At 55.6% G+C, this 95,996-nt stretch carries 88 protein-coding genes; 53 read left to right on the plus strand and 35 right to left on the minus strand.

Translation table 11 applies throughout. The features are described 5' to 3' along the window. Positions 1–27 precede the first annotated feature (27 nt). On the minus strand, positions 28–1,092 hold the full coding sequence (gene ulaG / locus HII27_RS17730) for an L-ascorbate 6-phosphate lactonase (RefSeq protein ID WP_185669105.1): 1,065 nt from the start codon (positions 1,090–1,092) through the stop codon (positions 28–30). Between the two features lie 362 nt (positions 1,093–1,454). Between ulaG and ulaA the strand changes: the two genes are divergently transcribed. From ulaA to HII27_RS17760, 6 genes are read left to right on the plus strand one after another with little or no spacing between them, the layout of a single operon-like run. Continuing rightward, positions 1,455–2,855, plus strand: coding sequence for a PTS ascorbate transporter subunit IIC (ulaA, locus tag HII27_RS17735; protein WP_185669106.1), 1,401 nt, complete (start codon positions 1,455–1,457; stop codon positions 2,853–2,855). A gap of 12 nt (positions 2,856–2,867) precedes the next feature. Continuing rightward, a complete protein-coding gene (gene ulaB / locus HII27_RS17740) occupies positions 2,868–3,173 on the plus strand; it encodes a PTS ascorbate transporter subunit IIB (RefSeq protein ID WP_185669107.1) in 306 nt (101 codons plus the stop codon). A 9-nt stretch (positions 3,174–3,182) separates the two neighbouring features. Then, complete coding sequence (ulaC, locus tag HII27_RS17745; protein ID WP_185669108.1) at positions 3,183–3,653, plus strand: PTS ascorbate transporter subunit IIA; 471 nt, start codon at positions 3,183–3,185, stop codon at positions 3,651–3,653. Positions 3,654–3,666: 13 nt separating this feature from the next. After that, positions 3,667–4,317, plus strand: a complete 651-nt coding sequence (gene ulaD / locus HII27_RS17750; protein WP_185669109.1) for a 3-keto-L-gulonate-6-phosphate decarboxylase UlaD — start codon at positions 3,667–3,669, stop codon at positions 4,315–4,317. A gap of 9 nt (positions 4,318–4,326) precedes the next feature. Next, the gene (locus tag HII27_RS17755; RefSeq protein ID WP_185669110.1) at positions 4,327–5,181 is read left to right on the plus strand and encodes an L-ribulose-5-phosphate 3-epimerase; all 855 of its coding nucleotides are present in this window, start codon (positions 4,327–4,329) and stop codon (positions 5,179–5,181) included. Next, the gene (locus tag HII27_RS17760) at positions 5,181–5,864 is read left to right on the plus strand and encodes an L-ribulose-5-phosphate 4-epimerase (protein ID WP_185669111.1); all 684 of its coding nucleotides are present in this window, start codon (positions 5,181–5,183) and stop codon (positions 5,862–5,864) included. Before HII27_RS17755 ends, HII27_RS17760 begins: the two co-directional genes overlap by 1 nt. Positions 5,865–5,989: 125 nt before the next feature. Here the strand turns inward: HII27_RS17760 and HII27_RS17765 are convergent, their stop codons facing one another. Further along, positions 5,990–6,265, minus strand: a complete 276-nt coding sequence (locus tag HII27_RS17765; protein ID WP_185669112.1) for a YdgH/BhsA/McbA family protein — start codon at positions 6,263–6,265, stop codon at positions 5,990–5,992. A gap of 340 nt (positions 6,266–6,605) precedes the next feature. Between HII27_RS17765 and rpsF the strand changes: the two genes are divergently transcribed. From rpsF to HII27_RS17790, 5 genes are all read left to right on the plus strand, one after another. Then, entirely contained in the window at positions 6,606–7,001 is a 396-nt protein-coding gene (gene rpsF, locus HII27_RS17770) for a 30S ribosomal protein S6 (protein ID WP_035893279.1), read from the plus strand. Positions 7,002–7,007: 6 nt separating this feature from the next. Then, positions 7,008–7,322, plus strand: coding sequence for a primosomal replication protein N (gene priB / locus HII27_RS17775; RefSeq protein WP_062776065.1), 315 nt, complete (start codon positions 7,008–7,010; stop codon positions 7,320–7,322). A 4-nt stretch (positions 7,323–7,326) separates the two neighbouring features. Further along, positions 7,327–7,554: a 30S ribosomal protein S18 gene (gene rpsR, locus HII27_RS17780; RefSeq protein WP_002210155.1), complete on the plus strand. Its 228-nt coding sequence runs from the start codon at positions 7,327–7,329 to the stop codon at positions 7,552–7,554. Positions 7,555–7,593: 39 nt separating this feature from the next. Further along, positions 7,594–8,043 carry a 50S ribosomal protein L9 gene (rplI, locus tag HII27_RS17785; RefSeq protein WP_035893274.1) on the plus strand — a complete coding sequence of 150 codons (450 nt, stop codon included), beginning with the start codon at positions 7,594–7,596 and terminating at the stop codon, positions 8,041–8,043. Positions 8,044–8,190: 147 nt separating this feature from the next. Beyond that, a complete protein-coding gene (locus tag HII27_RS17790) occupies positions 8,191–9,117 on the plus strand; it encodes a DMT family transporter (RefSeq protein ID WP_185669113.1) in 927 nt (308 codons plus the stop codon). A 52-nt stretch (positions 9,118–9,169) separates the two neighbouring features. Here the strand turns inward: HII27_RS17790 and HII27_RS17795 are convergent, their stop codons facing one another. Beyond that, a complete protein-coding gene (locus tag HII27_RS17795) occupies positions 9,170–9,811 on the minus strand; it encodes a LysM-like peptidoglycan-binding domain-containing protein (RefSeq protein ID WP_185669114.1) in 642 nt (213 codons plus the stop codon). 210 nt (positions 9,812–10,021) lie between these two features. Here HII27_RS17795 and fklB point away from each other — a divergent pair, with 210 nt between their 5' ends. The 3 genes from fklB (at position 10,022) to nudI (ending at position 12,997) form a co-directional block, all read left to right on the plus strand. Continuing rightward, complete coding sequence (gene fklB / locus HII27_RS17800) at positions 10,022–10,642, plus strand: FKBP-type peptidyl-prolyl cis-trans isomerase (RefSeq protein WP_035893271.1); 621 nt, start codon at positions 10,022–10,024, stop codon at positions 10,640–10,642. A gap of 302 nt (positions 10,643–10,944) precedes the next feature. Next, the gene (gene cycA / locus HII27_RS17805) at positions 10,945–12,351 is read left to right on the plus strand and encodes a D-serine/D-alanine/glycine transporter (protein WP_185669115.1); all 1,407 of its coding nucleotides are present in this window, start codon (positions 10,945–10,947) and stop codon (positions 12,349–12,351) included. A gap of 220 nt (positions 12,352–12,571) precedes the next feature. Beyond that, a complete protein-coding gene (gene nudI, locus HII27_RS17810) occupies positions 12,572–12,997 on the plus strand; it encodes a nucleoside triphosphatase NudI (protein WP_185669116.1) in 426 nt (141 codons plus the stop codon). Between the two features lie 38 nt (positions 12,998–13,035). On the opposite strand, the gene ytfE is transcribed toward nudI, so the two are convergent. Beyond that, positions 13,036–13,698: an iron-sulfur cluster repair protein YtfE gene (gene ytfE / locus HII27_RS17815; RefSeq protein ID WP_185669117.1), complete on the minus strand. Its 663-nt coding sequence runs from the start codon at positions 13,696–13,698 to the stop codon at positions 13,036–13,038. A gap of 231 nt (positions 13,699–13,929) precedes the next feature. Here ytfE and HII27_RS17820 point away from each other — a divergent pair, with 231 nt between their 5' ends. Further along, positions 13,930–15,579 carry a methyl-accepting chemotaxis protein gene (locus HII27_RS17820; RefSeq protein WP_185669118.1) on the plus strand — a complete coding sequence of 550 codons (1,650 nt, stop codon included), beginning with the start codon at positions 13,930–13,932 and terminating at the stop codon, positions 15,577–15,579. Positions 15,580–15,582: 3 nt separating this feature from the next. Here HII27_RS17820 and HII27_RS17825 read toward each other — a convergent pair whose 3' ends face one another. The 3 genes from HII27_RS17825 to HII27_RS17835 form a co-directional block, all read right to left on the minus strand. Next, positions 15,583–16,548, minus strand: coding sequence for a DMT family transporter (locus HII27_RS17825; RefSeq protein ID WP_185669172.1), 966 nt, complete (start codon positions 16,546–16,548; stop codon positions 15,583–15,585). Positions 16,549–16,624: 76 nt separating this feature from the next. Next, a complete protein-coding gene (locus tag HII27_RS17830; protein ID WP_185669119.1) occupies positions 16,625–17,449 on the minus strand; it encodes an AraC family transcriptional regulator in 825 nt (274 codons plus the stop codon). A gap of 81 nt (positions 17,450–17,530) precedes the next feature. Then, positions 17,531–18,379: an SDR family oxidoreductase gene (locus HII27_RS17835; protein ID WP_185669120.1), complete on the minus strand. Its 849-nt coding sequence runs from the start codon at positions 18,377–18,379 to the stop codon at positions 17,531–17,533. Between the two features lie 84 nt (positions 18,380–18,463). Between HII27_RS17835 and HII27_RS17840 the strand changes: the two genes are divergently transcribed. Next, the gene (locus HII27_RS17840) at positions 18,464–18,850 is read left to right on the plus strand and encodes a winged helix-turn-helix transcriptional regulator (protein WP_185669121.1); all 387 of its coding nucleotides are present in this window, start codon (positions 18,464–18,466) and stop codon (positions 18,848–18,850) included. Positions 18,851–18,918: 68 nt separating this feature from the next. On the opposite strand, the gene HII27_RS17845 is transcribed toward HII27_RS17840, so the two are convergent. Beyond that, the gene (locus tag HII27_RS17845) at positions 18,919–20,862 is read right to left on the minus strand and encodes a bifunctional 2',3'-cyclic-nucleotide 2'-phosphodiesterase/3'-nucleotidase (protein WP_185669122.1); all 1,944 of its coding nucleotides are present in this window, start codon (positions 20,860–20,862) and stop codon (positions 18,919–18,921) included. A 212-nt stretch (positions 20,863–21,074) separates the two neighbouring features. Here HII27_RS17845 and cysQ point away from each other — a divergent pair, with 212 nt between their 5' ends. Beyond that, positions 21,075–21,821 (plus strand): 3'(2'),5'-bisphosphate nucleotidase CysQ, encoded by a 747-nt coding sequence (cysQ, locus tag HII27_RS17850; protein ID WP_185669123.1) that lies wholly within the window; start codon positions 21,075–21,077, stop codon positions 21,819–21,821. On the opposite strand, the gene HII27_RS17855 is transcribed toward cysQ, so the two are convergent. After that, entirely contained in the window at positions 21,818–22,372 is a 555-nt protein-coding gene (locus tag HII27_RS17855; protein ID WP_185669124.1) for a YtfJ family protein, read from the minus strand. The two genes, cysQ and HII27_RS17855, sit on opposite strands and share 4 nt — an antisense overlap. A gap of 321 nt (positions 22,373–22,693) precedes the next feature. Here HII27_RS17855 and HII27_RS17860 point away from each other — a divergent pair, with 321 nt between their 5' ends. Then, complete coding sequence (locus HII27_RS17860) at positions 22,694–22,900, plus strand: DUF1107 domain-containing protein (RefSeq protein WP_035893246.1); 207 nt, start codon at positions 22,694–22,696, stop codon at positions 22,898–22,900. A gap of 70 nt (positions 22,901–22,970) precedes the next feature. Here the strand turns inward: HII27_RS17860 and HII27_RS17865 are convergent, their stop codons facing one another. The 6 genes from HII27_RS17865 to HII27_RS17890 form a co-directional block, all read right to left on the minus strand. Beyond that, positions 22,971–24,314, minus strand: a complete 1,344-nt coding sequence (locus HII27_RS17865) for a hemolysin family protein (RefSeq protein ID WP_185669125.1) — start codon at positions 24,312–24,314, stop codon at positions 22,971–22,973. A gap of 275 nt (positions 24,315–24,589) precedes the next feature. Next, positions 24,590–26,134, minus strand: coding sequence for an MFS transporter (locus HII27_RS17870; protein WP_185669126.1), 1,545 nt, complete (start codon positions 26,132–26,134; stop codon positions 24,590–24,592). A 91-nt stretch (positions 26,135–26,225) separates the two neighbouring features. Beyond that, positions 26,226–27,245, minus strand: a complete 1,020-nt coding sequence (locus HII27_RS17875; protein ID WP_185669127.1) for a Gfo/Idh/MocA family protein — start codon at positions 27,243–27,245, stop codon at positions 26,226–26,228. Positions 27,246–27,257: 12 nt separating this feature from the next. Continuing rightward, positions 27,258–28,325 (minus strand): Gfo/Idh/MocA family protein, encoded by a 1,068-nt coding sequence (locus HII27_RS17880; RefSeq protein ID WP_185669128.1) that lies wholly within the window; start codon positions 28,323–28,325, stop codon positions 27,258–27,260. Positions 28,326–28,327: 2 nt separating this feature from the next. Continuing rightward, entirely contained in the window at positions 28,328–29,506 is a 1,179-nt protein-coding gene (locus HII27_RS17885) for a Gfo/Idh/MocA family protein (RefSeq protein WP_185669129.1), read from the minus strand. 19 nt (positions 29,507–29,525) lie between these two features. Further along, a complete protein-coding gene (locus HII27_RS17890; RefSeq protein ID WP_185669130.1) occupies positions 29,526–30,680 on the minus strand; it encodes a Gfo/Idh/MocA family protein in 1,155 nt (384 codons plus the stop codon). 191 nt (positions 30,681–30,871) lie between these two features. Here HII27_RS17890 and HII27_RS17895 point away from each other — a divergent pair, with 191 nt between their 5' ends. Beyond that, a complete protein-coding gene (locus HII27_RS17895; protein WP_185669131.1) occupies positions 30,872–31,930 on the plus strand; it encodes a LacI family DNA-binding transcriptional regulator in 1,059 nt (352 codons plus the stop codon). On the opposite strand, the gene msrA is transcribed toward HII27_RS17895, so the two are convergent. Beyond that, positions 31,927–32,571 carry a peptide-methionine (S)-S-oxide reductase MsrA gene (gene msrA, locus HII27_RS17900; protein WP_185669132.1) on the minus strand — a complete coding sequence of 215 codons (645 nt, stop codon included), beginning with the start codon at positions 32,569–32,571 and terminating at the stop codon, positions 31,927–31,929. The two genes, HII27_RS17895 and msrA, sit on opposite strands and share 4 nt — an antisense overlap. Positions 32,572–32,840: 269 nt before the next feature. Here msrA and tamA point away from each other — a divergent pair, with 269 nt between their 5' ends. Genes tamA through HII27_RS17915 form a run of 3 tightly spaced genes read left to right on the plus strand, consistent with a single transcriptional unit; the run spans position 32,841 to position 38,694 of the window. Then, a complete protein-coding gene (gene tamA / locus HII27_RS17905; protein WP_185669133.1) occupies positions 32,841–34,574 on the plus strand; it encodes an autotransporter assembly complex protein TamA in 1,734 nt (577 codons plus the stop codon). After that, positions 34,571–38,347, plus strand: coding sequence for an autotransporter assembly complex protein TamB (gene tamB / locus HII27_RS17910; RefSeq protein WP_185669134.1), 3,777 nt, complete (start codon positions 34,571–34,573; stop codon positions 38,345–38,347). Before tamA ends, tamB begins: the two co-directional genes overlap by 4 nt. 2 nt (positions 38,348–38,349) lie before the next feature. After that, positions 38,350–38,694: a gamma-glutamylcyclotransferase family protein gene (locus HII27_RS17915; RefSeq protein ID WP_035896263.1), complete on the plus strand. Its 345-nt coding sequence runs from the start codon at positions 38,350–38,352 to the stop codon at positions 38,692–38,694. 112 nt (positions 38,695–38,806) lie between these two features. Here the strand turns inward: HII27_RS17915 and ppa are convergent, their stop codons facing one another. Continuing rightward, positions 38,807–39,334, minus strand: coding sequence for an inorganic diphosphatase (gene ppa, locus HII27_RS17920; RefSeq protein ID WP_005134479.1), 528 nt, complete (start codon positions 39,332–39,334; stop codon positions 38,807–38,809). A gap of 402 nt (positions 39,335–39,736) precedes the next feature. Here ppa and ytfQ point away from each other — a divergent pair, with 402 nt between their 5' ends. The 5 genes from ytfQ (at position 39,737) to HII27_RS17945 (ending at position 45,975) form a co-directional block, all read left to right on the plus strand. Then, positions 39,737–40,693 (plus strand): galactofuranose ABC transporter, galactofuranose-binding protein YtfQ, encoded by a 957-nt coding sequence (ytfQ, locus tag HII27_RS17925; RefSeq protein WP_123651118.1) that lies wholly within the window; start codon positions 39,737–39,739, stop codon positions 40,691–40,693. A 106-nt stretch (positions 40,694–40,799) separates the two neighbouring features. Next, positions 40,800–42,302: a galactofuranose ABC transporter, ATP-binding protein YtfR gene (gene ytfR / locus HII27_RS17930; protein WP_185669135.1), complete on the plus strand. Its 1,503-nt coding sequence runs from the start codon at positions 40,800–40,802 to the stop codon at positions 42,300–42,302. A 10-nt stretch (positions 42,303–42,312) separates the two neighbouring features. After that, a complete protein-coding gene (ytfT, locus tag HII27_RS17935) occupies positions 42,313–43,338 on the plus strand; it encodes a galactofuranose ABC transporter, ATP-binding protein YtfT (RefSeq protein ID WP_185669136.1) in 1,026 nt (341 codons plus the stop codon). Next, positions 43,325–44,326 carry a galactofuranose ABC transporter, permease protein YjfF gene (yjfF, locus tag HII27_RS17940; RefSeq protein WP_185669137.1) on the plus strand — a complete coding sequence of 334 codons (1,002 nt, stop codon included), beginning with the start codon at positions 43,325–43,327 and terminating at the stop codon, positions 44,324–44,326. Before ytfT ends, yjfF begins: the two co-directional genes overlap by 14 nt. An 86-nt stretch (positions 44,327–44,412) precedes the next feature. After that, the gene (locus HII27_RS17945) at positions 44,413–45,975 is read left to right on the plus strand and encodes a methyl-accepting chemotaxis protein (protein WP_185669173.1); all 1,563 of its coding nucleotides are present in this window, start codon (positions 44,413–44,415) and stop codon (positions 45,973–45,975) included. Between the two features lie 112 nt (positions 45,976–46,087). On the opposite strand, the gene fbp is transcribed toward HII27_RS17945, so the two are convergent. Continuing rightward, on the minus strand, positions 46,088–47,086 hold the full coding sequence (gene fbp, locus HII27_RS17950; protein WP_185669138.1) for a class 1 fructose-bisphosphatase: 999 nt from the start codon (positions 47,084–47,086) through the stop codon (positions 46,088–46,090). A 176-nt stretch (positions 47,087–47,262) separates the two neighbouring features. Between fbp and mpl the strand changes: the two genes are divergently transcribed. Together mpl and HII27_RS17960 are read left to right on the plus strand one after the other, a co-directional pair. Further along, positions 47,263–48,633 (plus strand): UDP-N-acetylmuramate:L-alanyl-gamma-D-glutamyl-meso-diaminopimelate ligase, encoded by a 1,371-nt coding sequence (mpl, locus tag HII27_RS17955; protein ID WP_035892744.1) that lies wholly within the window; start codon positions 47,263–47,265, stop codon positions 48,631–48,633. Between the two features lie 152 nt (positions 48,634–48,785). Beyond that, a complete protein-coding gene (locus HII27_RS17960; RefSeq protein WP_185669139.1) occupies positions 48,786–49,307 on the plus strand; it encodes a GNAT family N-acetyltransferase in 522 nt (173 codons plus the stop codon). Between the two features lie 87 nt (positions 49,308–49,394). Here the strand turns inward: HII27_RS17960 and yjgA are convergent, their stop codons facing one another. Further along, a complete protein-coding gene (gene yjgA, locus HII27_RS17965; protein ID WP_185669140.1) occupies positions 49,395–49,946 on the minus strand; it encodes a ribosome biogenesis factor YjgA in 552 nt (183 codons plus the stop codon). Positions 49,947–50,052: 106 nt separating this feature from the next. Between yjgA and pmbA the strand changes: the two genes are divergently transcribed. From pmbA to HII27_RS18025, 12 genes are all read left to right on the plus strand, one after another. Further along, a complete protein-coding gene (pmbA, locus tag HII27_RS17970; RefSeq protein ID WP_185669141.1) occupies positions 50,053–51,393 on the plus strand; it encodes a metalloprotease PmbA in 1,341 nt (446 codons plus the stop codon). A 60-nt stretch (positions 51,394–51,453) separates the two neighbouring features. After that, on the plus strand, positions 51,454–51,840 hold the full coding sequence (cybC, locus tag HII27_RS17975; RefSeq protein ID WP_185669142.1) for a cytochrome b562: 387 nt from the start codon (positions 51,454–51,456) through the stop codon (positions 51,838–51,840). 301 nt (positions 51,841–52,141) lie between these two features. Continuing rightward, complete coding sequence (locus HII27_RS17980) at positions 52,142–52,480, plus strand: glycine dehydrogenase (protein ID WP_185669143.1); 339 nt, start codon at positions 52,142–52,144, stop codon at positions 52,478–52,480. Between the two features lie 10 nt (positions 52,481–52,490). Then, positions 52,491–52,853 carry an SFCGS family glycine-rich protein gene (locus HII27_RS17985; protein WP_004206501.1) on the plus strand — a complete coding sequence of 121 codons (363 nt, stop codon included), beginning with the start codon at positions 52,491–52,493 and terminating at the stop codon, positions 52,851–52,853. 2 nt (positions 52,854–52,855) lie between these two features. Further along, complete coding sequence (locus tag HII27_RS17990; RefSeq protein ID WP_035892752.1) at positions 52,856–53,155, plus strand: DUF4312 family protein; 300 nt, start codon at positions 52,856–52,858, stop codon at positions 53,153–53,155. A 21-nt stretch (positions 53,156–53,176) separates the two neighbouring features. Next, a complete protein-coding gene (locus HII27_RS17995; protein WP_185669144.1) occupies positions 53,177–53,953 on the plus strand; it encodes a DUF4311 domain-containing protein in 777 nt (258 codons plus the stop codon). Between the two features lie 12 nt (positions 53,954–53,965). Next, on the plus strand, positions 53,966–54,610 hold the full coding sequence (locus HII27_RS18000) for a DUF4310 family protein (protein WP_035892755.1): 645 nt from the start codon (positions 53,966–53,968) through the stop codon (positions 54,608–54,610). Between the two features lie 42 nt (positions 54,611–54,652). Further along, entirely contained in the window at positions 54,653–55,786 is a 1,134-nt protein-coding gene (locus tag HII27_RS18005; protein ID WP_185669145.1) for an amidohydrolase/deacetylase family metallohydrolase, read from the plus strand. Next, positions 55,770–56,888 carry a DgaE family pyridoxal phosphate-dependent ammonia lyase gene (locus tag HII27_RS18010; RefSeq protein ID WP_185669146.1) on the plus strand — a complete coding sequence of 373 codons (1,119 nt, stop codon included), beginning with the start codon at positions 55,770–55,772 and terminating at the stop codon, positions 56,886–56,888. The genes HII27_RS18005 and HII27_RS18010 overlap by 17 nt, the downstream gene beginning before the upstream one ends. Beyond that, on the plus strand, positions 56,885–57,625 hold the full coding sequence (gene dagF / locus HII27_RS18015; protein WP_185669147.1) for a 2-dehydro-3-deoxy-phosphogluconate aldolase: 741 nt from the start codon (positions 56,885–56,887) through the stop codon (positions 57,623–57,625). Before HII27_RS18010 ends, dagF begins: the two co-directional genes overlap by 4 nt. A gap of 168 nt (positions 57,626–57,793) precedes the next feature. Then, positions 57,794–58,945 (plus strand): lactonase family protein, encoded by a 1,152-nt coding sequence (locus tag HII27_RS18020; RefSeq protein WP_185669148.1) that lies wholly within the window; start codon positions 57,794–57,796, stop codon positions 58,943–58,945. A gap of 22 nt (positions 58,946–58,967) precedes the next feature. Beyond that, on the plus strand, positions 58,968–60,878 hold the full coding sequence (locus tag HII27_RS18025; protein WP_185669149.1) for a BglG family transcription antiterminator: 1,911 nt from the start codon (positions 58,968–58,970) through the stop codon (positions 60,876–60,878). A 17-nt stretch (positions 60,879–60,895) separates the two neighbouring features. Here the strand turns inward: HII27_RS18025 and nrdG are convergent, their stop codons facing one another. The 5 genes from nrdG to treR all read right to left on the minus strand — a co-directional run bounded on the left by nrdG (position 60,896) and on the right by treR (position 68,262). Continuing rightward, positions 60,896–61,360 carry an anaerobic ribonucleoside-triphosphate reductase-activating protein gene (gene nrdG, locus HII27_RS18030; protein WP_185669150.1) on the minus strand — a complete coding sequence of 155 codons (465 nt, stop codon included), beginning with the start codon at positions 61,358–61,360 and terminating at the stop codon, positions 60,896–60,898. Positions 61,361–61,468: 108 nt separating this feature from the next. Beyond that, positions 61,469–63,607 (minus strand): anaerobic ribonucleoside-triphosphate reductase, encoded by a 2,139-nt coding sequence (gene nrdD, locus HII27_RS18035; RefSeq protein WP_185669151.1) that lies wholly within the window; start codon positions 63,605–63,607, stop codon positions 61,469–61,471. A gap of 394 nt (positions 63,608–64,001) precedes the next feature. Continuing rightward, positions 64,002–65,645: an alpha,alpha-phosphotrehalase gene (gene treC, locus HII27_RS18040; RefSeq protein WP_185669152.1), complete on the minus strand. Its 1,644-nt coding sequence runs from the start codon at positions 65,643–65,645 to the stop codon at positions 64,002–64,004. Positions 65,646–65,699: 54 nt separating this feature from the next. After that, a complete protein-coding gene (gene treB / locus HII27_RS18045) occupies positions 65,700–67,121 on the minus strand; it encodes a PTS trehalose transporter subunit IIBC (protein ID WP_185669153.1) in 1,422 nt (473 codons plus the stop codon). A gap of 193 nt (positions 67,122–67,314) precedes the next feature. Then, positions 67,315–68,262: a trehalose operon repressor TreR gene (gene treR, locus HII27_RS18050; protein WP_185669154.1), complete on the minus strand. Its 948-nt coding sequence runs from the start codon at positions 68,260–68,262 to the stop codon at positions 67,315–67,317. Positions 68,263–68,616: 354 nt separating this feature from the next. On the opposite strand from treR, the gene mgtA reads away from it, so the two are divergent. Further along, on the plus strand, positions 68,617–71,325 hold the full coding sequence (mgtA, locus tag HII27_RS18055) for a magnesium-translocating P-type ATPase (protein WP_185669155.1): 2,709 nt from the start codon (positions 68,617–68,619) through the stop codon (positions 71,323–71,325). A gap of 73 nt (positions 71,326–71,398) precedes the next feature. Here mgtA and HII27_RS18060 read toward each other — a convergent pair whose 3' ends face one another. Both HII27_RS18060 and HII27_RS18065 read right to left on the minus strand, forming a co-directional pair. Further along, positions 71,399–71,938 carry a DUF5384 family protein gene (locus HII27_RS18060; RefSeq protein WP_185669156.1) on the minus strand — a complete coding sequence of 180 codons (540 nt, stop codon included), beginning with the start codon at positions 71,936–71,938 and terminating at the stop codon, positions 71,399–71,401. Positions 71,939–71,953: 15 nt separating this feature from the next. After that, a complete protein-coding gene (locus HII27_RS18065; RefSeq protein WP_185669157.1) occupies positions 71,954–72,469 on the minus strand; it encodes an outer membrane lipoprotein in 516 nt (171 codons plus the stop codon). Positions 72,470–72,928: 459 nt separating this feature from the next. On the opposite strand from HII27_RS18065, the gene HII27_RS18070 reads away from it, so the two are divergent. The 5 genes from HII27_RS18070 (at position 72,929) to HII27_RS18090 (ending at position 81,457) form a co-directional block, all read left to right on the plus strand. Beyond that, positions 72,929–73,372, plus strand: a complete 444-nt coding sequence (locus HII27_RS18070; RefSeq protein WP_185669158.1) for a hypothetical protein — start codon at positions 72,929–72,931, stop codon at positions 73,370–73,372. Position 73,373: 1 nt separating this feature from the next. Continuing rightward, positions 73,374–73,652: a hypothetical protein gene (locus HII27_RS18075; RefSeq protein WP_185669159.1), complete on the plus strand. Its 279-nt coding sequence runs from the start codon at positions 73,374–73,376 to the stop codon at positions 73,650–73,652. A gap of 747 nt (positions 73,653–74,399) precedes the next feature. Beyond that, the gene (locus HII27_RS18080) at positions 74,400–74,840 is read left to right on the plus strand and encodes a hypothetical protein (RefSeq protein WP_185669160.1); all 441 of its coding nucleotides are present in this window, start codon (positions 74,400–74,402) and stop codon (positions 74,838–74,840) included. Position 74,841: 1 nt separating this feature from the next. Continuing rightward, on the plus strand, positions 74,842–80,286 hold the full coding sequence (locus HII27_RS18085) for a calcium-binding protein (protein WP_185669161.1): 5,445 nt from the start codon (positions 74,842–74,844) through the stop codon (positions 80,284–80,286). Beyond that, complete coding sequence (locus HII27_RS18090) at positions 80,201–81,457, plus strand: calcium-binding protein (protein ID WP_185669162.1); 1,257 nt, start codon at positions 80,201–80,203, stop codon at positions 81,455–81,457. Before HII27_RS18085 ends, HII27_RS18090 begins: the two co-directional genes overlap by 86 nt. A gap of 85 nt (positions 81,458–81,542) precedes the next feature. On the opposite strand, the gene ridA is transcribed toward HII27_RS18090, so the two are convergent. The 4 genes from ridA to HII27_RS18110 all read right to left on the minus strand — a co-directional run bounded on the left by ridA (position 81,543) and on the right by HII27_RS18110 (position 83,554). Next, entirely contained in the window at positions 81,543–81,929 is a 387-nt protein-coding gene (gene ridA / locus HII27_RS18095; RefSeq protein ID WP_000047541.1) for a 2-iminobutanoate/2-iminopropanoate deaminase, read from the minus strand. 73 nt (positions 81,930–82,002) lie between these two features. Continuing rightward, positions 82,003–82,464: an aspartate carbamoyltransferase regulatory subunit gene (pyrI, locus tag HII27_RS18100; protein ID WP_123651198.1), complete on the minus strand. Its 462-nt coding sequence runs from the start codon at positions 82,462–82,464 to the stop codon at positions 82,003–82,005. A gap of 13 nt (positions 82,465–82,477) precedes the next feature. Further along, positions 82,478–83,413 (minus strand): aspartate carbamoyltransferase, encoded by a 936-nt coding sequence (pyrB, locus tag HII27_RS18105; RefSeq protein WP_185669163.1) that lies wholly within the window; start codon positions 83,411–83,413, stop codon positions 82,478–82,480. 36 nt (positions 83,414–83,449) lie between these two features. Next, positions 83,450–83,554 (minus strand): pyrBI operon leader peptide, encoded by a 105-nt coding sequence (locus HII27_RS18110; RefSeq protein ID WP_072351778.1) that lies wholly within the window; start codon positions 83,552–83,554, stop codon positions 83,450–83,452. Positions 83,555–83,817: 263 nt separating this feature from the next. On the opposite strand from HII27_RS18110, the gene HII27_RS18115 reads away from it, so the two are divergent. After that, positions 83,818–84,270, plus strand: a complete 453-nt coding sequence (locus HII27_RS18115; RefSeq protein ID WP_185669164.1) for a YhcH/YjgK/YiaL family protein — start codon at positions 83,818–83,820, stop codon at positions 84,268–84,270. 85 nt (positions 84,271–84,355) lie between these two features. On the opposite strand, the gene argF is transcribed toward HII27_RS18115, so the two are convergent. After that, positions 84,356–85,360, minus strand: a complete 1,005-nt coding sequence (gene argF, locus HII27_RS18120; RefSeq protein ID WP_185669165.1) for an ornithine carbamoyltransferase — start codon at positions 85,358–85,360, stop codon at positions 84,356–84,358. Between the two features lie 160 nt (positions 85,361–85,520). Between argF and rraB the strand changes: the two genes are divergently transcribed. The 3 genes from rraB (at position 85,521) to HII27_RS18135 (ending at position 87,711) form a co-directional block, all read left to right on the plus strand. Beyond that, complete coding sequence (gene rraB, locus HII27_RS18125; protein ID WP_035892780.1) at positions 85,521–85,943, plus strand: ribonuclease E inhibitor RraB; 423 nt, start codon at positions 85,521–85,523, stop codon at positions 85,941–85,943. Positions 85,944–85,995: 52 nt separating this feature from the next. Next, positions 85,996–86,754 (plus strand): tRNA isopentenyl-2-thiomethyl-A-37 hydroxylase MiaE, encoded by a 759-nt coding sequence (gene miaE, locus HII27_RS18130; RefSeq protein WP_185669166.1) that lies wholly within the window; start codon positions 85,996–85,998, stop codon positions 86,752–86,754. A gap of 126 nt (positions 86,755–86,880) precedes the next feature. Further along, entirely contained in the window at positions 86,881–87,711 is an 831-nt protein-coding gene (locus HII27_RS18135; protein ID WP_185669167.1) for a topoisomerase II, read from the plus strand. Positions 87,712–87,737: 26 nt separating this feature from the next. On the opposite strand, the gene HII27_RS18140 is transcribed toward HII27_RS18135, so the two are convergent. From HII27_RS18140 to pepA, 4 genes are all read right to left on the minus strand, one after another. Continuing rightward, positions 87,738–88,241 (minus strand): GNAT family N-acetyltransferase, encoded by a 504-nt coding sequence (locus HII27_RS18140; protein ID WP_185669168.1) that lies wholly within the window; start codon positions 88,239–88,241, stop codon positions 87,738–87,740. 185 nt (positions 88,242–88,426) lie between these two features. Continuing rightward, a complete protein-coding gene (locus HII27_RS18145; protein WP_185669169.1) occupies positions 88,427–91,282 on the minus strand; it encodes a valine--tRNA ligase in 2,856 nt (951 codons plus the stop codon). Next, a complete protein-coding gene (holC, locus tag HII27_RS18150; RefSeq protein WP_035892786.1) occupies positions 91,282–91,725 on the minus strand; it encodes a DNA polymerase III subunit chi in 444 nt (147 codons plus the stop codon). The genes HII27_RS18145 and holC overlap by 1 nt, the downstream gene beginning before the upstream one ends. A gap of 113 nt (positions 91,726–91,838) precedes the next feature. After that, positions 91,839–93,350 (minus strand): leucyl aminopeptidase, encoded by a 1,512-nt coding sequence (pepA, locus tag HII27_RS18155; protein ID WP_035892787.1) that lies wholly within the window; start codon positions 93,348–93,350, stop codon positions 91,839–91,841. Positions 93,351–93,617: 267 nt separating this feature from the next. Between pepA and lptF the strand changes: the two genes are divergently transcribed. Both lptF and lptG read left to right on the plus strand, forming a co-directional pair. Beyond that, positions 93,618–94,718, plus strand: a complete 1,101-nt coding sequence (lptF, locus tag HII27_RS18160; protein ID WP_185669170.1) for an LPS export ABC transporter permease LptF — start codon at positions 93,618–93,620, stop codon at positions 94,716–94,718. Further along, complete coding sequence (gene lptG, locus HII27_RS18165) at positions 94,718–95,800, plus strand: LPS export ABC transporter permease LptG (RefSeq protein WP_185669171.1); 1,083 nt, start codon at positions 94,718–94,720, stop codon at positions 95,798–95,800. The genes lptF and lptG overlap by 1 nt, the downstream gene beginning before the upstream one ends. Positions 95,801–95,996 lie beyond the last annotated feature (196 nt).

Below are 95,996 nucleotides of genomic sequence, written 5' to 3' on the forward strand. Positions count from 1 at the left end.
CCCCCCCCCGACGCCGGGAATGTGCAATTATAAGAACGATTTAAACGGCAGATCCGGCTCAATGGTAAAGCAATCGTCGAAGCCACGCGGATAGTGATATTCGAAATTATCTTTATCCAGCGGCCAGGTAAACTTGCCGCCAACCTGCCAGATAAACGGCTTAAATCCGTATTTCAGACGGTCTTTTTTCATCTCCCACAGCACGCGAATTTCCTGCGGATCGGCCTGGAAGTTTGACCAGATATCGTGGTGGAAAGGGATCACCACTTTGGTGTTCAGCGCTTCGGCCATACGCAGCATATCGGCGCTGGTCATTTTGTCGGTGATCCCGCGCGGGTTCTCGCCGTAGGAGCCCAGCGCGACGTCGATATGGTGCTCGTTACCGTGCTTGGCGTAGTAGTTGGAGTAGTGGGAGTCACCGCTGTGATACAGGGTGCCGCCCGGCGTTTTGAACAGGTAGTTTACGGCGCGGGCGTCCATACCGTCCGGCAGTACGCCAGCGGCTTTTTGATCGGCAGGTAGCGTAATCAGCGCAGTGCGGTCAAAGGCATCAAGCGCATGAATTTCAATATCTTTTACCTTCACCACGTCACCCGGTTTCACCACGATGCAGCGCTCTTTTGGCACGCCCCAGCCCACCCACAGATCGACGCAGGTTTGTGGCCCGATAAATGGCACGTCGTCCGCGCAGTTCTGCATAACAGCGGCCGCCACGTTCACGTCGATATGATCGTTATGATCGTGGGTCGCCAGCACGGCATCGATCTGACGAATGGCAAACGGATCCAGCACAAACGGCGTGGTGCGCAGATTCGGCTGTAATTTTTTTACCCCCGCCATGCGCTGCATCTGATGACCCTGCTTCATTAGCGGGTTGCCGTGGCTCTGTTTCCCCGTACCACACCAGAAATCGACGCAGACGTTGGTGCTGCCCTCTGATTTCAGCCAGATACCGGTGCAGCCCAGCCACCACATCGCAAAAGTGCCCGGCGCGACCTGCTCCTGCTCGATCTCTTCATTCAGCCAGCTGCCCCACTCTGGGAAGGTGCTCAGGATCCAGGATTCTCGCGAGATGGTCTCAACTTTACTCATCGTGTTTTCCTCTTAAATCGTCATAAATAATCATACTGTGATTTGTTATGATTGATGTTGTCACCGTTTTTTCATTATTGCAATGATGTTTTTTGACGTGTGAGAGGGCGATCTCAATGGCTGGTAACCATAAATCAATAATTGTTAACCTATGTTTTATTATTACATAATTGATTTAATTGAATTAATTTAATGTTTTTTGAATGGTTATTAATTCCATCCTTTAAGTGTGCTTATTATTGCGGTGCGCGTCACATTTAATCAAATTGCATCTTGTTGTGATTATTTTTGATTATTAGAGTGTGTCACACCACCGCTGAGCAGGGTTGCTGGTTCAGCCACTTCATTTATCGGAGAGCGTTATGGAGATCCTCTACAACATCTTTACCGTCTTTTTTAATCAGGTGATGACCAACGCCCCGCTGCTGCTGGGTATCGTGACCTGTCTTGGCTATATCCTGCTGCGTAAAAGCGTCAGCGTGATTATCAAAGGCACTATCAAAACGATTATCGGTTTTATGCTGCTGCAGGCGGGGTCCGGCATCCTGACCAGCACCTTCAAACCGGTGGTGGCAAAGATGTCCGAGGTCTACGGCATCAACGGTGCCATCTCTGATACCTACGCCTCAATGATGGCAACCATCGAACGCATGGGTGATGCCTATAGCTGGGTGGGATATGCGGTGCTGTTAGCGTTGGCGCTGAACATCTGCTACGTACTGCTGCGGCGTATTACGGGGATCCGCACCATCATGCTCACCGGGCACATCATGTTCCAGCAGGCCGGGTTGATTGCGGTGTTCTTCTATATCTGCGGCTACTCGATGTGGACCACCATTATCTGCACCGCGGTGCTGGTGTCGCTCTACTGGGGCATTACCTCCAACATGATGTACAAGCCGACCCAGGAAGTGACGGATAACTGCGGCTTCTCCATCGGTCACCAGCAGCAATTTGCTTCATGGATTGCCTACAAGGTTGCGCCGTTCCTCGGTAAAAAAGAGGAGAGCGTGGAGGATCTGAAGCTGCCGGGCTGGCTCAATATCTTCCATGACAACATTGTCTCCACCGCCATCGTGATGACGGTCTTCTTCGGCGCGATTCTGCTGTCGTTTGGTCTGGACGTGGTGCAGGCGATGGCCGGTAAAACCCACTGGACCATCTACATTCTGCAAACCGGCTTCTCGTTTGCGGTGGCGATTTTCATCATCACCCAGGGCGTACGTATGTTCGTCGCCGAGCTGTCCGAAGCCTTCAACGGTATCTCTCAGCGTCTGATCCCCGGTGCCGTCCTGGCGATTGACTGCGCCGCCATCTATAGCTTCGCGCCAAACGCCGTTGTATGGGGCTTTATGTGGGGCACCATCGGCCAGTTGATTGCCGTGGGCATTCTGGTCGGCTGCGGCTCTTCCATCCTGATTATTCCTGGCTTTATCCCGATGTTCTTCTCCAACGCCACCATCGGCGTCTTTGCCAACCACTTCGGCGGCTGGCGCGCGGCGCTCAAGATTTGTCTGGTGATGGGGATGATCGAAATCTTCGGCTGCGTATGGGCGGTGAAACTGACCGGTATGAGCGCCTGGATGGGGATGGCCGACTGGTCAATTCTGGCACCGCCGATGATGCAGGGCTTTGCCTCCATCGGGCTGATTTTCATGGCCGTCATTATCGTGATTGCCCTGGCTTATATGTTCTTCGCTGGCCGCACCCTGCGTGCCGAAGAAGATGCGGAAAAACAAATGGCAGAAGTTTCTGCTCACTAAGGAGTGTTGATTATGACCGTACGTATCCTGGCTGTATGTGGTTGTGGGCAAGGCAGCTCCATGATTATGAAGATGAAAGTCGACCAGTTCCTCAAAGAGCAGGGTGTTGATCACACGGTGAACAGTTGTGCGGTAGGCGAGTACAAAAGCGAGCTGAGCGGGGCCGACATCATTATCGCCTCCACCCACGTGGCGAGCGAAATCACCGTCTCCGGCAACAAATACGTGGTGGGCGTACGCAATATGCTCTCGGCGGCCGATTTTGGTCCGAAGCTGATGGAAGTCATCAGCGCGCATTTCCCGAAAGACGTGAAGTAAGGACAACCTATGAAGCTACGTGATTCATTGGCGGAGAATAAATCCATCCGCCTGCAGGCGGAAGCCAATAGCTGGCAGGAGGCGGTCAAAGTGGGCGTGGATCTGCTGGTGGAGGCTGGTGTGGTAGAGCCGCGCTACTTCCAGGCGATTCTGGATGGCGTTGAGCGCTTCGGCCCGTACTTCGTTATTGCCCCAGGTCTGGCGATGCCGCATGGCCGCCCTGAAGAAGGGGTGAAGAAAAACGGTTTTGCATTAGTCACCCTGAAAACCCCGATGGTGTTTAACCACGAAGACAACGACCCGGTCGATATTCTCATCACCCTGGCGGCGGTCGATGCTCGCACCCATCAGGAAGAGGGCATCATGCAGATCGTCAATCTGTTTGAAGATGAAGCCAATTTCGACCGTTTACGCGCCTGCCGCACCGAGCAGGAAGTGCTGGATTTAATCGATAGCGCCACCCTGGCGGCGACAGCTTAAGAAGGAATTGAATATGTCATTACCGATGTTGCAGGTTGCGCTGGATAACCAGACGCTGTCCCACGCCTACGAAACCACCCGTCTGATTGCGGAAGAGGTTGATATCATTGAAGTCGGCACCATTCTTTGCGTTGGCGAAGGGGTGCGCGCGGTGCGCGACCTTAAGGCGCTGTACCCGCATAAAATCGTGCTGGCCGACGCCAAAATTGCCGATGCGGGCAAAATCCTCTCCCGTATGTGTTTTGAAGCTAATGCTGACTGGGTCACCGTCATCTGCTGTGCGGATATCAACACCGCCAAGGGCGCGCTGGACGTGGCAAAAGAGTTTAACGGCGACGTGCAGATTGAACTGACCGGCTACTGGACCTGGGAGCAGGCCAAAGAGTGGCGTGATGCGGGCATTCAGCAGGTGGTCTATCACCGCAGCCGCGATGCGCAGGCAGCCGGTGTGGCGTGGGGCGAGGCGGATATCAGCGCTATAAAACGTCTGGCAGAGATGGGCTTTAAAGTGACCGTCACCGGTGGGCTGGCGCTGGAAGATCTGCCGCTATTCGCGGGCATACCTATTCACGTCTTTATTGCCGGTCGTAGCATTCGTGATGCCGCGTCCCCGGTGGAAGCAGCGCGTCAGTTCAAGCGCTCTATTGCGCAGCTTTGGGGCTAAGGAGCGGTTATGTTGTCGAAACAGACACCGCTTGGCATCTATGAAAAAGCGCTCCCTGCCGGGGAGTGCTGGCTGGAGCGCCTGCGTCTGGCAAAAGCGCTGGGCTTTGATTTCGTTGAAATGTCGGTGGATGAAACCGACGAGCGCCTGTCGCGCCTCGACTGGAGCCGCGAGCAGCGCCTGGCATTGGTAAGCGCAATTGCGGAAACCGGCGTGCGGGTGCCGTCGATGTGCCTGAGCGCCCATCGTCGCTTCCCGCTGGGCTGTGAAGATGACGACGTTCGCAACCAGGGGCTGGAGATTATGCGTAAAGCTATCCGCTTCGCGCAGGATATCGGCATTCGGGTGATTCAACTGGCGGGGTACGACGTCTATTACCAACAGGCGAATGACGAAACGCGTCGGCGTTTTCGCGACGGCCTGAAGGAGAGCGTTGAAATGGCCAGCCGCGCGCAGGTCACGCTGGCGATGGAGATCATGGATTACCCACTGATGAACTCCATCAGTAAGGCGCTCGGTTATGCGCACTACCTGAATAACCCGTGGTTCCAGCTTTATCCGGACATCGGCAACCTGTCGGCGTGGGATAACGACGTGCAGATGGAACTGCAGGCCGGGATAGGGCATATCGTCGCCGTGCACGTGAAAGACACCAAACCCGGCGTCTTTAAAAACGTTCCCTTTGGTGAAGGCGTTGTCGATTTCGAACGTTGCTTTGAAACGCTGCGCGAGAGCGGCTACTGCGGCCCATATCTGATTGAGATGTGGAGTGAAACCTCGGACGACCCGGCGGGTGAAGTGGCAAAAGCGCGCGATTGGGTGAAGGCCAGAATGGCCCGCGCCGGGCTGGTGGAGGCGGCATAATGCAAAAGCTAAAACAGCAGGTGTTTGATGCCAATATGGATTTGCCGCGCTATGGTCTGGTGACCTTTACCTGGGGCAACGTCAGCGCTATCGACCGCGAACGCGGCCGGGTGGTGATTAAGCCCAGCGGGGTGGCGTATGAGACCATGACCGTGGATGACATGGTCGTTGTGGATATGGACGGCAACGTGGTTGAAGGGCGCTATCGCCCTTCTTCCGACACCGCGACGCACCTGGCCATGTATCGCCGCTACCCGTCTCTTGGCGGCGTAGTGCATACCCATTCTACGCATGCGACCGCGTGGGCGCAGGCTGGCCTGGCGATCCCCGCGCTCGGCACGACCCATGCGGACTATTTCTTTGGCGATATTCCCTGTACCCGGGCGTTAACCGAAGCTGAAGTGCAGGGCGAATATGAGCTGAACACCGGCAAGGTGATCATCGAGACGCTGGGTGACGTTGAGCCATTGCATACGCCGGGAATTGTGGTGTATCAGCATGGCCCGTTTGCCTGGGGGAAAGACGCGCACGACGCGGTGCATAACGCGGTGGTGATGGAAGAGGTGGCAAGAATGGCGTGGATCGCGCGCGGTATCAACCCGGCGCTTAGCCCGATCGACCGCTACCTGATGAACAAACACTTTATGCGTAAGCATGGCCCGAACGCTTATTACGGGCAGTGATCGTTAACCTAAAAATTGTGCTCCGGGATTTGTACGCCTTCGGGATGTTACTGGTCTGATTCCGGGGCCTTTTTACGGCAGGCGTTCTTCGCCCTCAGTGCGGGGGCGAAGAACGAAGCACGGGATTAGCGATACAGCGCAGCGCTCGCGTGGATCAAACCGTTGCTTCCGGGCTCATGTATCAGGATGGGCTGAAAATATTTCGCCCCCTGAGCATCGCTCTCCTGACTGAGCGCCTGGTCGGCCTCTTGCTCAGTGGCGATATTATGGTTGATATAGATAACCCCCAGGCTCTGAACATCGTCCATGTTACGTGCCTGATGGCCATCGATCTTAATGGCAGCCTGTGCGCTGGCGCTTGCCAGTAACACAGCCATTGCGGCAATGACGATAGATTTCATACTCGACTCCTTACTGACAGTCCTGGCGATAACGCGGGGGCTCTCCTCTTGCTGTGGTTGACTACTGACTTAATTGTAATCGGTCTTTGGCAAGTGTATGGCGACCTTTTCTGATGCTGTTGTTCAAAAAATTGCCGCATTCGGGGCTGTTTAATTTTAAATCACTGACTTAGGTCGACTTTGCGTTTTGTGTGAATTTTTTGCGCAATCAGCTTGAGTTTCCCGGGGCTGGCAAGTATTATTACGCGTCATTTTTCAGCCGACCTTTAACACGTTCCTTGCCTCCATGGGCCTCGGCTGACCCAGACAGGAGGCTGAATAATCCGTAAGGAGCAATTCGATGCGTCATTACGAAATCGTTTTTATGGTCCATCCTGACCAGAGCGAACAGGTTCCGGGTATGATCGAGCGCTACACTGGTGCAATCACTGCAGCAGAAGGCACGATCCACCGTCTGGAAGACTGGGGCCGCCGTCAGCTGGCTTACCCGATCAACAAACTGCACAAAGCTCACTACGTTCTGCTGAACGTTGAAGCGCCGCAGGAAGTGATCGATGAGCTGGAAACTAACTTCCGCTTCAACGATGCCGTTATCCGCAGCATGGTTATGCGTACTAAGCACGCTGTTACCGAAGCGTCTCCGATGGTTAAAGCGAAAGACGAGCGTCGTGAACGTCGCGATGATTTCGCAAACGAAACCTCAGATGATGCTGAAGCTGGGGATTCTGAAGAGTAATTTCTGATGACCAATCGTCTGGTGTTATCCGGCACAGTGTGCAGAACACCGCTTCGCAAGGTCAGCCCATCAGGAATTCCTCATTGCCAGTTCGTGCTTGAGCATCGTTCTGTGCAGGAGGAAGCCGGTTTTCACCGGCAGGCGTGGTGCCAAATGCCCGTTATTATTAGCGGACACGAAAACCAGGCCATTACTCACAGTATAACGGTCGGCAGTGCAGTCACTGTTCAGGGTTTTATCTGTTGCCACAAAGCAAAGAATGGCCTGAGCAAAATGGTTCTGCATGCCGAGCAGATTGAATTGATAGATTCTGGAGACTAGCCATATGGCACGTTATTTCCGTCGTCGCAAGTTCTGCCGTTTCACCGCGGAAGGCGTTGTTGAGATCGATTACAAAGACATCGCAACGTTGAAAAACTACATTACCGAAAGCGGTAAAATTGTCCCGAGCCGTATCACCGGTACTCGTGCAAAATACCAGCGTCAGCTGGCTCGCTGCATCAAGCGCGCTCGCTACCTGTCCCTGCTGCCGTATACCGATCGTCATCAGTAATCGGCCGCCGTCTATTAACGACTTTAAGAGGATAAGGTAATGCAAGTTATTCTGCTTGATAAAGTAGCAAACCTGGGCACCCTGGGTGATCAAGTTAACGTTAAAGCGGGCTACGCTCGTAACTTCCTGGTACCACAGGGCAAAGCTGTTCCTGCTACCAAGAAAAACGTTGAATTCTTCGAAGCACGTCGTGCAGAACTGGAAGCCAAACTGGCTGACGTTCTGGGCGCTGCAGAAGCTCGTGCTGCACAGATCGTAGCACTGGAATCAGTAACCATCGCGTCTAAAGCAGGCGACGAAGGTAAACTGTTCGGTTCCATCGGTACTCGCGACATCGCTGATGCAGTTACTGCAGCTGGCGTTAAAGTTGCGAAGAGCGAAGTTCGCCTGCCGAACGGCGTTCTGCGTACTGTTGGCGAGCACGAAGTGGACTTCCAGGTTCACAGCGAAGTATTCGCTAAAGTTATCATCAACGTTGTTGCTGCTTAATCAGCAACCCACGTTTTGGTAACAACAAACCGCCGGCCTTGTGCCGGCGTTTTGCTTTTTAGACCTCCCCACTTTTCGACTGGCTATCTTTCATCCTTTTCGCGATAATCAAAAAATTAAAACAATATTTTAATTTTTGGTGAAAGAATGGAAACTCTGCGCCAGCATCCTCTGTTTTCCCGTAAAAACATCGTCTATCTCTGTGCCGCATTCTGCTGTCTGCTGTGGGGAAGCGCCTACCCGGCGATTAAGAGCGGGTATGAGCTGTTTCAGATCGCCGCCGATGATATCCCGACTAAAATCGTCTTTGCCGGCTACCGCTTCCTGTTTGCCGGGCTGATACTGCTGCTGCTGGCGATGGCGCAGCGCAAGCCGGTGGCGCGCCTGAGCGCACGGCAGTTCGGTCAGCTGACCCTGCTAGGGCTGACGCAGACTTCGCTGCAGTACATCTTCTTTTACATTGGCCTTGCCTTCACCACCGGGGTGAAAGGGTCAATCATGAACGCTACCGGCACCTTCTTTAGCGTGCTGCTGGCGCACTTTATCTACCAGAACGACCGACTGAGCTATAACAAGACGCTGGGCTGTATTCTCGGCTTTGCCGGGGTGATGGCGGTGAACTTCAATAGCGGGCTGCTGGACTTCAACTTTAGCCTGGGCGATGGCTCGGTGGTGCTGGCGGCGTTTATCCTGTCGGCAGCGTCGCTGTACGGAAAACGCATCTCCCAAACGGTAGACCCGACGGTGATGACCGGCTACCAGCTGGCGTTGGGTGGCCTGGCGCTGGTGGTCGGCGGCTATCTGAGCGGCGGCACGCTGACCTTCCACGGTTTCTCATCGGTGGCGATTCTTGGCTATCTGACGCTGCTCTCGTCGGTCGCCTTTGCGCTGTGGAGCATTCTGCTCAAGTACAACCGCGTGGGAATGATTGCGCCGTTTAACTTCCTGATCCCGGTATCGGGCTCGGTGCTGTCGGCGATTTTCCTCGGGGAAAATATTCTCGAGTGGAAATACGCGCTGGCGCTGGTGCTGGTCTGTTCGGGGATTTGGTGGGTCAATAAAGTTAAAAAGTAGCCCGGCCGGGCGAAGCGACGCCGGGGAGACTCGGCGTCGCGATCAAGATGTGTTAACGCGCGCGAATAAAGCTGCCGTCCGGCTGGCGGGTAAACAGCACCTGGCCGTTGTCGGACTCAATGGTTAACCCGGTTACCACGCCGTTGGCGTTCTTACGAATCTGTACCTTCTGACCATTCTTTAAATTGCTAAGCGGTTTACCCGTACCTTCGACCTGCGCCATGGCATATACGTCCGTTGGCGGCAGATTGTTGTCACGGAACAGCTGCGCCAGCGTTTTACCGGCTTCTACCTGATAGGTATGCCATTCGTTGCTGCTGCGGCTCTCCTGATACGGCTGAGTGCGCGACGGCGCAGCCTGCTGTTCGCTCGGCTGCTCTTCCTGCACCGGTTCCGGCGCGACAGGGGCAACCTGATCGAGATCGTTAGATGGCGTCACCAACTGGGCGTGAAGCGGCTGGGCGTCCGGCTGCGGCGTTTGCGACTGCGACTGGAAATCCAGCTGAGCGGAACGCGTGACCTGCGCCGGTGGGCTGTCGTCAGCGGAAGGCAGCAGGAAGCCGACAATAATAGCCAGTGCAGCAACAATCACGCCGCGACGGTGGGCAGGCGGCAGCGGGTCCAGGATGCGAAGATCGTCCGGCGCGTGCCAGATTTTCACCAGCAAAGGTTTTATTTCAAATCTCCCGGGCATGGCTCTCCTCCTGCTCCGTGTCGATGCTATCCAGTATAGATGGCTAACTGCCTGATGAACGTGGCAAAGCGCATTTTCATCATATCCTATAGGGCATCTGAATGGTTTCTTTTTCCCGGGAATTTGTCATCTTTCCTGACACAAAGTTTTACCCTGTGCGGCGTGGCTGCTATGCTGCCCGCTACTTTATACCCGAAGAAAGGAAAGACGATGGCCACCCCGACTTTTGACACTATTGAAGCACAGGCAAGCTACGGTATCGGCCTGCAGGTAGGGCAGCAGCTGAGCGAGTCCGGTTTGCAGGGTTTACTGCCGGAAGCACTGGTTGCCGGTATCGCTGATGCGCTGGAAGGCAAACAGCCTGCCGTGCCGGTAGACGTTGTTCATCGTGCGCTGCGTGAAATCCACGAACGTGCTGATGCCGTGCGTCGTGAACGTTTTGCGGCGATGGCCGAAGACGGCGTGAAATATCTGGAAGAAAACCGTGAGAAAGAAGGCGTAAACAGCACCGAATCCGGCCTGCAGTTCCGCGTTCTGACCCAAGGCGAAGGCGCAATCCCAGCGCGTACCGATCACGTTCGCGTGCACTACACCGGTAAGCTGATTGACGGCACCGTATTCGACAGCTCCGTCGCGCGCGGCGAGCCAGCTGAATTCCCGGTTAACGGCGTTATCGCTGGCTGGATTGAAGCACTGACCCTGATGCCGGTTGGCTCTAAGTGGGAACTGACTATCCCTCATAGCCTGGCCTACGGCGAGCGTGGCGCGGGTGCTTCCATCCCTCCGTTCAGCACCCTGGTCTTCGAAGTCGAGTTACTGGAAATCCTGTAATCCTCGCACTTATCCTCTCTCCGTCCGGGGAGGGGATACAAACTCCTGAAGTTAGATATATGTTGGGATTTAATCTTGCAAATACAGCAATTGCGTGTATTTTTGTGAGCTGTTTCCCATAGGTGAGGTGATATAACACTCACTTTAAACATAAAATTAACATTATATTTAAATCATAGTATTCATCCCTCCGATTCTTACCTAATATCGAGACATCCTATAGATAGGATCGTCTTGCATGACGACATAAAGGGCCAGTAGAGCCCGCACAACACAGACAGAAACAACAGGAAGAAAAATACATGGTTGATCAGATCAAAGTCGCTGCTGCCGCTGAGCAGGAGCCGGCTGAACAATCGCTACGGCGAAACCTCACAAACCGACATATTCAGCTAATTGCCATCGGCGGCGCCATCGGTACCGGGCTGTTTATGGGATCGGGCAAAACTATCAGTCTCGCTGGGCCATCGATCATCTTCGTTTATATGATCATCGGCTTTATGCTTTTCTTCGTGATGCGTGCGATGGGTGAGCTGCTGCTCTCCAACCTCGAGTACAAATCGTTCAGCGACTTTGCCGCAGACCTGCTTGGCCCATGGGCTGGGTATTTTACCGGCTGGACCTACTGGTTCTGCTGGGTGGTGACCGGGATGGCGGACGTCGTCGCCATCACCGCCTACGCGCAGTTCTGGTTCCCCGGACTCTCTGACTGGGTGGCCTCGCTGGCGGTGGTAGTCCTGCTGCTGAGCCTGAACCTCGCCACCGTGAAGATGTTCGGTGAGATGGAGTTCTGGTTTGCGATGATCAAAATCGTCGCCATCGTGGCGCTGATTATCGTCGGCCTGGTGATGGTGCTGATGCACTTCAAATCACCGACCGGCGTAGAAGCGTCGTTCGCTCACCTGTGGAACGACGGTGGCTGGTTCCCGAAAGGCATCAGCGGCTTCTTTGCGGGCTTCCAGATAGCCGTCTTCGCTTTCGTGGGGATTGAGCTGGTCGGTACCACCGCGGCGGAAACCAAAGATCCTGAGAAATCCCTGCCACGCGCGATTAACTCCATTCCAATCCGTATCATCATGTTCTACGTGTTTGCGCTGATTGTGATTATGTCCGTGACCCCGTGGAGCTCGGTTGTACCAAACAAGAGCCCGTTCGTTGAGCTGTTCATGCTGGTCGGGCTGCCGGCGGCGGCGAGCATCATCAACTTCGTGGTGCTGACCTCTGCGACCTCTTCTGCCAACAGCGGCGTGTTCTCTACCAGCCGTATGCTGTTCGGCCTGGCGCAGGACGGCGTGGCACCAAGCCTGTTCGCCAAGCTCTCTAAGCGTGCGGTACCGGCAAAAGGGCTGACCTTCTCCTGTATCTGCCTGCTGGGCGGCGTGGTGATGCTGATGGTGAACCCAAGCGTGATCGCGGCCTTCACCATGATCACCACCGTGTCGGCGATTCTGTTTATGTTCGTCTGGACGATTATCCTGTGCTCTTACCTGGTATACCGTAAGCAGCGTCCACACCTGCATGAAAAATCCATCTACAAAATGCCGCTGGGCAAAGTGATGTGCTGGGTCTGCATGGCGTTCTTCGCCTTCGTTCTGGTACTGCTGACCCTGGAAGCGGACACCCGTGAAGCGCTGATGGTGACGCCAATCTGGTTCATCGTGCTGGGGCTGGGTTGGATGTTCCTGCGTAAGAACAAGCTGGCTAAGTAAGCGAATTTCGCCCCTCACCCCGACCCTCTCCCCAGAGGGTCGAGGGGAAAAACCGCACCGAACGGTCCCCTCTCCCCTTTGGGGAGAGGGTTAGGGTGAGGGGGAAGCAACACAAAGCGCCCATCGTGGCGCTTTCTTTGTTTTTGAGCCCCGCCTCGTAGTCCCCCTTTTCTTAACGTGCTACTTTCCCCGCCACAAACGAAAAGCGTATGGAGATGAAATGCGTCAGAGAACGATTGTCTGCCCGGTGATTCAAAACGAGGGCGAATACCTGCTGTGTAAAATGGCCGATGACCGTGGTGTTTTCCCCGGGCAGTGGGCGATTTCCGGCGGTGGTATGGAGCCAGGCGAAACCATGGAAGAAGCGCTGAGACGCGAGATTGGTGAAGAGCTGGGAGAGGCGCTGGAGATTACTGAGGTGAAGCCGTGGACCTTCCGTGATGACGTGCGGGTAAAAACCTACGCCGATGGAACGACCGAGCAGATCTACATGATTTATCTCATCTTCGACTGCGTGAGCGCCAACCGGGATATTACTTTCAACGAGGAGTTTCAGGCGGTCGCGTGGGTGAAACCCGAAGCGCTGGCCAGTATGGACCTTAACGTGGCGACGCGGGAAACCTTCCGCCAGAAAGGACTGCTGTAATAGAAAACGCCTCCCGCAAGGGGAGGCGCGTAGTCATCTTATTCGCCTTTGAGCGCGCGCGGGAACAGCACGTTATTCTCGAGGCTGATGTGCTCCATCAGGTCATCGATCATCTCGTTGATGCCGTTGTACATCGCCTTCCAGGTGGTGCAGGCTTCCGGTGGAATAGTGACGTTCTGGGTGGTGTGCTTGATCACTTCCAGCAGTTCACCTGCCTCGTCATGCTCGCTTTCCATCACGCTGATTGGCCCCATCGCCTGGCTGCCCATGCCTTGTTTGATCATCGGGAACAGAATCTGCTCCTCTTTCATCATGTGGCTGGAAAGCTCCTGATGCAGCATGGTCAGGTATTTCGCCAGGCCTTTTGGCACGTTCGGTTTGTCGGCATGCACACGTTCGACTTTTGTGGCTTGTAGAATCAGCTCTGGCAGCTGTTCGCGGTGACGGTCGTGGTAACGCACGATGATGTGGTCGATGATTTCGGCCAGCGGTGCTACGCGCCAATCTTTTTCCACCGGCTGCTCGGCCAGTTTTGCCAGCTCAGCTTCAATCACGGCAACGTCGAGCTCTTTGCGGTCCGCCGCACGGGCCAGCGTCTGCTTACCGCCGCAGCAGTAATCCATATCGTATTTACGGAACAGCGCGGATGCGCGTGGGATGGAGAGCGCCAGCTCGCCTAATGGTTGGTCGCGAAAGGCCATTGCAGTTACCTCGTCATCAATAATATAAGATGTATTTTAAATGCATCTTTAAGTTGAGGATATACCCCTTTGTAGGGAGGGGGAATTCAGTGATGGTTGTCACAAAAATTTATTACGCTTTAACGTGCTGAATCTTATTGATAATGACGCTGGTAAGACCTGAATCGATTAAACAAGCGCGTGGCGCTGCCGATAGTGAGACTTCAGACCACCTGCACTTAAAGGCAAAAGATGTTTAAAAGAATAAAAGTGATTACCGTCCTGATTGTCGTACTGGTCGCGCTGGGCGCGATGCAGCTGATTTCGGCGGGCGTGTTTGTACGCGCGCTGAATAACGACAAGCAGAATTTTACCGTCTCACAGCTCTCCAGCCAGAACGTGGCGGAGTTTACCGATGCATGGATTAGCCTCAACCAGGCGCGCGTGACCCTTAACCGCGGCATGCTGCGTCTGCAGGGTACCATGGCGAGCAGCGTTAACGGCGGCGAACTGAAAACGCTGGTGGATACGGCCAACAATTTGCTGGCCGATGCGAAACGTCATTACGACACCTATTACGCTTTACCGGAAACACCGGGCATGGACGGCCACCTGTCAGACAGCCTTGAGAAACAGTACGGCATCTACTCCGCAACGCTCGCCCGCATGAATGAACTGCTGGCGGAAGGCAAGCTGGAAGAGATGTTCAAGCAAAACGCTGAGCAAAAACAGCAGGCGATGCAGGCGGTGTATCAGGACTGGCGTGCGGCGCAGGCAACGCTGACCAGCGCCGGGGTGAAACAAAATGAGAGCGACTACGTGCGGATTTTGTGGAGCCTTGGGGTCATGCTGGCAGTGGCGCTGGCGGTTATTGTGGTGAGCTGGGTGGCGATGCAGCGCGTGCTGCTCAAGCCGCTGCATAAAGTGATGGATCACATTCGTCACATTGCCGAAGGCGACCTGACCAACGATATTAATACCGAAGGCAGCAACGAAATGGCGCTGCTGGCGCGTAACGTCAACGACATGCAGCAGTCGCTGGCGAAGACCGTCGGCGTGGTGCGTGAAGGCGCTGACACCATCTACACCGGCGCAGGTGAAATCTCTGCTGGCAGTAACGATCTCTCTTCCCGTACCGAACAGCAGGCGGCCTCGCTGGAACAGACCGCTGCCAGCATGGAACAGCTGACCGCGACGGTGAAGCAGAACGCCGACAACGCGCGTCAGGCCACCCAACTGGCGCAGAACGCGTCTGAAACCGCGCAGAAGGGCGGTAACGTCGTCGACGGCGTGGTGCGTACGATGGACGAGATTGCCGCCAGCTCCAGCAAAATCGCTCAGATCACCAACGTCATTGATGGCATTGCCTTCCAGACCAACATTCTGGCGCTGAACGCGGCGGTAGAAGCGGCGCGAGCTGGAGAGCAGGGTCGCGGCTTTGCCGTGGTTGCCGGTGAAGTGCGTACGCTGGCCCAGCGCAGCGCGCAGGCCGCGAAAGAGATTAAAGGGCTGATTGATGACTCGGGCAACCGCGTCAGCGCCGGCTCTGCGCTGGTGCACGAAGCGGGTGAAACGATGGCGGAGATCGTCAACGCCGTCACTCGCGTCAGCGACATCATGGGTGAAATCGCTTCCGCCTCTGATGAGCAAAGCCGCGGTATTGACCAGGTCGGCCAGGCCGTTGCTGAGATGGACCGCGTTACTCAGCAGAACGCCTCGCTGGTGGAAGAGTCCGCCAGCGCCGCATCAGCGCTGGAAGAGCAGGCGGCGCGCCTGAATGAGACGGTGGCGGTCTTTAAAATCTCCCGCCAGCAGTCGATGCAGAAAGCGCCGATGAAAAAAGCCTTCGTGCCAACGGCGAAAGCTGCGCCGCTCAACGAAGCGAACTGGGAAACCTTCTAAGCCTCAGACCTCAGAGACCGGCACCACCGCCGGTTTCTGCGGTTTTGATCGCACCGCAATCACCACGCCTATCACCAGCAGCGCAATCCCGCTCAGCGTCAGCATCGGTGGCATTTCCTGGCGCAGCAGGAAGGTGTACAGCAGCCCCGCCAGCGTTTCAAAGACAATCAACGGCCCAAGGATCACCGTCGGCAGCCGTTGGCTCGCGACGTTCCAGCACAGCGCTCCCACCCACGAACAGAGCACGGCGATGGCAATCATCAACCCAATAAACACCGTTGGCCGTGGGCCGAAAGGCAGCGCAAACTCCGGCGTCTGGGCGTTCAACCACAGACAGGCCGCGACGTATCCGATAACGGAAACCGGCAGCGTGACCAGCGCCTGCGCGGTGGCCCACATCAGCGGCGGCTGGTGCGGATTCTCCCGCAGCCAGCGGGCGTTACGCAGGGCATACCACGCCCAGCACACCACCGACACGCTCGCCAGCGCAATCCCGGAGCCGTAGCGCCAGCCGCTGAAATCCGGCAGCCCCTGACGCAGCTCGGCGATATTCACGCACAGCAGGCCGATGCCAATCAGCACCAGCGCGGGCATCAGCCGCATCCACGACAGCTTACCGTCGCGCTGACTATAGAGCAGGTTGGCGAAAATCGGGATTACCACCGGCAGGGTAGCGATGATCATCGTTGAAACCGGCGCCCCGGTGCGCTGAATGGCGCTGGCAAGGCAGACGTAATAGATAAGGTTGCCGACCATCGTCAGCCCCAGCGCTGTCCACCAGTCCTGACGCGTAAGCTGACGCAGACGCGCCCGGCCGAGCCACGCCAGCGGCAGGGCAATCAGCCCCAGCGCCAGATAGCGCCCCATTGACTGCAATACCGCCGGGTAATCCGGCACGATTAACGGCCCGACAAAAATAAGCCCCCACATCAAACCCGCTAACAGGGCATACAGCACACCGCTAATCATCATGATTTCCACTTCTGTTGAACATGCTGAAAAGTGTAGGAGGGGAAAGCAGCGCCGTATTGTATGAGATTGCTGATTAGCGACGGACAACCTGTTTTTGGTAGCGCACCGGCGTAATGCCGTAGCGCTGAGTAAACGCGCGGGTCAGGTGCGACTGGTCGGTCAGCCCGGTGGCGGCGGCAACCTCAGCGGCGGGCATGCCGTGGGTGAGAAACTCTTTGGCGCGCCATAAACGTACGGCCATCAGCATCTGGTGCGGTGTGACGTGGAAGTGGGCTTTGAACTGGCGCTGGAAGTGCCACGGACTCAGCGCCGCGACGTTCGCCAGCTCGTCGAGGGTAATCGGGTGCATGTAGTTGTCGTAGAGATAGTCGCGCACGTGGGCAAAGCGGTGCGCCCCTTCAGCCAGCACCGGCGCATGGCAGGCCAGCGGCTGGAAGGTGTCGATCATATCCAGCAGCAGCCCTTTTTGCGCGAGCGGGTCGTCGGTATGCCAGAGGGCGTGGATCTGACGGCCAATCAACAGCGAGCGCTGCGGGTCGTGGCGGGTGACATCATCAAACCACCAGTGGCGAACGCCGGTGACCTCTTCAAGCAGATCGGGCTGGAGGTAAATCATCCGGTAGCGCCAGCCGTCGGCGGTTTCTGCCTCGCCGGTGTGCAGTTCGTCCGGATTCATGGTGACTACCGAGTGGACCGGTGCAACGTGCTGGGTACCGCGATAGCGAAAGCGCTCGGCACCGGCTTCAATCACGCCAATACCAAAGGCTTCGTGGGTGTGGGGTTCAAAGGCGTAGCGGGAGATATGGGCATGATAAAGCTCAACGCCCGGCACCTGCGCCAGATGGCGAAAGCGGGCGCTGTCTTTCTCATCGCTGAACTGTTCTGGTACGCCTTGCACGTGATATTTCCCCCTGGACCATTCTTTTATTATCAGAGATGGCCCGCGGGGGCGCTACCACATTTAACCGATTTTTAACGATTACAGGATGCCTTTGACGCTCTGTGCAAGCGGTGTGGTTGGGCGACCAATCAGTTTGCTCAGGGTGTGGCTGTCGTCGAACAGGCCGCCTTTGGAGGCCCCAACGTCAGAGTCCGCCAGCATGTCAGCCAAACCATCAGGCAGGCCCACGCTTTTGAGCGCGGCGGCGAAATCGGCCTGGCTCAGGTTCTGATACACCACTTTTTTACCGCTCTGTTTTGCCAGTTCGGCGGCCAGTTCACTCAGCGTCCAGCCGTGGTCCCCGGCTAGTTCGTACACTTTCCCCGCGTGGCCTTCTTCAGCAATGACGCGCGCGGCAGCAGCGGCGTAGTCTTCACGAGTTGCCGATGCGATCTTGCCTTCACCGGCGGCGCCAATAAACACGCCGTGCTCCAGCGCAGGCGGTGCGCTCGCCAGATAGTTTTCGGTATACCAGCCGTTACGCAGCAGCGCATAAGGAATGCCGGAGTCGGCCAGCATTTTCTCGGTTTCGACGTGTTCAACGTGCAGGCCCAGCGGCGATTTATCGGCGTGCAGCAGGCTGGTGTAGGCGATGAACTTCACGCCCGCCGCTTTGGCGGCGTTGATGATATTGCGGTGCTGCGGCGCGCGCTGGCCGACTTCGCTGGAGGAGATAATCAGCAGCTTATCCACGCCCTGAAGGGCTTTGGTCAGCGCCGCTTCGTCGCCGTAATCGGCCTGACGAACGACGATACCTTTCTGGCTCAGCGCTTCGGCTTTCGCCGGGTTGCGGACGACGGCAACCAGTTGGCTGGCGGCAGTGGTGTTGAGCAGGTTAGCAATGACGTGCTGGCCAAGCTGGCCGGTGGCTCCGGTAATGGCGATCATGGGTCTTCTCCTTCGTGTTCGTATGGTGTTGTGGTAAGCTATCACCATAACTAACTTTTAGTAAGTACGTACAAAAAGGTAAGTATGAAAGAAATAAATCCAACGCTGACGCAAAAGTTGCGTAACGGCAATCTGTTTGCCGAAAGCTGCCCATCACGGGACGTGCTCAAACACGTGACCAGCCGTTGGGGTGTGCTGATTCTGGTGGCGCTGCGTGAAGGCACGCATCGCTTTAGCGACCTGCGCCGCAAGATGGGTGGGGTCAGCGAAAAAATGCTCGCCCAGTCGCTGCAGGCGCTGGAGCAGGACGGTTTTATCAACCGTATCTCCTACCCGGTGGTGCCGCCGCACGTTGAGTATAGCCTGACGCCGCTGGGTGAAGAGGTGAGTGAGAAGGTGGCGGCACTGGCGGATTGGATTGAGGTGAATTTGCCGACGGTGATGGCGCAGCAGATCCCGACGTCGGCGTAAACGCCTCGGCCGGGCTACATGCCATCGTAGCCCGGCCGAGCGCAGCGACGCCGGGAAGTGCACAGGACTTACTTACTCAAATCCAACTGATAAATCGCAAACCCAATCTCATCCGTCGCCACCTGCTTCATCGGATACTGCGCTTTCTCTTTGATAAACGCCGCCGCTTTTTCTGACGGCGAGGTTTCAAAGCGGATATCAAGTTTGGTGTCGCTGTGAATCGGGGCCAGGCGCCAGTTGTTGTCCGCCGCCGGGTGAATTTCCCCGTGGTTCTTCGACTGTTCGCTAATCCACGCCGCCAGCACTGAACGGTTTTCATCCGGTGAAGCGAAAGCGATATGGCTGTCGCCGGTGCCGGCGAACTTGCCGCCGTAGGCGCGGTAGTTGTTGGTCGCGACGAGGAACGTGGCGTTCGGGTCAATCGGCTTGCCGTTAAAGGTCAGGTTCTTGATGCGCTCGGATGTCGGGTTGATGCTCTGGCATTCGCCGTCGTAGCGTGCCGGTTGGGTCACATCAACCTGATAATCGACACCGTCGATAACGTCGAAGTTGTAGGTACGGAAACCGTCCCAGTTAATCAACGACTGCGGCTTGCTGCTGTGCGGGTCAATCTGGTTGAACTGCCCGGCGGAGCACTCCAGCCACTCTTTCACCTCTTTGCCGCTGGCTTTCACCACCACCAGGGTGTTCGGGTAGAGATAGAGGTCGGCGGCATTACGGAAGGTGAGCTGGCCTTTTTCTACTTCGACGTAGCTTGCCGGATCGTTCTTACGTCCACCGACTTTGAACGGCGCGGCAGCAGAAAGCACCGGCAGTTTTGCCAGATCCGGGTCGCCCTGAATAAAGTGCTCAACGTAGGCTTTTTGCGCCATGTTCACCACCTGCACGGTCGGGTCGTCCTGCACCAGCGACAGGTAGCTGTACATATTGTCGGAAGACTTGCCGATAGGCTTGCTGACAAACTCGCGGGTGGCATCGTGATCGGCCTTCAGTGCATCAACCAACTTGTGGTCTTCTGCCGCCAGCGATTTCTTCGCTGCCGCATCGTAAATCGGGCGTGCCTGCGCCTGTGCGGAAGCTACCTGCCATTTGCCGCTGTCGTTGTTCAGCACCAGGTCAACTACGCCCAGATGGTCGCCCCACATTCCCGGCATTACCGCGGGAATGCCGTTAAGCGTGCCTTTGGCAATATCCGCCCCTTTGATGCTGGCGAAGTCTTTGCTCGGGAACACCGCGTGCGCGTGGCCAAACATAATGGCATCGACGCCCGGCACCTGGCTTAAGTAATAGACGGAGTTCTCCGCCATCGCCTGATACGGGTCAGCGGAGAGGCCGGAGTGGGCAATTACCACCACCACGTCTGCGCCGTTGGCGCGCATCTCGGGCACGTATTGACGCGCGGTTTCGGTGATGTCGTTCACCGTCACTTTGCCGCTCAGGTTGGCTTTATCCCAGGTCATGATCTGCGGTGGCACAAAGCCGATGTAGCCAATCTTCAGCGTCTGCTTGTGACCGTCTTTATCGACCACCTCAGTTTCTTTAATCAGATACGGCGTAAACAGCGGCTTTTTGGTCTTAACGTCGATGATATTGGCATTAACGTACGGGAATTTAGCGCCTGCCAGCGCTTTATGCAGGTAATCCAGACCGTAGTTGAATTCGTGGTTACCGAGGTTACCGACGCTGTAATCGAGCAGGTTCATGGCTTTATAAACCGGGTGCACATCACCCTGTTTCAGCCCTTTGGCCGCCATGTAATCGCCCATCGGGCTGCCCTGGATAACGTCACCGTTATCGACCAGTACGCTGTTTTTTACTTCATCACGAGCAGCGTTAATCAGGCTCGCGGTGCGCACCAGCCCGAATTTTTCGGTGGCGGTATCTTTGTAGTAATCAAAATCCATCATATTGCTGTGCAAATCAGTGGTTTCCATAATGCGGAGATCCACCGTTGCGGCATTTACGCTGGCAGCAATCAACGTCGCCAGAAGCGTTGCGCTAAACTTGATCATCAGAGGCATCCTTTTTTTAGATCTGAGACACAGATTTAAATGTATTTGTATTCTGTTACTTACGAGGATGTGAATCATGCCAGAAATGCGTGACAGGAAATCGGCAGCGGTTCACAGATATCCGGGACGATGATGGGAATAGCAGAATTAACGGCGATGCGATATAAATAAAACAATAAGTTAACGCCACTGTAATCTCAACGAGGTGGAGAATGTTAGAACAAGTCTGTCAGCTTGCGCGTGACGCAGGCGATGCCATTATGCAGGTGTACGACGGGAAGCTGCCGTTGGACGTCACCAGCAAGCAGGATGATTCGCCGGTTACGGCCGCCGATATCGCCGCGCACCATGTGATTATCAAAGGGCTGAAGGCACTGACGCCGGACGTGCCCATTCTCTCAGAAGAGGACCCACCGGGCTGGGACGTACGCCAGCACTGGCAGCGTTACTGGCTGGTGGATCCGCTTGACGGCACCAAAGAGTTCATCAAGCGCAACGGCGAGTTCACGGTCAATATCGCGCTGATTGAAAACGGCAAGGCGGTGCTGGGCGTGGTGTTCGCACCGGTACTCAAGGTGATGTACAGCGCGGAAAACGGCAAGGCGTGGAAAGAAGAGTGCGGCGTGCGTAAGCCGATTCAGGTGCGCGACGCGAACCCGCCGAAGGTCGTGGTGAGCCGTTCTCACTATGCCAACGATGACGAGCTGAAAGAGTATCTGCAGCAGTTGGGCGAGCACGATACCGCATCTATCGGCTCATCGCTGAAGTTCTGCCTGGTGGCGGAAGGCGAAGCGCAGCTTTACCCGCGCTTCGGGCCAACCAACATCTGGGATACCGCCGCAGGGCACGCGGTGGCCGCTGCAGCCGGTGCTCACGTCAACGACTGGCAGGGGAAAACGCTGGATTACACCCCGCGTGAATCGTTCCTGAACCCCGGCTTCCGGGTCTCTATTTTTTAATTGAGTAGCTTATGCAGCAGGGCAACCACCTGCTGCACTTCTTCCTGCGTCAGCGCCCCATCTTTGGCCCACTGAACCCGCCCCTCTTTGTCCAGCACCACAATGGCAGAACTGCCTTCATCCAGTTGCCAGGCTTTGCGCACCACTCCATCGCTGTCGACGATAAACTGTGACCACGGATAGAGCTTTTTATTGCTCTCAATACTGCTGCGCACGAACATCGACGAGCCAGGGATCGCGTCGTCCGTATTCACAATTGTGGTGGTCTGGTAACGGTCGTGCGGTAAATTCGCCGCTTTAATCGCCTCGACGAGTGTCGCATTTTTCTCTTTTGCCGATGAACGCCCGGCAATATGTTGCACCACTCTCACTTTTCCAGGCAGCTGCGCGCTATTCCAGTTTTTATAACTAAACTTATCGTTATCGAGAATCAGTTCGCCGCGATCCGCCACGCCAACCGGCGAAACACGTTGTCCATTTGTAAAGTTATGCGCGGCAGCCATTAACGGCATTAACAGGCATGAAACCGCCAGCAGGGTACGTAGGGTCATGGTTTTTCCTTTTTATATGCAGGTGATCCGACCACTTGGCCGATAGCTTTAATCATATGTGCGATCTATGGTTTTTTCCCGCAAAGGTGGTGCCAGTTTGTGGAGGAACGCACACAATCTCACGAAATCGAAGGCTTATACTGTGTTCGTCGTATAGCTGAAAAGAAAGTTCTGAATTATTGTAATAAAAAGGTAAATAAGGTCCTCTAAGATAGAGGACCTCTGTTGTTATGGACTATAGTTAACAAGTACTTCACTTTGCGCCCCGGAGCGTTGAGCCAAATGTGGACAACAAGGGCGTAGTACTTGCAGGAGATTAGAATGAAAATTTTCCAACGCTACAACCCGTTTCAGGTAGCCAAATACGTTAAGACCCTGTTCCGTGGACGGTTGTACATCAAGGACGTTGGCGCTTTTGAATTTGATAAGGGCAAAATTCTTATCCCAAAAGTCAGAGACATTCAGCACCTTTCTGTGATGTCTGAAGTTAACCGCCACGTGTTACGCCTACAGACAGACATGGCGTAATCAGAACACGATGCGGCAGAATTAAAAACGGCTCCCAATGGGAGCCGTTGATGTTTCTGGCACTCGCGTTTTATGCGGTGCGCTGTTCGCTTTCAATGATATCGGCCTGTTTCGGCACCAGCACCGTCGGCTTGTTATCAATGCGCGTCACCAGCAGCTGGTCGATGCGGTAGTTATCAATATCCACTACCTCGAACTTGTAGCCGGAGAACTTCACCGCATCGGTGCGTTTCGGGATTTTGCGCAGCATAAACATCATGAAGCCGCCGATGGTTTCGTAGTTGTCCGACTGCGGGAAATCGTCGATATCCAGCACGCGCATCACGTCATCAATTGGCGTACCGCCATCAATCAGCCAGGAGTTTTCGTCACGGGCGACGATCTGCTCTTCAAGCCCCTGGCCGACCAGGTCGCCCATCAGCGTGGTCATCACGTCGTTAAGGGTGATGATCCCCACGACCAGCGCGTATTCGTTCATGATAACCGCGAAGTCTTCGCCGGCGGTTTTGAAGCTTTCCAGCGCTTCAGAGAGGGTGAGGGTGTCCGGCACGATCAGCGTATTGCGGATCTGCACGCCGCTGTTCAGCGCCATGCTCTGGTTAGCCAGCACGCGGTTCAGCAGGTCTTTAGAGTCGACGTAGCCAATGATGTGGTCAATGTCTTCGTTACACACCAGGAACTTGGAGTGCGGGTGTTCGGCGACTTTGTTTTTCAGACTCTGTTCGTCTTCGTGCAGATCGAACCAGATAACGTTTTCGCGCGGGGTCATCGACGACGGCACGGTACGAGATTCCAGCTCGAACACGTTTTCAATCAGCTCGTGCTCCTGCTTACGCAGTACGCCAGCCAGCGCACCGGCTTCCACCACCGCGTAGATATCGTCGGAAGTAATGTCATCTTTACGCACCATCGGCAGCTTGAAGATGCGGAAGATGATGTTGGCCATGCCGTTGAAGAACCACACCAGCGGCCGGAAGACCGCCAGGCAGAAGCGCATCGGGTTGATGATACGCAGAGCCACGGCTTCAGGCGCAATCATACCGATGCGTTTCGGGGTTAAATCCGCGAACAGGATAAACATCCCGGTCACCAGCGAGAAGGAGAGAATAAAGCTCAACTGCTCGGAGAGTTCCGCTGACATATATTGGGAGAACAAGGAGTTGAACGCGGGGGAGAAAGCTGCGTCGCCGACGATACCGCCGAGAATGGCAACGGCGTTAAGGCCGATTTGCACCACGGTAAAGAACATACCGGGGTTTTCCTGCATTTTTATAACACGTAGGGCGTTGGTATTGCCTTCATCAGAAAGCAGTTTCAGTTTGATCTTGCGTGATGCCGCAAGTGAGATCTCAGAGATTGAGAAGAACGCACTTACAGCGATCAGACAGAGTATGATTAATATACTGTTTAACATATCTTATCCAGCCCGTCGGGCCAGATCCTCGGAAGGGGAAGTTTATAAATCCGTGTGGAATACACATTGAAAACCGCCCCGTAGGTGATGGGGCGACAATTTCAGCGGTTAGTATAGCGTAAAGCACTGTAAAGCCGCCAGAGGTCACATTTTATGTGATTGAGGTTGGGGGACTTGAACGGTAGGCCGGATAAGGCTTTGACGCCACCATCCGGCGATATACGCGGGTTTTGCCGGATGGCGCTTTGCTTATCCGGCCTACGGTGTGACTGAGATTATCCGCTGGTCGCGAGCGATTTACCTTTCTCGTGCCCTTGCTGCTTTGCGTCCCACACCTCGTTATAGCCATACCCCGTCAGCGCCATAATCACCTCGCGCGTCTCCTGGTCGCAGTCCTCCGCATTCCCCCCTAACTTCCGTCGCGCCACCTCTTTGATCAGCAGGCTGTGCGTCTTTTGCGTCAGCTTAAAGCGGTAAGTCATGTAGAAGCTGATGGCCAGCATCCCGGCGGTGGCGAACACCATCAGGCCGATGATGGCGTGCAGGGCGCTGGCAGGCTGTGCGCCGCCGCCTTTCACGAAGCCGCTCTCTTCCAGCACGATGCCAATCAGCATAATCGCCAGCGCCACGGTGCTTTTACGCGTTAGTACCATCACGCCTGCGAAGATCCCTTCACGGCGCTGGCGGGTGACAATTTCATCGACGTCAGGAATAAAGCTATAGATGTTCCAGGGAATGTAATATAGCCCGGCCTTCGCCAGCCCCAGCAGCACAAACACGGCGGAAAACAGCAGCGTCGGTACCTGCAAATTACCGATATAAACGATAAACAGAAACGCCAGCACCACCATGATGCTGCCGTACGAGAGCCTCAGCGCTGCCGAAGGCGTGAGGTTAAATTTATTCATCAGCATCATAAAGCCGAAGGTGCCGGGAATCGAAACAAAAGCGGCAATGCTTAATAGCCCGGAAACCATTTCGGTATCGTGATGCAAGGCGTAAACCACGTAATAGGTGAATACCGAACCAAAAATATCCATCGCGGTAAATGAGCAGATGTAAATGATAATATGCTGGCGAAATATTCTGATTTTGAATGAGGAAATAAGATCGATAACCAGATACTTTAAATGGTTTAAAAGACCACTGCTGCGGTGATTATCCGGCTGAAATTCATACTCTTCGCGAACATCTTTCGCTTCCCAGGTACAAGCCCAGGTGGTAAATACGGCGATGCAATAAATGGTCGCAAAAACAATCCCGGTTAACGTGTAGGTTAATGAATTATCTTTTCCGGTGTACTGCATAATAATACCCGGTACGGATACCGCCAGGAAACCGCCAAGGGCAGAGCACATCATGCGCACGCCAGAGAGACGCGTACGCTCGCTGAAGCGGTTGGTCATTTCGGCGGACAGGGTTTCCCACGGCACCAGAACCATCGCGGAAAGCAGTTCAATAGAGAGGTAGGTACCCAGGTAGTACCAGTAGTTCATGTCGGTAATCCACACCAGCGCGTAGAGAAACATCAGCGGGGAGCTTATCAACAGGAAGAAGCGGCGACGGCCAAATCTGCGGCCAAGCCAGGTATTACCAAAGTTATCCGTGATATAGCCCATTACCGGACTTAAAATCGCATCAATAATACGAGCAATGGCAAATATTGACCCGGCTTCTAAAACGCTCAGGCCACAATAGGTGGTGTAAAAGAATAAAAGCCAGGTTCCTATAACGGCAAATGCGCCGCCGCCAAATAAATCTGTTACGCCGTAGCCGATAGCGGTGCCATAGCCAACGCGGCGTTCGGTTGGTTTAACCATAATATTATTATTCCTGTACTGGTAGGGTGTCAGTGCAGAGTTACCCCTGCACCTTATATTATTGACAGCAGGAAAAATCGGATGACGATCGCTAGTTTATATTCACCCATTTCCTCAATAGTGACGAGTGGTAAATAGCATTAACCATCTGTAATGATTTGGCCGCCTCAGCAATATCGCAGAAGTCTGCAGAGGCGGGATCGTTTAATGCCTGATAAAAGTGGAGAATGGCCAGTCGGTGGCCGATTCCCCAGTAGCTTTTGCCGATGCCATCGGGCGCGGCATCGCTGGCAAGCTGCGTACGTTTGTCGTCGCTGAACTGCCACAACACGTTGTCCGTCAGGCGCAGCATTCCCCGTTCAAACTCCAGTTCCAGCAGCAGCGGCGAGTCGCTGATATGACTGTTGCTGGCGTAAAACAGCCCGCGTGCGCCGCTGTGAAAGCGCAGGGTGACCATCGCGCTATCTTCCGTTTCAATCTCGTCGGCAAGCCAGGCACTGTCGACGACCCCCTTCAGGCTCTTGATCCCCTCGCCAAACCATTGCATCAAATCCAGTGTGTGAATCGCCTGATTAATCAACAAGCTGCCGCCTTCGGTGGCAAAGCTACCGCGCCACGGGCTGGCGGCATAGTACTCCCCGGAGCGCGACCAGGTGAGCACCGCTTTGATGGCACGCAGGCTGCCCAACGTACCGTCGGTGATACAGCGCTGAATGGCTAAGCTGGTGGGGTTCAGGCGGTTCTGGTAGCAGACGCCCACGCGACGCTGGTGGCGCGTCGCTGCCGCCTGAATCTCGTTGACCTCCTGCGGGTTCATCACTACCGGTTTTTCGCAGAAAACCTGTTTCCCTGCCGCCAGCGCGGCAAGGATCATCGGTTTATGCAGGTAGTGCGGCGTGCAGATATGCACCACGTCAATGGCGTCATCCAGCAGCATCTCGCGATAGTCCTGATAAAAATGACAGCCATAATCGGCCGCAAGCTCGCTTCCTTTGGCGCTATCAATATCAACAATCGCGCGCAGGACAACGCCCGGCACATGGCGCAGCGCGTCTACGTGGCAGGTATGGATGGCGCCGCAGCCGATAATGGCCGCATGACGTGTTTTCATTTCGGCCTCCTGTTATTCCACCGCGTTCGCCAGCATTTGCGCCTTCACGCAAAGCTCGGCCGCTTTAAAGGTGTGCGCCTGGGTCATGGCGTTTTCGGTGCGGTTCAGGCAGTCCCGAATCAGCTCGCCGAAATAAGGGAAACCTACTTTGCCCGCCACCGGATAGCGGAACTCGCCCTCTTTGTTGACCAGATAAACCACGTCCTGCTCGCCGTGAGTGATATCGACGTACTTACGGATTTCGATATAACCCTCGGTGCCGAGCAGCGTTAAGCGGCCATCGCCCCAACTGGTGAGGCCATCCGGCGTGAACCAGTCGCAGCGGAAGTAGCCGGTGGCGCCGTTGTCGCCCGCCAGCATGGCATCGCCGAAATCTTCAAATTGCGGATACTGCGGATGGTTCACGTTGCGAACCTGGCTTGCCACGATGCGCGCATCGCTGTTGCCGGTATAAAACAGGAACTGCTCAATCTGGTGACTACCGATGTCACACAGAATGCCGCCGAAGAATTCTTTTTCGTAGAACCAGTCCGGGCGACCGGTGCCTTCACGGTGTGGGCCGACGCCCAGCGTCTGCATCACGCGGCCAATCGCGCCCTCGGCAACCAACTGCCCGGCAAAGACCGCGCTTTCCACGTGCAGGCGCTCGCTGTAGTACACCGCGTATTTACGCCCGGTTTCTGCCACTTTGCGCTTCGCGGCTTCAAGCTGCGCCAGCGTGGTCAGCGGGGCTTTATCGGTGAAGTAGTCTTTCCCAGCGTCCATCACCTTCAGCCCCAGCGCACAGCGCTCGGACGGAATCGCCGCTCCGGCAACGAGCTGGACGTTGCTGTCGTTTAAAATCGTTTCCAGCGTCGGCGCAACCTGCGCCTGCGGGTACTGCTGCACAAACTTATCAACCTTTGCCGGGTCCGGATCATAAACCCATTTCAGCGTCGCACCGGCTTCAATCAGACCGTTACACATCCCGTAGATATGGCCGTGGTCTAACGCCGCCGCCGCAATAATAAACTCGCCCTCGCCAACAACCGGCTGTGGTTTGCCCACCGGGGCGTAGTTCATACCGTCTTTGATGCTCATGTTTATGCTCCTTTGTCCAGATCTTTACCCAACGGGATCGCGCCCACTTCGCTGAAGTTTTCGACCGATGCCGCCTTCTCGTAGAAGTGTGGGGCGAGGGAAACCAGGCCGCCGGTTTTATACCAGGGCTCATCCGGGCTGACGGGCAGCGTCACGACGCGCCCGGTAATGGAAGATTGATAGATGGCGGTAATCAGCTTGAGCGAGCGTTTACCCTGTACGCCGTCAATCAGCGGTTCACCATGCTGTTCCACCGCGTTCAGCAGGTCGTTAATCTGCCCGGTGTGCAGCGTGTATGTGAGCTTTGGCGTATTGCGAAAGAGTGAGTCCAGCCGCGCTTCCAGCTCGTCGTTATGCTGCTCCTGCGGGAAGCCGTTATCGGCGGAGACGCTGGCCCACACGTCCCACGGGGCGGAGATACGCGCTTTGTCGCCCTGAATCACGATTTTCTGGTCTTCACCGTGATGTACCACCGAGGCGGTCAACTGTGTCAGCGCGCCGCTGCTGTAGCGGAAGATGGCGGCGGAAAGGTCTTCCACTTCAGCGTTATCGTGGGCAACGTTGGTCATCATCGCCACCACTTCCGTTGGGAAGCCCAGCATCCACTGAATGGCGTCGATATGGTGCACCGCATGGTTCAGGGTGCAGCCGCCGCCCTCTTTTTCCCAGGTACCGCGCCACCACAGGTCGTAGTAGCAGTGACCGCGCCACCAGAACGAGTCCACCTGCGCGTGGCAGATTTTCCCCAGCTCGCCGGAGTCCACCACCTGCTTTAAGCGCCAGAAGGCGTCGGTGAAGCGGTTCTGGGCGATGATCGAGAGGATTTTGCCGCTGGCGCGCTGGGCGGCGATCATCGCGTCGCACTCTTCCAGCGACGCCGCCATTGGCTTCTCGCACAGTACGTGTTTACCGGCGTTTAGGGCATCGATGCTGATTTCCGCATGCACGTACGGCGGGGTGCAGACATCGACAATATCGACCTCAAGGCCAGACTCCAGCAGCGCCTGATGGCTGCTGAACACCGTAGCGTCCGTCAGCTCGTAGCGCGCTTTCTTCTCCTGCGCTTTTTCCGGGTAGATATCGACCAGCGCGACTATCTGACAGCGGTCGGCAAATTCCTGATATCCCTGAATATGGTTGTGGGAGATGTTCCCGGTTCCCACTATCGCAATGCGTAACATGTGTCTCTCCTGAGGCGGATTACCAGGTGCCGGAGGCATCCAGCGTTTTACTTTCGACCTGTTTTTCAACGGAGGTGGCAATGCGCTCATCCAGCAGCTTTTTGAACAGCGCCTCGTCAAACGGCAGATTGACCCAGTCGTCGGTCCAGGTGGAAAGGTGCATAGCATTAGAGAGCGTCAGGCCGCGGATGCCGTCGGTGCCGGGGGCAATCAGCGGTTTACCGTGCAGTACGGCATCGCAGAAGTTGGCGGTGACTACGTGGTGCTCGCTGCTCTCAGGCGGAGTCGGGATAATGACCTCCCAGCACTCCGGCTCGCCAAAGCCGTTCTGCCAGCGGGCGTTGAATTCCGGTTCGGACTCGCGTAGACGCCAGAAGCGCAGGCGACCTTCTTCCACCACCACTTTGCCGCGATCGCCGGTGATTTCCAGACGGTTGGTGCCCGGCGCTTCTGCGGTGGTGGTAATAAAGACCCCGGTTGCGCCGTTGGCGTACTCGGCATAGGCGGTGACGTCGTTTTCCACTTCAATATCGCGGTGTTTGCCGAACTGGCAGAACGCGCGCATGCGCACCGGCATACCGACCAGCCACTGCCAGAGGTCGAGCTGATGCGGGTCTTGATTCAGCAGCACGCCGCCGCCTTCGCCCTTCCAGGTGGCGCGCCAGCCGCCGGAGTTGTAGTAACTCTGGGAGCGATACCAGTTGGTAATTATCCAGTTGGAGCGGCGCAGTTCGCCCAGTTCGCCGCTGTCGATCAGATCTTTCACTTTCTGATACAGCGGGTTAGGGCGCTGGTTGAACATCATGCCGAACACCACGTTGCAGCCGCGGGCGTATTCGTTCATTTCGCGCACCTGGGCGGTGTAGACTCCGGCCGGTTTCTCGCAAAGGGTATGGATACCGTGGCGCATGGCCATCATCGACAGGCCAGGATGGTCGTAGTGCGGGGTGGAGACGATAACCGCGTCGATCAGCCCGCTTTTCAGCATGGTTTCGGCATCGTCGAATAGCGTAATGCCGTCGCCAACAAGCTGGCGAATAGCCGGATGCTTGCTGAGATCGTTATCGCACACTGCCGTCAGGCAGGCCTCTTTCACCGTACCTGCCATCAGGTAACGGGCGTGAAGGGTACCAATGTTACCCACGCCGATAATGCCAAAACGCACCTTATCCATGTTGCACCTTAACCGTGATAGGAATGACTGAAGTCTGAAAATAGGGAAGGCGGGGAAAGCGGACAAACGGAATTTGTGAGAATGCTCGCAGGCCGGGCAGGAATCTGCGCGGGAAACTGAAAATGGGTTTTAAAATCAGCAAACTGCATCTGCAAAAATTTGCAAAATATGATTGCGAGCGAGGTCACACAATGCCAGGCAAGCTAAAAATGGATGAAATTGCCGCCCAAACCGGTTACTCCATCAGCACCGTTTCCCGGGTGCTGAGCGGCAAATCCTATACCAGCGAAAAGGCGCGGGAGGCGATAGTGAAATGCGCCCGCCAGTTGGGCGTGCTGGACTCGCTGGCCAATGGAAGGCTGCTGATTAATGGTATTGCCGTGTTTGCGCCAGAGCGCACATTCCAGGGACGGGGCGATAGCTTTTATCTGGAAGTCACCAAAGGGATTGCTGAAGCCAGCGCACCGCATGATGTCTGGATCAGCCACTGTGCGCTGGAAGAACAGCATGCAGACGTGAAATTATTCCTCGAAAAAGCCAGCCAGAAGAGCATCAATGCCGTGGTCATCATCGGTACGGATGACCCCACGATTCTCAAACTGGCCAGCACGCTGAATAAGCCCTGTGTGCTGATTAACTCGATTGACCGGGAAATGGCGCTGGATTGCGTCTCGCCTGACCACCGGGCTATCGGCTTTACCGCGATGCGCTATCTCTTTGAACAAGGGCATCGGCGCGTGCTAACGATGACCTGCCTGCGCAGGGAGACGCTCTATGCTCGGCTGGATGGGATTAAAGAGGCCTATCGCTATCACCACGTGCCTTTCAACCCCCAGCACGACCTGCTGGTCACCGAGTGGTTCACGGCGGAAGAAGCGGAGCGGGCGCTGGATACGTGGCTGACGACGCACGATCGCACCCTGTGGCCGGATGTTATTTTCCCCAATAGTACGAGCATGACCGATGGGGCAATGAAGGCGTTGCAGCGTCATGGGCTGCGCGTGCCCGAGGATATCTCTCTTATCACCACCGATTTTACGTGGAATCTGGAAAATAGCCTGATCACGCCGGTGACCGGTATTCGCGTTCCGTGCCGCGATCTCGGCATTGAGGCTGTGCATCTGCTGCAAACCCGGCTTAACCGGCCGCAGGCACCGGTTTATAACCTTTTACTGCAGGGGAAAGTCATGGACTACGGGACAGTGGCGAACGCCACGCGCCATGCGGCGCGCGTGGCATTAGACGGTTAACCCTGTAGCTGTGGCGGCAGGCACACGCCAATACCTCCGATGCCGCAGTAGCCGTGCGGATTTTTGTACAGGTACTGCTGATGCTCATCCTCGGCATAGTAGAACGGCTTCGCGTTGGCGATTTCGGTGGTGATGGTGCGTGCATCGCCCGAGAGGCGCATCGCCTCCTGGAACTGTTTGAGGCTGGCATGCGCCTCCTGTTCTTGCTCCGGCGTGACCGGGTAAATTGCCGAACGGTACTGCGTACCCTGATCGTTGCCCTGTCTCATCCCCTGCGCCGGGTCATGGTTCTCCCAGAACACTTTCAGCAGCTCGCCATAACTGACGACAGTCGGGTCATACACCACGCGTACGGCTTCGGCGTGCCCGGTCTGGCCGCTGCACACTTCGCGGTAGGTTGGATTTGGCGTATAGCCGCCGGTGTAACCCGCTGCGGTGCTGTAAACCCTAGGGATCTGCCAGTACAGACGTTCGACGCCCCAGAAGCAGCCCATGGCGAATAAGGCGACCTCCATCCCCTCCGGAACGTGCGTCATTGAGTGTTCTGTCACAACATTGAGCGTGGCGACCGGCATCGGCGTATTTCTTCCGGGTAATGCATCCGATTGAGATACAAGGTGTTTTTTATCAGCTAGACTCATGGGATAGGCCTCCGGTGTACGGTAATTTCCGTTAAGGTTGTAACCGGGCGTGTCTTTTAACACAATAAACACGCCGAATACGTCTAGATTTAAACATAAGAATAATTTGGGGTACTGTCTTTATTTCAACCCGACAAAGAGTGGGTTTTTTGCGCTGACGTTGAATACCGTGCGCCCTCAGAGCGCAGTCATGGTGAAAACGCAGTTGTGGCCGCGGAGCGGGCTTTCGTTTCCCGTTGGGGTGGGAACAAGGATATTCAGGAGAAAATGTGCGACAAATCCGCCAGTTATGTTTGGTGAGCTTGCTGCTGACCAGCGGTGTTGCCAGTGCAGCAAACGTCCGTCTGCAGGTTGAAGGGCTCACAGGCGAGCTACAAAAAAACGTGCGTGCGCAGCTTTCGACGATCGACAGCGATGAAGTCACCGCCGATCGTCGTTTTCGCGCGCGCGTCGATGATGCTATTCGTGAAGGGCTGAAGGCCCTCGGCTACTATGAGCCGACCATCGATTTCGAACTCAAGCCGCCGCCGGCCAAAGGCCGCCAGGTGCTGCTGGCAAAAGTCACGCCCGGTGAACCGGTGCTCATTGGCGGCACCGACGTTATCCTGCGCGGCGGCGCGCGGACCGACAGCGATTATCTGGCGCTGCTGAAAACCCGGCCGAAAATTGGATCCGTTCTGGATCACGGCGATTATGACCACTTTAAAAGCTCGCTAACCAGCGTGGCGCTTCGCAAAGGTTACTTTGATAGCGAATTTAAAAAGAGCCAGCTCGGCGTGTCGCTTGAGCGTCATCAGGCGTTCTGGGATATCGACTACGATAGCGGTGAACGCTATCGCTTTGGTGACGTCACCTTTGAAGGCTCGCAGATCCGCGAAGAGTATTTGCAGCATCTGGTGCCATTTAAAAAAGGCGATTATTACCAGTCCAGCGATCTCGCTGAACTGAACCGCCGCCTCTCTGCTACCGGTTGGTTTAACTCGGTGGTGGTGGCCCCTGAATTTGATAAATCCCGGGAAACGAAGGTGCTACCGCTGCATGGCGTTGTCTCGCCGCGCAGCGAAAACACCGTTGAACTGGGTGGCGGCTACTCCACCGACGTGGGGCCGCGGGTGAAAGCCTCGTGGCGAAAACCGTGGGTTAACTCCTACGGCCACAGCCTGACGACCAGCGTCAGCGTCTCCGCGCCAGAACAGCAGTTGGATTTCAGCTACAAAATGCCGCTGCTGAAGAACCCGCTGGAGCAGTATTACCTGGTGCAGGGCGGTTTCAAAAGTACCGACCTTAACGACACCAAAGCGGACTCCACCACGCTTGCCGTCTCGCGCTTCTGGGATCTGTCGAGCGGCTGGCAGCGCGCTATCAACCTGCGCTGGAGCCTCGACCACTTTACCCAGGCCGATGTCACCAACACCACCATGCTGTTCTACCCTGGCGTCTCCATCAGCCGTACCCGCTCGCGCGGCGGCCTGATGCCAACCTGGGGTGACTCACAGCGTTACTCCATCGACTACTCCAACACCGCCTGGGGTTCGGACGTCGACTTCTCGGTGATTCAGGCACAAAACGTCTGGATCCGTACGCTCTATGACCGCCATCGCTTCGTGATGCGCGGCAATCTGGGCTGGATTGAAACCGGCGACTTCGACCGCGTACCGCCGGACCTGCGCTTCTTCGCCGGTGGCGACCGCAGTATTCGCGGCTATAAGTACAAATCGATCGCCCCGCGTGACGGTAACGGCAAGCTGATCGGTGCTTCCAAACTGGCTACCGGCTCGCTGGAGTATCAGTACAACGTGACCGGGAAGTGGTGGGGCGCGGTGTTTGTTGACGGCGGTGAAGCGGTCAGTGATATCCGCCAGAGCGACTGGAAAAAAGGCGCGGGCGTCGGCGTACGCTGGCAGTCGCCGGTTGGGCCTATTAAGCTCGATTTCGCCGTTCCGGTGGGCGACAAAGATGAACATGGATTGCAGTTTTATATCGGACTGGGGCCTGAACTATGACGTTATGGAAGAAGATAAGCCTCGGTGTGCTGATTTTTCTCGTACTGCTGGTGGGGATCGTTGGGTTTCTGGTCGGCACGACGACAGGGTTACATCTGCTGTTTAACGCGGCAAACCGCTGGGTACCGGGGCTGGAAATTGGCAAAGTGACCGGCGGCTGGCGCGATCTGACGCTGAAAAATGTCCGCTACACCCAGCCGGGCGTAGCGGTAGATGCCGGAGAATTCCACCTGGCGGTGGATCTCAACTGCCTGTGGCATAGCAGCGTGTGCGTGAACGATATTGCGCTCAGCAACATTAACGTGGCTATCGACAGCAGTAAAATGCCGCCCGCCGCGCCGGTGAAAGAGGAGGACAGCGGCCCGCTGAACCTCTCCACGCCGTACCCGATTACCCTCAAGCGGTTCGCGCTTAACAGCGTCAATATCAAGATTGATGACACCACGGTGTCGGTGATGGATTTTACCAGCGGACTGACATGGCAGGATAAAAACCTGACCCTAACGCCAACCACGCTGCAAGGGCTGCTGATTGCCCTGCCGAAGGTCGCTGACGTGGCGCAAAAAGAGGTGGTTGAACCGAAGATCGACAACCCGCAGCCGCAGGAAAAACCGCTCGGCGAGACCATGACCGAGCTGTTCTCCAAACCGGTGCTGCCGGAGATGACCGATGTTCATCTGCCGCTGAACCTGAATATTGAGTCCTTTAGCGGCGAGCAGTTGCGCATTACCGGCGACACTGACCTGACGGTCTACAAAATGCTGCTGAAGGTGAGCAGCATCGACGGCAATATGAAACTCGATGCGCTGGACGTTGACTCGAGTCAGGGCACAGTAAACGCCAGCGGGACCGCGCAGTTGATCAACGACTGGCCGGTAGACATCACGCTCAACAGTACGCTGAACATCGACCCGCTGAAGGGCGAGAAAGTGAAGCTGAAAGTGGGCGGCGAGGTGCGCAAACAGCTGGAGCTGGGCGTAAATTTGTCAGGCCCGGTGGATATGAGCCTCCGCGCCCAGACGCAGTTGGCGGAAGCCGGGCTGCCGTTCAACCTTGAGATCAACAGCAAACAGCTTTACTGGCCGTTTACCGGTGAGAAGCAGTATCAGGCCGACGATCTGAAGCTGAAGCTCGGCGGCAAGATGACCGACTATACGCTCTCATTCCGCACTGCGGTGAAAGGGCAGGGCGTGCCGCCAGCGGATATCACGATCGACGCGAAAGGTAACGAGCGGCAGGTGAGTCTCGATAAGCTCACCGTAGCGGCGCTGGAGGGAAAAACCGAACTGACCGCGCTGCTTGACTGGCAGCAGGCGATCAGCTGGCGCGGCGAACTGGCGCTCCGTGGCATCAATACCGCGAAGGTGGCGCCGGATTGGCCATCGAAGCTGGATGGTCTGATTAAAACTAACGGCAGTCTCTACGGCGGCACCTGGCAGATGAACGTCCCGGAGGTGAAAATCACCGGCAACGTGAAACAGAACAAGGTGAACGTCGATGGTTCGCTGCGCGGCAACAGCTACATGCAGTGGACCATTCCTGGGTTGCACGTGGCGCTGGGTAACAACACGGCCGACGTGAAGGGCGAGCTGGGGGTGAAAGACCTCAACCTGGATGCCAACATTGATGCGCCGAAGCTCGACAACATGCTGCCGGGCCTTGGCGGCACGGCGAAAGGGCTGGTGAAAATCCGCGGCACGGTGGAAGCACCGCAGCTGCTGGCGGATATCACCGCGCGCGGCCTACGCTGGCAGGCGCTGTCGATTGCTCAGGTGCGTGTGGATGGCGACGTTAATTCCACCGACCAGATTGCCGGTAACCTTGACGTGCGCGTAGAGCGCATCGTCCAGCCGGGGGTAAATATTGGCCTTGTGCATCTGGCAGCCAAAGGCAACGAGAAGCAGCACGCGTTGCAGCTGCAGATTCAGGGTGAACCGGTCTCCGGCCAATTAGCGCTATCGGGCAGCTTCGACCGCAAAGAAGAGCGCTGGAAGGGAGCACTCAGCAATACGCGCTTCCAGACCCCGGTTGGCCCGTGGTCCATCAACCGCGATATCGCGCTGGACTACCGCAATCTCGAACAGAAAATCAGCATCGGGCCGCACTGCTGGGTGAACCCGAACGCCGAGCTGTGCGTGCCGCAGACGATTGATGCCGGGGCGGCAGGCCACGCGATAGTGAACCTCAACCGCTTCGACTTAGCGATGCTCAAACCGTTTATGCCGGAAGCAACGCAGGCGAGCGGCGTGTTCAGCGGCAACGCCGATGTCACCTGGGACACCACCAAAGAGGGGTTGCCGCAGGGCAAAGTGACGCTCTCCGGGCGCAACGTGAAGGTCACGCAAATCGTCAACGATGCGCCGCTGCCGGTGGCTTTCGATACGCTGAATCTGAACGCCGACCTGCACAACAACCGCGCCGAGCTGGGCTGGCTTATCCGCCTGACCAACAACGGCCAACTGGACGGGCAGGTACAGGTCACCGACCCGCAAGGGCGGCGTAACCTGGGCGGTAACGTCAATATCCGTAACTTCTCGCTGGCGATGATTAACCCGATTTTCTCCCGTGGCGAAAAGGCGGACGGTAAGCTCAACGCGAACCTGCGTTTGGGGGGCAACGTGCAAAGCCCGCTGCTCTATGGGCAGATGCAGTTGAACGGTATCGACGTGGATGGCAACTTTATGCCGTTCGACATGCAGCCAAGTCAGATAACCATGAACTTCAACGGCGCGAGCTCAACGCTGCAGGGCGATATCCGTACCCAGCAGGGGCAAATTAGCCTGGACGGCGACGCGGACTGGCGGCAGATAGACAACTGGCGCGCGCGTATTGCCGCGAAAGGTAGCCGGGTTCGTATTACCGTGCCGCCGATGGTGCGCTTGGATGTGTCGCCGGACGTTGAATTTAAAGCCACGCCAAGCCTGTTCACGCTGGATGGTAACGTCGATATTCCATGGGCGCGTATTGTGGTGAAAGACGTGCCGGAAAGCGCCGTCGGTGTCTCCCGCGATGAAGTGATGCTCAACAGCAACCTTCAGCCGGAGAAAACGCAGTCCGCGTCGATCCCTATCAACAGCAACCTGAATATCCATGTCGGCAACAACGTCCGTCTGGATGCATTCGGCCTGAAGGCGCGCCTGACCGGTGACCTGAAGGTGGCGCAGGATAAACAGGGGCTGGGGCTGAACGGGCAGATCAATATTCCGGAAGGGCGCTTCCACGCTTACGGCCAGGATTTGATCGTGCGTAAAGGCGAACTGCTGTTCTCCGGCCCGCCGGATCAGCCGCTGCTGAATATCGAAGCCATTCGTAATCCAGACTCTACCGAAAATGATGTGATCGCCGGCGTTCGCGTCACTGGCTCAGCCGATCAGCCTAAGGCGGAAGTCTTCTCCGACCCGGCGATGTCGCAGCAGGAAGCGCTCTCCTACCTCGTGCGTGGGCAGGGGCTGGACAGCGGTCAGAGTGACAGTGCGGCCATGACATCTATGCTTATTGGTATGGGGGTTGCACAAAGTGGTCAGGTTGTGGGTAAAATCGGCGAGACGTTTGGCGTAAGTAATCTGGCTCTGGATACGCAAGGGGTGGGTGATTCCTCCCAGGTGGTGGTCAGTGGTTACGTATTGCCGGGTCTGCAGGTGAAATATGGCGTGGGGATCTTTGACTCTTTAGCGACGCTCACGTTACGCTATCGCCTGATGCCTAAGCTGTATCTGGAAGCGGTGTCTGGCGTAGACCAGGCGCTCGATTTGCTCTATCAGTTTGAGTTTTAGCAATGCGAATATTTGTGTACGGCAGTTTACGGCGCAAACAAGGTAACAGCCACTGGATGACCAACGCCCAGTGGCTGGGCGATCACAGCGTTTTCGATTATCAACTGTACAGCCTGGGCCACTATCCAGGCGCGGTGCCAGGTGAAGGCACGGTACACGGTGAGGTTTATCGGATCGACGCATCGACGCTGGCCGAACTGGATGCGCTGCGCACCAAAGCAGGTGAATATGCACGTCATCTCATCCAGACGCCCTATGGCAGTGCCTGGATGTACGTCTATCAGCGCCCGGTCGATGGGCTGAAGCTGATAGAAAGTGGAAACTGGTTGGACAAAGACCAGTATTGAATATGACAACGCCACCTTCGGGTGGCGTTGTTTTTTCGCCGTGCCGCCGGTTACCTGATGGCACAAACAAAAACACCGCCCGAAGGCGGTGTTTTGTCACGCTCGAAAAATATTATTTCTTCGCGCGCTCGAAGGAAGCAACGATTTCAGCTTTAGCCGCTTCAGCGTTGTCCCAACCGTCAACCTTAACCCATTTGCCCGCTTCGAGGTCTTTGTAGTGCTCGAAGAAGTGGGTGATCTGCGCTTTCAGCAGGTCTGGCAGGTCGTTCACATCTTTGATGTGATCGTATTCTTTGCTCAGCTTGGTGTGCGGTACCGCAACCAGCTTCGCATCTTCACCGGATTCGTCGGTCATTTTCAGCACGCCAACTGGACGGCAGCGAATGACGGAACCTGGCTCCAGTGGGTATGGCGTTGGGACCAGAACGTCTACCGGGTCACCGTCCAGAGACAGGGTGTGGTTGATGTAACCGTAGTTGCACGGATAGAACATCGCGGTGGACATGAAACGGTCAACGAACAGCGCGCCGCTCTCTTTGTCGACTTCGTATTTGATAGGATCTGCGTTAGCCGGGATTTCGATGACTACGTAGATATCTTCCGGCAGATCTTTACCCGCAGGGACGTTGAGTAAGCTCATGTCTGTTTCCTTTAGAATGTATGGCAAACTAGTGCCCGGTATTATAGCCAACTCGCTGGGAAAGTCTTGACCTGTTTTACGCCTCTCCCCCTGGAACCCGGCCTTTTCAGTGCCTTCTTACGGCAGAAAAATCCATAAACGTAGCCGCATCATGAATAAAATCATGAAACCGTTTACAACACGGTAAAAAATGGCCGCGTCGTGGTCAAAAAAAACACAAAAACGATAGCCATCAATGGGTGCGCGACACCTACTCCTTCCTGAACTCTGATGTTCGCTGCTAATTAACAAATAATTTACTTTTTTGAATTGTGATGTAACGCATTCCGTTACATATCCCATTGTCTATAGTTTTCCCGCAGATGAATATTTGACCAACAATAACCCTACGAGGATAACTCTATGTGGAAGCGCTTACTTCTTGTCACAGCAGTTTCCGCAGCCATGTCGTCTATGGTCATGGCTGCTCCTTTAACGGTGGGATTTTCGCAGGTCGGATCTGAATCCGGCTGGCGCGCGGCGGAAACCAACGTCGCGAAGCAGGAAGCGGAGAAACGCGGTATCACCCTGAAGATTGCCGACGGGCAACAAAAACAGGAAAACCAGATTAAAGCGGTTCGCTCGTTTATCGCTCAGGGCGTCGACGCCATCTTTATCGCCCCGGTGGTCGCCACCGGCTGGGAACCGGTGCTGAAGGAAGCCAAAGAGGCCAAAATCCCGGTCTTCCTGCTCGACCGCTCCATTGATGTCAAAGACAAATCCCTCTACATGACTACGGTGACCGCCAACAACGTGCTGGAAGGCCAGCTGATTGGCGAGTGGCTGATTAAGACCGTCGACGGCAAGCCGTGTAACGTCGTCGAGCTGCAGGGCACCGTCGGCGCGAGCGTGGCGATTGACCGTAAGAAAGGCTTCGCCGATGCGATTTCGAAAGCCTCCAACATCAAGATTATCCGCTCTCAGTCCGGTGACTTTACCCGTAGTAAGGGTAAAGAGGTGATGGAGAGCTTTATCAAGGCGGAGAACAACGGCAAGAACATCTGCATGGTTTACGCCCATAACGACGACATGGTGATCGGCGCTATTCAGGCCATCAAAGAGGCCGGGCTGAAGCCGGGCAAAGATATCCTGACCGGCTCTATTGACGGCGTGCCGGATATCTACAAAGCGATGATTGCCGGTGAAGCCAACGCCAGCGTCGAGTTGACCCCGAATATGGCTGGCCCGGCGTTTGATGCGCTGGAGAAATTCAAGAAAGACGGCACCATGCCGGAAAAAGTGACGCTGACCAAGTCCACGCTGTATCTGCCGGATACGGCGAAAGAGGAGTTAGAGAAGAAGAAAAATATGGGCTATTAAGCGAGTTGTACCCTCACCCCAACCCTCTCCCTGAAAGGGAGAGGGAGCTGAGCGGTGCGGGCTGCAAGTCAGGCACAATGTATTGGGTGAGGGGGGAGAGCACACAATGACCACTGAAACCAACCCGGAAATCCTCCGCACCGAGGGGCTCTGCCAGTACTTCCCCGGCGTCAAAGCGCTGGATAACGTCAACTTCAGCCTGCGGCGCGGTGAAATTATGGCGCTGCTCGGTGAAAACGGTGCGGGGAAATCGACGCTTATCAAGGCGCTGACCGGCGTCTACCACGCCAACAGCGGCAGCATCTGGCTGGAAGGCCAGCAAATTAACCCGAAAAATACCGCCCATGCCCAACAGCTGGGGATTGGCACCGTCTACCAGGAAGTGAACCTGCTGCCGAACATGTCGGTGGCGGACAACCTGTTTATTGGCCGTGAACCCAAACGCTTTGGCTTTATCCAGCGCAAAGAGATGGAAAAGCGCGCCACCGCGCTGATGGCCTCCTACGGCTTTTCCCTCGACGTGCGCGAACCGCTAAACCGCTTTTCCGTGGCGATGCAGCAGATTGTCGCCATCTGCCGGGCCATCGATCTCTCGGCAAAAGTGCTGATCCTCGATGAACCGACCGCCAGTCTCGATACCAAAGAAGTGGAGATGCTTTTCACCCTGATGCGCCAGCTGCGCGATCGCGGCGTCAGCCTGATCTTCGTCACCCACTTCCTCGATCAGGTCTATACGGTCAGCGATCGGATCACCGTGCTGCGCAACGGATCGTTCGTTGGCTGTCGGGAAACCCGCGAGCTGCCGCAGATTGAGCTGGTCAAAATGATGCTTGGCCGCGAGCTGGAGCATCAGGCGCTACAGCGCGCTGGGCGCACGCTGCTCAGCGACAAGCCGATCGCCTCGTTTGAGGGCTACGGCAAAAAAGGCACCATCGCGCCGTTCGATCTGCACGTTCGCCCCGGCGAGATCGTCGGCCTGGCGGGGCTGCTGGGATCGGGGCGTACCGAAACCGCCGAGGTGATCTTCGGCATCCATCCTGCCGACAGCGGCCAGGCAACGATCAAAGGCAAACCGCAAACCCTACGATCGCCGCATCAGGCCTCCTGTCTGGGCATCGGCTTCTGCCCTGAAGATCGTAAAACCGACGGCATTATTGCCGCCGCCTCGGTGCGGGAAAATATTATCCTCGCCCTGCAGGCCCAGCGCGGCTGGCTGCGGCCGATTCCGCGCAAAGAGCAGAACGACATTGCCGAACGCTTTATCCGCCAGCTGGCAATCCGCACTCCCAGCGCCGAGCAGCCGGTAGAGTTTCTCTCCGGCGGCAACCAGCAGAAGGTGCTGCTCTCCCGCTGGCTGCTGACGCGTCCCCAGTTCCTGATCCTCGACGAACCGACCCGTGGGATCGACGTGGGCGCCCACGCAGAGATCATTCGCCTGATCGAAACCCTCTGCGCCGATGGCCTGGCGTTGCTGGTGATTTCGTCCGAGCTGGAAGAGCTGGTGGGCTACGCCGACCGGGTGATCATCATGCGCGATCGCCAACAGGTAGCGGAGATCCCGCTCGATAAGCTTTCCGTTCCCGCCATCATGAACGCTATTGCGGCCTAAGGAGTACACCGTGATGCCTCGATCCGTTCCTCAACCCGGCCAGCCCGCGCGACGTTTTCGCTGGCCGCCGGGCATGCCGCAGATTACGGCGCTGATTCTGGTGCTGCTGGTGGATAGCCTTGTCGCGCCGCACTTTTTCCAGATAACGCTGCAGGATGGCCGCCTGTTCGGCAGCCCGATTGATATCCTCAACCGCGCCGCCCCCGTGGCGCTACTGGCGATTGGTATGACGCTGGTGATTGCCACCGGCGGCATCGATCTTTCCGTGGGCGCGGTGATGGCGATTGCCGGGGCCACCGCCGCCTCAATGACCGTGGCCGGGCACAGCCTGCCGGTGGTGCTGTTGGCGGCGCTGGGTTCCGGCGTGCTGGCGGGGCTGTGGAACGGCATCCTGGTTGCCATCCTCAAGATACAGCCCTTTGTGGCAACGCTCATCCTGATGGTGGCCGGACGCGGCGTGGCGCAGCTGATCACTTCCGGGCAGATCGTCACCTTCGACTCGCCGTCGCTGGCGTGGATCGGCAGCGGTAAGTTTCTGCTGTTCCCGACGCCGGTGATTATCGCGCTGGTGACGCTGGTCCTCTTCTGGCTGCTGGCGCGTAAAACGGCCCTCGGCATGTTTATTGAAGCGGTGGGGATCAACATCCGCGCGGCGAAAAACGCCGGGGTAAACACCCGCATCGTGGTGATGCTGGCTTACGTGCTGAGCGGTGTCTGCGCCGCCATTGCCGGCACCATTGTGGCGGCGGACATTCGCGGAGCCGATGCCAACAACGCCGGGCTGTGGCTGGAGCTGGATGCCATTCTGGCGGTGGTGATTGGCGGCGGCTCGCTGATGGGCGGGCGCTTTAACCTGCTGCTGTCGGTGGTCGGCGCGCTGATTATTCAGGGCATGAACACCGGCATTTTACTCTCCGGTTTCCCGCCCGAGCTTAACCAGGTGGTGAAGGCGGTGGTGGTGATGTGCGTGCTGATCGTCCAGTCGCCGCGCTTTATTCAGATGCTGAAGAGGGTTCGCCGCGATGATAAAACGTAATTTACCGCTGATGATCACCCTGGGCGTGTTCATCCTCGGCTATCTCTACTGCCTGACCCAGTTTCCCGGTTTTGCGTCTACGCGGGTGATTTGCAACATTCTGACCGACAACGCCTTTCTGGGCATCGTGGCGGTAGGGATGACCTTTGTGATCCTCTCCGGCGGTATCGATCTCTCCGTCGGCTCGGTGATCGCCTTTACCGGCGTGTTCTTAGCCAAGGCCATTGGCGTATGGGGGCTGTCGCCGCTGGTAGCCTTCCCGCTGGTGCTGGTGATGGGCTGCGCCTTCGGGGCGTTTATGGGCTGGCTGATTGATGCGCTGAAGATCCCGGCGTTTATCATCACTCTTGCCGGAATGTTCTTTTTGCGCGGCGTCAGCTATCTGGTCTCCGAAGAGTCGATTCCTATCGATCATCCGCTCTATGACACTCTCTCCGGGCTGGCGTGGACCATTCCCGGCGGCGGTCGCCTGAGCGCGATGGGGCTGCTGATGCTGCTGGTGGTGATTCTGGGGATCTTCCTGGCTCACCGTACCCGCTTTGGCAATCAGGTGTACGCCATCGGCGGCAGCGCCACCTCAGCGAATCTGATGGGGATTCCGACCCGCAGCACCATCGTGCGCATCTATATGCTGTCGACGGGGCTGGCGACGCTTGCCGGTATCGTCTTCTCCATCTATACCCAGGCAGGCTACGCGCTGGCAGGCGTCGGGGTAGAACTGGATGCCATTGCCTCGGTGGTGATTGGCGGAACGCTGCTGAGCGGCGGGGTGGGTACGGTGCTCGGCACGCTGTTCGGTGTCGGCATTCAGGGGCTGATTCAGACCTATATCAACTTTGACGGCACGCTCAGCTCCTGGTGGACGAAGATCGCCATCGGCATTTTGCTGTTTATTTTCATTGCGCTCCAGCGTGCGCTGACGGTGCTGTGGGAGAACCGCCAGAATGCGGCGGTGACTCGCGTTAGCGCGGCAGTAACAAAGGACTAACACACTGAAACACTAATGTTTTTCCGGTAGCGGCCGATACTGTCTTTTTACGCCAAACAGTACCCCTGCTACCGGACAACACTATGATGCTAAAAACGCTCTCTATCCGTACCGGCTTGCTGTCCCTGCTCGCCGTGATGACCCTGCTGCTGGTTTTAGTCAGCGGTATCGGCATTTATGCCCTCACCAAAAGCTCCACCTCTCTACAACGCATTGACCATCTGCAAAGCGACCAAATGACCCAGCTGAACGAAGGTTATACGTTGATATTGCGTGCGCGTAACGAAGCCAGTCAGGCGGTCCGGCTGATGGAAATCGGCATGCTCGATGATGCGACGAAAGCAGTAAAAGCCCTCAATGGTGAAGTGGCCCAGGGGCAGAAGATTATTGCCGATGTGGGCCAGTCCTCGATGGATGATGCCGACGGCGCGCAGCTACTGGCGAACGTCATGAAAAGCTTCGAAGCCTACAACACGCAAGGGATCGTGCCGATGCTGGCGGCGCTGAATCAGCAAAACGTTGACGGCTATTACGATCTGCTGGAAAAGACCATGATCCCGGTCTCTCGCCAGTTTGACGATGCGATCCACGCGTTCCAGGACTGGGGCGAGTCTCGCGGTCAAATTGAAGTCGCCGCGGTGCACAGTACCAAAAACCGTGTGCTGGTACTGATGGTTATCGCCATTCTGCTGACCGCAGGCGTGATGGCGCTGGGCTGGCTGCAGCTGCGTCATCTGCTGCTTAAACCGCTGGCGGCGGCGATTGGCCAACTGGAGCAGGTGGCGGCAGGAGATTTAACCGATTCGCCGCTGAAGGCGAGCAGTGCGGAGATTAAGCGTCTGAACGTGGCGATTGCCGGTATGCGCGAGTCGATGATGAACTCGGTGATGCGCGTGCGCGATGCCAGTTCGCAGATTGATGTTGGCAGCCGTGAGCTGACGGCGGGCAACAACCATCTGGCGCAGCGCACCGAGTCGACGGCGACGTCGCTTGAGCAAACGGCGGCCAGCATGGAAGAGATCACTGCCACCGTGAAGCAGAACGCCGATAACGCCGACCAGGCGCACAAGCTGGCGCAGGAAGTGTCCGATACTGCCGACCGTGGTAGCGAAATGGTCTGCTACGTGATTGAAAAAATGCAGGATATTGCCGGCAGCGCCAACCGTATCGCCGATATCCTCAGCGTGATTGACGGGATTGCCTTCCAGACCAACATTCTGGCGCTGAACGCCTCGGTAGAAGCGGCGCGCGCGGGTGAGCAGGGGCGCGGATTCGCGGTGGTAGCAGGTGAAGTGCGTAACCTGGCAAGCCGCAGCGCGGATGCCGCCAAAGAGATTCGTCAGCTGATCTCTGCCTCACAAACCCACGTCAGCGAAGGCAGTGACCTGGCGCAGCAGGCGGGGGAAACTATGGATGAGATTGCCAGTGAAGTGATGCGCATGACCAAACTGATGCGCGAGATTGCCAGCGCGTCGCAGGAGCAGAGTCGCGGCATTGAGCAGGTGAATATTGCGGTAAGCCAGATGGATGAAACGGCGCAGCAGAACGCGGCGCTGGTACAGCAGTCGTCGGCGGCAACCCGTTCGCTGGAGGAGCAGTCGCAGGCGCTGGTGGCGGCGATGTCGTCGTTCCGGTTGCAGGTGTCGTAGCGAGGTTGCCCCCTCACCCTAACCCTCTCCCCACGGGGGAGAGGGAACCGTCCGGTTTTCTCCCTCGCCCCTGTGGGGAGAGGGCCGGGGTGAGGGGGCATCCTCAATAAGATTACGCGTCCGGGAACTCGCGAATCAAACGCTCAACGTCTTCCACCATATGGTCATTACCCACGAAGAACGAACGACGCTGGTGCAGGGTTTCCGGCACGATATCCAGAATACGCTCTTTCCCATCGCTGGCCTTGCCGCCGGCCTGTTCCGCGAGGAACGCCATTGGGTTGCACTCATACAGCAGACGCAGTTTCCCATCCGGGTGGCTGGCGGTGCTTGGGTACAGGTAGATCCCGCCTTTCAGCAGGTTGCGGTGGAAATCGGCCACCAGAGAACCGATGTAGCGTGAGGTGTACGGGCGCTGCGTGGACTTATCTTCTTCCTGGCAGAACTTGATGTACTTCTTCACCCCGTTCGGGAACTTGATGTAGTTGCCTTCGTTGATGGAGTAGGTGCTACCGCGCTGAGGGAAGCGCATACGCTCCTGGCACAGGCAGAACACACCCAGCGACGGATCGTAAGTAAAGGCGTGCACGCCACAGCCGGTGGTGTACACCAACATGGTGGAGGAGCCGTAAACCACATAGCCCGCAGCGACCTGGCGGTTACCCGGCTGCAGGAAATCTTCTTCGGTGACCGGCGTACCCACTGGGGTTACGCGACGATAGATAGAGAAGATGGTACCGACAGAGACGTTAACGTCGATATTAGATGAGCCATCCAGCGGGTCCATCAGGACCACATACTTCGCGTGTTCGCAGCCGTCGAATACGACAATTTCGTCTTCTTCTTCGGAGGCGATACCAGCGACGATGTCACGGGCGCGCAGCGCGGCTTTCAGCTTCTCGTTTGCGAACAAATCGAGCTTTTGTTGTACTTCTCCCTGTACGTTTTCTGCGCCGCTGGCACCCAGGATATCGACCAGACCGGCCTTATTGATATCGCGGTGGATGATCTTGGCACCTAGCTTTATTGCCGACAGCAAAGCAGTGAGCTCACCGGTAGCATGAGAGAACTCGTGCTGCTTTTCGACAATAAATTCACCTAACGTTTTCATAACACTTTCCCTGACAGTGGATGTTGAGTAAAACGACTGCAACAATATTAACAAAGAATAAAAAAAATTCGCACTGGTGAATCGCGCCAGCAAACTACGGAATATCCTTAAATGCGTTTCTCTGCTGGCAAACATATGGGTAAAATGCGGAGCAGATAAAAAAAGGATAGTGACGTATGCGCATTCATATTTTGGGTATTTGTGGCACCTTCATGGGCGGTCTGGCAATGCTGGCTCGCTCGCTGGGTCATGAAGTCACGGGTTCGGATGCCAATGTGTATCCCCCGATGAGCACGCTGCTTGAAAAGCAAGGCATTGATTTAATTCAGGGTTATGACGCAAGTCAGCTCGACCCGCAGCCGGATCTGGTGATCATCGGCAACGCCATGACGCGCGGTAACCCGTGCGTAGAAGCGGTGCTGGAAAAGAACATTCCGTATATGTCCGGCCCGCAGTGGCTGCACGACTTCGTGCTGCGCGATCGCTGGGTTGTGGCGGTTGCCGGTACCCACGGCAAAACCACCACTGCCGGTATGGCGACCTGGATCCTTGAAGAGTGCGGCTACAAGCCGGGCTTCGTGATCGGCGGCGTACCGGGGAACTTCGAGGTTTCCGCGCGTCTGGGCGACAGCCCGTTCTTCGTGATTGAAGCCGATGAATACGACTGCGCCTTCTTCGATAAGCGCTCCAAATTCGTGCATTACTGCCCGCGTACGCTGATCCTCAACAACCTTGAGTTCGATCACGCGGATATCTTCGACGACCTGAAAGCTATCCAGAAACAATTCCACCATCTGGTGCGCATCGTTCCGGGCCAGGGCCGTATCATCCTGCCGGAAAACGACGCCAACCTGAAACAGGTGATGGCAATGGGCTGCTGGAGCGAGCAGGAGCTGGTGGGCGAGCAGGGCCACTGGCAGGCGAAAAAACTCAATACCGACGCCTCCGAGTGGGAAGTACTGCTCGACGGTGAAAAAGTCGGTGAAGTGAAGTGGGGCCTGGTCGGCGAACACAATATGCATAACGGCCTGATGGCGATTGCCGCCGCGCGTCATGTTGGTGTGACGCCAGCTGATGCCGCCAACGCGCTGGGCAGCTTTATCAACGCCCGTCGTCGTCTGGAGCTTCGCGGTGAAGCCAACGGCGTTTGCGTTTATGACGACTTCGCGCACCACCCAACGGCTATCCTCGCGACGCTGCAAGCGCTGCGCGGCAAAGTGGGCGGTACCGCGAAAATCATCGCCGTACTGGAACCGCGCTCGAACACCATGAAAATGGGCGTCTGCAAAGACGACCTGGCGCCGTCTCTGGGCCGCGCGGATGAAGTGTTCCTGCTGCAGCCGCAGCACATTCCGTGGCAGGTCGCGGAGGTGGCAGAAGCCTGTGTGCAGCCTGCGCACTGGAGCGCTGACGTAGACGCGCTGGCCGATATGATTGTGAAGAGCGCCGAGCCTGGCGACCATATTCTGGTGATGAGTAACGGCGGCTTCGGCGGCATTCATCAGAAACTGCTCGACGGGCTGGCGAAGAAAGCGCAGCAGGAGTAATTCGCTGATGTTGCGCTGAGCGGGTTGCCCCCTCAACCTAACCCTCTCCCCAAAGGGGAGAGGGGACCGCCCGGTTTTCTCCCTCGCCCCTTTGGGGAGAGGGCCGGGGTGAGGGGGCTCGCTCGATATAGCCCTTTCCCCGGAAACCAAAAATGCTCACCGCCAAAAAAATCACCTCAACCGACTCTGTCTTATTCCCCCCACTAGACACCCTTTACACTCACGCCTTCCCCTGGCACGAACAGCGCGAACTCCCCGCTAAACAACGCGCACTTAACTCCCCGCACTACGCGCTGGAAGCGTGGTTCGATGGTGAACAGTTTATTGGCATGAGTGGATGCTGGGCGTTCGACGGCTACGTCTATATTGAACATCTGGCGGTCGACAGCAGCCTACGTTCCCAGGGTTACGGCAAACGTCTGCTGGGGCAGATCCTCGAGCGCGCGCCGAAAACCATTCTGGAAATCGACCCGCTGACCACCGAGATAGCCCACAAGCGCCTGCGTTTCTATGAAAGCATGGGATTCTTCGCCAACCCGTGGCCGCACGCGCACCCGACCTATCATGCCGGCATCGCCGATCACGAACTGATTGTGCTGAGCTACCCGCAGCCGATTGACGAAGGGCAGTACCAGCGCTTCAACCATGATTTGTGCCAGATTGTGATGGCATGAAAGTCGCCCGGCCGAGCAGCGCGACGCCGGGATGTTGCACAAGACGGGCAAAAAAATACCCTCACGAAGAGGGCATTTTCTTGACGCTTAGTCCTGGTGTTCGGACAGCTCGCGCAGATACTGGAAGATCTGGCGGGAAGATTTTGGCGGCTTATTGCCGGCTTTTTCTTTCCTGGCGTTACGCACCAGCGAACGCAGCTGCTGACGGTCGGCGTCAGGCCACAGGTTCATCACTTCTTCGATGGCTTCATCGCTACCGTCAACCATACGGTCACGCAGCTGTTCCAGTTTATGGAACACAACAACCTGCTGGTTGTGGCGGTTTTTCAGCTTATCCAGCGCCTGACGGAAAGGTTCTACGTCACGCTGACGCAGCATTTTACCAATCAGCTGCAGCTGGCGGCGGCGGCCTTCCATCTTAATACGCTGCGCCAGTTCAATGGCTGCGCGCAGATCGGCGTCCAGCGGGATTTTATCCAGCGCGTTCTTACCGAGCTCAACCAGTTCTACCCCAAGCTTTTTCAGCTCTTCGGCATCACGTTTAATTTCACTCTTGCTGACCCAGATAATTTCATCATCTTCGTCTTCGATATCATCACCGGGGACGTCGTCGAGCCAGTCTTCGGGCTGCTTTGTCATTTCAGGCTCCTTAAAAAAGAGGCTAATACTAACAGCTTGAGCGCATACTGAGAAAGGGTTCTCTGTTAGACTTCATTTAACTTTACCTCAGATTATGGCTTAGACGATGAAAGTGATCACACAAGTTGCACAACAACGTATTGCGCTGGAAAAAGCGGTCTCTATGGCGCTGGAACTGGCAGCCACTCAATCAGACGGCGCGGAAGTGGCGGTCAGTAAAACCACCGGCATCGGCGTAAGCACCCGTTATGGTGAAGTCGAAAACGTCGAATTTAATAGCGACGGGGCGCTGGGGATTACCGTCTATCACCAGAACCGTAAAGGCAGCGCATCGTCCACCGACCTGAGCCCGGATGCTATCGCCCGTACCGTGCAGGCGGCGTTAGACATCGCGCGCTACACCTCGCCGGACCCATGTGCAGGCGTGGCAGACAAAGAACTGCTGGCCTTTGAAGCCCCGGATCTTGACCTGTTCCACCCGGCGGAAGTCTCCCCGGATGAAGCCATCGAAATGGCGGCTCGCGCAGAGCAGGCTTCGCTGAAGGCTGATAAACGCATTACCAACACCGAAGGCGGCAGCTTTAACAGCCACTACGGCATTAAAGTCTTCGGCAACAGCCACGGCATGCTGCAAAGCTACTGCTCAACCCGCCATTCCCTGTCCAGCTGCGTGATTGCCGAAGTGAACGGCGACATGGAGCGTGACTATGCCTATACCATCGGCCGCGCGCTGAGCGACCTGCAGTCCCCTGAATGGGTTGGTGAAGAGTGCGCGCGTCGCACCCTGTCTCGCCTGGAGCCGCGCAAGCTCTCCACCATGAAGGCGCCGGTGATTTTCGCCAACGAAGTGGCAACCGGGCTGTTTGGCCACCTGGTGGGCGCGATTGCTGGCGGCTCGGTTTACCGTAAATCGACCTTCCTGCTGGACTCTCTCGGTAAGCAAATTCTGCCGGAATGGCTGACCATTGAAGAGCATCCGCATCTGCTGAAAGGGCTGGCGTCGACGCCGTTCGACGGCGAAGGCGTGCGCACCGAGCGTCGCGACATCATCAAAGACGGCGTGCTGACCCAGTGGCTGCTGACCAACTACTCCGCGCGTAAGCTGGGCCTGAAGAGCACCGGCCACGCGGGCGGTATCCACAACTGGCGTATTGCCGGTTGCGGCCTGAGTTTTGAAAAGTTGCTTAAAGAGATGGGCACGGGTCTTGTCGTGACTGAACTGATGGGGCAGGGTGTTAGCGGCATCACCGGCGACTACTCTCGCGGTGCATCCGGCTTCTGGGTTGAGAACGGCGAAATTCAGTATCCGGTGAGTGAAATCACCATCGCTGGCAACCTGAAAGACATGTGGCGCAATATGGTCACTATCGCCGACGATATTGAGACACGCAGTAACATTCAATGTGGTTCCGTACTGTTACCGGAGATGAAAATCGCCGGACAGTAATCACGTATTGGGCGCATCCTGCTGCGCCCGTTCGCTTAAATAATAAAAAGGAAGTGAGCAATGCGTAAAAAACTGGTTGCGATGCTGGCGGTCTCCGCGCTGGCGCTGGGTTCGGCTTCTGCCTTTGCTGACCTGGGCGAAGATATGGACACCCTGGCGGAAAATCTGCAGGTCGTGCAGAAGACCACCGACGTGGGTGAACTGAAAGCGGCGCTGACGAAGATGCGTACCGCCGCAGAAGACGCTAAAAAAGAGACCCCGCCGAAGCTGGAAGGCAAAGCGGCAGACAGCGCGGAAATGAAAGACTATCACCATGGGATGGATACGCTGATTGGTCAGATTGACGGTGCGCTGAAGCTGGCGAACGAGGGCAAAGTGAAAGAAGCCCAGGCCGCCGCGGAAGATTTCAAAACCACCCGCAACGAGAACCACAAGAAGTTCCGCTAATCCTATCTCCGGAAGGCGTCGCCCTGACGCCTTCCGTCTTCGCTCCCCGAAAATTCCCCGAAAAACTTCACCGATATCACACTTTTCACCTTCGTTTTGCCATTCGCCTTTCCAATGACCTTGTCCCACAGACGTGACATTCATCACGCGAATATATCGAAATCGTTACTTTCGTGGCGAATGTGTGAATCCGATCACTCAAGCCGTCTACCTTTCCACTTCGAAGTGGAAAACAACTCGCTACAAACTCCCATCCCCCGGCGTTAGGTTTATCCCCAGAGACATTAGCGGGGTAACACGAGTGAATAACGGAGCGGTAATACACGACGCAGGGGAGCAGGCGCTACAGACCGAACGGCTGGCCGACAAGATGTTGCAGCAGGTGTTCGCACTGTTACGCCGCCGCGATATCACCCCTAACGACGTGCAGGAGCAAATGCTGACCTCCCACGTGCGGGCCATGGCCCACCGGTCCATCAGCGGCGAGCCGCTGCCGGAAGTGGATGAAAGCCTGTTTGAAGAGATTTCTGACGATTCAATGATGCTTGCCCGCGAAGTGGTCGCGGAGTTCGGCAACCTGCCTGATGAAGAGGCCTGGCTGCTCTCCGTTCACTTCGAAGTAGCAAAAGACAACCTGTAAGGAGCAACAAATGGAACAGATCACCGTAGTAATTGGCGACCGCCTGGGTAAAGGACAAAAAGTTGCCGCTGGCGCGGAAAAAGCCGGTGCTCGTGCAGTTGTGGTACCGGGCGTAGCCGCCGACATGAAGTTGGGCGACATGATGAAGGCCGAAAACGCGACCTTCGGTATCTCCTTCTGCGGTAGCGGCGGTGCGGGTGCTATCACCGCGCAGACCAAATATGGCTACAAAGCGAAATACGGCATGCGTTCAGTGGAAGAGGGCGTCACCGCCATTAACGAAGGCTGCAACGTGCTGGGCTTTGGCTTTATGGACAAAGAAGAGCTGGGCGAACGCCTGGTAGAGGCCTGGAAGAAGAAGTACGGCGCTTGAGTATGAAAGAGCAATTCACCACCACGGTGAGGGTCACGGGCAAAGGCGAGAGCAAAACACGGGCGTTCGCCGATGCCCTGAACCACGTGCAGGCAGCGGTGATGAAAACATCATCGCGCATCTTACTGCGTATTGAGCCACAGGATGTGCAGGTTGTTCATGCGCGCGAAGCGGTACGAAAAGAGGCGTTCTTATTCTTCTTTTTACGCCGTGAACGACGAGCGTACAGCGTGGAGCTGGACGTGACCGTCAACGTGACCGCCATTGATATCGATAAAGTGGATTTCGTCACGCAAACCTGATTTTCACCAAAGGGTCAGACTATGTTCCTGATAATTTTAATAAAATCGCTCATTATCGGCGGCCTGGTTGGCGTCGGCGTGGGCGCCGGAGCGGCACGCATGTTTCACGCGCCCACCACGCAGGGGATGGGGGCGTTTCGTACGTTGGGCGAGCTGAACTCCTGCGAAGGCGATCCGGCTTCCCACTTCTCCTTTGGCCTCGGCTTCTTCTTTAACGCCTGGGCTTCTTCCGTCGCAGCAGGTTCCTTCACCCAGGACGTTGACCACCGCATTATCCCGAACTGGGGCGCGGCGGCACTGATGGTGAAAAATCGCAACGTCGGCGAGACGCTGCATAACCCACGCAAAATGGCGATTGCCTGCGGCATCATCGGCATGATTGTGGTGGCCTTCCTCAACCTGACGGCCTCTTCCGTACCACAGGCGCTGCAGGTCACCGCCGTTAAGGTACTGGTTCCGGCAGCCAACCTGCTGGTGAACACCGTGATGCCGGTTATCTTCTGGCTGGCAGCGATTGATGCCGGTAAGAAATCAGGCTTCTGGGCCACCATCTTCGGCGGCGCAGCGCAGCTGATTATGGGTAACGCCGTGCCGGGCCTGGTGCTGGGTATTCTGATTGGTAAGGGTGTTGAAGAGAGCGGCTGGCATCGCGTCACCAAAGTGATGATGGGTGCGATTATTGCGCTGTTCGTCCTGAGCGCCTTCTTCCGCGGCTTCGACATGAAGATGATTGAATCCTTCCACCTGACCGTACCGAACTGGCTGGATCTGATCCACAGCTCAATCAGCGGCAAATAACGGGAGCCTGACATGGAACAAAATAAAGGTTTTTGGTATGCCGACTGGTCGTTCCCGATCTTCGTTGGCCTGCTCTCCTCCGGCGTGTTCGCCGGGACGCATATGTACTACCTCTACGGCATTGGTGCTTTCAACGAAGTGGCCTTCGTGGCGATGCTGAAAGCCGGGATTGATACCGGGGCTTACGGTGCCGTTGCCGCGTTCGGCGCGAGCTTCCTGTTCGCCCGTATCATCGAAGGTTCGCTGGTGGGCATTCTGGACATCGGTGGCGCGATCCAAACCGGCGTGGGCCTTGGGGTTCCAGCGCTGCTGCTGGGCGCGGGCATCATGTTCCCGGTGACCAACTTTATCGCCTCCCTGATTACCGGGCTGGTGATTGGTCTGGCGATTGGCTACATCATCATCCTGGCGCGTAAGTTCACCATCAACCAGAGTGACTCCACCTACGGGGCCGACGTGATGATGGGCGCGGGTAACGCCTCCGGCCGCTTCCTTGGCCCGTTGATTATCCTTAGCGCCATGACCGCTTCGATTCCTATCGGTGTGGGCTCGCTGATTGGCGCGCTGATTTTCTATGTCTGGCAAAAGCCGATTACCGGCGGCGCTATTCTCGGCGCGATGCTGCTGGGTTCCATCTTCCCGGTAGCGATTAGTTAAACCCTGCGGGCGCTCTGGCGCCCGTCTTAACAGGAGAGAGATATGTTTGATTTACTCCTGCGCCGTGCGCGCCTCGTCGACGATACCCTGACTGATATCGCCATCAAGGACGGTTCAATCGCGGCGCTGGGCGAGATTAGCGCGCCTGCCCTGAAAACCATTGAGCTGGACGGCAAATACTACGCCAGCGCCGGCTGGATTGACTCCCACGTCCACTGCTACCCGAACTCACCGATTTATCACGATGAACCGGACAGCGTCGGTATCGCCACCGGTGTCACCACCGTGATTGATGCTGGCAGTACCGGGGCCGATGACGTAGATGATTTCTACCAGTTGACCCGCAAAGCCGCGACCGACGTCTATGCGCTGCTCAACATCTCCCGCGTGGGGCTGATTGCCCAGAACGAACTGGCCAATATGGCCAATATCGATGCGGAAGCGGTGAAGCAGGCGGTGGCGCGCCACCCGGACTTTATCGTCGGCCTGAAAGCGCGCATGAGCAGCAGCGTGGTCGGCGAAAACGGTATTACGCCGCTGTTGCGTGGCAAAGCCATCCAGAAAGAAAACGGCGACCTGCCGCTGATGGTGCACATTGGCAACAACCCGCCGAACCTTGATGAGATTGCCGAACTGCTGAGTTCCGGCGACATCATCACCCACTGCTACAACGGCAAACCGAACCGCATCCTGACGCCGGAAGGCGAACTGCGCGGCTCTATCGTGCGCGCCTTAAAGCGCGGCGTGCGTCTCGACGTCGGCCACGGCACCGCCAGCTTCAGCTTTGAAGTGGCCCGCCGGGCGATTGCGATGGGCATTCTGCCGCACACCATCAGCTCCGATATCTACTGCCGTAACCGCATCGACGGCCCGGTACGCTCGCTGGCGCTGGTGATGTCGAAGTTCCTCGCCATCGGTATGTCGCTGCCGCAGGTCATTGACTGCGTCACCGCCCATGCCGCCGATGGCCTGCGCCTGAGCCGTAAAGGGCAACTGGCGGTGGGGTATGACGCGGACCTGACGCTGTTTACCGTTGCCCAGACCCCAACGGTGCTGGTGGATGCGGAAAAAGAGAGCCTTCAGGCTGACAAGATTTTGCTGCCGCTTGCCGCGATTCGCGCGGGCAAGGGCTATCTGACCGAACAAGGGAGTGCGGAAAATGCCTTCGATTTTTGAGAAATACGATTTAAAACAGGTGATTAACACCTCCGGCCGTATGACGATCCTCGGCGTCTCTACGCCACGTCCGGAAGTGGTAGAAGCCGCGATGGCGGGTATGAACCAGTACTTCGAAATGAAAGACCTGGTGAATAAAACCGGCACCTACATTGCGAAGCTGCTGGATGTAGAAGGGGCGACCGTCGTCTCCTGTGCCTCCGCCGGGATTGCGCAGTCGGTGGCGGCGGTGCTGGTAAAAGAGAGCGACTGGCTGCTGGAAAACCTGCACGTTACCCCGATTGAAAACAACGAAATCGTGCTGCCGAAAGGCCACAACGTCAACTTTGGCGCACCGGTCGGCACCATGGTGGCGCTGGGCGGCGGCAAGCTGGTGGAAGCGGGCTACGCCAACGAATGTTCTGCCGACCAGTTGGCGGCAGCTATCACCCCGCGTACAGCGGCCATTCTGTACATTAAATCTCACCACTGCGTGCAGAAAAGCATGCTCAACGTGGCGCAGGCCGCGGCGGTCGCGCGCAGCCACAATCTGCCGCTGATTGTCGATGCGGCGGCGGAAGAAGATTTACAGGCCTACTACCGTGCGGGTGCGGATCTGGTTATTTACAGCGGCGCGAAGGCCATTGAAGGGCCAACCAGCGGGCTGGTTATCGGTAAAACCCAGTATGTGGAGTGGGTCAAACGCCAGTCGAACGGCATTGGTCGTGCGATGAAAGTGGGCAAAGAGGGCATTCTTGGCCTGACCTGCGCCATCGAACATTACCTGACGGCGACCAAAGAGAGCGGCGAAGAGATGGTGGCGAAAATGACCCCATTCATCGACGCGCTTAATACGCTCAACGGCGTGACCGCCCGCGTGGTGTGGGACAGCGCAGGCCGCGATATTGCGCGCGCCGAGATTAAATTTGATGAAGCCGTGACCGGTGTCCACACCGGCGACCTGGTGGCGGCGCTGAAGCAGGGCGAATACGCCATTTACTTCCGCGGCTACAAGGCCAACGAAGGCATTATCGAAGCCGATGTCCGCAGCGTGGATGCGCAGCAGCTGGAGATTGTCTCCCGCCGTATTGCTGAAGTCTTAAACCAGGAGAAAAAAGCATGAAACTGACCCCAAACTTTTACCGTGACCGCGTCTGCCTGAACGTTCTGGCAGGCAGCAAGCAAAACGCCAGTGAGATTTACGAAGCGGCGGAAGGTCATGTGCTGGTGGGCGTGCTCTCCAAAAACTATCCGGATATCGCCAGCGCGGTGGCCGATATGCGTGAATACGCAAAGCTGATTGATAACGCACTGTCTGTCGGGCTGGGCGCAGGCGACCCGAATCAGTCGGCGATGGTCAGCGAAATTTCCCGCCAGGTGCAGCCGCAGCACGTTAACCAGGTCTTCACCGGCGTTGGCACCAGCCGCGCGCTGTTGGGGCAGAACGAGACTGTGGTCAACGGCCTGGTATCGCCAACCGGCACCGTCGGCAGGGTGAAAATCTCCACCGGCCCGCTCTCCAGCAACGCGCCGGACGGCATTGTGCCGCTGGAAACGGCGATTGCCCTGCTGAAAGATATGGGCGGCAGCTCGATTAAATACTTCCCGATGGGTGGCCTGAAGCATCGCGATGAGTTTGTGGCGGTGGCTGAAGCCTGCGCGCGCCATGATTTCTGGCTGGAACCGACCGGCGGCATTGACCTCGACAACTACGGCGAAATCCTGAAAATTGCGCTGGATGCTGGCGTTAGCAAAATTATCCCCCATATCTATAGCTCGATTATTGATAAGGCGAGCGGAAATACGCGTCCGGCGGATGTGCGTCAGCTGCTGGATATGACGAAACAGCTTGTTAAGTAGTGCGATTGTCCCCCTCACCCCGGCCCTCTCCCCACAGGGGAGAGGGAGAAAACCGACCGTACTTTTTTGCGCCGATCGTACGTAAACGCACTGAACGGTCCCCTCTCCCCTCTGGGGAGAGGGTTAGGGTGAGGGGGAAAACCCCCACCGAACCATCAAGGAGTCACCATGCCAACCGCTCGTCACCTGCTTGTTGCTTCACTCTCTCTGCTTGCCGCCAGCGCCGTCGCGCAAACCCAGTACGCTTGGGTGGGTACCTACAACCCTAACGGCGAAGGTCTGTATCGCTTTACCGTCGATGGCAAAACCGGCGAGCTGCGCGATAAAGCGCTCGTCAGTTCGCTGCCGAACGTCGCGCAACTGACCGTCAGCCAGGATGGCAAAACCCTGTACGCCGCCAGCGAAGTAGAAAAAGGTGTAGTGCAGGCGTGGCGCATTGCCGCGAGCGGCGAGCTGAGCGAGCTGAATCAGGTGGCTTCCGGCGGCGCGGGCCCGGTCTATCTCTCGCTGACACCAGATGGCCGCCACCTGCTGGTGGCGAACTACGTGAGCGGCTCGATTGCCGTATTGCCGGTGAAAGAAGATGGCAGCCTGGGTGAGGCGGTGGATGCGCATCAGGATCAAGGTCCTGCGGGCGCAGCGCGACCGGCTGCGGCGGTTGAAGGCAGCTTTGCCGTCAGCGATCATAACGGCCCGCATGCCCATATGATCTCGGCCGATCCGAGCGGGAAGTTTGTCTTCTCGACCGATCTGGGGCTGGACAGGATCTACCAGTACCGTATGGACAGCGCCAGCGGCAAGCTGACGCCGAACGACCCGCCGTTTATCGCCGCATCGTCCGCCGGGGCGGGGCCGCGACATTTTGTCTTCACGCCTGCCGGAAATGGACTATGGTTGATTAACGAAGAAGCTTCCACGCTGACGTTTTATCACCTCGATAAACAGAGCGGACTGCTGCGCGAAGGGAAAACGGTCTCTGCCTTACCGAAAGAGTATAAAGGCACCAGCTTTGCCGCCGGTCTGGTATTAAGCCAGGACGGCAAACAGCTGTACGTCGCTAACCGCTTACACAACAGTATCGCCCACTTTACCGTGATGGCCGATGGCACCCTGAAACATCAGGATGATATCTGGACGCGTGGCGACTATCCGCGAACGTTAACGCTGGATAAGCAAGGGCACTGGCTCTATGTGATGAATCAGCGTAGCGACAATATCACCCGCTTTAGCGTAGCGCCGAAGGACGGAAAACTGACGTTCTCCCCGGACTACACCCCGGTTGGCAGCCCATCCCAGATGGTGATTTCTGCCACCCCTTAAGCCGTAACAGGAAGGAACCGACATGAGATTTCCCAATCAACGTTTAGCGCAACTCTTTACTCTGCTGCAAAACGAAACGCTGCCACAGGATGAACTGGCGCAGCGCTTGTCGGTTTCGACCCGCACCGTACGCGCCGATATCACCGCGTTAAACGAGCTGCTGATGCATTACGGCGCGCAGTTTGTGTTGGCCCGCGGCAGCGGTTACCAACTGAAGATTGACGATCCGTCGCGCTATCAGCAGCTGGAAGCAACTGCGCCTAAGCCGCAGCATATTCCCCGCACCGCCCAGGATCGCATTCACTTCCTGCTGGTGCGTTTTCTGACGTCGGCGTTCTCCATCAAGCTTGAGGATCTCGCCGACGAGTGGTTTGTCAGCCGTGCGACGCTGCAGGGCGATATGGTAGAGGTACGCGAGCGCTTTCAGCGCTATCAGCTGACGCTGGAGACCCGCCCGCGTCACGGTATGAAGCTGTTTGGCAGCGAGGTGTCGATTCGCGCCTGTCTGACCGACCTGCTGTGGGAGCTAAGCCAGCAGGGGCCGCTGAACCCGATGATCCGCCAGGAGGCGTTTGATGATAGCGTGCCAGCCATGCTGGAAGCCGTGTTGGAGGAGACGCTGATGCGCCATCATGTCCGTCTCACCGACGTAGGGGAGCGCTTTATTTGTCTGTACGGTGCGGTCGTTGCGCGCCGTGTCAGCGACGGTTACCCGCTGGCCGATTTCAGCGCCGAAGAGGTCGCGCAAAACGTGCGCGATGTCGCCCATGACGTGGCCAGCGCGCTGCAAAAGCTCACCGGGAAACCGTTCTCTCAGGCCGAAGAAGCCTGGCTGTGCGTGCATCTTGCCGCCCGCCAGGTACAGGACGTCGACCCGGAAACCATCAGCGCCGACGACGACGAAGCGCTGGTGAACTACATCCTGCGCTATATCAATCAGCAGTATAACTACAACCTGCTGGAGGACGCGCAGCTCCACGCGGACCTGCTGACCCACATTAAGACCATGATCACCCGCGTGCGCTACCAGATTATGATCCCCAATCCGCTGCTCGATAACATCAAGCAGCACTACCCGATGGCGTGGGATATGACGCTGGCGGCGGTCTCGAGCTGGGGGAAATATACGCCGTATACCATCAGCGAAAACGAAATCGGTTTTCTGGTGCTGCACATCGGCGTGGGGTTAGAGCGCCACTACAATATCGGCTACCAGCGCCAGCCGAAGGTGCTGCTGGTGTGCGATGCCGGTAACGCCATGGTGCGGGTGATTGAAGCCATTTTGCAGCGTAAATATCCGCAGGTGGAGATTGCCGCTACGCTGTCCCAGCGCGAGTACGAACAGCTGGAAAGCGTGAGCGAAGATTTTGTCATTTCCACGGTGCGTATCAGCGAAAAAGAGAAGCCGGTCGTCACCATTTCACCGTTCCCCACCGATTACCAGTTGGACCAGATTGGTAAGCTGGTGCTGGTCGACCGCACACGCCCGTGGATGCTGAACAAGTTCTTCGACGCCGCTCATTTTCGGGTTATCGATGGCCCGATGGACCAGCAGACGCTGTTTGCCGAACTCTGCCAGCAGCTTGAGCAGGAAGGGTTTGTCGACGAGGCATTCCACGCTTCGGTGGTGGAGCGTGAAGCGATTGTCAGCACCATGCTCGGCGATGGCATCGCGCTGCCGCACGCCCTGGGGCTGCTGGCGCAAAAAACTGTGGTCTACACCGTCATTGCCCCGCAGGGCATCGCCTGGGGCGACGAAACCGCCCACATCATCTTCCTGCTGGCGATCAGCAAAAGCGAGTATGAAGAGGCGATGGCTATCTACGATATCTTCGTCACTTTCCTGCGCGAACGCGCCATGGCACGCCTGTCGGCGACCCGCAGCTTTGATGAGTTTAAGGTGGTGGCGATGGAGTGCGTCAGCCGGTTTTGAGAGGCTGACGTAGGGCGTTAACGCAGGTGGTGCACCACCTGATTACTGCTACCGCGCCAGATAAGCGCCGGGTCTTTTAAGTCCTGCACAAACTTACCGTCAACCAGCACGTTGATAAGGTCGACGACCTCCCTCTGCGCAGCGTTCAGTTCGTCAATCTTGTAGCCGGTCCAGACCCAGATATCTTTGCCGGGGCATTCGGCGTGAATGCGCTGAACCAGTTTGAGAATTTCCGGTACGTTTTGCGGGTGCAGCGGGTCGCCGCCGGAGAGGGAAATTCCCTGGCGCTTGACGCGGGTGTCGTTCAGGTCGGCGATGATGCGGTCGGCCATCTCGGCGGTAAACGGCTGGCCGGAGTTCACGCGCCAGGTGCTCTTGTTGTAGCAGCCGGGGCATTCGTGAACGCAGCCGGAAACAAACAGCGTGCAGCGTGTACCCGGCCCGTTAACGATGTCGACGGGATAGTATTGATGGTAATTCATGTTCGCGTTCCAGATTTTCGGCCGGTATACGGTCGTGCAGCGTGCGGTAAAACGGTTCCCTCTCCCCTGAGGGGAGAGGGTTAGGGTGAGGGGACAAACCGCTCGAACTTAACCGAGCTGCCCGTTACCCAGGTGCTTAACGCGGCGTTTCACTTCTTCCTGCTTACCGGCGTTGAACGGACGGGCGTCCGGGCTGCCGAGGTAGCCGCACACACGGCGAGTCACGGAGACGCGCGCAGCGTCGTGGTTACCGCATTTCGGGCAGGTGAAGCCTTTGCTGGTGCACTCGAATTCACCGGTAAAGCCGCACTCATAACATTCGTCGATTGGCGTGTTGGTGCCGTAATACGGCACGTGCTGATAGCTGTAATCCCACACGTCTTCCAGCGCCTTCAGGTTGTGCTGAATGTTCGGGTACTCGCCGTAGCAAATGAAGCCGCCGTTGGCGATTGGCGGGTAGGCCGCTTCAAAATCAATCTTGTCGTACGGGTTCACCTTCTTCTCCACGTCGAGGTGGAAGCTGTTGGTGTAGTAGCCTTTGTCGGTCACGCCCTCAACGAGGCCAAACTCGGCGGTGTCCAGACGGCAGAAACGGTCGCACAGGTTTTCGCTTGGCGTGCTGTACAGGCTGAAGCCGTAGCCGGTTTCGTCTTTCCACTGGTCAACGGCGTCGCGCAGACGCTGAACAATCGCCACGCCTTTCTCACGCAGCATCTCGCTGTCGTACATATGCTGGTTGCCGAACAGCGCGTTGATGGTCTCGTGGATACCGATGTAGCCCAGGGAGATAGACGCACGACCGTTTTTGAAGATTTCGGAAACGTCGTCGTCCGCTTTCAGACGCACGCCGCAGGCACCTTCCATATAGAGAATTGGCGCCACGCGAGCTTTCACACCTTCCAGACGAGCGATACGGGTCATCAGCGCTTTACGCGCCAGCACCAGACGTTCGTCCAGCAGTGACCAGAACGTGGCTTCGTCGCCTTTGGCTTCCAGCGCGATGCGCGGCAGGTTGAGGCTGATTACGCCGAGGTTGTTACGGCCATCGTGAACCTGTTCGCCGTCTTCGTTTTCCCACACGCCAAGGAAGCTGCGGCAGCCCATTGGGGTTTTAAACGAACCGGTGACTTTCACTACCTGATCGTAGTTGAGGATGTCCGGATACATGCGCTTGCTCGCGCACTCCAGCGCCAGCTGTTTGATGTCGTAGTTGGCATCGCCCGGCTTGTGGTTCAAACCATCGCGAATGGCGAAGACCAGTTTCGGGAACACCGCGGTTTTGCGGTTTTTGCCGAGGCCCGCGATACGATTACGCAGAATGGACTGCTGAATCAGGCGAGATTCCCAAGTGGTGCCGAGGCCGAAGCCAAAGGTGACGAACGGGGTCTGGCCGTTGGCGGTATGCAGCGTGTTCACTTCATACTCCAGCGACTGGAAGGCGTCGTAGCACTCTTTCTCGGTACGAGAACGAGCATACTCTTCCGCGTTCGGAATCTGCCACTCTTCAGCGGTTTGGCGATGTTTGTTGAAGCTGGCGGTGACAAACGGTGCCAGCACTTCATCGATACGGTTGATGGTAGTGCCGCCGTAAATGTGGCTAGCCACCTGTGCGATGATCTGCGCGGTCACCGCAGTCGCGGTAGAGATGGATTTTGGCGGCTCGATCTCCGCGTTGCCCATCTTAAAGCCCTGCGTCAGCATGCCTTTCAGGTCAATCAGCATACAGTTGAACATCGGGAAGAACGGCGAGTAGTCGAGGTCGTGGTAGTGGATAACACCGCGCTCGTGCGCCATCACCACGTCGTGCGGCAGCAGGTGCTGGCGAGCGTAGTGCTTAGCGACGATACCGGCCAGCAGGTCGCGCTGGGTTGGGATCACTTTACTGTCTTTGTTGGCGTTCTCGTTCAGCAGCGCCGAGTTGGTCTGCTCAACCAGGCCGCGAATTTCCTGGTTCAGACGACCGCGTTTTTCGCGCTGGCTGTCGCGGTCGTGGCGATATTCAATATAGGCACGCGCGAGCTGCTTGTACGGCCCGGACATCAGCTGGTTCTCAACGGCGGTCTGAATCACGTTGATATCAACCTGCGCCTGGCCCTGCATTTGTTGGCTAACGATTGCTGCGACGGTGGCGCAATAGTCTGCGTCATCGACTCCCGCTGCTTTAGCTGCACGCAGAATTGCTTCTTTGATGCGCTCTGATTTGAACGGCACTTTACAGCCATCTCGTTTCATCACATGCGGTGTCATGATCACTCCAATTTTATAAGTACGTTATAAGAACAGGTTATCCACAGAGGCGGGAAAACGACGATTGGCGTAATCACTCCATTAACCAATACTTTCCCTCGTGTGCGGCCCAGGTTATCCACATACCGACTATCTTTTTGGTGATTATCATTGTTGCAATGATAGTCGATAAATACCATATGTTGGGCCGGGACGCATTTTAAGTTCTATATGTAGTGATTTGCATCAAAGATGTTTGCGCTTTTATTGATTCAGAACAAAGTAAAAATGCAAGAGTACAGATGGCAAGCGTTGAGGGTAATGTAAATTTTGCTGCTCAATAAGTGTCCAAAAAAGGACCGAAAAACAGCGTGATGCGAAGAAGCCCGGCAGCAGGGCGCTACCGGGCCGGGGGTTAACGTTGAAGCCACCAGATAGCTTCAAACGGACGTAGCGTCATGCCAGCAGGGGTGTCGTAGTTGCTCATCAGCACCTCGCCATCGGTGGAGCCAGCCGGTGGCTCCCAGGCCTGCGGCTCGCCGCTGAGGTTGGCGGCGACCAACAGCGTTTGCCCCTGCCACTGACGTCGGTAGCACCACAGCGACGGGTGCTCAGGCAGCAGATCCTGGTAGTCGCCCCACGTCAGCACCGGTTCGGATTTACGCAGCGCAATCAGCTGTTGGTAGGCGTAAAACACCGAATCCGGCTCTGCCAGCGCGCGTTCGGCGTTGATCTCAGCATAATTGTGGCTGACGCCAATCCACGGTTTGCCTTCGGTAAAACCAGCGTTAGGGCTAGCGTCCCACTGCATTGGTGTACGGCTGTTGTCGCGGGATTTGCTGGCAAGAATCGCCAGTAGTTCGTCGGCATCACGCCCCTGCGCCAGCAGTTCGTTATACATGTTGTGGCTCTCCACGTCGCGGTACTGCTCAATCGTCGTGAAGTGCGGGTTGGTCATGCCAATCTCTTCGCCCTGATAGATGTACGGCGTGCCCTGCATCCCATGCAGCACCATTGCCAGCATCTTCGCTGCGGTGACGCGGTGTTCACCTTCGTCGCCAAAGCGCGAAACAATGCGTGGCTGGTCGTGGTTACACCAGAACAGCGCGTTCCACGCCCGGTTGTGCATTCCCTGCTGCCAATGGTTAAACAGTGATTTCAGCGCCACGAAGTCCGGGCGCGCCAGCGTCCACTTCTCGCCGCCAGGGTAGTCCACCTTCAGGTGGTGGAAGTTAAAGGTCATCGACAGCTCTTTGCCGTCGAGAGAGGCGTACTGCTGGCAGTTTTCAAGCGTGGTCGAGGACATCTCGCCGACGGTCATCAGGCCGCGCGGCGTAAAGACATCGCGGCTGAACTCCTGCAGGAACTCGTGGGCGCGCGGGCCATCGGTATAGAAACGGCGGCCGTCGCCCTGATGGTCATCCGGGAAGCTCTGGTCTTTGGAAATGACGTTGATAACGTCGAGGCGCAGACCATCAACGCCGCGATCGGCCCAGAACTCACAGACCTTTTTCAGCTCGGCGCGTACCGTCTCGTTTTCCCAGTTGAGATCCGCCTGTTCGGTAGCGTACAGATGCAGATAGTACTGGCCGCTAGCCGCGTCCCACTGCCAGGCGTTGCCGCCAAACTTCGAGCGCCAGTTATTCGGCGGGGTGTCCGGCGTGCCGTCGCGCCAGATATAGAACTGGCGATAGGGGCTCTCTTTGTTCAGCGACGCTTTAAACCACGCGTGGTGAGTGGAGGTGTGGTTCAACACCATATCGAGCACAATGCGAATGCCGCGCTGATGCGCCTCGGCAACCAGTTTGTCGAAATCGTCGATCGTGCCGTAAGAGGGGTCGATCTCGGTGTAATTGGCAATGTCGTAGCCGTTATCAACCTGCGGTGAAACGTAGAACGGCGTTATCCAGATGGCATCAACGCCGAGCTTTTGCAGATAGTCGAGACGTGAGGTGACGCCGCGCAGATCTCCCGTTCCGCTGCCGGTCGTGTCCTGGAAGCTTTTCGGGTAGATCTGGTAAATCACGCCGTTTTGCCACCAGTGAGGTAGTGTATTCATTCGGTTGTCCTCTAATAAGAATCAGGGGCGCAAGTGCGCCCCGAAGAAGGTGTATTACATGACGGGCAGCGTGCCCTGACGCTCTTTGCGTTTGTAGACCATCACCGTCAGGAGAATCGGTACCACGATGGTGATAATCATCGCGATGCTGTAGACGCCCCAGAAGGTTGGCTTAATCGACAGGATGCCCGGCAGGCCACCGACGCCGATACCGTTCGCCAGCACGCCGTACAGGCCGCACAGCAGGCCCGCGATGCCGGAACCGATCATCGCGCAGAGCATCGGGAAGCGGTACTTCAGGTTGATCCCGTACATGGCTGGTTCGGTCACGCCGAGGTAGGCGGAGATAGCCGCCGGAACGGAGATTTCACGCTCTTTGGCCTTACGGCTGCAAATGATGATGCCGACGACGGCAGAAGCCTGCGCGATGTTCGACAGGGCAATCATCGGCCACACCGGGGTGCCGCCCATGCTCTGAATCATCTGCATATCAATAGCCAGCGTGGTCTGGTGCACACCGGTAATCACCAGCGGCGCATACAGGAAGCCGAACAGCGCGGCGCCAATCGGTGCGAAGCTGCCGGTCAGCAGGTGACGCACGGCGAAGGCAACGCCGTCGCCAATCAGGCGACCGAATGGCCCGATAATCGCGTGAGCAAGGAATACCGCCAGAATCAGCGAGCATACCGGCACGATGACCAGGTAGAGGTAGTCCGGCACGATGCGCTTAAGGCGCGTCTCAATGAAGCCAAGGGTCAGACCCGCCAGCAGCGCTGGGATAACCTGCGCCTGGTAGCCGACTTTGGCGATGGTAAACAGGCCGAAGTTCCACACTTCAGGCACCTGCTGACCTAACAGGTAGGCGTTCATCAGCTGCGGAGAAACCAGCGTGACGCCGAGCACGATACCGAGGATCGGCGTACCGCCCATTTTCTTCACCGCAGACCAGCAGATACCAACCGGCAGATAGAAGAAGATCGCCTCACCAATCAACCACAGGAAGTCATAGATGGTTTGCAGCGACGGGTGCATCTGCGCCAGCGTCTGGCCGTTGCTCATCGGCAGGTCGCCGATCACGTTACGGAAGCCTAAGATCAAACCCCCGCTGATAAGCGCTGGCAGCAGCGGGAAGAAGATCTCAGCGAAGTGAGAAATCATCTGCTCGTGCCATTTCATATTCTGGCGAGCAGCCGTTTTGGCCTGCTCTTTATCTGCACCGGTCTGGCCGGTGGTGGCAAGCAGCGCCTGGTAGTAGTCGCCCACTTCCGTGCCGATAACCACCTGGAACTGCCCGGCGTTGGTGAAACAGCCTTTGACCATCGGCAACTCTTCGATAGCTTTCGGGGAGGCCTTGGCCGGATCGTTAAGCACAAAGCGCAGGCGCGTGATGCAGTGGCTGACGGTGGCGATGTTCTCGCGCCCGCCAACCAGCTCGATAAGTTTATCGATGTTCTTTTGGTCTATTTTTTTGCTCATGATAGGGCCTTAAAACAGAGGTGAGATCTCCCCGATACCGCCACTTCAGACGCTCTTGTTAGCGAGACATCTGACGGACTCAGGATCGAACCGTTATTAATACGCTGAATATTAGCGTAACGGGTTTGCGGTTTCGGGAAAATGGGAACGTTCCCGAAACGCTGCGGCGATCACATTAAAGCTGTTGTTAAGCTTAGGACAGAATGGCGGGGATCACGATCTGATGCGGTTCGCCCTTACCACTGATCTGGGCGATAAGTTGCTCTGCGGCGCGGTGTCCGGCCTCGGCGTAGCCGGGATCGACGGTGATAATTTCCGGGTGCAGGAACTTGGTCAGCGGCGTGTTACCGACGCTCGCCAACTGCACGTTATCGATGCGTTGTTCCTGAAGATACTTGCTCACGCCGAGGGCGAGGGTGTCTGTCGCGCAGATAAGCGCGGTGGTCTCTGGGGTGATAACCTGGCTTGCGAAGTCGTAACCCTGCTTCATCGCCAGGCCCGGCAGGGCGGCAACTGGTGTGAGCTTGTGGCGCTTGCAGAATGCCTGATAGGCATCGTGACGCCGCTGCCCGGTGGTGACGTCGGCAGGAGGAACGCCGAGGAAACTAATATGGCGATGGCCCAGTTCGAACAGGCGCTGCATCAGCTGCGTAATCGCCCCGGTGTCGTCATAACAGACGGAGGCAAAACCGTTGGCATCACGAGCCATCAGCACCAACGTCGAGTGCCAGTCGCCCAGAACCGCTTCGGTTACGCCGGTAAAGCCGAACAGGATCACGCCGTCAATATTGCGGCGTTTAAGCATCGCCAGATGTTCGACCACTTTCTCCGGTGAGAACTGGCTTTCCATCATGATGGGGTCATAGCCCTGCTCGTAGAAGGCGGGCAGCATGGTCTGTACCGCCAGGTTTTCCGACAGCGAGTCCAGACGGGTGACGATAATCGCCACCACCTTATCGCTCTGCCCACGCATGGCGCGTGCGGAGCGGGAAGGGGAGAAGCCGTGCTGCGCCATCACCGCTTCGACACGTTCGCGGGTGCGGTCGCTGACGCCGCTTTCATTATTCAGCACGCGGGAGACGGTTGATTTCCCGACACCGCTCAGGCGAGCGATATCTTTAATAGTCAGCCGATTTTCCATAATAGTTGCCCCGCGTGAATATTTTATGCCGTCTACCTGATGGTTGACGTACCGTTGAATTGCCTGACGTTATTATATCGCTCTAATTGTCACAAACCTTATGAATTTCTGCGTATAATCCGCGGCGTTTTCTATTATCAATCTTACCGGAGGCTGTATGGATCCCGATCCCACCCGTCTCTCCATCTGGAGAGTAACTTTCCGGTAAGCCAGCTTTTCGCTGCCTTGCCGATGATGTGAGGCAGTGACACGTCTTAATGTCCCTGCAATAAAAATGAAGTGCCTTTACGGTACAGATTCACTGTGCCCGTAGGCCTGTCTGCGGTTGCCCCGGCGACTGCGGAGGACTTTTGTATGCTGAAAAATTTAACCCGGCAGCTGTTCGCGCAGCTTGGCCGCCATTTGCCGCGCCGTCTGGTACAGCGCGATCCTATGCCTTCTCAGCAGAGCGTTGCTCACACGCCTATTCCGCCATCGCTTAGTGAACAGTGCCTGAAAATGGCGCACCTCAGCGAACAGGCGCTGTGGGAAACCTTTAACACCCATCCGGAAGGGCTGAACGCCGCGGAAGTCGAGCAGGCGCGTGTCGCGCACGGCGAAAACAAGCTGCCAGCGCAGCAGCCGCAGCCGTGGTGGGTGCATCTGTGGCTCTGCTACCGTAACCCGTTCAACATCCTGCTGACTGTGCTGGCCGCCGTCTCTTACGCGACGGAAGATCTGTTCGCGGCGGTGGTCATCGTGCTGATGGTGGGCATTTCCACGCTGCTGAATTTTGTCCAGGAAGCCCGCTCGACCAAAGCGGCAGACACCCTGAAAGCGATGGTGAGCAACACCGCGACGGTGCTGCGCGTTATCAATGACAAGGGCGAGAGCAGCTGGGTGGAACTGCCTATCGACCAGCTGGTGCCGGGCGATATCATCAAACTGGCGGCGGGGGACATGATCCCGGCCGACCTGCGCGTGATTCAGGCGCGCGATCTGTTCGTGGCGCAGGCATCGCTGACCGGCGAATCCTTGCCGGTTGAGAAAGTGGCACATACCCGCGAGCCGGATCAGACCAACCCGCTCGAGTGCGACACCCTGTGCTTTATGGGCACCAACGTGGTGAGCGGCACCGCGCAGGCGATGGTGATTGCTACCGGGGCCAACACCTGGTTTGGGCAACTGGCTGGTCGCGTGAGCGAGCAGGAAAGCGAGCCGAATGCGTTCCAGAAAGGCATCAGCCGCGTCAGCATGCTGCTGATCCGCTTTATGCTGGTGATGGCGCCAATTGTGTTAGTTATCAACGGCTATACCAAAGGCGACTGGTGGGAAGCGGCGCTGTTTGCGCTTTCCGTCGCGGTGGGCCTGACCCCAGAAATGCTGCCAATGATCGTCACTTCGACGCTGGCGCGCGGGGCGGTGAAGCTGTCAAAACAGAAGGTTATCGTTAAGCACCTCGACGCGATTCAGAACTTTGGCGCGATGGACATTCTCTGCACCGACAAAACTGGTACGCTGACCCAGGATAAAATCGTGCTGGAGAACCACACCGATATCTCCGGCAAGGTGAGCGAGCGCGTGCTGCAAACCGCGTGGCTTAACAGCCACTACCAGACCGGGCTGAAAAACCTGCTGGATACCGCGGTGCTGGAAGGGGTGGATGAAGTGGCGGCCCGCGAGCTGTCGACCGCCTGGCAGAAAGTGGATGAGATCCCGTTTGATTTCGAACGCCGCCGCATGTCGGTGGTGGTCAGCGAAAAGCCAGATGTGCATAAGCTGATTTGCAAAGGGGCGCTGCAGGAGATCCTCAACGTCTGTACGCAGGTCTACCATAACGGTGAAATCGTGCCGCTGGACGAGACTATGCTGCGCCGCATCAAACGCGTGACCGATACCCTGAACCGTCAAGGGCTGCGCGTGGTGGCGGTGGCGAGCAAGTTCCTGCCAGCGCGTGAAGGCGACTATCAGCGTATTGATGAGTCCGATCTGATCCTCGAAGGCTATATCGCCTTCCTTGATCCACCGAAAGAGACCACCGCACCGGCGCTGAAAGCGCTGAAAGCGAGCGGCATCACCGTGAAAATCCTCACCGGCGACAGCGAGCTGGTGGCGGCGAAAGTGTGCCACGAAGTGGGGCTGGATGCGGGTGACGTGATTGTCGGCAGCGAGATTGAGCACCTGAGCGATGACGAGCTGGCGAAGCTTGCCCAGCGTACCACGCTGTTTGCTTGCCTGACGCCGATGCATAAAGAGCGCATCGTGACGCTGCTGAAACGCGAAGGGCATGTGGTGGGCTTTATGGGCGACGGCATCAACGATGCGCCAGCGCTGCGTGCGGCGGATATCGGTATTTCCGTGGACGGCGCGGTGGATATCGCCCGTGAAGCGGCAGATATCATCCTGCTGGAAAAGAGCCTGATGGTGCTGGAAGAGGGGGTGATCGAAGGTCGCCGCACCTTCTCGAACATGCTGAAGTACATCAAGATGACCGCCAGCTCCAACTTCGGTAACGTCTTCAGCGTGCTGGTGGCCAGCGCCTTCCTGCCGTTTCTGCCAATGCTGCCGTTACACTTACTGATTCAGAACCTGCTGTACGATGTATCCCAGGTGGCGCTGCCGTTTGATAACGTCGATGACGAGCAGATTCGTAAACCGCAGCGCTGGAACCCGGCCGATCTGGGCCGCTTTATGGTGTTCTTCGGGCCAATCAGCTCGATCTTTGACATTCTGACCTTCTGCCTGATGTGGTGGGTGTTTAAAGCCAACACGCCAGAAATGCAGACTCTGTTCCAGTCCGGCTGGTTTATTGAAGGGCTGCTGTCGCAGACGCTGATTGTGCATATGATTCGTACCCGCCGTATTCCGTTCGTGCAGAGCCGCGCCGCGTGGCCGCTGTTCGCCATGACGCTGCTGGTGATGGCGATTGGTATCGCACTGCCGTTCTCACCGCTGGCAAGCTATCTGCAACTGGAAGCATTGCCGCTGAGCTACTTCCCATGGCTGGTAGCGATTCTGGTGGGTTATATGACGTTCACGCAGATGGTGAAAGGGTTCTTCACCCGTCGTTATGGCTGGCAGTAATTGACGATAGGGTAACTAAAATAAAGTCCTGACCTTTTGGGCAGGACTTTATTTTCTTATTGCTGCGAAGTCATTAATTAAACCAGCTGTCTGATTTATTCTCTTCCGCTTTGCCTTTGCTTTTCATCAGGTCACGTCCACCCTCAGAAATATTTCTGTTTGCATCGGCTTCTGATTGCACCACGTCTGTTTGTGCCGCCTTATGCTTGAGTTCCTGATCGATATATTCGTTCTCTCTTTTTACCCGAGCCTCTTCTTTTGCCAGCGCTAATTTTTGTTTCTGGATCTCTAAACTTCGCAATTCATCTTCATAGCCTTGATCGCGAGATTTATCTTTAGCCGCCTCAGCATCTTTTTTATCCTGCCGGGCCTGGCGTTCAGCGGCGGCAGCGGCCGCTTTTTTATTGGCCGCCGCCGTTGCGTTAGCGCGCCGCTGTTTCTCTTTCTGGGCGGCTTTCTCACGCTCAGCAACCCAGTCATCATGCTGCTTTTTTTCTTCGGCTTGACCCTGCTGCTCGGCTTGTGCAACAGCAGAAAGCTGATCCTGGAGTGAAGAGGCGAGCGCTGAGCTACTGAGCATCATCAGCAGGGCGTATAGCCACGTTTTCTTCATAACGCCTCCTGACGTTTAGCGTTTATCAGGGCAGGTTGCGTTTGGCTGAATTCGGGTCTCGTTGTAGTTGGTGGAGATAACCACCGCAAGGCCGTTCGTAAACTGACAGGCTTTGCCAACCTGGGTGGAGGTGTAAACTTTGGTGCCTTCTTTGTACGTTAAGGATACGCCTTCGACTAACGTTTTATCGCTCACCATAGAGCCTGCCGCCGCGCCGGCCGCGCCGCCTGCGACTGCGCCCGCAGTCGTGTTGAGATTACTACGTGACCCCACGTTATGACCAACGACCCCGCCCGCGATGGCCCCTAACACGGCACCAGCGCCCTGTGCGGCGCGTTTATTCGCTGTGTTATCAACGGCCACTTTGGCTGGCAGAACGGAGATAATATTGACGGTCTTTGTCTCTTGTTTGGAATTCAGCTGGTTGGTTTGATAAACATCAGCCGCATGCTCATCGGCGTTGGACTGACAGCCCGCCAGGGTAAATGCAGAAAGAATAATAACGGGTAAGAATGTCTTTTTGAAATTCATAACTAATCCTTGTTAGTACTAATAATAAGAACAAGGAAGTTTAGGGTTAATTTTGTAGAAAAGTAAGTTCGTAACCTATTTATAGGATTATATAAATATATTCTGGTGTCTTAGGTTTTATATCTAAACATCATTAAAATATATGTTTATCGATGAATCACTTTTGGTAGGTTGCCAGGTGGTGGTGTAACGGTTTCATCAATTGACAAATTGATTATTGATACGGTTGTGAAATCTCGAGTCCTGACCTGGATAAGGATATACTTCATTTTATTCACTGGAGTGATGCGTATCATTGAATTTTATTTTTGTACGAATAGTTAATTGCTGGTTGTGGTTTCTTTCTGCGGTTGGTCACACTTTGCCCTATTCATTATTTGTTGAAGGTTGTTTGTGGATAAAAAATCAGGGCATAGTCTCAGTGTGACAATTTGTGTTTAACGCTGAGAGGATATGATTATGCCATTTTTTAAGGTCGAAGTGACACCGGAAGAAAGTTGGGCTCTGCTTTTGCGGGATGAGGAACTTAGTCGGGTTTACCAGCTGATTGGAGGAGGAAGAATTACAGGTGCTAACCCACATCCTCCTCGTTATTGGTACGTCAATGAGGAAGAGGATGCCAGTTTTTGCTTGCTATGTATGGGTGATACACCGGGACATAACCCAAAACACTTATATATATTAAGGATAAGTATGGATTATATAATCTTCCAGTTGATTGAAAATCATACTGTAAGATTCATTCATAATAGTCACTTGCTGGATAATGATCTTTATAGGGTGAAGTATTTAATATTGGCAGGGCTTGATTCTGTTGGTTACTGGGGCCTGGGTATTAGCGATATTTTCGCTGAGGCTGTGTTTGACCCTACTTTTGAGTTTGCCCCAGAGTTGAGGTCTTAATATGGCTCATACCTATTCTGAATCACTTGAGGAACTGAATGTCTTGCTACGTGATGGTAATGTAACCGTTGCTAAGCTTGAACAACTGGTTGCAGATACATCAGCAAAGGTACCGCAATCTGACCCAAACAGTATATATCTTCTTTACAGTGGTGAGACTCAAGGTGTTGGCTCAGTGATTACTGCTACTGATATCAGCAACAAGAAACGGAATGTTCTGGTAATTGCTGACAGTCCTGTGGGGATGCTCCTTAATAATGAGGATTTTAAGCTAGCATAATTTATTGCTCGGCGTGATGAATACAGAGCAACTATCCCCGGCTTCGCCGAATTATCCAAGAATGAGCAATGGGAAATTCTAAAAAGAGCTAATAGCTTAGCTTTTAATGGTACTGACGCTACAGGAAAAAGAGTCGCCAGCGACTCCCTCTGGGATCAAGCCTCAAAACGCTACGTTGAGGAAGCCTCCGGTAGTTTCCGCATTCTCGCCACCAACGCTTCAGAATTTAGTATTTTCTATCAAACTGAACTTCCTGCTCTTCTCTAAAATCCAAACCGGGATTGCCTCTTCGCTGAACGCGATATTCATAAAAATAATGGCTGTGTAATAATAAATGCTGAATTTATATGTGATATTCATATGTAACTCTCTATAAATATCGTCATGATGACAATATCTCAATTAAATTAATATTTATTTTAATGGATTAATGGATTAATGGATTAATGGATTAATGGATTAATGGATTAATGGATTAATGGATTAATGGATTAATGGTTTTTATTGATTTTATGTATATTTGCTGGCATGTATTTCTAGTACAGCTATATCATTATAATTATATATTTTTGATATATTTAAATCTCTCTAATAGTTTATATTGATAATTTATTATTGGCTTTCTCGAATATTTGAGCTTAATCAACGTTATTCCTATTAGCTATTTATTGACGATTGTTTGTGTATAAAAAACCAGGGCATAGTCTCAGTGTAACAATTTATGTTTAACACTGAGAGGACATGATTATGCCATTTGTTAAGGTCGAAGTTACACAGGAAGAAAGTGAAATCCTGCTGTTACGGGATGAAGAACTGAATCGGGTCTACCAGGCTACGGGGGGGGGGCAGATTACCGCAGCTGCTTGGGATTTTCCCGCTCGCTGGTACGTTAATGAGGAAGAGGATGCCAGTTTTTGCATGCTTTGTATGGGTGATAGCCCTATGTCTGATCCAAGGCATCTATATATTTTAAGAATAAATAAATACTATATCATTTTCCAATTAGTCGGTTTCACAACTGTAAAGTTTATTCACGGTAGTCCTTTGCTAGATAATGATCTTTACAGGGTGAAATATTTGATTTTAGCAGGGTTAAATTCTATTGGTTACTGGGGGGTGGGTATTACAGATACTGTTGACCTTGTGCTCGATCCCGCTTTTGAGTTTTCTCAGAAGATAGGGGGGTAACATGGCTTATACTTATTCTGAAGCACTCGAACAGTTGAATTTATTGCTTCGTGATGGCAAGGTAACCGTCGCAACTCTTGAAAAACTAATTGCGGACACCTCAGCAAAGGTCCTGCAGGCGGATCCGGACAGCATATACCTTCTTTATAGTGGAAATACTGATGATGTTAAAGGTAGTGATACTGCTACCAATATAAATAATAAAAAAATAAATGTTTTTGTAATCGCTGATACTCCTGCGGGTAGACTTCTTAATAACTATGATTTTAAGAAGGCATATTTTTTAGCCCGGCGGGATGAATACAGAGCGACCATTCCCGGTTTTAAAGATTTATCTATAATAGAACAGAGTGATATTCTAACTAGAGATCATAATTTAGCTTTTAGTGGGACTGACGCCTCTGGAAAAAGAGTCGCCAGCGACTCCCTCTGGGATCAAGCCTCAAAACGCTACCTTGAGGAAGCTACCGGTAGTTTCCGCATTCTGGCCACCAATGCTTCAGAATTTAGTATTTTCTATCAAACTGAACTTCCTGCTCTTCTTAAAAACCCGAACGTCACTTTTATAGAGGGTATTCCCCGTGAGGCGCTGGAAAAACTGAGTCTTAACGAAGCGTTTGAGCATATACAAAATAACGCGCGAATGCATATGTTCGGTACGGGGGTAGCCAACGGCAATAATATTAACGACTGGCTTGATTATGACGCTGATACTTTTAAAGGCCATGATTATATTGATAATCTCAAACGAAACCTGTCCGGACTAAGCGATGAAGAGCGGCGTAGTTTTAAAAAGACAGCTGATTTCCTCGCAGAATCAGGAACTAAATTAGTTAAACATGTTCCTTTGGCAGGTAAATTGCTCCTGGCAACATCGTTGGCGATGGTGGCGGCTGAGTCGTCCGCGGCGATGGATCGAGGCGATAAAGATGAAGCTCTGGCGGTCTGGATCGAATTTGCTGCGAAGGAGTTCGGCAGCGAGGTGGTCGGTATACTGTCTGGCATTGCGGTTGGCGCACTGGCGGTTACCGCTGGCGCGACGGCGGGCGTTGCTGCGGCCTTAGGTCTGGGTGCGGCCGTACTGGGCGGGTATGTCACCGAAGAGACGATCGACCAGTATGTGGATTTAATCCGGGATAAAGATGCCAACGGCATCATGGACGTTCTGGATCGCATGAAAAATCTCTTTTACGGCGTTAACGGGCAGGTTCCTGACCGCCTGCCGCCAGGATTTACTCCAGGGCATCGCTATACGCTGGATACGCGCTCCAGCGCGGCAGAAATGGCGGAACGGGCAAAAAACAGCCTTGCATACCGTTATGCGCTGATCAATCTAAACCCCTTTGTGATTACCGATTTTGACTATAAGGCTTATGCTTCTGACCCTAAATATCAATATGACAGCTATTCGCAGCAGTTCTGGCAGGATCGAGCGCAAATGGCATACTGGCGTATTCAGTACCAGTTGCAGGGGCTTGATGTTGGTGATGAATTAAATACCTCCGCCGTCAGCGGAAACTATGATTTTATTGATATGAGCACACCGCTTGCCGGTAGTGATTTTATGCAGCTTAGTATTGATGGCGTAGGGATTACTGAAAACGATCGAAAAATAATATTTGGCAGTAATCGTGGTGAGAAAATTATTGGCGCGGGAGACCGCGATCGCCTTTATGGTGGTGGCGGCAACGATATGCTCACTGGGGGAGCTGGCGAAGATTATATTGAAGGTGGTGATGGCGATGATGTATTGCTAGGGGGGAGTAAGGATGATATCGATGATGGTGAAGCCGATATTCTCTATGGCGGCAAAGGCAATAATTACTTTATTGCTGATCGTTACGATACGATCTTACTGACGGATAAAACTGATATTTATGGTTCCGTGTATTTAGCAGATGGGAACGGTAGCGTCCAGGAATTGAAGGAAGCCCGTCATTACCAGGGCGATCCTGAAGGTACTTATACCGATGATATGGGTAATAAATATACCTTTGAGGGTGACACGCTGGTTATCAACGATGGCCTAAGAATTACCGATTTTAAAAAATGGGCGAACGTTAAGACTGACTCGAATGGAAGTGAAGTCTGGTCGGCTTTAGGCATTACTATCCGGAATGATGAAGAGGGCGATAAGGCACCGGATATGCGAGGGGCTGAAAAAATAGACCCGGTGGTGATCGATCTGGACGGCAATGGTGTGGAAACACTGTCTGGGCGGGGCGTTAATTTTGACCATGGTGGTGATGGCGTCAAAGAATTAAGCGCCTGGGCAGCATCGAGTGATGGCTTTCTGGTCCGGGATCTCAATGGTGATGGCAAAATCAGTACTGGCCGGGAATTATTTGGCAACCACACACAACTGCAGGATGGCAGTACCGCTAGTAATGGCTACCAGGCGCTACACGATCTTGACGATAACCTGGACGGTATGCTTGACCGTCACGACAAAGCCTGGTCTTCGCTGAAAATCTGGCAGGATAAAAACAGCAACGGTGAAACGGATGCTGGTGAGCTATTTACGCTTGATGATGTGGGAATTGAGGCCATCGACATCCAATACACCTCTTCGACGTATCGGGATACCAATGGTCAGGAGTACCGACAAACCGGCAAGATCAGTTGGGCGGATGGCAGGACAACATCTAGTGCTGATATCTGGTTTCAGACAAGTCAGAAGGGGCGCGTTCACGTCCAGGATTTTACGCTGACGCCGGATGTGATTAAGCTTCCTAACGCGAAGGGTTTTGGTAATGTGTCGGACCTGCGTGAGGCGATGGCCCGTGACAGTCAGTTAATGGCGTTGGTCAAAAGCTATATTGAGGAAAAGGATAGTACTCGTAAAGAAGCACTGCTGGATCAGCTCATTTATCGGTGGGCGGGGGTGCAAGATGTTTCAACCAATCAGCGGTACTCGGTGACCTATCAGCAGGTAGCGCTGCTTGAGCAGCTCACCTCTGTATCCTTTAACCATTGGAATCATGGTTCCAATATTCTGGAGAAACCTTCAACGCTGTTGCTGAAGGAATATCTGCAGTTCAGAAATTTCACAAAGGCACAGTTGCTGACACAAACCACCTTATATGAGTATCTAAAGGATGTCGTGTTGTCGGGCTTCAATTTTGCGACTTTAGGTACGGTAATAAACCTTGAAGCAGCAGAATCATTATTTACTCAACTCTACAAGGCCGGTGAATACAGCCTGCTCAACGAAGTCAGCACGGTGTTAGTCAATCTCTCCGTTTATTCCGATCGTTCCCGCCAGGAACTGGCCGATCTTCGTTATCGTTTAATCATTCGTGAACCGAAAATGGCCGATTATCTGGCGAATGATGACGCGTTTGCGGGATCGATTGGTGGTAGCAGCAACCGCTTTTTGACCGGCGGTGATGACGGTGAATCGTTGTTCGGAGATTCACTAGTTAACACGTTAAGCGGCGGTAAAGGGAGCGACACTCTGAGCGGTGGCGACGGGAACGATACGTATCTATTCAACGTTGGTGATGGTCAGGATGAAATCCTTGAATTTGGCGGCGATATTGAAGATATGTCCCGCATGCTTGAAGGCGAAAATGAAAAACGCGCCAGGGCTGAACGTGCTGGTCAGGATCGTATCTGCTTCGGCGAGGGGCTATCGCCTGACCAGGTGATAGTCAGTCGGGAAGGATTCGATTTGGTTGTGGCTTTTCGGGACAGCAGTGACCGTGTGACGATAAGTAACTTTTTCTATGCGGATGAGCACAAAGTTGAATCCCTGGTGTTTGCTGACGGTACCGTCTGGAGCCTTGACGATATTGAAGCACGACTCCTGTCAGGAACGCAGGCCGATCAATATCTCGACGCATGGGAAAACGGCAGCGAAATTCACGCGGCTGGCGGAGATGATGTCCTTGAAGGTGGGCGGGGTGATGATGCGCTCTATGGCGATGACGGGGATGACACGCTAACCGGCGGAGCCGGGGATGATATCCTTTCCGGCGGTACAGGGGATGACATACTCTCTGGTGGCAATGGCAGTGATACCTATCTGTTCAGTAAAGGTGATGGCAACGACCGTATCTATCGCAGTTACTCTGGATGGGGACAACCAGAGGATAACAGCCAGGACATTCTGCGTTTTGGCGAGGGTATCCTGCCTGAAGAGGTACAGCTGCGGCGGGATGGAGATAACCTTGTTATCTCACTTAGCGACGGTCAGGATAGCATCACCATTGATGACTATTTTGTTGCTGCTTCTCCTCTGCTGTCACAGATTGTCTTTGCTGATGGCACCGTCTGGAATGCGATTGCCATAAATGCTGCATTGAGAGTTGTAAATGACACCGTGCAGACCCTCACAGCCGCGGAAGAAGGCGGCACTGTTGAGGCGGGTGATAATGATGACTCGCTGAGAGGTTTATCCGGTGATGACGAACTCTTTGGAAAAAGCGGGGATGACTGGCTAACCGGTGGTGCAGGTAACGATATTCTGGCGGGCGGCGAAGGCAGCGATACCTATGTGTTTAACGCTGGCGATGGCCAGGATGTGATAGTCGATCAGGGCTATGCTGACCAACGAGACACTAACATTCTGCGTTTTGGCGAAGGGGTGCTGGCAGAAAATATGGTCGTGCGACGTGACGGTGACGATCTCTGTGTGACCTTCAAAAACAGCGATGACAGTATTATCGTCAGCAATTATTTCATGACCAGCATTCCTACGCTGGAACGATTTGTGTTTGCCGATGGTACCGAGTGGGATCCTGCCACAATCAAAGCTCTAACGCTGGTCGGAACCGATGGTGACGATTATCTGGTTGCGTATCCGGAGGGCAGTGAGATTTACGCTGGCCGCGGTGATGACTGGCTTGAAGGCGCGGATGGCGACGACGGCCTGTCCGGCGGTGAAGGTGATGACAACCTGTTGGGCGGGAATGGTAATGATACGCTAGCGGGCGGTGCGGGAAACGACTGGTTAAGCGGCGGCGGCGGTAGTGATACCTATCTCTTTAACGCCGGGGATGGGCAGGATACGGTGAATGGGGTGTCTATGTCTGAGGGTTCCAGCCTCAGCGACACCGAGACAATCCGTTTCGGCACTGGGCTGTTGGTAGAATCGGCCACCGTTACCCGTATGTATGATTCGCTTATTATCACGTTTCTGGATAGCGGTGACAGTATTACCCTCGAGGGCTATTTTTCTTCGTTTATTCGCCCGAAATATAGCATCGTGTTTGCGGATGGCACGGAATGGGATTATGCCGCCATACAGGCATTAACACTGAAAGGCAGCGACGATGCGCAGACGCTGGAAGCTTATCGCGAAGGCTGTGAGATTCATGCCGCAGGCGGCAACGATACTCTGCGAGGGAGCTATGGCAATGATGCGCTGTACGGTGATGAGGGTGATGATGCCCTGGATGGCGACAATGGTGACGATCTGCTGGTTGGGGGGGGGCGGCAATGACCTGCTTTGTGGCGGAGAGGGCGATGATGTCTACCTGTTTAACGCAGGCGACGGACAGGATCAGGTCAACGGCGACAGGTATGACACAGGGGTTGATACGCTGCGTTTTGGTGATGGCATTCTGGCACAGGATACCCTTGTCCAGCGCAACGGCGATAACCTGGTTATCAGCTTCCGTGACGGTACCGACAGCGTGACAATAAATGATTACTTTGGGAATGCGAAGCCAATCAGCAGCATTATCTTTGCCGACGGTACAATTTGGGATGATGTCGTCATAAGGAATGCGTTATATACCGGCACGGAGGAGGCGCAGTTGCTGCAAGCTTATGACACGGGCAGTGAAATCCACGCCGCGGGTGGGGATGATATCGTGTATGGCGATAGCGACAATGATGCGCTGTACGGTGATGACGGTGACGATGAGCTTTATGGCATGTTGGGAGACGACACGTTATACGGCGGAAATGGTCATGATACGTTGTCGGGCGACTCCGGCGATGACTTGCTGGCCGGCGGCGCAGGTAACGATATCCTGCGCGGTGACGATGGCCGGGATATGCTTTACGGCGATGACGGCGCGGATGAACTTCACGGTGGAGCCGGTAATGACTGGCTCAGCGGCGGCCAGGGCGATGATATTCTAAACGGCGGAACTGGCAACGATCGGCTGTCGGGTGGCGTGGGTAACGACACGCTTAACGGCGGTTCTGGTAGTGATACCTACCTGTTTAACGCTGGAGACGGCCAGGACACGATCGCTGAAAACAGCAGCGTCAGCGGCGACAGCGACACCCTGCGTTTTGGCGAGGGAATGATGGCTGCAAGTGCCATCGTTCAGCGCAGCGGTAATGATTTAGTGATTGCCTTTAAAGACAGCGAAGATAGCGTCACGGTGAAGGATTATTTCTCTTCAGAAAAGTATCGGGTAGAGCATATTGCCTTTGCTGACGGTACCGACTGGCTGATTGAAGATGTTCTTAATCACACAGAGGATGATATTCCTTTACCGCTGGCGCAGCCTGCCGATGCCCCTGTTTCCCTACAACGGATACGGGAAGATATGGCGATGTTTGCTGCTGGCTGTGATGGCGATGATGACAGCGTAGTCAGCATGATTCCATCACTGAGTACCGCACGTTCGTCAGTCGGTTCGCTGATGAACCTTTAAGTCGCACGCATTAGTCGTTGAAAAGCGGTTTAAAAACAATAAACCCCGGTAAGTTTAGTTAGCCGGGGTTTATTGTTATCGAGACTTAGCGACGCACGGCGATCGCTTCGATCTCAATCTTCACGTCTTTCGGCAGACGGGCCACTTCTACGCAAGAACGCGCTGGGAAGGTGGCATTGTGCTCGGTGAAGAAGGCTTCGTAAGTGGCGTTAACGGTCGCGAAATCGTTGAGATCTTTAACGAATACGGTAGTTTTCACGATATCGCCCACTTTCAGGCCAGCGGCCTCAACGATAGCTTTCACGTTTTCTAGCGACTGACGCGCCTGAGCAGATACGTCTTCCGGCACGCTGCCGGTTTTCGGGTCTACCGGGATCTGACCGGAAGTGATGATCATGCTGCCCAGGTCAACGCCCTGAACGTATGGGCCGATCGCTGCTGGTGCATTTTCCGTCGCAATAGTTTTGCTCATGATATCTCCAGATGAACTGCAGTATTAAGGTGTTAGCCATTATAGAGAGGCAACATTTCAATACCAACCGCAATTAGTTGGCCAGCACCACATAATGAGAAAACTCTTTTTCACAGTATTTGCATTTGAGTGCAACGTCATCGGCACGTTTTTTCACTGCAAAGCTAGAGGAAACCGGTTCGGCATGGCTAATACAGTTGCTGTTCGGGCACACCAGCACGCTCTCGATGCGCTCCGGCAGGCTCGGGCGCGATTTGCCCACCACTTCATAGTTATCGATGCGGTTAACGGTCGCCTCTGGCGCGTACAGCGACAGCTGGTTGACCTGCTCATCGGTCAGGAAGGTATTTTCGATTTTAATCAGGTCTTTACGCCCCATCTCGCCGGATGGCAGGTTCAGGCCGATGGTGATGCGCTGGTCGGTTTCGGTCAGCTTGAACAGGGTCAGCAGCTTAAAGCCAACCTGGGCCGGGATATGGTCAATTACGGTGCCGCGTTTGATGGCTTCTACTTGTAATTTGTTATCGTGTGTCATCGTCGTTTCCCCCTTACAGAGCCAGTTCGCTATTCAGTACCAGTGCCAGTAACGCCTGGCGGGCGAAGATGCCGTTGCCGGCCTGCTGGAAGTACCAGGCGTGCGGCGTTTTATCGACATCGGTGGTGATCTCATCAATGCGCGGCAGCGGGTGCAGCACCTTCATGTTATCGCGTGCGCCGACCAGATCCGCCGCGCGCAGGATGAACTGTGCCTTGACGTTGGCGTATTCGGACGGGTCGAGGCGCTCTTTCTGTACGCGGGTCATATAGAGAATATCGACTTCCGCCATCACCTCGTCGATGGAGCTATGCAGGCTCCAGACGATATCTTTCTCGTCCAGCATATCGAGGATGTACTGCGGCATCGCCAGCGCGTCCGGAGCGATAAAGTAGAAGCGGTTACCGTTAAACTTCGCCAGCGCCTGGGTCAGCGAATGGACGGTGCGGCCGTACTTCAGGTCGCCGACCATAGCGATGTTCAGGTTCTCCAGGCGGCCCTGGGTTTCCTGAATGGTGAACAGATCCAGCAGCGTCTGGGTTGGGTGCTGGTTCGCGCCATCGCCGGCATTCAGTACCGGAATGTTGCCGGAGAACTCGGTGGCCAGACGCGCCGCGCCTTCCTGCGGGTGGCGCATGACGATGGCATCAACGTAGGTGCTAATCACCGAGATGGTGTCGGCCAGGGTTTCGCCTTTCTTACCGAGCGAGGTGTTGGCGCTGTCGGAGAAACCGACCACGCTGGCCCCCAGACGGTGCATGGAGGTTTCAAAAGAGAGACGGGTGCGCGTCGAGGCCTCGAAGAAACAGCTGGCGATCACTTTGTGCTTCAGCAGCTCCGGCTGTGGGTTCGCTTTCAGGCTGGCGGCGGTCGCCAAAACCAGTTCAAGGTCTTCGCGGCTGAGATCGTTTATGGAAATGATGTGTTTTTGATACAGCGGATTAGCCATGGTTATCTCCTGACGACGGCGCAAAAAAAAAGCCCCTTAAATAAGGGGCTTTACGAATACGGATGCTACGGAAAGGAAAAACGGCAGGCCAGCGTCTGTTTTCAGACGCGGTAAGACGCGATGTCGTACACACTGAACCATAATTCCTCCCGGCAAAACGGGTGGCATTATACGCAGCTTTATCTGGCAATCAAGCGTCTGATTCACATTTTAATCAACGAAAACGATTCTCATACAATAAAAATTCATTTTGCATGCGTATAAATTCAATTTTTATGCAGGGCAGCAAAAGTGTGCGCTAAACCAGCAGGATGGCAGAGTCATGATAAAAAGTACTGGTATGGTATCGCGAATTTACGTATAACAACTGAAAATTGAAACATTGTTTTATTTGTGGAGTCATCATGATTATTGGCAACATCCATCACCTTCAGTCCTGGCTGCCGGAAGAGCTGCGTCAGGCTATTATCCACCTTATGGCGAACGTTACCGATGCTACCCCTGAAGGGAAATATGACATCGACGGTAACCGCCTGTTCTATATGATCTCTGAGAACATGACCGAACCGTTTGCCGATCGTCGTGCGGAGTATCATGCACGTTATCTGGATATCCAGGTGGTACTGAAAGGCCAGGAAGGAATGGCGTTCAGCACCCAGCCTGCGGGTGAGCCAGACACCGATTGGCTGGCGGACAAAGATATCGCGTTTCTGCCGGAAGGCGTGCAGGAAAAGATGGTGGTGATGAGCGAAGGTGACTTCGTGGTCTTCTACCCAGGTGAAGTCCACAAGCCGCTGTGCGCGGTGGGACAGCCTGCGAAAGTGCGTAAAGCGGTTGTGAAACTTCTGGTCGAATGACGAACGGTAGCCCGGACGAGGTGCGATAGCAGCGACTCCGGGGTTTTCCCGGCGTCGCTGCGCTCGGCCGGGCAACATTGTGAGTTTATTTGCTTAGCGTTGCGACCATCACCGCTTTGATGGTGTGCATCCGGTTTTCCGCCTGATCGAACACGATGCTGGCCGGAGATTCAAAGACCTCATCGGTCACTTCCATCCCGCCGTGCATGCCGTACTCAGCGGCCATTTTCTTACCTACGGTCGTCTGGTCATCATGGAACGCAGGCAGGCAGTGCAGGAATTTCACCTGCGGATTGCCGGTCAGCTTCATCATGGCGCTATTCACCTGATAGCCGCGCAGCAGCGCAATACGCTCCGCCCACTTCTCTTTGGCTTCGCCCATCGATACCCACACGTCGGTGTAGATAAAGTCCGCGTCCTTCACGCCTGCGGCAATATCTTCCGTCAGGATTACGTTACCGCCGTTCTTCTGCGCCAGCGCTTTGCACTCTGCGACCAGGCTCGCTTCTGGCCAGCATTCCTGTGGTGCCACCAGACGCAGATCGAGACCGGTTAACGCTGCGGCTTCCAGCATCGAGTTGCCCATGTTGTTACGCGCATCGCCGGCATAAACCAGCGTCATTTCGTTGAACGCTTTGCCCGGTAGGTGTTCCTGCATGGTCAGCAGGTCCGCCAGCAGTTGGGTTGGGTGGAACTCATCGGTCAGGCCGTTCCATACCGGCACTCCGGAGTACTCGGCCAGCGTTTCCACCACTTCCTGGCCGTAGCCACGGTACTGGATACCGTCGTACATGCGGCCCAGCACACGCGCGGTGTCTTTAATCGATTCTTTGTGGCCAATCTGGCTGCCGCTGGATCCAAGATAGGTGACGCGAGCGCCCTGATCGTATGCGGCAACTTCGAAAGAGCATCGTGTACGGGTTGAGTCTTTTTCGAAGATGAGCGCGATGTTTTTACCGGTCAGGTTCGGCGACTCCGTGCCGCTTTTTTTATCCGCTTTTAGTTTTGCTGCGAGCTGCAGCAGGGTGGTGATTTCTGCAGGGGTAAAATCGAGTAATTTTAAGAAGTTCTTTTTATACAGAGTAGACATAATTCCCTCACCTGGCTCAAGCCACTTATTGAATTAAAATTCACTTTATATGGATGAATATTCATTTGCAACCCCAATAACAAATCTTTATCGGAAAGGTGGAGGCAATGGCAACGGTATGTGACAATAAGAGTATCAGCCACATTATGAGGAACGAGCCATGGCAAACCCTGAACATCTGGAAGAACAGCGCGAAGAGACCCGTCTGATCATTGAAGAACTGCTGGAAGACGGCAGCGATCCTGATGCGCTGTACACCATCGAACATCACCTTTCCGCAGACGATTTCGAAAGTCTGGAGAAAGCGGCGGTAGAAGCGTTCAAGCTGGGCTACGAAGTGACGGAGCCGGAAGAGCTGGAAGTGGAAGAAGGCGACACCGTGATCTGCTGCGATATCCTGAGCGAAAGCGCGCTGAACGCAGAGCTTATCGACGCGCAGGTTGAGCAACTGATGAACCTGGCTGAGAAATTTGAAGTGGAATACGACGGTTGGGGAACCTACTACGAAGACCCGAACGGCGAAGAGGGTGATGACGACGACGAAGATTTCGTCGACGAAGAAGACGACGGCGTACGTCACTAAGTCATCACATTACCTACGGCAGCGCCCGCTGCCGTAGGGCAAGGATTTTGGTATGGATTACCCGCAAATACTCTCCCCGGTTCTCAACTTCCTGCACTGCGAAACGCCTCAGGCGTGGCTCGATAAAGCCCGCGATCCGGCCAATCTTCCTCTGTTGCTGACCGACCATCTAGTCTGTGAGCTAAAAGCGGCGCAAACCGCGATGCTGCTGGTGCGTAAATATGTCGCGGATAAAGAGGGCGCGCAGGCGCTGCTCGACTGGCTGAAACCTTATGAAGCCTTTACCTTTCGCGACGGCGTTGAGCCAGACTTTACCGCGCTGCATAAACAGATGGGTAAAAGCGCGATGCCGCAGACCGACGACCCGTGGGGAAGGCAGCTTATCGACAGCATGGTGCTACTGATAAAAGAGGAGTTGCACCACTTCACACAGGTGCGTGAGGCGATGCTGAAGCGCAATATCCCATACGTGAAAATCACCGCCAGTCGCTACGCTAAAGGGATGCTCAAAGTGGTGCGCACGCATGAACCGCTTACCCTGATTGATAAGCTGATTTGCGGGGCGTACATCGAAGCCCGCTCCTGCGAACGCTTTGCCGCGCTGGCGCCGTATCTGGATGATGATCTGCAGGCGTTTTACCTGTCGCTGCTGCGTTCAGAAGCGCGGCACTATCAGGACTACCTGACGCTGGCGCAGCAAATCGCTGACGGCGATATCAGCGAGCGGGTGCGTTTCTTCGGTGAAGTGGAAGCGTCGCTTATCACCGCTCTGGATGAAGAGTTCCGCTTCCACAGCGGCGTGCCTGCATAGTTGTTCTCAGCTTCCCGGCAGAAAAATCTGGTGGCTGGAAATGCCTCACCTTTGCCGCAATAATCGACACACAGAACAGGAAAGCATAATTCCCGGCATATTTGTCGATTTGGCTAAGGATAATCAATGAACTGGGCACACGTATTACTGGCAGGGTATATCGGGGCGGTTATCGCCATCATCGTTGGCGTATTTCGCAAAAAAGGTTGGATTGGCAAGGTCGCAGGTGGTGTGATTTTTGTCGTTGCAGTTGTTGGCTGGAACCTGTTCGACGTGCACTACCTGATCCCGCGTGAAAACCCGGACTATGGTCTAAGCGAAGCGCAGAAGTTTGAAAATGCGATGCTGACCATGCCGGTTTACCAGGTGCTTAAAGCGCAGGAACCCGCGCTTTGGGAGCATATTCGTAATCAGGCTGCACAGATGAAAGAGGCGGGGAAAAGCGAGCAGCAGATCATCGATGCTATACAACCACAGATTCTTCAACTACAGATGGCGCGTTTGCAGCAGGCACCTGATGCCAATGTTATCGAGTATATGAAGATTAACCTCGAACAGATTGCTGCGGTCAAGAATGTGGGAGATGACGAATGTTTTCGTTTTCTGTTCCCTGCGGTGAAAGGGGGAATTAACCCGGTTCGCCTTATTCCGAACGAGATTATGGCGCGGCGTATGGCGAGCGATATAGCAATGATGAACGCCGCCTATGGCCCTGGCAAGCATACGGTCACGGCGGAGGAAAAACAGTTAGCGCTGGAAGATCTGCAAGCTATTAGCCCGGGGCTGGTACAGCGCTACGGACCGGACATTCAGATTATGGCTGACCCGAGCAAAGGCGTGGGTAAAGAGAAAATGGCTTGTGAAATGGTACAGGAGCTCTGGACTCAGGTTCTCAAGCTGCCGACCGCGCGTGCCGCCGGCGTGATTCGTTTCACGCTCTCTGCCGAGATGCAATAAGGTAGACCGAGCCCTTCTGATTCCTCTCAGAGGGGCTTTAACATCCGCACTTCACAATCGACATGCCCGGTGCAGCCCAGCGGCTCGGCGATATGTTCGAATCCCAGATGTTCATAAAGACGAATAGCTTCTGTCAGAAACGCGGTGGTCTCAAGGTAGCACTGCTTAAACCCCTGTTCGCGGGCATGCTCAAGCGCCATCAGCGCCAGCTTTTTCGCCAGCCCCTGACCGCGTACGCTCGGCAGGAAATACATCTTTTGCAGTTCGCAAATATCCGGCTCGCTACAGCCTAACGGCGCGACGCCGCCGCCACCTACCACCTGACCATTCTGCTCAACCACCCAGTAGGCCGCACCCGGCTGGCTGTAAACCTGAAACAGCTCGTCCAGATTGGGGTCGGCCACCGTGTAGCCTTTATCGGCGGTCAGGCCGTGTTCGGCAGAGACCTGGCGGATAACGTTGGCAATGGCGGCGTTGTCGTCAGCCGTAAGGCGACGCAGCGTTGCAGAGACAGGGGTAATGACACTCATAGCGAACTCATGACGTAAACGTGGAACATATGCAGTTAATAACACTGCGGGGAGGGGGAGTGCAAGCGAGGATAATTCAGGAGGTTGGAACCGTACCGTGGATAACCCGGAGTCGGCGCTAATGCACCTCGTCCGGGCTACTTGACCGTTTGCCGGCTCGCCCGGCAAACGTACAGGCACGATTTTTACAGCGCGGCGATGACCGCCTGCTGCTCAATCAGCTTCGCTTTCGCTTCCGCGTAACCGTCCAGCTTCTCACGCTCTTTAGCAATCACCGCTTCCGGTGCACGAGCAACGAAACCTTCGTTGGAGAGCTTGCCTTCGATACGGGCAATCTCACCTTCGATTTTCGCTACTTCTTTTGCCAGACGCGCCAGCTCATCTTCTTTGTTGATGAGGCCAGCCATCGGGATCAGCAGCTCGGCGCCGTCGATGATTTTGGTCACGGAAACCGGACCTTTGTCATCGGCTGGCAGCACGGTGATGCTTTCCAGACGGGCCAGGTTCAGCAGGAAGCTACGGTTGTCGTTCACGCGACGCATTGCGTCAGCGCTGCAACCACGCAGCAGCAGCTCCAGCGGTTTGCCTGGGGCGATGTTCATTTCCGCACGGATGTTACGTACGGCAACAATTGCCTGCTTCAGCCACTCGGTATCGGCCAGTGCTGCTTCATCAACCTGTGCGGCGTTATATTCCGGGAACGGCTGCAGCATGATGGTGTCTGCGGTGTTGCCGCAAATGACTTTCACGCGCTGCCAGATGGTCTCGGTGATGAATGGAATGATCGGGTGCGCCAGGCGCAGCAGACCTTCCAGCACGGTGACCAGCGTATTGCGGGTGCCGCGCAGTTCAGACTCGGAACCCCCGGTCATTACCGGCTTAGTCAGCTCCAGATACCAGTCACAGAACTGGTTCCAGGTGAACTCGTACAGAATGCCCGCGGCGATGTCGAAGCGGAAGTTATCCAGTGCTTCGCGGTACGCTTTCACGGTCTGGTTGAATTCAGCCAGGATCCAGCGGTCAGCCAGAGACAGGGTCATTTCGCCGCCGTTGAAGCCGCAATCCTGATCTTCGGTGTTCATCAGCACGAAGCGGCTGGCGTTCCACAGCTTGTTACAGAAGTTACGGTAACCTTCCAGACGCTTCATATCCCAGTTGATGTCGCGGCCGGTAGAGGCCAGCGCCGCCAGGGTGAAGCGCAGGGCGTCGGTGCCGTGCGGCTCGATGCCGTCCGGGAACTGTTTCTCGGTACGTTTAGCAATTTTCTCAGCCAGCTGCGGCTGCATCATGTTGCCGGTACGTTTTTCCAGCAGGTCTGCCAGGGAGATACCGTCGACCATATCCAGCGGGTCGATAACGTTACCTTTGGACTTGGACATCTTCTGGCCTTCGTCGTCACGAATCAGACCGGTCATGTAGACGGTCTTGAACGGAACCTGTGGCTTGCCGTTTTCATCTTTGATGAAGTGCATGGTCATCATGATCATGCGGGCAATCCAGAAGAAGATGATGTCGAAGCCGGAAACCATCACGCTGGTTGGGTGGAACTGACGCAGCGCGTCGGTGTTTTCCGGCCAGCCCAGGGTAGAGAAGGTCCACAGCGCGGAGGAGAACCAGGTATCCAGAACGTCTTCGTCCTGACGCAGGGCAACGTCCGCGCTGAGGTTGTTTTCCTGACGCACTTCATCTTCGGTGCGGCCAACGTAGACGTTGCCGTCGTTGTCATACCATGCCGGGATACGGTGACCCCACCACAGCTGACGGGAGATACACCAGTCCTGAATATCACGCATCCAGGAGAAGTACATGTTTTCGTACTGCTTCGGTACGAACTGAATGTCGCCGTTCTCAACCGCTTCAACCGCCGGTTTCGCCAGCACGTCGGCACGGACGTACCACTGGTCGGTCAGCATTGGCTCGATAACCACGCCGCCACGGTCGCCGTAAGGAACGGTCAGATCGTGAGGTTTGATCTCTTCCAGCAGGCCCATCGCATCGATGGCAGCCACGATCGCTTTACGCGCGGCAAAGCGTTCCAGCTTCTGGAATTCAGCCGGGATAGCGTTGGAGTAAACGTCAGACTCTTCGCCTTTGGTGTCGTACACTTCTGCGGTTTCGCGGATGTCGCCATCAAAGGTCAGAATGTTGATCATTGGCAGCGCGTGGCGACGACCAACTTCATAGTCGTTGAAGTCGTGCGCCGGGGTGATTTTCACGCAGCCGGTGCCTTTTTCCATATCGGCGTGTTCGTCGCCCACGATAGGAATACGGCGGTCAACCAGCGGCAGAACAACGAACTTGCCGATCAGATCTTTATAGCGTGGATCTTCCGGGTTCACGGCCACGCCGGTATCGCCCAGAATGGTTTCCGGACGGGTAGTCGCGACGACCAGGTAATCTTTACCGTCTGCGGTTTTCGCGCCGTCGGCCAGCGGATAGCGGATGTGCCACATGGAGCCTTTAGACTCGCGGTTTTCCACTTCCAGGTCAGAGATGGCGGTGCGCAGTTTCGGGTCCCAGTTTACCAGGCGTTTGCCACGGTAAATCAGGTCTTCTTTGTACAGGCGGACAAAGACTTCTTTCACGGCATTGGAAAGGCCTTCGTCCATGGTGAAGCGCTCGCGCTCCCAGTCAACAGAGTTGCCGAGACGGCGCATCTGACGGGTAATGGTGCCGCCGGATTCCGCTTTCCACTGCCAGATTTTGTCGATGAAGGCATCGCGACCGTAGTCGTGACGAGTTTTACCTTCTTCCGCGGCAATCTTACGCTCAACCACCATCTGGGTAGCGATACCCGCGTGGTCGGTACCCGCCTGCCACAGGGTATTTTTGCCCTGCATGCGCTGGTAGCGAATCATGGTGTCCATGATGGTTTGCTGGAAAGCATGACCCATATGCAAACTGCCGGTGACGTTCGGCGGCGGGATCATGATGCAGAAGGACTCTTTGCTTTCGTCGCCGTTAGGCTTGAAATAGCCCTGCTGTTCCCAGTGCTCGTAAAGCGGCTGTTCGATATCTTGCGGGTTATATGTCTTTTCCATTATTTCCAGGTTGCCGTATTCAGGTTAAAACCAGCCACGCGGTAGGCTTTGTAGCGATCGCGTGCGAGTTGTTTCAGAGTTTCTTCGTAAGGGACGAAGTCTACCACTTCTGTGAAAGCGGTGGCAAAATCTGCAAAGTTTACCCGCAGACTTATCAGTATATCCCGTGGGCTGCTGTTGCGCTTGGCAGGCCAGGCTATCTCCACCGGCGCACCGCCTCTTGGGCCTTCGCCCGCCAGATTATGCGGCACAAAACTGTCCGGAGGACGGCTCCACAGGGCTTCATCCAGGCGAATGGCCTGCTGCTCGTCTTCGCAGGCGATCAGCACGCGCTTGCCCGCGCGCCAACGTTCTGCGGCAATTTCACACACCAGTTGCTCGACGGCGCTGAGGTCGTCGACGGTGGTGTCATTGTCCAGAAGATAGAACGTCGCATTCTTCATATATGGGGCTTCTTGTGATGGTTTTAAATCGCCCCCTGACGCCCTTCCCGAACGTGGGAAAGGGCGGTCCCCTCTCCCCAGCGAGGAGAGGGTTAGGGTGAGGGGGTTGTGCCTTACTCTTCGCCGTTAAAACCAGCGCGGTTCAGCAGGAACTGCGACAGCAGCGCCACCGGACGACCGGTTGCGCCTTTGGCTTTGCCGGAACGCCATGCGGTGCCGGCGATGTCCAGGTGCGCCCAGTTGTACTTACGGGTAAAGCGCGCCAGGAAGCAGCCCGCGGTGATAGCACCACCAGGACGGCCGCCGATGTTCGCCATATCCGCGAAGTTAGACTCCAGCTGTTCCTGATACTCATCGCCCAGCGGCAGACGCCACGCGCGGTCACCAGCCTGCTCGGACGCGCCAATCAGCTCGTGCGCCAGCGGGTTGTGGTTCGACATCAGGCCGGTGATGTGATGGCCCAGTGCAATCACGCAGGCACCGGTCAGCGTTGCCACGTCGATAACCGCTTCTGGCTCGAAGCGTTCAACGTAGGTCAGAACGTCGCACAGCACCAGACGGCCTTCGGCATCGGTGTTCAGCACTTCAACGGTCTGGCCGGACATGGTGGTCAGCACGTCGCCTGGGCGATACGCGCGCCCGCCAGGCATGTTTTCGCAGCCTGCCAGCACGCCGATCACGTTGATTGGCAATTGCAGTTCCGCGACCATCCGCATCACGCCGTACACCGCCGCTGCGCCGCACATGTCGTACTTCATCTCGTCCATGCCTTCGGCAGGCTTGATGGAGATACCGCCGGAGTCGAAGGTCAGGCCTTTACCCACCAGCACGATTGGGCGAACGTCTTCGGAAGCCACGCCCTTATACTCGATGACCGACATCAGGGATTCGTTCTGCGAACCGTTGCCGACCGCGAGGTAGGAGTGCATACCCAGCTCTTTCATCTGCTGTTCGCCGATGACGCGGGTGATGACGTTTTTGCTGTAGCTGTCGGCAAGCTGACGCGCCTGAGAGGCCAGGTAAGCCGCATTACAGATGTTTGGCGGCATGTTGCCGAGGTCTTTCGCTGCTTTGATACCGGCAGCAATGGCCAGACCGTGCTGGATAGCACGTTCGCCGCTGGTCAGTTCACGGCGGGTTGGCACGTTGAAGACCATTTTACGCAGCGGGCGACGCGGCTCGCTTTTGTTGGTTTTGAGCTGATCGAAGCTGTACAGCGTCTCTTTTGCCGTCTCAACCGCCTGGCGTACTTTCCAGTAGTTATTGCGGCCTTTGACGTGCAGTTCGGTCAGGAAGCAGACGGCTTCCATTGAACCGGTATCATTCAGGGTGTTGATGGTTTTCTGAATGACCTGCTTGTACTGGCGCTCATCGAGCTCGCGCTCTTTACCGCAGCCAATCAGCAGAATGCGTTCTGACAGCACGTTTGGTACGTGGTGCAGCAATAAGGTCTGTCCCGGTTTGCCTTCCAGTTCGCCGCGACGCAGCAGCGCACTGATATAGCCGTCGCTGATTTTATCGAGCTGTTCGGCGATGGGAGAAAGGCGGCGTGGTTCGAATACGCCCACGACGATACAGGCACTCCGCTGCTTCTCCGGGCTACCACTTTTTACACTGAACTCCATGCACTACGCTCCTGAATCTTAAAGACAACGGCGGTGGCTACGGATAGAATTGCAAGCTTACGTAACTCATTTCCGCTGTTGCGGTGACTTCGTGTTAATCTTAACGTTATTACGGTCCTGGCACGTCAGAACAAGTCCTGAAACGTGAAGCCGCTGAGTCATTTAATCTTAGCGATGTTTTCGACGACTCAAGAGAATAAATGACGTTTAAGCCATGAAACAAGCTATTTTCCTGCAATAAGACGGGTTTTTACGGGCGTATTTATAGTGATAATCATACGATATCTGGTGCGGGAGACGCTAAAAAGCCAGCTTGCCATCCTCTTCATCCTGCTTTTGATCTTTTTCTGTCAGAAACTGGTGAGGATCCTCGGCGCGGCGGTCGATGGTGATATCCCGACAAACCTCGTGCTCTCATTGCTCGGGCTCGGCGTGCCTGAAATGGCGCAGCTTATCCTACCGCTGAGTCTGTTCCTCGGTCTTCTGATGACCCTGGGTAAACTGTATACCGAAAGTGAAATCACGGTGATGCACGCCTGCGGCCTGAGTAAAGCCGTGCTGGTGAAAGCGGCGATGGTCCTCGCGCTGTTTACCGGTATTGTTGCCGCCGTCAACGTGATGTGGGCGGGGCCGTGGTCGTCTCGCCATCAGGATGAAGTGCTCGCCGAAGCCAAAGCGAACCCCGGCATGGCGGCGCTGGCACAGGGCCAGTTCCAGCAGTCTACCGATGGTAACGCGGTGTTATTTATTGAAGGCGTGAATGGCGCAAGCTTCCATGACGTCTTCCTGGCGCAGCTCCGGCCGAAAGGCACCGCGCGCCCTTCTGTGGTGGTGGCCGACACCGGCCAGCTCTCGCAGCGCAAAGACGGTTCTCAGGTGGTGACCTTAAATCAGGGTACGCGCTTTGAAGGCACCGCGATGCTGCGTGATTTCCGCATTACCGATTTTAAAAACTATCAGGCCATTATTGGCCACCAGGCCGTAGCCGCCGACCCGACCGATACCGAACAGATGAACATGAGCACGCTGTGGAATACGGATACCGACCGTGCTCGCGCGGAGTTGCACTGGCGTTTCACGCTGGTGCTGACGGTCTTTATCATGGCGCTGATGGTGGTGCCGCTCAGCGTGGTGAATCCGCGTCAGGGCCGTGTACTCTCTATGCTGCCAGCTATGCTGCTGTATCTGGTGTTCTTCCTGCTGCAGACTTCGCTGAAGTCGAATGCGGGCAAAGGCAAAATCGACCCGGCAATATGGATGTGGGCGGTCAACCTGGCGTACATCGCGTTGGCCGTGGTGCTGAACCTCTGGGATACCGTCCCGATGCGCCGCGTTCGCGCCCGTTTTACGCATAAAGGAGCGGTATAATGCAGCCATTTGGTGTACTTGACCGCTATATCGGTAAAACCATTTTCACCACCATCATGATGACGCTGTTCATGCTGGTGTCGCTGTCCGGCATTATTAAGTTTGTTGACCAGTTGAAGAAAGCCGGGCAGGGGAGCTATGACGCTCTGGGCGCGGGCATTTATACCCTTCTCAGCGTTCCAAAAGACGTGCAGATCTTCTTCCCGATGGCGGCGCTGCTCGGCGCGCTGCTTGGCCTGGGGATGCTGGCTCAGCGCAGTGAACTGGTGGTGATGCAGGCTTCCGGCTTTACCCGTCTGCAGGTGGCGCTGTCGGTGATGAAAACCGCGATCCCGCTGGTGCTGTTGACCATGGCAATGGGCGAGTGGGTTGCTCCGCAGGGCGAGCAGATGGCGCGTAACTACCGCGCTCAGCAGATGTACGGCGGTTCGTTACTCTCTACCCAGCAGGGCATGTGGGCGAAAGACGGCCACAACTTTGTCTATATCGAGCGCGTGAAGGGCACCGATGAGCTGGGCGGTGTGAGCATCTACTCCTTCAATAGCGAGCGTCGTCTGCAATCCGTACGCTACGCGGCCAGCGCGAAGTTCGATCAGGAGCAGAAAGAGTGGCGCCTGTCGCAAGTGGATGAATCTAACCTGACCGACCCGAAACAGATTACCGGTTCGCAAACGGTGAGCGGTACCTGGAAAACCACGCTGACGCCGGATAAGCTCGGCGTGGTGGCGCTGGACCCGGATGCGCTGTCTATCAGCGGCCTGCACAACTACGTGAAGTATCTACAGGCCAGTGGCCAGGATCCCGGTCGCTATCAGCTCAATATGTGGAGCAAAATCTTCCAGCCGCTCTCCGTGGCGGTAATGATGCTGATGGCGCTGTCGTTTATCTTTGGCCCGCTGCGTAGCGTGCCGATGGGGGTGCGCGTGGTGACGGGGATTAGCTTCGGCTTTGTGTTCTACGTCCTTGACCAGATCTTCGGCCCGCTGACGCTGGTCTACGGTATCCCGCCGATTATCGGGGCGCTGCTGCCAAGCGCCAGCTTCTTCCTCATAAGCCTCTGGCTAATGATGCGAAAAGCCTAACCCCCCTTGTAGCCCGGCCGAGCGATAGTGACGCCGGGTTTTTTATGCCTGCAATTTGCTGGTTTTTTTGGAACATCGGCGCTATCCCCGGGGTCGCTGCCGGTACAAACCGGAAACATAGGTAACACTTTAGACCGGATACATGGGTAACAGTTATAACAGGCATAGAAGAGGAGACTCGCTATGCCCTGGACTG

It is taken from the genome of Kluyvera sichuanensis (assembly GCF_014218705.1).
GTDB lineage: Bacteria > Pseudomonadota > Gammaproteobacteria > Enterobacterales > Enterobacteriaceae > Kluyvera > Kluyvera sichuanensis.

What these genes read in the sequence shown, in the direction of transcription:
- msrA (WP_185669132.1), bottom strand. Translation starts at nt 32,571, where the DNA reads ATGAGTCTAGCTGATAAAAAACACCTTGTATCTCAATCGGATGCATTA.
- treB (WP_185669153.1), bottom strand. Translation starts at nt 67,121, where the DNA reads ATGAGCAAAAAAATAGACCAAAAGAACATCGATAAACTTATCGAGCTG.
- ulaA (WP_185669106.1), top strand. Translation starts at nt 1,455, where the DNA reads ATGGAGATCCTCTACAACATCTTTACCGTCTTTTTTAATCAGGTGATG.
- pyrB (WP_185669163.1), bottom strand. Translation starts at nt 83,413, where the DNA reads ATGGCTAATCCGCTGTATCAAAAACACATCATTTCCATAAACGATCTC.
- HII27_RS17790 (WP_185669113.1), top strand. Translation starts at nt 8,191, where the DNA reads ATGGAAACTCTGCGCCAGCATCCTCTGTTTTCCCGTAAAAACATCGTC.
- argF (WP_185669165.1), bottom strand. Translation starts at nt 85,360, where the DNA reads ATGTCTACTCTGTATAAAAAGAACTTCTTAAAATTACTCGATTTTACC.
- HII27_RS17895 (WP_185669131.1), top strand. Translation starts at nt 30,872, where the DNA reads ATGCCAGGCAAGCTAAAAATGGATGAAATTGCCGCCCAAACCGGTTAC.
- HII27_RS17880 (WP_185669128.1), bottom strand. Translation starts at nt 28,325, where the DNA reads ATGAGCATCAAAGACGGTATGAACTACGCCCCGGTGGGCAAACCACAG.
- ulaB (WP_185669107.1), top strand. Translation starts at nt 2,868, where the DNA reads ATGACCGTACGTATCCTGGCTGTATGTGGTTGTGGGCAAGGCAGCTCC.
- mgtA (WP_185669155.1), top strand. Translation starts at nt 68,617, where the DNA reads ATGCTGAAAAATTTAACCCGGCAGCTGTTCGCGCAGCTTGGCCGCCAT.
- HII27_RS17765 (WP_185669112.1), bottom strand. Translation starts at nt 6,265, where the DNA reads ATGAAATCTATCGTCATTGCCGCAATGGCTGTGTTACTGGCAAGCGCC.
- treC (WP_185669152.1), bottom strand. Translation starts at nt 65,645, where the DNA reads ATGAATACACTACCTCACTGGTGGCAAAACGGCGTGATTTACCAGATC.
- HII27_RS17840 (WP_185669121.1), top strand. Translation starts at nt 18,464, where the DNA reads ATGAAAGAAATAAATCCAACGCTGACGCAAAAGTTGCGTAACGGCAAT.
- HII27_RS18020 (WP_185669148.1), top strand. Translation starts at nt 57,794, where the DNA reads ATGCCAACCGCTCGTCACCTGCTTGTTGCTTCACTCTCTCTGCTTGCC.
- priB (WP_062776065.1), top strand. Translation starts at nt 7,008, where the DNA reads ATGACCAATCGTCTGGTGTTATCCGGCACAGTGTGCAGAACACCGCTT.
- ytfQ (WP_123651118.1), top strand. Translation starts at nt 39,737, where the DNA reads ATGTGGAAGCGCTTACTTCTTGTCACAGCAGTTTCCGCAGCCATGTCG.
- HII27_RS17835 (WP_185669120.1), bottom strand. Translation starts at nt 18,379, where the DNA reads ATGATCGCCATTACCGGAGCCACCGGCCAGCTTGGCCAGCACGTCATT.
- HII27_RS18000 (WP_035892755.1), top strand. Translation starts at nt 53,966, where the DNA reads ATGGAACAAAATAAAGGTTTTTGGTATGCCGACTGGTCGTTCCCGATC.
- ridA (WP_000047541.1), bottom strand. Translation starts at nt 81,929, where the DNA reads ATGAGCAAAACTATTGCGACGGAAAATGCACCAGCAGCGATCGGCCCA.
- HII27_RS17995 (WP_185669144.1), top strand. Translation starts at nt 53,177, where the DNA reads ATGTTCCTGATAATTTTAATAAAATCGCTCATTATCGGCGGCCTGGTT.
- HII27_RS18070 (WP_185669158.1), top strand. Translation starts at nt 72,929, where the DNA reads ATGCCATTTTTTAAGGTCGAAGTGACACCGGAAGAAAGTTGGGCTCTG.
- HII27_RS17860 (WP_035893246.1), top strand. Translation starts at nt 22,694, where the DNA reads ATGAAAATTTTCCAACGCTACAACCCGTTTCAGGTAGCCAAATACGTT.
- HII27_RS17960 (WP_185669139.1), top strand. Translation starts at nt 48,786, where the DNA reads ATGCTCACCGCCAAAAAAATCACCTCAACCGACTCTGTCTTATTCCCC.
- mpl (WP_035892744.1), top strand. Translation starts at nt 47,263, where the DNA reads ATGCGCATTCATATTTTGGGTATTTGTGGCACCTTCATGGGCGGTCTG.
- HII27_RS17755 (WP_185669110.1), top strand. Translation starts at nt 4,327, where the DNA reads ATGTTGTCGAAACAGACACCGCTTGGCATCTATGAAAAAGCGCTCCCT.
- lptG (WP_185669171.1), top strand. Translation starts at nt 94,718, where the DNA reads ATGCAGCCATTTGGTGTACTTGACCGCTATATCGGTAAAACCATTTTC.
- yjfF (WP_185669137.1), top strand. Translation starts at nt 43,325, where the DNA reads ATGATAAAACGTAATTTACCGCTGATGATCACCCTGGGCGTGTTCATC.
- ulaC (WP_185669108.1), top strand. Translation starts at nt 3,183, where the DNA reads ATGAAGCTACGTGATTCATTGGCGGAGAATAAATCCATCCGCCTGCAG.
- HII27_RS18075 (WP_185669159.1), top strand. Translation starts at nt 73,374, where the DNA reads ATGGCTCATACCTATTCTGAATCACTTGAGGAACTGAATGTCTTGCTA.
- nudI (WP_185669116.1), top strand. Translation starts at nt 12,572, where the DNA reads ATGCGTCAGAGAACGATTGTCTGCCCGGTGATTCAAAACGAGGGCGAA.
- HII27_RS18005 (WP_185669145.1), top strand. Translation starts at nt 54,653, where the DNA reads ATGTTTGATTTACTCCTGCGCCGTGCGCGCCTCGTCGACGATACCCTG.
- HII27_RS17795 (WP_185669114.1), bottom strand. Translation starts at nt 9,811, where the DNA reads ATGCCCGGGAGATTTGAAATAAAACCTTTGCTGGTGAAAATCTGGCAC.
- HII27_RS18025 (WP_185669149.1), top strand. Translation starts at nt 58,968, where the DNA reads ATGAGATTTCCCAATCAACGTTTAGCGCAACTCTTTACTCTGCTGCAA.
- ppa (WP_005134479.1), bottom strand. Translation starts at nt 39,334, where the DNA reads ATGAGCTTACTCAACGTCCCTGCGGGTAAAGATCTGCCGGAAGATATC.
- HII27_RS18135 (WP_185669167.1), top strand. Translation starts at nt 86,881, where the DNA reads ATGAACTGGGCACACGTATTACTGGCAGGGTATATCGGGGCGGTTATC.
- holC (WP_035892786.1), bottom strand. Translation starts at nt 91,725, where the DNA reads ATGAAGAATGCGACGTTCTATCTTCTGGACAATGACACCACCGTCGAC.
- ytfE (WP_185669117.1), bottom strand. Translation starts at nt 13,698, where the DNA reads ATGGCCTTTCGCGACCAACCATTAGGCGAGCTGGCGCTCTCCATCCCA.
- HII27_RS17990 (WP_035892752.1), top strand. Translation starts at nt 52,856, where the DNA reads ATGAAAGAGCAATTCACCACCACGGTGAGGGTCACGGGCAAAGGCGAG.
- ulaD (WP_185669109.1), top strand. Translation starts at nt 3,667, where the DNA reads ATGTCATTACCGATGTTGCAGGTTGCGCTGGATAACCAGACGCTGTCC.
- treR (WP_185669154.1), bottom strand. Translation starts at nt 68,262, where the DNA reads ATGGAAAATCGGCTGACTATTAAAGATATCGCTCGCCTGAGCGGTGTC.
- HII27_RS17890 (WP_185669130.1), bottom strand. Translation starts at nt 30,680, where the DNA reads ATGGATAAGGTGCGTTTTGGCATTATCGGCGTGGGTAACATTGGTACC.
- ytfR (WP_185669135.1), top strand. Translation starts at nt 40,800, where the DNA reads ATGACCACTGAAACCAACCCGGAAATCCTCCGCACCGAGGGGCTCTGC.
- pepA (WP_035892787.1), bottom strand. Translation starts at nt 93,350, where the DNA reads ATGGAGTTCAGTGTAAAAAGTGGTAGCCCGGAGAAGCAGCGGAGTGCC.
- rpsF (WP_035893279.1), top strand. Translation starts at nt 6,606, where the DNA reads ATGCGTCATTACGAAATCGTTTTTATGGTCCATCCTGACCAGAGCGAA.
- HII27_RS18090 (WP_185669162.1), top strand. Translation starts at nt 80,201, where the DNA reads ATGATGCGCTGTACGGTGATGAGGGTGATGATGCCCTGGATGGCGACA.
- HII27_RS18140 (WP_185669168.1), bottom strand. Translation starts at nt 88,241, where the DNA reads ATGAGTGTCATTACCCCTGTCTCTGCAACGCTGCGTCGCCTTACGGCT.
- HII27_RS18060 (WP_185669156.1), bottom strand. Translation starts at nt 71,938, where the DNA reads ATGAAGAAAACGTGGCTATACGCCCTGCTGATGATGCTCAGTAGCTCA.
- nrdG (WP_185669150.1), bottom strand. Translation starts at nt 61,360, where the DNA reads ATGAATTACCATCAATACTATCCCGTCGACATCGTTAACGGGCCGGGT.
- rplI (WP_035893274.1), top strand. Translation starts at nt 7,594, where the DNA reads ATGCAAGTTATTCTGCTTGATAAAGTAGCAAACCTGGGCACCCTGGGT.
- rraB (WP_035892780.1), top strand. Translation starts at nt 85,521, where the DNA reads ATGGCAAACCCTGAACATCTGGAAGAACAGCGCGAAGAGACCCGTCTG.
- HII27_RS17825 (WP_185669172.1), bottom strand. Translation starts at nt 16,548, where the DNA reads ATGATTAGCGGTGTGCTGTATGCCCTGTTAGCGGGTTTGATGTGGGGG.
- HII27_RS17885 (WP_185669129.1), bottom strand. Translation starts at nt 29,506, where the DNA reads ATGTTACGCATTGCGATAGTGGGAACCGGGAACATCTCCCACAACCAT.
- HII27_RS17915 (WP_035896263.1), top strand. Translation starts at nt 38,350, where the DNA reads ATGCGAATATTTGTGTACGGCAGTTTACGGCGCAAACAAGGTAACAGC.
- HII27_RS17945 (WP_185669173.1), top strand. Translation starts at nt 44,413, where the DNA reads ATGCTAAAAACGCTCTCTATCCGTACCGGCTTGCTGTCCCTGCTCGCC.
- rpsR (WP_002210155.1), top strand. Translation starts at nt 7,327, where the DNA reads ATGGCACGTTATTTCCGTCGTCGCAAGTTCTGCCGTTTCACCGCGGAA.
- HII27_RS18110 (WP_072351778.1), bottom strand. Translation starts at nt 83,554, where the DNA reads ATGGTTCAGTGTGTACGACATCGCGTCTTACCGCGTCTGAAAACAGAC.
- HII27_RS18010 (WP_185669146.1), top strand. Translation starts at nt 55,770, where the DNA reads ATGCCTTCGATTTTTGAGAAATACGATTTAAAACAGGTGATTAACACC.
- pmbA (WP_185669141.1), top strand. Translation starts at nt 50,053, where the DNA reads ATGAAAGTGATCACACAAGTTGCACAACAACGTATTGCGCTGGAAAAA.
- HII27_RS18080 (WP_185669160.1), top strand. Translation starts at nt 74,400, where the DNA reads ATGCCATTTGTTAAGGTCGAAGTTACACAGGAAGAAAGTGAAATCCTG.
- HII27_RS17870 (WP_185669126.1), bottom strand. Translation starts at nt 26,134, where the DNA reads ATGGTTAAACCAACCGAACGCCGCGTTGGCTATGGCACCGCTATCGGC.
- fbp (WP_185669138.1), bottom strand. Translation starts at nt 47,086, where the DNA reads ATGAAAACGTTAGGTGAATTTATTGTCGAAAAGCAGCACGAGTTCTCT.
- HII27_RS18065 (WP_185669157.1), bottom strand. Translation starts at nt 72,469, where the DNA reads ATGAATTTCAAAAAGACATTCTTACCCGTTATTATTCTTTCTGCATTT.
- HII27_RS17865 (WP_185669125.1), bottom strand. Translation starts at nt 24,314, where the DNA reads ATGTTAAACAGTATATTAATCATACTCTGTCTGATCGCTGTAAGTGCG.
- cycA (WP_185669115.1), top strand. Translation starts at nt 10,945, where the DNA reads ATGGTTGATCAGATCAAAGTCGCTGCTGCCGCTGAGCAGGAGCCGGCT.
- cysQ (WP_185669123.1), top strand. Translation starts at nt 21,075, where the DNA reads ATGTTAGAACAAGTCTGTCAGCTTGCGCGTGACGCAGGCGATGCCATT.
- fklB (WP_035893271.1), top strand. Translation starts at nt 10,022, where the DNA reads ATGGCCACCCCGACTTTTGACACTATTGAAGCACAGGCAAGCTACGGT.
- HII27_RS17855 (WP_185669124.1), bottom strand. Translation starts at nt 22,372, where the DNA reads ATGACCCTACGTACCCTGCTGGCGGTTTCATGCCTGTTAATGCCGTTA.
- tamB (WP_185669134.1), top strand. Translation starts at nt 34,571, where the DNA reads ATGACGTTATGGAAGAAGATAAGCCTCGGTGTGCTGATTTTTCTCGTA.
- pyrI (WP_123651198.1), bottom strand. Translation starts at nt 82,464, where the DNA reads ATGACACACGATAACAAATTACAAGTAGAAGCCATCAAACGCGGCACC.
- HII27_RS18115 (WP_185669164.1), top strand. Translation starts at nt 83,818, where the DNA reads ATGATTATTGGCAACATCCATCACCTTCAGTCCTGGCTGCCGGAAGAG.
- nrdD (WP_185669151.1), bottom strand. Translation starts at nt 63,607, where the DNA reads ATGACACCGCATGTGATGAAACGAGATGGCTGTAAAGTGCCGTTCAAA.
- HII27_RS17845 (WP_185669122.1), bottom strand. Translation starts at nt 20,862, where the DNA reads ATGATCAAGTTTAGCGCAACGCTTCTGGCGACGTTGATTGCTGCCAGC.
- ulaG (WP_185669105.1), bottom strand. Translation starts at nt 1,092, where the DNA reads ATGAGTAAAGTTGAGACCATCTCGCGAGAATCCTGGATCCTGAGCACC.
- HII27_RS17985 (WP_004206501.1), top strand. Translation starts at nt 52,491, where the DNA reads ATGGAACAGATCACCGTAGTAATTGGCGACCGCCTGGGTAAAGGACAA.
- HII27_RS18145 (WP_185669169.1), bottom strand. Translation starts at nt 91,282, where the DNA reads ATGGAAAAGACATATAACCCGCAAGATATCGAACAGCCGCTTTACGAG.
- HII27_RS17760 (WP_185669111.1), top strand. Translation starts at nt 5,181, where the DNA reads ATGCAAAAGCTAAAACAGCAGGTGTTTGATGCCAATATGGATTTGCCG.
- HII27_RS17875 (WP_185669127.1), bottom strand. Translation starts at nt 27,245, where the DNA reads ATGAAAACACGTCATGCGGCCATTATCGGCTGCGGCGCCATCCATACC.
- HII27_RS17820 (WP_185669118.1), top strand. Translation starts at nt 13,930, where the DNA reads ATGTTTAAAAGAATAAAAGTGATTACCGTCCTGATTGTCGTACTGGTC.
- HII27_RS18085 (WP_185669161.1), top strand. Translation starts at nt 74,842, where the DNA reads ATGGCTTATACTTATTCTGAAGCACTCGAACAGTTGAATTTATTGCTT.
- yjgA (WP_185669140.1), bottom strand. Translation starts at nt 49,946, where the DNA reads ATGACAAAGCAGCCCGAAGACTGGCTCGACGACGTCCCCGGTGATGAT.
- miaE (WP_185669166.1), top strand. Translation starts at nt 85,996, where the DNA reads ATGGATTACCCGCAAATACTCTCCCCGGTTCTCAACTTCCTGCACTGC.
- cybC (WP_185669142.1), top strand. Translation starts at nt 51,454, where the DNA reads ATGCGTAAAAAACTGGTTGCGATGCTGGCGGTCTCCGCGCTGGCGCTG.
- dagF (WP_185669147.1), top strand. Translation starts at nt 56,885, where the DNA reads ATGAAACTGACCCCAAACTTTTACCGTGACCGCGTCTGCCTGAACGTT.